Origin of the sequence: Synechococcus sp. BDU 130192, from assembly GCF_963876085.1 — a bacterium.
Lineage (GTDB): Bacteria > Cyanobacteriota > Cyanobacteriia > Cyanobacteriales > MRBY01 > MRBY01.
Map to the genome: position 1 here is coordinate 1 of NZ_CAWNNO010000062.1, position 115,343 is coordinate 115,343.

108 protein-coding genes, 3 tRNA genes and 1 other RNA gene (1 of these 112 running past the window's edge) are annotated in these 115,343 nt (G+C 49.7%); 67 read left to right on the forward strand and 45 right to left on the reverse strand.

The genetic code is table 11. From position 1 onward, the window contains the following. The 3 genes from AACT35_RS15095 to AACT35_RS15105 form a co-directional block, all read left to right on the forward strand. Positions 1-455 (forward strand): transposase (locus AACT35_RS15095; protein WP_143596751.1); only part of this gene is annotated, 455 nt, incomplete at its 5' end. A gap of 20 nt (positions 456-475) precedes the next feature. Next, complete coding sequence (locus tag AACT35_RS15100) at positions 476-1,180, forward strand: ParA family protein (protein WP_254047937.1); 705 nt, start codon at positions 476-478, stop codon at positions 1,178-1,180. A gap of 3 nt (positions 1,181-1,183) precedes the next feature. After that, a complete protein-coding gene (locus tag AACT35_RS15105; protein ID WP_030007058.1) occupies positions 1,184-1,945 on the forward strand; it encodes a DUF655 domain-containing protein in 762 nt (253 codons plus the stop codon). Positions 1,946-2,004: 59 nt separating this feature from the next. Here AACT35_RS15105 and AACT35_RS15110 read toward each other — a convergent pair whose 3' ends face one another. Beyond that, complete coding sequence (locus AACT35_RS15110; protein ID WP_099237660.1) at positions 2,005-4,074, reverse strand: M3 family metallopeptidase; 2,070 nt, start codon at positions 4,072-4,074, stop codon at positions 2,005-2,007. Between the two features lie 166 nt (positions 4,075-4,240). Here AACT35_RS15110 and AACT35_RS15115 point away from each other — a divergent pair, with 166 nt between their 5' ends. Then, the gene (locus AACT35_RS15115; RefSeq protein ID WP_445267913.1) at positions 4,241-6,832 is read left to right on the forward strand and encodes a M1 family aminopeptidase; all 2,592 of its coding nucleotides are present in this window, start codon (positions 4,241-4,243) and stop codon (positions 6,830-6,832) included. Here the strand turns inward: AACT35_RS15115 and AACT35_RS15120 are convergent. Continuing rightward, positions 6,829-6,972, reverse strand: a complete 144-nt coding sequence (locus tag AACT35_RS15120) for a hypothetical protein (RefSeq protein ID WP_156785463.1) — start codon at positions 6,970-6,972, stop codon at positions 6,829-6,831. The genes AACT35_RS15115 and AACT35_RS15120 overlap by 4 nt on opposite strands. Positions 6,973-7,102: 130 nt before the next feature. Between AACT35_RS15120 and AACT35_RS15125 the strand changes: the two genes are divergently transcribed. The 6 genes from AACT35_RS15125 to AACT35_RS15150 all read left to right on the forward strand — a co-directional run bounded on the left by AACT35_RS15125 (position 7,103) and on the right by AACT35_RS15150 (position 10,144). Beyond that, positions 7,103-8,176, forward strand: a complete 1,074-nt coding sequence (locus AACT35_RS15125) for a Gfo/Idh/MocA family protein (protein WP_012306070.1) — start codon at positions 7,103-7,105, stop codon at positions 8,174-8,176. Positions 8,177-8,278: 102 nt separating this feature from the next. Further along, positions 8,279-8,416 carry a hypothetical protein gene (locus AACT35_RS15130; protein ID WP_012306071.1) on the forward strand — a complete coding sequence of 46 codons (138 nt, stop codon included), beginning with the start codon at positions 8,279-8,281 and terminating at the stop codon, positions 8,414-8,416. 35 nt (positions 8,417-8,451) lie between these two features. Then, positions 8,452-9,570 carry a hemolysin family protein gene (locus tag AACT35_RS15135; protein WP_045441961.1) on the forward strand — a complete coding sequence of 373 codons (1,119 nt, stop codon included), beginning with the start codon at positions 8,452-8,454 and terminating at the stop codon, positions 9,568-9,570. Positions 9,571-9,666: 96 nt separating this feature from the next. Beyond that, positions 9,667-9,751: transfer RNA gene (locus tag AACT35_RS15140), tRNA-Tyr, on the forward strand. A 4-nt stretch (positions 9,752-9,755) separates the two neighbouring features. Beyond that, a tRNA-Thr gene (locus AACT35_RS15145) sits at positions 9,756-9,827 on the forward strand. Between the two features lie 170 nt (positions 9,828-9,997). Continuing rightward, on the forward strand, positions 9,998-10,144 hold the full coding sequence (locus AACT35_RS15150) for a hypothetical protein (protein ID WP_173867211.1): 147 nt from the start codon (positions 9,998-10,000) through the stop codon (positions 10,142-10,144). An 11-nt stretch (positions 10,145-10,155) separates the two neighbouring features. Here AACT35_RS15150 and AACT35_RS15155 read toward each other — a convergent pair whose 3' ends face one another. Then, a complete protein-coding gene (locus AACT35_RS15155) occupies positions 10,156-10,407 on the reverse strand; it encodes a hypothetical protein (protein WP_099237664.1) in 252 nt (83 codons plus the stop codon). 166 nt (positions 10,408-10,573) lie between these two features. On the opposite strand from AACT35_RS15155, the gene AACT35_RS15160 reads away from it, so the two are divergent. Beyond that, the gene (locus tag AACT35_RS15160; RefSeq protein WP_030007063.1) at positions 10,574-11,968 is read left to right on the forward strand and encodes a sensor histidine kinase; all 1,395 of its coding nucleotides are present in this window, start codon (positions 10,574-10,576) and stop codon (positions 11,966-11,968) included. 158 nt (positions 11,969-12,126) lie between these two features. On the opposite strand, the gene rpsF is transcribed toward AACT35_RS15160, so the two are convergent. Beyond that, positions 12,127-12,474 (reverse strand): 30S ribosomal protein S6, encoded by a 348-nt coding sequence (rpsF, locus tag AACT35_RS15165; protein ID WP_012306075.1) that lies wholly within the window; start codon positions 12,472-12,474, stop codon positions 12,127-12,129. 247 nt (positions 12,475-12,721) lie between these two features. On the opposite strand from rpsF, the gene AACT35_RS15170 reads away from it, so the two are divergent. Both AACT35_RS15170 and AACT35_RS15175 read left to right on the forward strand, forming a co-directional pair. Then, on the forward strand, positions 12,722-13,516 hold the full coding sequence (locus AACT35_RS15170) for a fumarylacetoacetate hydrolase family protein (RefSeq protein WP_099237666.1): 795 nt from the start codon (positions 12,722-12,724) through the stop codon (positions 13,514-13,516). 45 nt (positions 13,517-13,561) lie between these two features. Beyond that, positions 13,562-15,286 (forward strand): peptide ABC transporter substrate-binding protein, encoded by a 1,725-nt coding sequence (locus AACT35_RS15175; protein ID WP_099237668.1) that lies wholly within the window; start codon positions 13,562-13,564, stop codon positions 15,284-15,286. A gap of 11 nt (positions 15,287-15,297) precedes the next feature. Here AACT35_RS15175 and AACT35_RS15180 read toward each other — a convergent pair whose 3' ends face one another. Beyond that, complete coding sequence (locus tag AACT35_RS15180; RefSeq protein ID WP_065710055.1) at positions 15,298-16,974, reverse strand: serine/threonine-protein kinase; 1,677 nt, start codon at positions 16,972-16,974, stop codon at positions 15,298-15,300. A 363-nt stretch (positions 16,975-17,337) separates the two neighbouring features. On the opposite strand from AACT35_RS15180, the gene pheT reads away from it, so the two are divergent. Next, positions 17,338-19,767, forward strand: a complete 2,430-nt coding sequence (pheT, locus tag AACT35_RS15185; protein ID WP_065715896.1) for a phenylalanine--tRNA ligase subunit beta — start codon at positions 17,338-17,340, stop codon at positions 19,765-19,767. 47 nt (positions 19,768-19,814) lie between these two features. Here the strand turns inward: pheT and AACT35_RS15190 are convergent, their stop codons facing one another. Next, positions 19,815-21,206 (reverse strand): NAD-dependent malic enzyme, encoded by a 1,392-nt coding sequence (locus AACT35_RS15190; protein ID WP_099237810.1) that lies wholly within the window; start codon positions 21,204-21,206, stop codon positions 19,815-19,817. 248 nt (positions 21,207-21,454) lie between these two features. Here AACT35_RS15190 and AACT35_RS15195 point away from each other — a divergent pair, with 248 nt between their 5' ends. Both AACT35_RS15195 and glmM read left to right on the forward strand, forming a co-directional pair. Next, positions 21,455-22,057 (forward strand): Uma2 family endonuclease, encoded by a 603-nt coding sequence (locus AACT35_RS15195; RefSeq protein ID WP_099237670.1) that lies wholly within the window; start codon positions 21,455-21,457, stop codon positions 22,055-22,057. A 185-nt stretch (positions 22,058-22,242) separates the two neighbouring features. Further along, positions 22,243-23,649 (forward strand): phosphoglucosamine mutase, encoded by a 1,407-nt coding sequence (glmM, locus tag AACT35_RS15200; RefSeq protein WP_254047942.1) that lies wholly within the window; start codon positions 22,243-22,245, stop codon positions 23,647-23,649. Here glmM and recN read toward each other — a convergent pair. After that, a complete protein-coding gene (gene recN / locus AACT35_RS15205) occupies positions 23,646-25,412 on the reverse strand; it encodes a DNA repair protein RecN (protein WP_099237675.1) in 1,767 nt (588 codons plus the stop codon). The two genes, glmM and recN, sit on opposite strands and share 4 nt — an antisense overlap. Before the next feature lie 119 nt (positions 25,413-25,531). Between recN and AACT35_RS15210 the strand changes: the two genes are divergently transcribed. After that, on the forward strand, positions 25,532-26,428 hold the full coding sequence (locus AACT35_RS15210) for a D-hexose-6-phosphate mutarotase (protein WP_099237677.1): 897 nt from the start codon (positions 25,532-25,534) through the stop codon (positions 26,426-26,428). Positions 26,429-26,452: 24 nt separating this feature from the next. Here the strand turns inward: AACT35_RS15210 and AACT35_RS15215 are convergent, their stop codons facing one another. The 3 genes from AACT35_RS15215 to AACT35_RS15225 form a co-directional block, all read right to left on the reverse strand. Then, the gene (locus tag AACT35_RS15215) at positions 26,453-27,187 is read right to left on the reverse strand and encodes a Stp1/IreP family PP2C-type Ser/Thr phosphatase (RefSeq protein WP_012306085.1); all 735 of its coding nucleotides are present in this window, start codon (positions 27,185-27,187) and stop codon (positions 26,453-26,455) included. Between the two features lie 58 nt (positions 27,188-27,245). Next, positions 27,246-28,988 (reverse strand): ABC1 kinase family protein, encoded by a 1,743-nt coding sequence (locus AACT35_RS15220; RefSeq protein WP_099237679.1) that lies wholly within the window; start codon positions 28,986-28,988, stop codon positions 27,246-27,248. 79 nt (positions 28,989-29,067) lie between these two features. Beyond that, the gene (locus tag AACT35_RS15225) at positions 29,068-29,397 is read right to left on the reverse strand and encodes a DUF6825 family protein (RefSeq protein ID WP_099237681.1); all 330 of its coding nucleotides are present in this window, start codon (positions 29,395-29,397) and stop codon (positions 29,068-29,070) included. Positions 29,398-29,559: 162 nt separating this feature from the next. Between AACT35_RS15225 and leuD the strand changes: the two genes are divergently transcribed. The 3 genes from leuD to AACT35_RS15240 are packed head-to-tail and all read left to right on the forward strand — an operon-like array spanning position 29,560 to position 31,790. Beyond that, a complete protein-coding gene (gene leuD / locus AACT35_RS15230; RefSeq protein WP_099237683.1) occupies positions 29,560-30,153 on the forward strand; it encodes a 3-isopropylmalate dehydratase small subunit in 594 nt (197 codons plus the stop codon). 6 nt (positions 30,154-30,159) lie between these two features. Continuing rightward, the gene (gene queD, locus AACT35_RS15235; protein WP_012306089.1) at positions 30,160-30,537 is read left to right on the forward strand and encodes a 6-carboxytetrahydropterin synthase QueD; all 378 of its coding nucleotides are present in this window, start codon (positions 30,160-30,162) and stop codon (positions 30,535-30,537) included. After that, positions 30,537-31,790, forward strand: coding sequence for an FGGY-family carbohydrate kinase (locus AACT35_RS15240; RefSeq protein WP_099237685.1), 1,254 nt, complete (start codon positions 30,537-30,539; stop codon positions 31,788-31,790). The genes queD and AACT35_RS15240 overlap by 1 nt, the downstream gene beginning before the upstream one ends. Here AACT35_RS15240 and AACT35_RS15245 read toward each other — a convergent pair. Continuing rightward, positions 31,787-33,457, reverse strand: coding sequence for a serine/threonine-protein kinase (locus AACT35_RS15245; RefSeq protein WP_099237687.1), 1,671 nt, complete (start codon positions 33,455-33,457; stop codon positions 31,787-31,789). The genes AACT35_RS15240 and AACT35_RS15245 overlap by 4 nt on opposite strands. 131 nt (positions 33,458-33,588) lie before the next feature. Here AACT35_RS15245 and AACT35_RS15250 point away from each other — a divergent pair, with 131 nt between their 5' ends. Continuing rightward, the gene (locus AACT35_RS15250) at positions 33,589-35,205 is read left to right on the forward strand and encodes an MFS transporter (RefSeq protein ID WP_099237812.1); all 1,617 of its coding nucleotides are present in this window, start codon (positions 33,589-33,591) and stop codon (positions 35,203-35,205) included. Positions 35,206-35,384: 179 nt separating this feature from the next. On the opposite strand, the gene AACT35_RS15255 is transcribed toward AACT35_RS15250, so the two are convergent. Beyond that, positions 35,385-36,986, reverse strand: coding sequence for an iron uptake porin (locus AACT35_RS15255; RefSeq protein WP_099237689.1), 1,602 nt, complete (start codon positions 36,984-36,986; stop codon positions 35,385-35,387). A 283-nt stretch (positions 36,987-37,269) separates the two neighbouring features. Between AACT35_RS15255 and AACT35_RS15260 the strand changes: the two genes are divergently transcribed. From AACT35_RS15260 to AACT35_RS15270, 3 genes are all read left to right on the forward strand, one after another. Further along, complete coding sequence (locus tag AACT35_RS15260) at positions 37,270-37,398, forward strand: hypothetical protein (RefSeq protein ID WP_256376218.1); 129 nt, start codon at positions 37,270-37,272, stop codon at positions 37,396-37,398. A gap of 95 nt (positions 37,399-37,493) precedes the next feature. Continuing rightward, the gene (locus tag AACT35_RS15265; RefSeq protein ID WP_099237691.1) at positions 37,494-38,264 is read left to right on the forward strand and encodes a hypothetical protein; all 771 of its coding nucleotides are present in this window, start codon (positions 37,494-37,496) and stop codon (positions 38,262-38,264) included. A gap of 91 nt (positions 38,265-38,355) precedes the next feature. Next, on the forward strand, positions 38,356-39,489 hold the full coding sequence (locus AACT35_RS15270) for an amidoligase family protein (RefSeq protein ID WP_099237693.1): 1,134 nt from the start codon (positions 38,356-38,358) through the stop codon (positions 39,487-39,489). 35 nt (positions 39,490-39,524) lie between these two features. On the opposite strand, the gene AACT35_RS15275 is transcribed toward AACT35_RS15270, so the two are convergent. Then, positions 39,525-40,094: a zinc-ribbon domain-containing protein gene (locus AACT35_RS15275; protein WP_143596752.1), complete on the reverse strand. Its 570-nt coding sequence runs from the start codon at positions 40,092-40,094 to the stop codon at positions 39,525-39,527. A gap of 170 nt (positions 40,095-40,264) precedes the next feature. Between AACT35_RS15275 and AACT35_RS15280 the strand changes: the two genes are divergently transcribed. Beyond that, positions 40,265-41,050: a proteasome-type protease gene (locus AACT35_RS15280; protein WP_030007082.1), complete on the forward strand. Its 786-nt coding sequence runs from the start codon at positions 40,265-40,267 to the stop codon at positions 41,048-41,050. 31 nt (positions 41,051-41,081) lie between these two features. Here the strand turns inward: AACT35_RS15280 and AACT35_RS15285 are convergent, their stop codons facing one another. From AACT35_RS15285 to AACT35_RS15315, 7 genes are all read right to left on the reverse strand, one after another. After that, positions 41,082-42,011 (reverse strand): bestrophin family protein, encoded by a 930-nt coding sequence (locus tag AACT35_RS15285; protein ID WP_099237697.1) that lies wholly within the window; start codon positions 42,009-42,011, stop codon positions 41,082-41,084. 64 nt (positions 42,012-42,075) lie between these two features. Further along, the gene (locus AACT35_RS15290) at positions 42,076-42,966 is read right to left on the reverse strand and encodes a mechanosensitive ion channel family protein (protein WP_065715911.1); all 891 of its coding nucleotides are present in this window, start codon (positions 42,964-42,966) and stop codon (positions 42,076-42,078) included. 243 nt (positions 42,967-43,209) lie between these two features. Then, positions 43,210-44,106: a transglutaminase family protein gene (locus AACT35_RS15295; protein ID WP_339374628.1), complete on the reverse strand. Its 897-nt coding sequence runs from the start codon at positions 44,104-44,106 to the stop codon at positions 43,210-43,212. 32 nt (positions 44,107-44,138) lie between these two features. Further along, positions 44,139-45,089 carry an alpha-E domain-containing protein gene (locus tag AACT35_RS15300; RefSeq protein ID WP_099237701.1) on the reverse strand — a complete coding sequence of 317 codons (951 nt, stop codon included), beginning with the start codon at positions 45,087-45,089 and terminating at the stop codon, positions 44,139-44,141. A gap of 72 nt (positions 45,090-45,161) precedes the next feature. After that, positions 45,162-46,613 carry a circularly permuted type 2 ATP-grasp protein gene (locus AACT35_RS15305; RefSeq protein WP_099237703.1) on the reverse strand — a complete coding sequence of 484 codons (1,452 nt, stop codon included), beginning with the start codon at positions 46,611-46,613 and terminating at the stop codon, positions 45,162-45,164. A gap of 381 nt (positions 46,614-46,994) precedes the next feature. Then, the gene (locus tag AACT35_RS15310) at positions 46,995-48,107 is read right to left on the reverse strand and encodes a sodium-dependent bicarbonate transport family permease (RefSeq protein WP_062432192.1); all 1,113 of its coding nucleotides are present in this window, start codon (positions 48,105-48,107) and stop codon (positions 46,995-46,997) included. A 363-nt stretch (positions 48,108-48,470) separates the two neighbouring features. Continuing rightward, positions 48,471-48,713, reverse strand: coding sequence for a hypothetical protein (locus tag AACT35_RS15315; RefSeq protein WP_030007089.1), 243 nt, complete (start codon positions 48,711-48,713; stop codon positions 48,471-48,473). Between the two features lie 667 nt (positions 48,714-49,380). Between AACT35_RS15315 and AACT35_RS15320 the strand changes: the two genes are divergently transcribed. Next, positions 49,381-49,695, forward strand: coding sequence for a P-II family nitrogen regulator (locus AACT35_RS15320; RefSeq protein WP_012306104.1), 315 nt, complete (start codon positions 49,381-49,383; stop codon positions 49,693-49,695). 369 nt (positions 49,696-50,064) lie between these two features. Beyond that, positions 50,065-50,460: an FHA domain-containing protein gene (locus AACT35_RS15325; protein WP_012306106.1), complete on the forward strand. Its 396-nt coding sequence runs from the start codon at positions 50,065-50,067 to the stop codon at positions 50,458-50,460. A gap of 15 nt (positions 50,461-50,475) precedes the next feature. On the opposite strand, the gene AACT35_RS15330 is transcribed toward AACT35_RS15325, so the two are convergent. After that, entirely contained in the window at positions 50,476-51,333 is an 858-nt protein-coding gene (locus AACT35_RS15330; protein WP_099237705.1) for a TlyA family RNA methyltransferase, read from the reverse strand. A 152-nt stretch (positions 51,334-51,485) separates the two neighbouring features. Between AACT35_RS15330 and AACT35_RS15335 the strand changes: the two genes are divergently transcribed. From AACT35_RS15335 to AACT35_RS15360, 6 genes are all read left to right on the forward strand, one after another. Next, complete coding sequence (locus AACT35_RS15335) at positions 51,486-53,090, forward strand: Hsp70 family protein (RefSeq protein WP_099237707.1); 1,605 nt, start codon at positions 51,486-51,488, stop codon at positions 53,088-53,090. Between the two features lie 61 nt (positions 53,091-53,151). Then, positions 53,152-54,636, forward strand: a complete 1,485-nt coding sequence (locus tag AACT35_RS15340; RefSeq protein WP_254047938.1) for a M16 family metallopeptidase — start codon at positions 53,152-53,154, stop codon at positions 54,634-54,636. Between the two features lie 11 nt (positions 54,637-54,647). Beyond that, the gene (locus AACT35_RS15345; RefSeq protein WP_339374629.1) at positions 54,648-55,751 is read left to right on the forward strand and encodes a tRNA (guanine-N1)-methyltransferase; all 1,104 of its coding nucleotides are present in this window, start codon (positions 54,648-54,650) and stop codon (positions 55,749-55,751) included. A gap of 170 nt (positions 55,752-55,921) precedes the next feature. Further along, the gene (locus AACT35_RS15350; protein WP_012306111.1) at positions 55,922-56,554 is read left to right on the forward strand and encodes a vWA domain-containing protein; all 633 of its coding nucleotides are present in this window, start codon (positions 55,922-55,924) and stop codon (positions 56,552-56,554) included. A 109-nt stretch (positions 56,555-56,663) separates the two neighbouring features. After that, entirely contained in the window at positions 56,664-56,876 is a 213-nt protein-coding gene (locus AACT35_RS15355) for a DUF2839 domain-containing protein (RefSeq protein WP_012306112.1), read from the forward strand. Between the two features lie 376 nt (positions 56,877-57,252). Continuing rightward, positions 57,253-59,700: a glycogen/starch/alpha-glucan phosphorylase gene (locus tag AACT35_RS15360; protein ID WP_228657509.1), complete on the forward strand. Its 2,448-nt coding sequence runs from the start codon at positions 57,253-57,255 to the stop codon at positions 59,698-59,700. 95 nt (positions 59,701-59,795) lie between these two features. Here the strand turns inward: AACT35_RS15360 and AACT35_RS15365 are convergent, their stop codons facing one another. Continuing rightward, on the reverse strand, positions 59,796-60,284 hold the full coding sequence (locus AACT35_RS15365) for a DUF1499 domain-containing protein (protein WP_099237711.1): 489 nt from the start codon (positions 60,282-60,284) through the stop codon (positions 59,796-59,798). A gap of 84 nt (positions 60,285-60,368) precedes the next feature. Beyond that, positions 60,369-61,592: a site-2 protease family protein gene (locus AACT35_RS15370; protein WP_099237713.1), complete on the reverse strand. Its 1,224-nt coding sequence runs from the start codon at positions 61,590-61,592 to the stop codon at positions 60,369-60,371. Between the two features lie 135 nt (positions 61,593-61,727). Between AACT35_RS15370 and AACT35_RS15375 the strand changes: the two genes are divergently transcribed. Continuing rightward, positions 61,728-61,801 (forward strand) — tRNA-Pro (locus AACT35_RS15375). Between the two features lie 95 nt (positions 61,802-61,896). On the opposite strand, the gene truB is transcribed toward AACT35_RS15375, so the two are convergent. Then, complete coding sequence (gene truB, locus AACT35_RS15380; protein ID WP_371410748.1) at positions 61,897-62,811, reverse strand: tRNA pseudouridine(55) synthase TruB; 915 nt, start codon at positions 62,809-62,811, stop codon at positions 61,897-61,899. 185 nt (positions 62,812-62,996) lie between these two features. Between truB and rpaB the strand changes: the two genes are divergently transcribed. Beyond that, positions 62,997-63,749, forward strand: a complete 753-nt coding sequence (gene rpaB, locus AACT35_RS15385) for a response regulator transcription factor RpaB (protein ID WP_030007099.1) — start codon at positions 62,997-62,999, stop codon at positions 63,747-63,749. Between the two features lie 23 nt (positions 63,750-63,772). On the opposite strand, the gene rnpB is transcribed toward rpaB, so the two are convergent. The 4 genes from rnpB to rplU all read right to left on the reverse strand — a co-directional run bounded on the left by rnpB (position 63,773) and on the right by rplU (position 65,647). Further along, an RNA gene (gene rnpB, locus AACT35_RS15390) (RNase P RNA component class A) lies at positions 63,773-64,158 on the reverse strand. 24 nt (positions 64,159-64,182) lie between these two features. Next, on the reverse strand, positions 64,183-64,818 hold the full coding sequence (gene hisIE, locus AACT35_RS15395) for a bifunctional phosphoribosyl-AMP cyclohydrolase/phosphoribosyl-ATP diphosphatase HisIE (protein ID WP_012306119.1): 636 nt from the start codon (positions 64,816-64,818) through the stop codon (positions 64,183-64,185). A gap of 144 nt (positions 64,819-64,962) precedes the next feature. Continuing rightward, positions 64,963-65,229 (reverse strand): 50S ribosomal protein L27, encoded by a 267-nt coding sequence (rpmA, locus tag AACT35_RS15400; protein WP_012306120.1) that lies wholly within the window; start codon positions 65,227-65,229, stop codon positions 64,963-64,965. A gap of 70 nt (positions 65,230-65,299) precedes the next feature. Further along, the gene (rplU, locus tag AACT35_RS15405) at positions 65,300-65,647 is read right to left on the reverse strand and encodes a 50S ribosomal protein L21 (RefSeq protein ID WP_030007101.1); all 348 of its coding nucleotides are present in this window, start codon (positions 65,645-65,647) and stop codon (positions 65,300-65,302) included. A gap of 277 nt (positions 65,648-65,924) precedes the next feature. Here rplU and AACT35_RS15410 point away from each other — a divergent pair, with 277 nt between their 5' ends. Beyond that, positions 65,925-68,063 carry a DUF3769 domain-containing protein gene (locus AACT35_RS15410; protein WP_254047939.1) on the forward strand — a complete coding sequence of 713 codons (2,139 nt, stop codon included), beginning with the start codon at positions 65,925-65,927 and terminating at the stop codon, positions 68,061-68,063. Between the two features lie 15 nt (positions 68,064-68,078). Here AACT35_RS15410 and surE read toward each other — a convergent pair whose 3' ends face one another. Then, positions 68,079-68,912: a 5'/3'-nucleotidase SurE gene (gene surE, locus AACT35_RS15415; RefSeq protein WP_012306123.1), complete on the reverse strand. Its 834-nt coding sequence runs from the start codon at positions 68,910-68,912 to the stop codon at positions 68,079-68,081. A gap of 337 nt (positions 68,913-69,249) precedes the next feature. Between surE and pheS the strand changes: the two genes are divergently transcribed. From pheS to AACT35_RS15435, 4 genes are all read left to right on the forward strand, one after another. Beyond that, positions 69,250-70,257, forward strand: a complete 1,008-nt coding sequence (gene pheS, locus AACT35_RS15420; RefSeq protein WP_065710083.1) for a phenylalanine--tRNA ligase subunit alpha — start codon at positions 69,250-69,252, stop codon at positions 70,255-70,257. Positions 70,258-70,347: 90 nt separating this feature from the next. After that, a complete protein-coding gene (locus tag AACT35_RS15425; protein ID WP_012306125.1) occupies positions 70,348-70,899 on the forward strand; it encodes a TM2 domain-containing protein in 552 nt (183 codons plus the stop codon). A 96-nt stretch (positions 70,900-70,995) separates the two neighbouring features. After that, positions 70,996-71,346: a DUF4870 domain-containing protein gene (locus AACT35_RS15430; RefSeq protein WP_065710084.1), complete on the forward strand. Its 351-nt coding sequence runs from the start codon at positions 70,996-70,998 to the stop codon at positions 71,344-71,346. 219 nt (positions 71,347-71,565) lie between these two features. Beyond that, entirely contained in the window at positions 71,566-72,369 is an 804-nt protein-coding gene (locus AACT35_RS15435) for a response regulator transcription factor (RefSeq protein ID WP_099237717.1), read from the forward strand. Positions 72,370-72,376: 7 nt separating this feature from the next. Here the strand turns inward: AACT35_RS15435 and AACT35_RS15440 are convergent, their stop codons facing one another. The 4 genes from AACT35_RS15440 to AACT35_RS15455 all read right to left on the reverse strand — a co-directional run bounded on the left by AACT35_RS15440 (position 72,377) and on the right by AACT35_RS15455 (position 75,649). Beyond that, positions 72,377-73,108, reverse strand: a complete 732-nt coding sequence (locus tag AACT35_RS15440; protein WP_099237719.1) for an ABC transporter ATP-binding protein — start codon at positions 73,106-73,108, stop codon at positions 72,377-72,379. Between the two features lie 29 nt (positions 73,109-73,137). Continuing rightward, positions 73,138-73,812, reverse strand: coding sequence for a RibD family protein (locus tag AACT35_RS15445; protein ID WP_099237721.1), 675 nt, complete (start codon positions 73,810-73,812; stop codon positions 73,138-73,140). Next, positions 73,805-74,248 carry a DUF3531 family protein gene (locus AACT35_RS15450; RefSeq protein WP_030007109.1) on the reverse strand — a complete coding sequence of 148 codons (444 nt, stop codon included), beginning with the start codon at positions 74,246-74,248 and terminating at the stop codon, positions 73,805-73,807. The genes AACT35_RS15445 and AACT35_RS15450 overlap by 8 nt, the downstream gene beginning before the upstream one ends. A gap of 120 nt (positions 74,249-74,368) precedes the next feature. Beyond that, positions 74,369-75,649: an ABC transporter substrate-binding protein gene (locus tag AACT35_RS15455; RefSeq protein WP_099237723.1), complete on the reverse strand. Its 1,281-nt coding sequence runs from the start codon at positions 75,647-75,649 to the stop codon at positions 74,369-74,371. A 212-nt stretch (positions 75,650-75,861) separates the two neighbouring features. Between AACT35_RS15455 and pilM the strand changes: the two genes are divergently transcribed. The 5 genes from pilM (at position 75,862) to AACT35_RS15480 (ending at position 81,842) form a co-directional block, all read left to right on the forward strand. After that, complete coding sequence (pilM, locus tag AACT35_RS15460; RefSeq protein WP_062432248.1) at positions 75,862-76,965, forward strand: type IV pilus assembly protein PilM; 1,104 nt, start codon at positions 75,862-75,864, stop codon at positions 76,963-76,965. A gap of 4 nt (positions 76,966-76,969) precedes the next feature. Further along, positions 76,970-77,701 carry a PilN domain-containing protein gene (locus AACT35_RS15465; protein WP_062432249.1) on the forward strand — a complete coding sequence of 244 codons (732 nt, stop codon included), beginning with the start codon at positions 76,970-76,972 and terminating at the stop codon, positions 77,699-77,701. Between the two features lie 50 nt (positions 77,702-77,751). Next, a complete protein-coding gene (locus AACT35_RS15470) occupies positions 77,752-78,558 on the forward strand; it encodes a hypothetical protein (RefSeq protein ID WP_030007112.1) in 807 nt (268 codons plus the stop codon). Between the two features lie 232 nt (positions 78,559-78,790). After that, the gene (locus AACT35_RS15475) at positions 78,791-81,178 is read left to right on the forward strand and encodes an AMIN domain-containing protein (RefSeq protein WP_099237725.1); all 2,388 of its coding nucleotides are present in this window, start codon (positions 78,791-78,793) and stop codon (positions 81,176-81,178) included. Positions 81,179-81,257: 79 nt separating this feature from the next. After that, on the forward strand, positions 81,258-81,842 hold the full coding sequence (locus AACT35_RS15480) for a transposase (RefSeq protein ID WP_099237727.1): 585 nt from the start codon (positions 81,258-81,260) through the stop codon (positions 81,840-81,842). Positions 81,843-82,344: 502 nt separating this feature from the next. Here AACT35_RS15480 and AACT35_RS15485 read toward each other — a convergent pair. From AACT35_RS15485 to AACT35_RS15495, 3 genes are read right to left on the reverse strand one after another with little or no spacing between them, the layout of a single operon-like run. Continuing rightward, positions 82,345-83,037, reverse strand: coding sequence for an HAD family hydrolase (locus tag AACT35_RS15485; protein ID WP_099237731.1), 693 nt, complete (start codon positions 83,035-83,037; stop codon positions 82,345-82,347). Positions 83,038-83,093: 56 nt separating this feature from the next. After that, positions 83,094-83,495, reverse strand: a complete 402-nt coding sequence (locus AACT35_RS15490; protein ID WP_030007116.1) for a type II toxin-antitoxin system VapC family toxin — start codon at positions 83,493-83,495, stop codon at positions 83,094-83,096. Then, entirely contained in the window at positions 83,483-83,707 is a 225-nt protein-coding gene (locus tag AACT35_RS15495; RefSeq protein WP_030007117.1) for a hypothetical protein, read from the reverse strand. The genes AACT35_RS15490 and AACT35_RS15495 overlap by 13 nt, the downstream gene beginning before the upstream one ends. A 130-nt stretch (positions 83,708-83,837) precedes the next feature. On the opposite strand from AACT35_RS15495, the gene AACT35_RS15500 reads away from it, so the two are divergent. Beyond that, positions 83,838-85,181, forward strand: a complete 1,344-nt coding sequence (locus tag AACT35_RS15500) for a 16S rRNA (cytosine(967)-C(5))-methyltransferase (protein ID WP_099237733.1) — start codon at positions 83,838-83,840, stop codon at positions 85,179-85,181. Here the strand turns inward: AACT35_RS15500 and AACT35_RS15505 are convergent. Beyond that, the gene (locus AACT35_RS15505; RefSeq protein ID WP_099237735.1) at positions 85,178-86,518 is read right to left on the reverse strand and encodes a nicotinate phosphoribosyltransferase; all 1,341 of its coding nucleotides are present in this window, start codon (positions 86,516-86,518) and stop codon (positions 85,178-85,180) included. The genes AACT35_RS15500 and AACT35_RS15505 overlap by 4 nt on opposite strands. Positions 86,519-86,638: 120 nt before the next feature. Here AACT35_RS15505 and AACT35_RS15510 point away from each other — a divergent pair, with 120 nt between their 5' ends. Both AACT35_RS15510 and AACT35_RS15515 read left to right on the forward strand, forming a co-directional pair. Next, positions 86,639-87,514, forward strand: a complete 876-nt coding sequence (locus AACT35_RS15510) for an MBL fold metallo-hydrolase (RefSeq protein WP_099237737.1) — start codon at positions 86,639-86,641, stop codon at positions 87,512-87,514. Next, positions 87,511-87,816, forward strand: a complete 306-nt coding sequence (locus tag AACT35_RS15515; RefSeq protein WP_099237739.1) for a hypothetical protein — start codon at positions 87,511-87,513, stop codon at positions 87,814-87,816. Before AACT35_RS15510 ends, AACT35_RS15515 begins: the two co-directional genes overlap by 4 nt. Positions 87,817-87,826: 10 nt before the next feature. On the opposite strand, the gene AACT35_RS15520 is transcribed toward AACT35_RS15515, so the two are convergent. Together AACT35_RS15520 and AACT35_RS15525 are read right to left on the reverse strand one after the other, a co-directional pair. After that, entirely contained in the window at positions 87,827-88,948 is a 1,122-nt protein-coding gene (locus tag AACT35_RS15520) for a histidinol-phosphate transaminase (protein ID WP_099237741.1), read from the reverse strand. A gap of 119 nt (positions 88,949-89,067) precedes the next feature. After that, entirely contained in the window at positions 89,068-90,285 is a 1,218-nt protein-coding gene (locus AACT35_RS15525; protein WP_099237743.1) for an RNA-guided endonuclease InsQ/TnpB family protein, read from the reverse strand. Positions 90,286-90,856: 571 nt separating this feature from the next. On the opposite strand from AACT35_RS15525, the gene AACT35_RS15530 reads away from it, so the two are divergent. From AACT35_RS15530 to AACT35_RS15555, 6 genes are all read left to right on the forward strand, one after another. Next, positions 90,857-92,026, forward strand: a complete 1,170-nt coding sequence (locus tag AACT35_RS15530) for a pyridoxal phosphate-dependent aminotransferase (protein ID WP_099237745.1) — start codon at positions 90,857-90,859, stop codon at positions 92,024-92,026. A gap of 64 nt (positions 92,027-92,090) precedes the next feature. Further along, positions 92,091-93,011, forward strand: a complete 921-nt coding sequence (gene minC, locus AACT35_RS15535; RefSeq protein WP_099237747.1) for a septum site-determining protein MinC — start codon at positions 92,091-92,093, stop codon at positions 93,009-93,011. A 64-nt stretch (positions 93,012-93,075) separates the two neighbouring features. After that, positions 93,076-93,876, forward strand: coding sequence for a septum site-determining protein MinD (minD, locus tag AACT35_RS15540; RefSeq protein WP_012306145.1), 801 nt, complete (start codon positions 93,076-93,078; stop codon positions 93,874-93,876). A gap of 79 nt (positions 93,877-93,955) precedes the next feature. Continuing rightward, positions 93,956-94,234, forward strand: coding sequence for a cell division topological specificity factor MinE (gene minE / locus AACT35_RS15545; RefSeq protein WP_099237749.1), 279 nt, complete (start codon positions 93,956-93,958; stop codon positions 94,232-94,234). Between the two features lie 71 nt (positions 94,235-94,305). After that, positions 94,306-95,229 carry a Ycf66 family protein gene (locus AACT35_RS15550; RefSeq protein ID WP_065710099.1) on the forward strand — a complete coding sequence of 308 codons (924 nt, stop codon included), beginning with the start codon at positions 94,306-94,308 and terminating at the stop codon, positions 95,227-95,229. A gap of 62 nt (positions 95,230-95,291) precedes the next feature. After that, positions 95,292-96,503, forward strand: coding sequence for a 4-hydroxy-3-methylbut-2-enyl diphosphate reductase (locus AACT35_RS15555; RefSeq protein ID WP_099237751.1), 1,212 nt, complete (start codon positions 95,292-95,294; stop codon positions 96,501-96,503). Positions 96,504-96,590: 87 nt separating this feature from the next. Here the strand turns inward: AACT35_RS15555 and AACT35_RS15560 are convergent, their stop codons facing one another. Then, positions 96,591-97,187, reverse strand: a complete 597-nt coding sequence (locus tag AACT35_RS15560) for a chorismate lyase (RefSeq protein ID WP_254903397.1) — start codon at positions 97,185-97,187, stop codon at positions 96,591-96,593. A gap of 196 nt (positions 97,188-97,383) precedes the next feature. Here AACT35_RS15560 and rpsP point away from each other — a divergent pair, with 196 nt between their 5' ends. Both rpsP and AACT35_RS15570 read left to right on the forward strand, forming a co-directional pair. Then, positions 97,384-97,626, forward strand: a complete 243-nt coding sequence (gene rpsP / locus AACT35_RS15565) for a 30S ribosomal protein S16 (protein WP_030007128.1) — start codon at positions 97,384-97,386, stop codon at positions 97,624-97,626. Further along, complete coding sequence (locus tag AACT35_RS15570) at positions 97,626-98,054, forward strand: KH domain-containing protein (protein ID WP_099237756.1); 429 nt, start codon at positions 97,626-97,628, stop codon at positions 98,052-98,054. Before rpsP ends, AACT35_RS15570 begins: the two co-directional genes overlap by 1 nt. A 126-nt stretch (positions 98,055-98,180) precedes the next feature. On the opposite strand, the gene era is transcribed toward AACT35_RS15570, so the two are convergent. Both era and AACT35_RS15580 read right to left on the reverse strand, forming a co-directional pair. Beyond that, the gene (era, locus tag AACT35_RS15575) at positions 98,181-99,122 is read right to left on the reverse strand and encodes a GTPase Era (RefSeq protein WP_099237759.1); all 942 of its coding nucleotides are present in this window, start codon (positions 99,120-99,122) and stop codon (positions 98,181-98,183) included. 24 nt (positions 99,123-99,146) lie between these two features. Beyond that, positions 99,147-99,935: a phosphatase PAP2 family protein gene (locus AACT35_RS15580; protein ID WP_254047940.1), complete on the reverse strand. Its 789-nt coding sequence runs from the start codon at positions 99,933-99,935 to the stop codon at positions 99,147-99,149. 95 nt (positions 99,936-100,030) lie between these two features. Here AACT35_RS15580 and AACT35_RS15585 point away from each other — a divergent pair, with 95 nt between their 5' ends. The 3 genes from AACT35_RS15585 (at position 100,031) to AACT35_RS15595 (ending at position 102,600) form a co-directional block, all read left to right on the forward strand. After that, on the forward strand, positions 100,031-101,317 hold the full coding sequence (locus AACT35_RS15585) for a M16 family metallopeptidase (protein WP_099237763.1): 1,287 nt from the start codon (positions 100,031-100,033) through the stop codon (positions 101,315-101,317). A 108-nt stretch (positions 101,318-101,425) separates the two neighbouring features. Continuing rightward, positions 101,426-102,178 carry a class I SAM-dependent methyltransferase gene (locus AACT35_RS15590; RefSeq protein ID WP_099237765.1) on the forward strand — a complete coding sequence of 251 codons (753 nt, stop codon included), beginning with the start codon at positions 101,426-101,428 and terminating at the stop codon, positions 102,176-102,178. Between the two features lie 38 nt (positions 102,179-102,216). After that, positions 102,217-102,600 carry a hypothetical protein gene (locus AACT35_RS15595; protein ID WP_099237767.1) on the forward strand — a complete coding sequence of 128 codons (384 nt, stop codon included), beginning with the start codon at positions 102,217-102,219 and terminating at the stop codon, positions 102,598-102,600. 33 nt (positions 102,601-102,633) lie between these two features. Here the strand turns inward: AACT35_RS15595 and AACT35_RS15600 are convergent, their stop codons facing one another. Both AACT35_RS15600 and plsX read right to left on the reverse strand, forming a co-directional pair. After that, positions 102,634-103,638 (reverse strand): beta-ketoacyl-ACP synthase 3, encoded by a 1,005-nt coding sequence (locus AACT35_RS15600; protein ID WP_099237769.1) that lies wholly within the window; start codon positions 103,636-103,638, stop codon positions 102,634-102,636. A gap of 50 nt (positions 103,639-103,688) precedes the next feature. Continuing rightward, positions 103,689-104,786 (reverse strand): phosphate acyltransferase PlsX, encoded by a 1,098-nt coding sequence (plsX, locus tag AACT35_RS15605; protein ID WP_030005802.1) that lies wholly within the window; start codon positions 104,784-104,786, stop codon positions 103,689-103,691. 146 nt (positions 104,787-104,932) lie between these two features. Between plsX and AACT35_RS15610 the strand changes: the two genes are divergently transcribed. The 3 genes from AACT35_RS15610 (at position 104,933) to AACT35_RS15620 (ending at position 107,388) form a co-directional block, all read left to right on the forward strand. Further along, the gene (locus tag AACT35_RS15610) at positions 104,933-106,228 is read left to right on the forward strand and encodes a D-alanyl-D-alanine carboxypeptidase (protein ID WP_254047941.1); all 1,296 of its coding nucleotides are present in this window, start codon (positions 104,933-104,935) and stop codon (positions 106,226-106,228) included. 223 nt (positions 106,229-106,451) lie between these two features. Continuing rightward, positions 106,452-107,081 (forward strand): precorrin-8X methylmutase, encoded by a 630-nt coding sequence (locus AACT35_RS15615; protein WP_030005804.1) that lies wholly within the window; start codon positions 106,452-106,454, stop codon positions 107,079-107,081. 163 nt (positions 107,082-107,244) lie between these two features. Beyond that, positions 107,245-107,388, forward strand: a complete 144-nt coding sequence (locus tag AACT35_RS15620) for a high light inducible protein (protein ID WP_030005805.1) — start codon at positions 107,245-107,247, stop codon at positions 107,386-107,388. A 199-nt stretch (positions 107,389-107,587) separates the two neighbouring features. Here AACT35_RS15620 and zds read toward each other — a convergent pair whose 3' ends face one another. Beyond that, on the reverse strand, positions 107,588-109,051 hold the full coding sequence (gene zds / locus AACT35_RS15625) for a 9,9'-di-cis-zeta-carotene desaturase (protein WP_099237773.1): 1,464 nt from the start codon (positions 109,049-109,051) through the stop codon (positions 107,588-107,590). Positions 109,052-109,293: 242 nt separating this feature from the next. On the opposite strand from zds, the gene AACT35_RS15630 reads away from it, so the two are divergent. The 5 genes from AACT35_RS15630 to AACT35_RS15650 all read left to right on the forward strand — a co-directional run. After that, positions 109,294-109,716: a tellurite resistance TerB family protein gene (locus tag AACT35_RS15630; protein ID WP_099237775.1), complete on the forward strand. Its 423-nt coding sequence runs from the start codon at positions 109,294-109,296 to the stop codon at positions 109,714-109,716. Positions 109,717-109,784: 68 nt separating this feature from the next. After that, positions 109,785-112,151 carry a DNA helicase PcrA gene (gene pcrA / locus AACT35_RS15635; RefSeq protein ID WP_099237777.1) on the forward strand — a complete coding sequence of 789 codons (2,367 nt, stop codon included), beginning with the start codon at positions 109,785-109,787 and terminating at the stop codon, positions 112,149-112,151. A 41-nt stretch (positions 112,152-112,192) separates the two neighbouring features. Next, a complete protein-coding gene (locus AACT35_RS15640; RefSeq protein WP_099237778.1) occupies positions 112,193-113,350 on the forward strand; it encodes an ATP-binding protein in 1,158 nt (385 codons plus the stop codon). A gap of 67 nt (positions 113,351-113,417) precedes the next feature. Then, positions 113,418-113,972, forward strand: a complete 555-nt coding sequence (locus AACT35_RS15645; RefSeq protein ID WP_099237780.1) for a Uma2 family endonuclease — start codon at positions 113,418-113,420, stop codon at positions 113,970-113,972. A gap of 130 nt (positions 113,973-114,102) precedes the next feature. Next, positions 114,103-115,343, forward strand: partial view of a glycosyltransferase gene (locus AACT35_RS15650; protein ID WP_099237818.1) — the 5' portion only. Its footprint extends 184 nt past the window's final position; 1,241 of the gene's 1,425 nt are visible here — the first part of the coding sequence; the start codon lies at positions 114,103-114,105; its stop codon lies off the right edge, out of view.

Sequence of the window (115,343 nt, forward strand, 5' to 3'; positions counted from 1 at the left end):
CGGGAAAACGGTGGGTCTGGGGTCGTCTGGTCTATGTCATCGCTACTCGTCTTGACTCGAAACAAAAATCGAAGCAAACGGATGATGATTTTCTGATTATCATCACGGCCCATGAGCCTCAAAATGCTTTAACAGATTACCGTCGGCGTTGGGGGATTGAGACTCTGTTTGGAGCCCTCAAAACCCGTGGCTTTTGCTTGGAATCGACTCATTTTATCGATAAGAGACGTTTGTCGAAGCTGCTGGCTCTGTTGGCCATTGCGTTTGTCTGGGCGATGAAAGCGGGTTTATGGCGACATAGTCAGAGGCCGATTCGCATTATCAAGGCCCATGGCCGTCGAGCGCGGAGTTTGTTTCGCTATGGTTTTGACTTATTACGTCGCTTTTTTACCGTTTCTACCCAACCTCTACTTGGGTCAGGGTTTCACCCCATACAATTTTTGTCCTGTACTTAGATACGACTTATGCAACTGGTTTGGCAAAATTTCTTGATGAGAAAGACGATGACCTTAAAAATAACAATATTTTGCAACTCATTCAATCTAGAGAAAAATATCCAGTCAAAGCAGTTGCAAGACCCTCAACTTACGTATCCCAAGGTATTGATGTAATTCCATCTCATATTGAGATGATGAAATATGAATCGGAATTAACCCGGATTGAACCAGCCAAAACTCGACTATTATCTAAGCTAAAAGATGTCAAGAATGATTATGATATTGTTCTAATTGATACTCCTCCCTCACTTAATTTGTATGCTCGTATTGCTTTACTAAGTGCAGGTTATCTAATCATTCCTTCAGACCTTAAACCATTTGCTAATGAGGGTTTAAATAATGTCAAAGATTTTATCGCGGATATAAACGAAGCCAAAGATATGTTTGGTATGTCTCCTTTGAAAATTTTAGGTGTTTTACCGTCGAAGATTTCAACGAATGCTCGCTTTGTCCAGTATACATATCCCAAACGTCGCAGAATGGTCGAACAACGTTATGGTTTTCCCCTAATGTCTGCGGCAATTTATGAACGAGAAGATCTTGCCAAAGCGTTGGAAAATACCTTGGAGTATGGAGAAGAAGATATTCCGGATCCACTCTCTATTTTTGACTATAAATCAGATTCTGTATCAGCCCATGAATTTGCGATGCTAGCTAGTGAAGTATTAGAGAAAATCAATTAAATTATGCTAGAAAACCTTTTAAAAATTCAACTAATTGATATTCTATCTGTTGATAGCCCAGAACCCCGATCTGGTTTTTCTAAGGATAAAATTGAAACTTTGGCCAATAGTTTTTTAACAGTCGGTGGGAACTCTCAACCTATTCTTGTTCAACGCTTAGATTTTGATTCATTTACCGTTGTTTCTGGACATTTAGAATATTATGCAGCAGTCCGAGCCAGAGAAATCAATGATGATTTTGAGATGATTAACGCGATCATTATTACTCCTGAAAATGAAGCGCAGATCAAGCATCAATATGATTATTTAAATACTGTGCAAGAAAGTTCTGCGACTAACTCTTTGGAGCATAGTTTAAACAAAAATGAAATTGCTAATTTAGAAAAAAATCTTTTAGCTCACCTTCAAGATCAACTTAAATTTGAAGTTTCTCGCTTAGAAAATAATTTATCGAGAAATCTTGAGCAAAAATTTGATGGTGTCAAAATTCTTGTGCCTCGTGATGAGGATCACCTAGAAGCCTTTAATGCTTCTGATTTCAAAATTTTAGTCGATAAACTAGGTTCTGCTGGCTTTACTGGTAAGAAAGGTCAGAAAATGGCAACAGCAATTATTCAAGAGAGAAAAAAAAGTCGCTTTAGTTCTTTGGGAGAAATTATTAACAGAGTGCGGTTACAGAACAAAAATAGAGCTATTACTGAAACTTCAATGGTAAAAATTCTAGATGCTTGGAATCGATTTATTGATGTAGAAGAAACTAAATAAAAGAAAAAGCCTTTGGAATATTCCAAAAGCCTTTTTTTACGCTCATTTAAAGAATGGAGTTAAGCAGTTTGCAATAGACCACTATGGCGAAGCAAAGGTTCTGTTTGCGGTTCCCGACCCCGGAATTTCTTGAACACTTCCAATGGGTGGAGACTGCCGCCTAAACCGAGGATCGTTTCGCGGAATTTTTTGCCCACATCGGCGATCGCCACCGTATCTTCGAGGCCAGCTTCTTCAAAGGCCGCAAACGCATCCGCACTGAGCACTTCCGCCCACTTGTAGCTGTAATAGCCCGCTGCATAGCCCCCCGCAAAGATATGACCAAAGGCACAGAGGAACGAATCTTCCGGCAATGGTTTCATAACGGTGGTGGTTTCAGCAAGGCGATCGCGAACCTGTTCCGGGGTCTCACCACTGGCCGGGTCGTATTTCGCGTGCAGTTCAATGTCGAGCAAACTAAAGTGCAACTGCCGCAGCATCGCCGAGCCACTCATGTAAGTGCGGGCAGCCAGGAGCTTTTGGTAATAATGCTCTGGCAGCGTTTCTCCCGTTTCGTAATGCTTCGCCATCCCGAATAGCGTTTCCCGGTGGTAGCACCAATTTTCCATAAACTGACTGGGCAACTCCACCGCATCCCACTCGACATTATTAATGCCGGCTGCACCGGGGTAATCCACATGGGTCAACATATGCTGTAACCCGTGGCCAAACTCATGGAAGAGGGTTTCCACTTCCCCAAAGGTCATCAAACTGGGCTTACCGTCCACGGGGGGCGTCTGGTTACAGATTAAATAAGCCACAGGTAAACGGGTAATGCTATGACCATTGACCACCAACTTCGCGCGACCGACGCAATCATTCATCCAAGCCCCACCGCGTTTTTCCGCCGGACGACTGTAGGGATCAAGGTAAAAACTGGCAATGTGTTCTCCAGACTCGTCGTTAATTTTGAAATAACGCACATCTTCATGCCATACAGGCGCGTCCCCATCGGCAGCGGTAATTTCAACGGAAAACAAGCGTTGCGCTAGGCCAAACAAACCCTCTAAGACCCGCCCTAGGGAAAAATAAGGGCGCAATTCTTCGGCGGTAAAGCCAAACTTTTCTTCCCGTTGTTTCTCTGACCAGTAAGCCACATCCCAGTGGGCCAAGTCAGCCCGTCCCGAAAAAGTTTTCAGAGTCGCCAATTCTTGTTGAGCGGCCTCGAAACTCACTTGGCGCAACTCTTCCATAAGTTGTTCAACGGCGGCCACGCTCGGGGCCATTTTCCGGGCTAGACTCAGTTCGGCGTAATTTTCAAAGCCTAAAATTTGGGCCTTTTGTTTACGCAACTCAAGGATGCGATCAATGTGGGGGTGATTATCAAATTCCCCAGAAGAAGCCTTTGAGACCGCCGCTTTGTAGACTTTTTCCCGCAGTTCCCGGTTTTCGGCATATTTCAAAAAGGGGAGATAGCTGGGGTAATCAAGGGTAATGACCCAGGGGCCATTTTCTGGGGTCGCGTTTTCTTCCCCTTCACTGCGGGCGGTTTGGGCGGCGAGACTCAGGGCGCTATCGGGTAAACCGGCAATATCTTCTTTATCGGTCAGTTTGAGTTTAAAGGCCTTGGTCGCATCGAGGACATTATTTGAAAATTTCGTTGAAAGATCCGCTAATTCCAATTGGATTGCGTTGAATTTCTCCTTGATTTCCCCTTCGAGGCTCACCCCAGCGAGTTCGGCTTCCTTGAGGGCGGTTTCGATAATGCGTTGCTGGGCGGGTTCTAGTTTGTCCCATTGGTCGCTTTCGCGGATCGCTTTGTAACCTTCGTAGATGGGGCGACTTTGGCTCCAGCGATTAATAAACTGCACCACGGCGGGTTGCATTTTTTCGTAGGCGGTACGCAGTTCTGTACTGTTTTTGACACTCATGAGATGACCAATCACCCCCCAAGTCCACATCAGCTTTTCTTCGAGCTGGGTAAGGGGTTCGACAAAGTCTGTCCAGGTGGGTTTGAGGTTCGCCTCAAGATCGCTGACCTGTTGTTCTAGTTCCGCCAGAAGAGTAGTGACAGCGGGTTCAACGTGCTCGGCTTTGATCTCGGCGAAGGGGGGCAGACCATGGCCGATGAGAAGGGGATTCTGGGTCATATGCGGTTAATTTTTCTGATGTTTACGCTATTTCCCATTATGACAGCAAGTTTTTGGGGAAGGCAGTGGGGATATCTGGGCACGGTTGGCTGGCCCATCAACGGGATTGTTATGATTTGAAACGAATGAATTTTATGGGCGGCGATCGCCTTTTGAGCCTGAGGATATGTCGAGCAAAATGTCTGGAATTAATTTTGAAGCGTTTGTGGATACAGAAACGACCCGTTCTTTTGAGTTGCCCGGCGCAAAACCCCACTACAACCCCGACCGTCCGGGACAGGTGGAGCATATCTGTTTGGATTTGGATCTCGACATTACGGGGCGATCGCTCTTTGGGACTTGCACGATTACCCTGGTGCCAGTGCGTTCGGGGGTAACTTCCCTGACCCTCGATGCGGTGGACATGGCCATTGAATCGGTAAGCATTGGCAGCGTCAGTCAGCCCTTTGATTATGATGGCGAAACCCTGAATATCCGCTTACTGCAACCGACGACGACGAAAAAAATTGAGTTGGCGATCGCCTACCGGTTAACGGAACCGCAGCGGGGCATTTATTTCATTCAGCCGGACAACCATTACCCTGATAAACCTGTGCAGGTGTGGACTCAGGGGGAAGATGAAGATTCCCGTTTTTGGTTTCCCTGTTTCGACTATCCCGGCCAGCTTGCCACTTCTGAACTGAAAATTCGCGTGGCTAATCCCTACCGGGCCATCTCCAATGGTGAATTGATCAACAGTGAGAAACAAGGAGAAAAAACGGAATATCACTGGTATCAAAAAGAAATTCATCCTTCCTACCTAATTACTTTAGCGGTGGGTGATTTTGCTGAAACAAAAACCGAATGGCAAGGCATCCCTGTCCTCTACTACGTCGAAAAAGGGCGCGAAGCTGATGGCGATCGCAGCATGGGTAAAACCCCCCAAATGATGGATTTTCTCAGTCAAACCTACGGCTACAAATATCCTTTTCCGAAATATGCCCAGGTGTGCGTCGATGACTTTATTTTCGGCGGCATGGAAAACACTTCCACCACTTTGTTGACCGATCGCTGTCTACTTGATGAACGGGCGAGCCTTGACGATCAACGCACCGAAACCCTGGTTTTGCATGAGTTGGCCCACCAGTGGTTTGGGGATCTCGTGGTGATTAAGCATTGGAGCCACGCCTGGCTCAAAGAGGGAATGGCCACCTATGCCGAAGTCCTCTGGACAGAACATGAATATGGCCAAGAAGAGGCCGCCTATTACCTGCTGGAGCAAATGCGCAACTATCTCGATGAAGATAGCAGCCGTTACCGCCGCCCCATCGTCACCCATGTTTATCGCGCCCCCATCGAACTCTACGACCGCCACCTCTACGAAAAAGGCGCTTGCGTCTACCACATGATCCGCACGGTGCTTGGCGATGAGTTGTTCTCAAAAGCAATTCAAAAGTTTGTCCAAAAGCACGCCCACCAAACCGTCGAAACTGTTGATCTACTGCGGGCGATTGAAGAATCCACTGGGTTTAACCTGGCTCCACTTTTTGATCAATATGTTTTTCGGGGTGGGCATCCGGATTTTGAGGTGGCCTACAGTTGGGACGGAGAAACGGGTTTGGCGAAGCTCACAGTAAAACAGACCCAAGGGAAAAAAGACGAAAAAGCCCTTTTTGATCTAAAAATTCCCATTGCCTTTAACTATCTCGATGGGGAAACAGTCAGCCAAAAAACCTTTACCTTTAGGCTCAATGATGCGGAACATACCTTTTATATTCCCCTCGACCGGAAACCGGATTTTGTCAGCTTTGATGTGGGCAACCATTGGACAAAAACGGTGAAATTGTCCTACCCGATGGCAGAACTCAAAAATCAATTGACCCATGATCCCGATCCTATTTTTCGCGTTCAAGCAGCCGAGGCGATCGCCAAGGAAGGGAACCTCGAAGCGGTCAATACGTTGCAAACAGCTTTAACAACAGAAGCGTTTTGGGGTGTACGGGTCGAAATCGCCAAAGCCCTCGGTACGATTCAACTCAATCAAGCCGAGGATGCCCTGATGGCAGGTTTAAAAGATTCCCATCCCCGTGTGCGCCGGGCCACCCTATCTAGCCTCGGTAAGTTCAAAACCGAAAGTAGCTACGAGGCGATGAAAACTTTTCTCTTGGCAGGAGACGCCAGCTACTATACCGAAGCCGCCGCCGCCCGCACCCTAGGCGCAATGGTTTCTGTTGGTTTAACGGACAAAGCCGAGGCCACCCGTGATTTACTTAACCAGATCCTCAAAACCCGCGCAGGTTGGAATGAAGTTGTCCGGGCCGGAGCAATTGGCGGACTCGCCGCGATGAAAACCTCCCCCGAAGCCGTGGATGCGATCCTGCCCTACACCGAATTGGGCATCCCCCAACCGCTACGCCTTGCCGCGATCCGGGCTCTAGGTACCGTCGCCAGCGGCCAAACCAACGACAAATTAGCAGTCATTCTCAATCGTTTAGAGGCGATCGCCAGGGAAACCTTCTTCCTCACCCAAGTTGCCATTGTGAGCGCCCTCGGCCAGATCGAAAACCCCAAAGCTGTTACGCTCCTCCAAACCTTGGCCAACCAAGCCCCCGACAAGCGCGTCCGCCAGCGGGCCGAGGAAACCGTGAGCAGCCTCCAGAAAAAGCTCAGCACCGATAAAGCGATTCAAGGATTGCGCGAAGACCTCGATAAACTGCGGGAAGACAACAAACAACTGCAAAGTCGCCTCGCCAAACTCGAAGCCCAGGGCAACCCTTAACTGCACTTTTGGGGCGAACTTTCCGGGGCGATTTTGCGTCGAAAAAAATAAGTTGAATAGCCCAGCAATTTGTCAACCACTTGGCGATCGCCCCAAGAATTATCCCAAGGCCGGATCCATTGGCGATCGCCCTCTGCCATTCCACAAAATCTACTTATCAATTCTTTAGACTCCGGACATCCGTGCTACCATCGGTAGTCAAAAAGGTGGCGAGGCAACATCATCCCTCATCATCTGCGGTGGAGGAGTTCAAGGAGTTTCCTAAATCTTATGGCCCAACTACAGTCCAGTCTATCCCCCAATACGAATCTCAGAATCGGCGTGATTGGCGTAGGCAACATGGGGCAACACCACACCCGTGTCCTTAGCCTCCTCAAAGATGTTGAACTCATTGGCGTCGCGGATCTCAACGTTGAACGCGGCTTAGACCTCGCCAGTAAATATCGCATCCGTTACTTTGAGGACTACCACGCCCTGCTTCCCCTCGTCGATGCGGTTTGCATTGCTGTCCCCACCAAGCTCCATTACCAAGTGGGCCTAGAGTGCATGGCAGCGGGCAAGCACGTGATGATCGAAAAACCCATTGCGGCGAGTATCAGTGAAGCCGAAGCCCTCGTCAATGCAGCCGCCGAACATAACGTGATCCTCCAAGTTGGCCACATCGAACGGTTTAATCCCGCCTTCCAAGAACTGAGTAAAGTGCTCAAAACCGAAAAGCTCTTGGCGATCGAAGCCCATCGCATGAGTCCCTATTCCCAACGGGCAAACGATGTTTCCGTCGTCTTGGATTTAATGATCCATGACATTGACCTCCTCCTAGAAATGGCAGCTTCTCCGGTGGTTCAACTGACAGCCACGGGTTCAAAAAAAGATGATTCTAACCACTTAGATTACGTAACGGCCACCTTAAATTTCGCCAATGGCATCGTGGCCACCCTCACGGCAAGCAAAGTCACCCACCGCAAAATCCGCACGATCGCCGCCCACTGCCAGAATTCCCTCACCGAAGCCGATTTTCTCAATAACGAGATCGAAATTCACCGCCAAACCACCGCCAATTACACCACCGACTATGGCCAAGTTCTTTACCGTCAGGATGGTTTGATCGAGCAAGTTTACACCAGCAATATCGAACCGCTCCATGCCGAACTCGAACATTTTGTTCAATGTGTCCGGGGGGGCGAACAACCTTCCGTTGGGGGAGAACAGGCGTTAAAAGCCCTCCGCCTTGCGAGCTTGATCGAACAAAGCGCCCTGGATGGCAAAGTCTGGAAAGAGGCTGATCGCCATTACCAACACCTCAATAAACCGAAGACCATCGTCACGCCCCTCTCCGTTTCTTGATATTTTGCGTTTTCGATGCGTGAAGGGGCGCAGTTTTCGCTACCCTTAATAGATAAACAATCATCCTTTGACTTTAGCGGGTAAGGAGCCGCTGCACTGACTATGTCTGATCTCAATCGTGGCATCATGAAATTTGACGGCGCAGATAAACCCATCGTCGTCGCCGTTTCTGCTGTTTTAGTTTTAGGGGCGATCGCCGCCCTGGTGATCTGGGGTCTCACAACCGCCTATTCGTTCTAAACTAATCCAGTCACCTCTAGCTCCTACGACACACTTTGAATTTCCTGTTTGCGATCGCCGCCGCTGAATCTAGCAAACCAAGTCCCCTGCTGGGGGAAGTCTGGCTTGATCTCGCTGTTTTGGTGGTCATGATTGGCCTTTCTGCCTTTTTCTCTGGCTCCGAGACCGCCATTACTGCCTTTGATAACCTCAAACTCGAAGGACTGATTAAGCGCCAAGGCGATCCCCAGGGCATCTTCCGGATCGTCCTCAAAAATCGGACGCGATTTATCACGACCCTGCTGCTGGGGAACAATCTCGTTAATAATTTCTCAGCGATTCTCACCAGTAACCTCTTCGCGATTTGGTTAGGAAACGCCGGGATCGGGATTGCGACGGCTGTCGTCACCATTGTCGTCCTCATTTTTGCAGAGATCACCCCCAAGTCCCTCGCCATCCTCAACGTGCGCTCGGCCTTTACCTTCGTTGTGCCGCCCATCTATTGGCTGTCGCGTATTCTGTCGTCCTTGGGGATCATTTATATCTTTGAAACCATCACCGAAAAAACGATCAAGATCTTTGAAGGCCGCCAGAATAAAAATTCTCCCACCAGCGAAACCCTCACCGAACTGCAACTGATGATCGAAATCCTGGGGGGGAAAGGCAAGCTTGATCTGCAACGCCGCCGTATTTTAGGAAATGCTCTCCTCCTCGATGAAATGATGGTCAAAGATGTGGTTAAGCCACGCATCGATATGCAAACCATCGCCCACGATGCCACCCTCCAGGAGTTGGTCAACCTCTGCCTCGAAACGGGCTACACCCGCATTCCTGTCCAGGAACAATCCAAAGACCACATCATCGGCATTGTTAACCTCAAGCAAGCCCTCAAGGGTCTCCATTCTCCAGAATCTCCCCAGACCCAGACCCCAGCGATTGTCCGTTCTGTGATGGATACGCCTGTTTATATCCCTGAAACGAAGCGGGTAGCCGATTTGCTCAAAGAAATGCTCCAACAACGCCTCCACATCGCCATTGTCGTTGATGAGTATGGCGGAACGGTGGGTCTCGTCACCCTAGAGGACTTACTCGAAGAGCTGGTGGGAGAAATTTATGATGAGAGTGATTATGCTCCCCGTGAGCCGGGTTTGCCAGGGCGGTTTTCTGATCGATAAAAATTGAATTGGGAATCTGTCAGAAAAAAATTGGCGATCGCCTTGCAATATTTTATTTTTATGCTAGGATTGATAACTGTGAAAACAAAAAAACGTGGGTCGGTGCCCGAGTGGTTAATGGGGGCGGACTGTAAATCCGCTGACTATGTCTACGCTGGTTCGAATCCAGCTCGGCCCACCACATTGCCCATATGGCTCAGGGGTAGAGCACTCCCTTGGTAAGGGAGAGGTCACGAGTTCAAATCTCGTTATGGGCTTCTTAGAGCAGTTAATTGTTAACCAGTATAAAAAGCGTTTGAATATTCGCTTGAATTATTATTCCTGCGGATATCTGCCGTTGCCGCAATCTTTTGTTTTTTTTTAGGATTAATGGAGGCGCACTGGGTTTCCCCATTGCCTTTGTAGAACTGAATTATCCTAAGCATCTATGACTGAGAAAAAAAAGACCCAGCCAGCACCCGCCCAGGGAAGCACAATAACAACATCGGAAAAGGTGCTGTGTCCCCACTGCAAGCGCACTGCGACCAATGGCATCAAATGTAAGGGAATCTGTGTCGCCGATAGTGATTATTAATCGGTTGCAGCTCAAATCATAAAGGAAATGCCATTTAAACTAATTAGCAGCAATAATAAACCAAAATTTACCCACAATTCTTTTTTATAGGTATTCATCTTTTCCCCAAGAATGCGGGCTGTTTTTTGTTGTAAATAATGGCGCAATTTTAAGGGCAGTTTTTCGTAATATTGCCGATATTCCAGGGCCGTTAGCAGGACATTCCCAAGGTTGTAGAGGGTGATGCCGAGGAGAATCCAGCGGTAAAGGTTATAGAAATTCATGGCTTACAAAAATCTATGGCAGCCGGAGAACTAATCTGAAGTTGATGGCTGAGGGAAAAGAAATAACAGGTAAAACCCCACTCGGTGATGTTCGGTTGTACTGCTTCTATTTTGGAAAAAATCCTTTTAGTATCAATATAACCTAGGGTCAGAAGAGAGCAATACTGTGGTGGATTTAAAGAAACTAGAAGAACTCAATATTCAGCAAACGGTGGCCGGCATTCTCCAGGACTTTAACCCGATTTTTTCGTCTACTTCTTCTTCTGGACAAACTGGGCAGTGGCGCGCAGCGATCGCCGCCTTAACGGATTTACTCCTGCGCTCCGGGGGCGAAACCCGTGGTGTTATTTTATCGAGCCCTAGCCCGGTCTTTGACGCGCCCCAAATCACCCGCCACCACCATCATTACGTTTTAACGCCGAAAAATCTCCAGGACATTGCCCTGAGTCACCTGCAATTGCCGGGGGCCGGTTTGAATCAAAGCATTCGGCACCACAATAATCAAATCGTTGAGTTTCCAATTCTGCCCAATGATCCCCTGGCCCAGGAACAATTTTGTTTAATTTTGACGGCGAAGTTTAATTTTGCGATGGCCCTGTCTCCCCAGGGATTGCTCTTTTCATTTGACCCAGAGGCGATCGCCGCCATTTGGCAAATTTTGCAGTGGCGCATGGCCCTAACGCAACCATTCCAGTTCCAAACCCTCGCCCAACTTTGGCCCCGCTTTGCTGAGGTTGTTCCGGACTACCGGCTTGTCTCCCGGTTTAGCCAGTTAATGGTGCGATCGCTGACGGTTAATTTACCCCAGGCTGATTCCCTACCATCTCCAGAACCCCACCAAACCCCTGAACCAACCGCCCAAGCTCAACCGGAATTGGAGCTATTGCAGGCCCTCACCCATGAAATTCGCACTCCTTTGACAACAATCCGTACCATGACAAAGTTGTTGTTAAAAAAGAAAACCCAACTGACTCAGGATATTGTCAAACGCATCGAAACCATTGAGCAAGAGTGCAACGAACAAATCCGGCGCATGGAACTTATTTTTCGGGCGGCCGAATTGGAAACTCCATCCCATCACCCGAAGCAAACTCTGCAACTGGTGCCCATTTCCTTAGAACAAATTTTCCAGGAGGGAACACCCCGTTGGCAAAAACAGGCCCAACGGCGCAATGTCAACCTAGAGGTCGCCTTGCCCCCATACCTGCCCCAGGTGGTGAGTGATCCAGCGATGCTTGACCAAATGCTGTCCGGGTTAATCGAGACCCTCACGCGACGCCTACCGACGGGAGCAGAGGTACAAATCCAAGTCAGCACCGCCGGCAGCCAACTGAAGTTAGAAGTCCAGTCCCACGGCCTGGGTCAAAAATGCCTTGAAAAGGCGATTGGTCAGTTACTCATTTTCCAACCAGAAACGGGCAGCTTGAGCCTGAATTTAGATGTGACCAAAAATCTCTTTCAACAGTTAGGCGGCAAACTGGCAATTCGACGCCGGGCTTCCGGGGAAGAAGTCTTTGCTATTTTCTTACCCCTCGGCAATAGCTTCGCTGTGCCCCTCTAGGTCTTGTAAGGGCATGGTAAAGCACCCATAAATTCCCCTTGGGAATGTCTCTGCTAACCAAACGCTGAATTTCACCATTGATGCAAAAAAAGATGGGCCACACTAGAGGAGCCCATCTCTGTTAATTTTCGATTTAGTTTTTATCGGGTACTGGAGGTTTAGGCACCAGGAGCCGCTGGCTCAGAGGGAGGTGCGTCGGCTTCGAGGGCAATGGGTTCTGCATCCAGCTTCATGGTGAGGTAGCGAATAACCATTTCCCCTAAGCGCATATCCCGCTCGACGGCCTTGATTTGGCTGCCATCGGCTTTGTAGTTTACTTGGATGTAGATTCCATCGTTGAAGTTCTGGATCGGATAGGCGAGGTGGCGCTTGCCCCGTACTTGAACCTGAAGGTCGCTTGCCCCAGAGTCTTGGAGCATGGTCTTGTATTTGCTAGAGACTTCCTGCACCTGCTCTTCGCTGAGGTCGGGGCGCAGGATGTACATCATTTCGTAGTTGTTGCTCATTACTGTTTGATATAAATCCTTCTGGACAATAAGGCCGCTCGATGTGTGGAAATTTCGGATTTCTTTTACGATTCGAGAAGCAAGGATATAAAATTCTACTACACCTTGCCCCCTTTTAGGGAGTGTTGGCTGGATCTGAAACTGATGAAAAACGGATCATGACTTGGGTCTGAGGGTCTGTCATCGATTGGCGATCGCCACCTTGAGGTGGAGCTCTGTTCTGTGTTTAGTTGATCAAAATTCATTTATGGCGCAACGATATGTTCGGGTTCAAACTCCCCAAGGGCAAGTATTATACGGACTGCTAAAGCTCAACCGTGAAGTGCAGGTGATCGATGCGCCAGCTTGGTTGGGGGGACAACCGACGGGGGAAAGTCTCGCGCCGGATGAGTACCAATTATTGGCCCCCTGCGCCCCGTCAAAAATTGTTGCGGTGGGTCATAATTATGCCGCCCATGCGGCGGAACTCCAGCAGCCGATTCCGTCGGAACCAGTGTTATTTTTGAAACCTCCCAGTGCGATTGTGGCCCACCAACAGGGCATTGTGTATCCGGCCCAATGTCAACAGTTGGAGTTTGAGGGGGAATTGGCCCTTGTAATTGGCGATCGCACCCGCCATTGTTCCGAAGAAGAGGCCCACCAAAAAATTTGGGGCTACACCATTGCCAATGATGTGACGGCGCGGGATCTCCAACGGCAGGATGCCCAGTGGACGCGGGCAAAGGGATTTGATACGTTCTGTCCCCTCGGCCCTTGGATTGTGCGCGAGCTTAGCCCCGATGCCAAGTTGCACACCTATGTAACGCCCCTGGGGGAAGAACTCCCTGAACAACCAGACCCAGCCCAGGCCGCCTCGGTGCAGGATATGGTTTTTTCCGTGGCCAAATTGGTGAGTTACATCTCCGAAATTATGACCCTGTTGCCCGGTGATGTGATTTTGACGGGGACTCCCGCCGGAGTTCACCCTGTCCGCATTGGCGATCGCCTGTTGATCACCATCGAAGGGATCGGCGAGCTTGAAAATCCCATCATTGCCCCCTAAGACCCGTCCCCGTCCTCCATTGCTTGTTGTTGACTACCCGTTACCATGCCCATAGCGAAACATTTTTTGACCCGTACCTGTGCTGCTGCCGCCTGTCTCCTGCTTGTGGGTTGTGGTACTGCCAATAACATTACACCCCCAAATCCCAGCGAACCGACGTTGCTCCGACTGCTGTACTGGCAAGGGCCAACCATTTTAAATCCCCATCTTTCTACGGGTTTTAAGGACTGGGAAGCCAGCCGAATTACCCTCGAACCTCTAGCAACGTTTGATCCTGATAGCGAGTTGGTGCCTGTGTTAGCCGCAGAAATTCCCAGCCTCGAAAATGGCGGCCTCAGTGACGATGGACGCTCCGTAACCTGGAAACTCAAACCAGATTTGCGTTGGTCTGATGGGGAGCCGTTCACGGCGGCGGATGTGGTTTTTACCTATGAATTCATTACAAACCCGGCGGCGGGGGCGACTAATGCGGGGGTTTTTCAGGGGGTGGAAACCGTAGAAGCCATCGACGAAACAACGGTAAAGGTTACTTTTAAAGATGTGACCCCTGCCTGGTTTGGGGTTTTTGTCGGGGCTGAGGGGATGATTTTACCCCGTCACAAATTTGTCGATTACCAAGGAGAACAGGCCAGAACTGCGCCAGCAAATCTGTTACCGGTGGGCACAGGGCCATACCGGGTGGTAGAATTTAAGCCGGGGGATGTGGTGGTTTACGAAAAGAACCCCCATTACCGAGATGTCGAGCAGTTAGGTTTTGAGCGACTAGAGCTAAAAGGGGGTGGGGATGCCACCGCAGCGGCGCGGGCTGTCCTCCAAACAGGGGAGGCAGATTTTGCCTACAATCTCCAGGTAGAAACCAAGGTTTTGACGGAACTGAGTGCAGGGGGGCAGGGGCAAGTTTTAGCGAACTTTGGGTCTTTGAGTGAACGGCTAGTCCTCAACTTCACTGACCCCAACCAAGAAACTCCCAGTGGTGAACGGTCGAGTTTGGCTTTTCCCCATCCTTTCTTGACGGATCGGCGCGTGCGGGAGGCGATCGCCACGGCCATTGATCGCGAGACCATTGCCCAGGAACTGTATGGTGTCACGGGCAAACCCACCAGTAATTTTGTGGTAAATCCCCCTGAGTTCGTCTCTCCCAATACCAGCTATCGCTTCAACCCAGAACAGGCCAAGGCACTCCTCGACCAAGCGGGCTGGGTCGATACCAACGGCGATGGAACCCGTGATCAAGACGGCGTGGAGATGCGGTTGCTGTTCCAGACCTCCGTGAATCCACTCCGCCAGAAAACCCAAGCGATTATTAAGCAAAATTTGGCCGAAATTGGGATGGCCGTTGAGCTAAAAAGCATTGACGCCAGCATTTACTTTTCCGGCGATCCGGCCAATGTGGACACCACAGAACGCTTTACGGCAGATTTGCAGATGTTTACGACGGGTAATACCAATCCTGATCCCTTGCCCTATTTCAAACGTTACACCTGCACTGAAATTCCGACCCAGGCCAACAACTGGACGGGGGATAACTATGCCCGTTATTGCAACTCCGATTATGACGAACTCTGGGCCGCAACCACCCAAGCCCTCGATCCAGAAGAGCGGCAAGCCTCGTTGATTCGCCTCAATGATTTGCTGATTCAAGAGGTTGCGGTCATTCCCCTCATTCACCGGGCAGAAACCGCCGGGATTGGCGATCGCCTTACGGGAGTTAGCCTCACGCCCTGGGATATGAATACTTGGAATATTGCCGCCTGGCGCAAGGAAGCCTAGGAATGACGACCTTAAAATAGACCCCGCCGACCATTCGGCATGATAGTGGCCCAGTTCGTTTTAGCGGTTTTGAGTTGCTGGTCTGTAATTTTGGCGTTGCGCAAATTCGCGCCACAGAGATTTGCCCCGTCCAGCAGAGCGTAGTTTAAATAGGCCTGTTCTAGGTTAGCTCCCCGCAGATCGGCTTGGCTGAGGTTGGTATAGCTCAGGTAAGCCTGTTCTAGATTTGCGTCCCGGAGATTCGCTTGGTGTAAGTTAGCTTTGCCAAAATCAGCACGACTGAGATTTGCCCCCTGGAAATTGGCTTGAATCATTTGGGATTGGTGGAAAATACAGCCTGATAAATTCATGCGCGGCAGGCTGAGACCCAACAGTTGTAGTTGAGCAAAGTTTCGGCGACCTTGGCCATAGGCACTCAACATATCCTGGGCGGTCAACTTAGTTTCCATCGGATTTGCCCGATTAGCTTTGTTCGGCTCGATCCGCATGGTTTTGCCCATGGTAGAACGGGGTTTGTTGCGTCCTGCGGTCAATCGATTAATACGTTGGGCAGAGGCAGAGGGGTGATAGGTGTCTGTCTGGGAAGGGGCACCATAGGGTTTCTTTTGGCGATCGCGTCTTGCTCGGATGGCCATCGCTAACTGAGAATTAGCCAGGGTGGAAGGGCCGCCCGTCAGTTCCCCATCGTCATCGCTTGAGGCGGTGGAAGAGACTTGGCCCCCAGTGGTTCCCGTAAAGGATTCTGCGCCACTCAAGTCTGCCATGCCCTGGGCCAGGCTTTCCATATAGGGTTCCATTTCGAGGGCATCAAGCACATCCTGGGCGGATTGATAGCGGTGCTTGACTGAACTCTCCAGCATTTTGTGGAGGACACTCGCGAGGCTGTTGCTGATATTGACGTGGGACTCCCACAGCAGCTCCCCCGTTTTGGAGTCGTAGTCGAGTTCTTTGGGGGGTTTCCCGGTGAGCAAATAAAGACAGGTGATCCCCACCGCATAGATGTCACTGGCATAGACGGGACGCATGGCCATTTGCTCTGGGGGAGCATAGCCTGGGGTGCCAACGGCGAAGGAGGTGAGGGCTGTTTGTTCTGATGTCGAGGCGATCGCCTCGACGTTAATTTGATTTTTTACCGCACCAAAATCAATCAAAACTAATTTTTTATCTTGGTCACGGCGAATCAGGTTAGCGGGCTTGATATCCCGGTGGATGACCTGTTGGGAGTGAATGTATTGGATGACAGGTAAAACTTCGCTGAGAAATTGCCGCGCTCCGGCTTCGCTAAATGGCCCATTTTTTTTCACTTCTTGCTGCAGGTTATTGCCTTTGACATATTCCTGAACCAGGTAAAAATGATTGTCGTCTTCAAAGTAATCCAGGAGGCGAGGCACCTGGGGATGATTGCCGATGCGACCGAGGGTCTCCGCCTCCCGTTCAAAAAGTTCGCGGGCCATCTGGAACAGGTGCGGCACGTTGCTCGCAAGGCGCAGTTGCTTGATCACACAGGATGGTTTGCCGGGGAGGTTCAAATCTACCGCGAGAAAGGTGGCACCAAAACCACCATGGCCTAAGCTTTTGAGGGGTTTATAGCGTTGGCGCAGGATTAGGCTACTGCCACAGGTTCCGCAGACTCGCGCCTTGAGGGGATTTTTGGGGTTGGAACATTTGGGATTGATACAGTAGCTCATCCAGAGTCACCTTAATGGGAGAGGCGATCGCCTCTGCAAGGAAAGTTTTGGTCGCCTATTTTGTTACCGTGAGCAAGCATGGCGTTGTGATCTGACGCACCAACGGGGATGACCTGTGATGGTGTGTTCACCTCAAGCTCCATCATATCCCACCACCTTAACGTACTGGGATGGTGTCTGGGGGTTTGCTAGGCGTGTTCTTAGCGTTCCCTAAAAGGGCGCGTTTCGGCTCAGGGCTTGGGTCTTTCTATCAGGATCTGTGGGATATCATCTATGGCGATCGCCCCCAATATTTTCCCCGGTAAGGGGAGGGAAACGTTTAAAATAAACTCCTTGAAACTAGTGTAATGCCCCAAAAAGTCAATGCGGATTTCCCTGAATTGGTTAAAAGAGTTTGTTGAGATCACCCTATCGCCAGAAGAATTAGCCAAAACCCTAACCATTGCTGGGTTTGAAGTAGAAGAAATCGAAGATCGCCGCCGCCTGGCCGATGGTGTCGTTGTTGGTAAAGTTGTCAGCCGCGAACCCCATCCCGACGCCGACAAACTGAGCGTCTGTCAAGTCGATATTGGTGCAGACGAACTTTCAACCATTGTCTGTGGGGCGAAAAATGTCCGGGCCGATATCTTTGTCCCCGTCGCCACCCTAGGCACCTACTTACCCACCATTGACCTCAAACTAAAACCCACCAAACTCCGGGGTGTAAAATCCTCCGGGATGATTTGCTCCCTCTCCGAATTGGGCTTAGAAAAAGACTCCGAAGGCATTCACATTTTTGAACAACCAGACCTAAAGCCGGGGATGGATGTGCGCCCCCTCCTCGGTTTAGATGATGTGGTATTGGATTTAACCGCCACCGCTAACCGAGCCGATGCCCTCAGTATGGTCGGCGTCGCGCGGGAAGTGGCGGCCCTCACGGGGGTAGATGTCAAACTCCCAGAAATTCCGGCCATGGATACCGCCCCAGAAACGTTGACCATCACCGTGGCCGATCCTGTCGCCTGTCCCGCCTATCTCGGTACGGTGATCGAAGGTGTGACGACAGCGCCTTCTCCTGATTGGTTAAAATTCCGGCTCCAAGCGGCTGGCACTCGCCCGATTAATAATGTTGTTGATATCACCAACTATGTGCTCCTCGAATGGGGACAGCCCCTCCATGCCTTTGACCGGGAGCGCCTTGCCCAGGTGGCAGGCTCTGAAACCGTTGCCCTTGGGGTGCGGTTTGCCAAAGCCGGGGAAATGTTAACGACCCTCGATGGTCAAGAGCGCAAGCTAGCTGAGAAAAATTTGGTGATTACCGCCAATGATGTCCCTGTTGCTTTGGCGGGGGTAATGGGTGGTGAAAGTACGGAAGTTCACAATGGTACCCAAAATATTGTTTTAGAAGCAGCCCTATTTGAACCGGTCACTATCCGACGGTCTTCCCGGGCCGTGGGTCTGCGCAGCGAATCTTCGACTCGCTATGAACGGGGCGTCAACCAAGTGGAATTAGACCGGGCGGCCCAACGGGCGATCGCCCTCCTCCAAGAACTCACCGGAGGCACTGTAGTTCAGCGTGGTCTCACGGATACCCGACCCGATCCCAACGCCCGCCCCAAAATCCCGCTGCGCTTACAACGGCTCCACGAAGTCCTCGGCCATGTCCACAAGGACGGCAAAATTTTTGACGTGCCCCTCGCCGATGTGGAACGCATTTTAGCGGACCTCGGCTGCACCCTCGAATCCACAGGAGAAGGGGTCTGGGAAGTGGCTGTGCCTCCCTACCGTTATCGCGATTTAGAGCGTGAAATTGACCTCATCGAAGAAGTGGCCCGTCTCTATGGCTATGACAATTTCTGCGATACCCTGCCGAGTCAATCCGCCGCTGGTTTCTTGTCCCCAGCCGAAAAAGTAAATCGTCAATTGCGGGGCAGCTTCCGGGCGATTGGCCTGACCGAAGTAGTGCATTACTCCTTGGTTAAGCCAGAACTTGCTGACATCAAACTCAGTAACCCCCTGTTTGTGGAATATTCTGCCCTACGAAAGGAGCTGCTCACAGGGTTAATTGATGCCTTTGCCTACAACCAATCCCAAGGCAATGGTGCCCTCAATGCCTTTGAATTGGGTCGCGTTTTTTGGCTAGACGACAACGAAAACTATGCTGAAGCCGATTATCTGGCTGGAATTTTAGGGGGCAATCTCAATCCCGATGGCAGTTGGGCTGTTGGTGGCAAAGGTCAACCGATGTCTTGGTATGAAGCAAAGGGATTTCTTGATGCCGCCTTCCGGCAACTGGGCTTAGAGGTGAGCTATCGGGCAGATACTAGCAACGAAAAATTGCATCCCGGCCGGACAGCGTCTCTCTGGCTTCAGGGGCGTCAACTGGGGATTTTCGGGCAACTTCATCCCCAATTGCGGCAGGAAAAAGATTTGATCGATGCGGTGTATGTTTTTGAGCTGAAACTTGATCTGCTGCAAACGGTACTGAGTCGTCCATCCCAACAGGTGCCCATTTTTAAGGCCTTTTCTACTTACCCCGCAGTCACCCGCGACCTAGCGTTCTTTGCCCCCCTCGAAACGTCTGTAGCCGACCTGGAGCAGGCCATGCAGAAAACAGCAAAAAAACTGTTGGCTGGGGTGGAGTTATTTGATGAATATCGCGGTGAGCACGCCCCTGAAGGCCAGCGCAGTTTGGCTTTCAGTTTGCAGTATCGGGCCACGGATAAAACCCTAACGGACGAGGAGATTGATCCAGTCCACCAAAAGGTGCGGGATGCGCTGGTCAAACAGTTTGCCGTGACCTTGAGAAGCTAACCCCTCTGCCTCGCGGCATCTCCCCTCAAGGGGAGAATCAAGGTGTTCTAGCGGCGGGCAACACCATCTTGGCGGGCGGCTTGACCGACGGCAGCAGCGACGGCGGCGGCGACCCGCTGATCGAAAACCGAGGGAATAATATGCTCTCGATCCAACTGGGCCGGGCTAACCAAGGAGGCGATCGCCTGGGCCGCTTGGAGACACATATTGGTGGTAATGCTGGAGGCGCGACAATCGAGGGCACCCCGGAAGACCCCAGGAAAGGCGAGGACATTATTGATTTGGTTCGGGTAATCGCTGCGCCCGGTAGCCACCACCGCCACTTTGTCCATGATCAGTTCTGGCTGAATTTCTGGGATCGGGTTGGCCATCGCAAAGACGATTGGGTCTTTCGCCATGGATGTCACCATTGCGGGAGTCACCACACCGGGCGCACTCACCCCAAGGAAAATATCTGCATCCTGCATCGCCTCGGCGAGGGTACCAGAGGCGGCCACGGCAAAGGCTTGCTTTTCGGGGGTGAGATTATCCCGCTGGCTGGAAATAATGCCCTTGGAATCACACATCCAAATATCCGTTGCCCCTGCTTGCCGGAGTAATTTGGCGATCGCCACCCCCGCAGCCCCGGCCCCATTGATCACAATTTTGACGCTTTGTAGGTCTTTTTTGACTAATTTCAGAGCATTAAATAGGGCCGCAAGGGAAACAATCGCTGTGCCGTGCTGATCGTCGTGGAAGATGGGAATATCGGTTTCTGCCTTCAGTCGTTGTTCAATCTCAAAACAGCGGGGCGCTGCAATATCTTCGAGGTTGACCCCGCCAAATACTGGGGCGAGATACTTTACCGTACGGACAATTTCTTCGACATCCTGGGTCGCCAAACAAATGGGAAACGCATTCACCCCAGCAAATTCCTTAAAGAGCATCGCTTTCCCTTCCATCACAGGCATTGCGGCTTCCGGCCCCAAATTGCCTAACCCCAAAACAGCACTGCCGTCGGTGACGATCGCCACCATATTGCTTTTCACGGTCAAATCATAGACCTGTTCCGGTTTCTCGGCGATCGCCCGACAAACGCGACCCACCCCCGGCGTATAGGCCATCGCTAAATCGGACTGCACCGTTAGGGGAATGCGACTTTCGACGGTAATTTTCCCCCCCTGGTGAATCGCAAAAGTCCGGTCTAAAACCTTGAGGATTTCAATCTCTGGCACCGCTTTCACGGCATCGACAATGTCCCCAGCGTGCTTTTCACTGGATGCATCTACGGTGATGTTGCGGATTAAAAACTTTAGATCCCGTTCTACCAACTCGATATTACCGAGGCTGCCTCCCACGTTGGCGATCGCCTGGGTCACATTGGCCAAAGTGCCCGCCCGGTTAGGGATACGTAGCTGGATCGTGACACTGTAGCTGGGATTGGGGGTGAGGGCAACCATAGAATTTGCGTTAAATTTTACTTGCTGAAAAAACGAAGAGAGGAAAAATTCCCATCTCATTTAACCCTACTTTTCCCTTTTCCTAAAGTATTCCGGCTTACGAAATGGCTTGGGACGATCTCAGGAACAGACACTTTATCTTGTCCGGAGCTGACCTGAATCAAATCGCGAATCATTACCCTTAGGGATGCCGCCCCGCAAATTCTTGGCAAAATGGAGGGGAATGTCACCCAATTGTTGAAAACATCATGGTTGCCCTCACCTCAGATCAGTACCTCAGTCCCGAAGAATATTTAGAGTTTGAAAAACATAGCGACATTAAGCATGAGTATATCGATGGAGAAATCTATGCGATGGCCGGCGCTAGCAATGTCCATAACAAAATCAACACTAATCTGTTAGTTTCCCTCAGCCTTAAACTCCGGGGTTCTGGTTGCCAACCCTATAGCAGTGATATGAAAGTACGCGTTCAGGACGGACGACGCTTTTTTTATCCTGATTTGCTCGTAAGCTGCGATCCAGAAATCAACGACTTAACCGCCTACGCGATGGATCATCCACGGTTAATCATTGAAATCCTCTCCGAATCGACGGAAGGCTTTGACCGGGGTGATAAGTTTAAGTTTTACCGCACGATTCCCAGCTTGCAGGAATACATTTTGGTCAGCACAACCCATTACTCAGTAGACTGCTTTCGGCGTAGCGAAGGGAAGCTCTGGATTCTAGAAAGTTACCAAGGCCAAGAGGCAACGCTTAAACTGCAATCCCTAGACCTCGAAATTCCCCTAGTGGATATCTATGCCACTGTTGATTTGCCGGAAGTTGAGCCGGAATTCCCCGATGAGAAATAAATAAAGGCGATCGCCACCCAAGCCTCACCCCAGGTTTTTAAACCAGACACTATTGATACCAATCCCTGATAAAAGCGGCCTCATAGTGGTCAGGACAAATCAATCACTGATATCGTTGTGTCTGTATGTTGTGAGGAGCAAAACCCATGATGATCATGCCAGAGGAAGGACATCCCCTGAGTCGTATGTTGGCGAGCTATCCGCCCCAAGCCCTACGGTGTGATTTACCCGCAGGTTCATTATTTGGGACTGACGGGATTCGGGGTAAAGCGGGAGATCTGCTGACGGCTCCCTTTGCGCTCCAAGTTGGCTACTGGGCCGGGCAAGTGCTCCAGGAAACAGCGGCACGACGCGCCCCTGTGATCATTGGGCAAGATTCTCGCAACTCCAGTGATATGTTAGCGATGGCGATCGCCGCTGGTTTGACCGCCTCTGGATTAGAAGTGTGGCATGTGGGCCTTTGTCCAACGCCCTGTGTTTCCTATCTGGCCCGCACCACGGACGCCATCGGCGGCATCATGATTTCCGCCAGCCACAACCCCCCCGAAGATAATGGCATTAAGTTTTTTAGTGACGCGGGGACGAAACTGCTCAAGGATCTCAGTGCCAAGATTGAAGCGGGTCTGCGCGGCGATCGCCTAGAAAATATTCTGTCGCAAACCAATAACTGTGGTTCCTACCAACACCAAAAAGAACTGACCCAACAATACCGGAATGCAGTTTTTGCGACACTTCCCCAAGGTTTATCCCTCGACGGCCTCAAAATTGTGCTCGATTTGGCCTGGGGCGCTTCTGTGCATTTGGCTCCCGAACTTTTCCAAGCCCTCCGTGCAGAAGTGATTGCCCTGCACCACCAACCAGACGGTAACAAAATTAACGTCAACTGCGGTTCTACCCACATCGACCAACTCCAAGGGGCGGTGCAGTTCCACAACGCGGATCTCGGCTTTGCCTTTGATGGGGACGCCGACCGGGTGATTGCCGTGGATAACACAGGCCGGATCGTTGATGGGGATTACATCCTCTACCTTTGGGGGAAACAACTCCAGGCAGCGGGTCAATTGCCGAACAATTTAATTGTCGGTACCGTAATGGCAAATCTGGGCTTTGAGCGGGCCTGGGAAAAACTGGGAGGACAACTTCATCGGACTGCTGTTGGCGATCAGTATGTCCAAGCGGCCATGTGGCAGACGGGGGCGATGCTCGGTGGCGAACAATCGGGTCATATTCTTTGCCATCACCACAGCGTTTCTGGGGACGGGATCCAAACGGCATTGCATTTAGCCGCCCTCGTCCGGGAGGCAGGGGTTCCCCTCAATCAGTTAATTGATCAAAGTTTCCAAACCTATCCCCAGTTCCTGAAAAATGTGCGGGTCGAAGATCGCGATCGCCGTTTAAATTGGCAGAACTGCGACGTGCTCCAAACGGAAATTGATAAGGCCGAAGCGGCCATGGGTGATAAAGGACGGGTGCTGGTGCGAGCTTCGGGGACGGAACCTGTCATTCGGGTGATGGTCGAGGCCGAGGAACAATACCTCGCGGAATATTGGACACAACACCTGGTCAATGTGGTGCAAAGCCATTTGGGCTAGGCTTGGGTCATTTTGCTGCCCGCCTTGAGGGTTTGGGCCTGGACTAAGAGGGATTCGGCGAAGGAAATCGCTTCCTCGGCGGCATGACCCCCCGTCAACTGGGCTAATTCGTCCCGGCGTTTCTGATGGTGCTGTAGGGATTCTACGGCGACAAGGGTGCGATCGCCTTTTTGATTTTTTGCCTGGGATTGCACTTGTTTTGTCACGCGAAAATGTCCATCGGCCATGGCGGCAATGAGGGGTTGGTGGGTGACGCAAAGCACCTGATGATACTGGCTGAGATGGTGGAGCTTGGTGGCGATCGCCTGGGCCACTTTCCCCGAAACTCCGGCGTCAATTTCATCAAACACCAAAGTTTTCGGCGTCGTCTGCTGCTGGGTAAAACAGGCTTTGAGGGCGAGGAGAAAGCGACTCATTTCCCCACCAGAAGCAATTTCGGCGAGGGGTTGAGCCACCTCTCCAGGGTTCGGGCTGAAATAAAACGTCACCTGATCGGCTCCGGCGGCAGTAGGCGAGATGGGACTAAGGCGACATTCAAAACTCACCTTTGCCATCGCCAGGGGTTTCAGTTCTTTAATCAGTTGCTTCTCTAATTTTTGGGCTGCTTTTTGGCGTAATTGGCTTAATTTTTGGCAATGGACTTCTAAGTCTTGATATTTAATTCTACAGTCTTGCTCTAGGGCTTCAAGGGACTGATCCGCAGCGGTGAGGACATCTAGCTCCCCCTGGAGTTTGTCCCGGTAGGCGATCGCCTCGCTGAGGGTCGGGCCATACTTACGGCAAATTTGCTTTAGCACCCGCATTCGGGCCTCAATGTCAGCCAATTGTTTTGGGTCAGCTTCGAGATTGTTGTTGTAGGTGATGATTTGGTGGCCTGCTTCTACTACCTCTGTAAGGGCATTGCGCACCATGTCGAGAATGCCATTTAACTGGGTATCATAGTCCACCATTTCTTTGAGCAGGTTCTCAGCCTCCCCCAAAAGATCCGCCACCGCCAGGGTTTCGGGATCGTCATTTTGGTACAAAATTTGGTGTGCCTGGTAACTGAGCTGTTGCAATTCCACCACATGGGAAAGGCGATCGCCTTCCTGTTGCAATACTTCTAGCTCCTCAGGATCCTCTAAATGGGCGTCACATAGCTCCTGGAGTTGATATTGCAGTAAATCTAGCCGTTGGAGCCGTTCTTGCTCCGAAGTGCGCCGACTTTCGAGTAATTGCTTTGCTTTGAGATAAATTTGATAGGTGGCAGTCACAAGTTGCCGCTGCTGTTGCACCTGGGAGCCACCGTAGCTATCGAGGAGAATTCGTTGCCGTTCAGGAATCAGGAGTTCAACCGTTTGACCCTGGGCGGTAATTTCTAGCAGTTGCGCCCGGAGTTCCGCCATCAAACCCTGATTAAGAATAATTCCGTTGACACGACTGCGCGATCGCAAACCAGTGCGGGTCAGACTTAACTCCCGACTACAAACCACCGTTTCATCTTCTAGCAGATCAATGTCTTGGCTCTGTAACCATTGTTTGATGCTGGGGGTGAGGGTAAAGGTTGCTTCAATAAACGCCCGTTCTCCCGTGGCATCTCCTTGATCATTTTTCGCCCGAATTAACCGCGCCGTTGCTTTTCCGCCAAGGGCAAGATCGAGGGCATCCAGAATAATTGACTTTCCGGCCCCCGTTTCCCCGGTCAAAACCATCAACCCAGCCTGTAAATCGAGTTCTAGATGATCGATCAACGCAAAATTTTCAATGCGGAGGCAACACAGCATAAATGGTTGAGGAAAAGAAAAGTCGTTCGCTGTCTATTATGCCGGAGTTTTGGGGCGGCAGTGGCAGATTCTGGCCCTGGCAATTTTCACTAAAATGGCAGTAGCGCTCCACAGTTTTTATGCATCTTGACCAACTCAATCAACAATACGGCTTGCCTGAACTTTCCTTTGGCGATCGCCAACCGGGTTTTCCGGTGATCAAAATTAAGAATCGGTTTGCCACGGCAGAAATCTCTCTCTATGGCGGACAGGTGCTTTCTTTCCAACCAAGCAACACCCAGGCTGATCTTTTATTTTTGAGCGATCGCAGTCATTACCAACCAGGAAAAGCGATCCGGGGTGGGATTCCCATCTGTTGGCCCTGGTTTGGGGCAGACCCGGACGAATTAGGGCGAGCAAACCATGGTTTTGGGCGCGATCGCCTCTGGACTGTCCGGCACACTGAAACCCTCGCCAATGGCGCAACCCGCGTTATTTTAAGCTTGCAAGATGACGAAGAGACCCACAAAATTTGGGATTATGCTTTTGAACTGGCGATCGCCATCACCGTAGGCGAAAGCTTAGATCTCGAACTCACGAGTCATAACCACGATCAAAGGCCGATGACCATTACCCAAGCTCTCCACACCTACTTCACCATCGGCGACATTCAACGGGTGAAAGTGCTGGGTCTTGCGGGCCTGAATTACATCGACAAGGTAGACAGCGCACAGCAAAAATCGCAAATTGGCGAAGTCACTATTCAGGGGGAAGTAGACCGCATTTATCAAAATACCGCCCCGAAGCTGTTCATTGATGATCTTAGTCTTGAGCGAAAAATTGAGGTTTGTAACCGAAACAGTACCACGACCATCGTCTGGAATCCTGGCATGGAGAAAACTGCAACCATGGGTGATCTTTCTCCAGACGCCTATCAACGATTTCTCTGTGTTGAAACGGCCAATGCTGCCGCCGAGGCTATCACCCTCGCTCCCGGCGAACGCTATACCCTCGGTGTTACTTACCGATTGTTGTGAGTTATGGATTATGGAAAATTTGGGCTAGTCGGCTTCAACCTGCACCAAAACTACGGTGACGTTATCGGAACCACCGTTATCTTTAGCCGTTTCAATTAAAGCCGCCGCTGCCTGGTCGAGGTCATCATTAGCACTCAGAATAAATTGGATTTCTGAGTCATCTACCTCTTCGGTCAGTCCATCGCTGCATAACAACAGGCGATCGCCACTGTGAATCTCTAGGGTAGCCAGGTCAATCAAGCTTAAATCTTTACGACCCAGACATTGGGAAAGGACATGACGCCAGGGATGCACCTTCGCCTGTTCTGCCGTAATATCTCCCGACTGCACTGCCTGAGAGACCCAGGTATGATCGCCAGTTACTTGAATGAGGGTGTCTCCCCGGAAACTATAGAGGCGAGAATCCCCCACGTGAGCGCGCCAAACATGATCGCCCCGAAATAGCACCATCACCGCTGTCGTACCCATGTCTTGACGGGCTGGGTTGTCGAGTTGATCCGCGAGGATTGCCTCATTGGCTTTGATAAGAGCCGTTTCTAAAAGATCTTCTGAGCTTTCTGGGCTTTCCCAATTAGCCTCTAAATATTGCTGGATGGTTTCTACGGCAATCCGACTAGCTTCTTCTCCCCCTGCGTGTCCTCCCATGCCATCGGCAACGATGAAAAATCGCCCGTCGGGATCACAATAGTAGGAGTCTTGGTTAGCGGAGCGCACCAACCCGGGATCAGTTTGCCCCGTAAAGCGACATTTCATAAGCATGGTTTCGGGAAAATAGCTGGAAAAGTAGCGTACTAGATTAGAACTTATCTAAATTTAGCTAAAATTTGCGGTCGTAGCGATCTAGTTTTTTAAGGAGACGCCATAATGCCCAACCAGGCACCAAGGCGATCGCCCCCACCACCGCCGTCGGAATGAATGAGCCATTCACAAATAACAGGGTAGCAGACAAAATCAGCGCACAAAAAATCAACGTATAATTCGTCGCCAGTTGCATTCCCCCCAATTTGCGGAGCAGTCGGTCAGACTCCTGGGCCCGCACCCGGATGCGAATATCACCCCGGTCTAGCTTGTCGATGGTATCTTCAATGCGCCGTGGCAAACCAAAAGTGGAAGTGCTCAGTTGTGCCGCCTGGCGTCCTAACTGGTCAATAATGTTGCTGCCGCTGGGTAAATTTTCACTCATAACCTGGAGGGCGAAGGGTTGAGCCACCGCCATAAAATTGAACTCTGGATCAAGGCCTTTGCCGACCCCTTCTAAAGTAGAAAAAGCCCGCATCACAAAGGTAAAGGTTGCTGGAAACCGAAAGGGCTGGTCGTAGGCAATTTCGTAAAGGTCATCACTAATCGCCGTAATCGATTGGGCCTCAAAGGGCTTATCCATAAAATTATCCAACATAAATTGGATCGAGCGGCGTACCGGTGCCAAGTCTCCGGTTGCTTCCAAGGCCCCTAGGGTAACGAGGGAGTTTATCACCCGGTCGGCATCCTTTTCTGTAATTCCCAACATGGTTTCCATGAGGCCAGCTTTGACATTGGCCTTGATTTCTCCCATCATTCCAAAATCATAGAAAATGAGTGCCCCATCGGGACTCACCGCCAGATTACCGGGGTGGGGGTCAGCATGGAAAAAACCATCATTCAACAATTGTTGTAAATAGGCCCGGGCGCTGAGTTTCGCCAATTGTTTGCGTTCTAGGCCGGCCGCTTCCAGGGCTTCGTAATGGCTAATTTTGATCCCTGGTACATACTCCAAGGTCAGCACTCGCGGTGAAGCATAACGCCAGTAGACCTTTGGTACTTTTACCCAGTCAATCCCCCGGAAGTTACGCCGGAAGGTATCGGCACTGCGCCCTTCCTGGAGATAATCTACTTCCTGCCAGAGGATACGGCAGCATTCAGCGTAGATTCCAAGCCAGTCACGGTTTTTGCCCCAACGGGGATGATTTTGGAAATACCAGGCAATTTTTTTGAGGATCGCCAGATCAATGGTGAAAAGCTGTTTCAGGCCCGGTCGTTGGACTTTAACCACTACTTCTTCGCCGCTGTGGAGTTGGGCTTTGTGGACTTGACCGAGACTCGCCGCCGCGAGGGGAACGGGGTCGAAACTGCGAAACAGAACATTAATCGGTTTACCGAGGTCTGCTTCGATTATTTGCTTCGTTTGTTCGTAGGAAAAGGCTGGGACGCGGTCTTGGAGCTTAGACAGTTCCTGGACGTATGCTTCGGGAAATAGGTCGGCGCGGGTTGAAAAGAGTTGACCGACTTTAATAAAAGTAGGCCCCAATTCGAGGAAACTATCTTTGATCCACTGGGCTTGGATTTTTTGCCGGGCTGCGAGTTTCTCTTCGGTAAAACCACCCGCATAAGTCCATTTCTTGCCGTTGCGGATCAGTTTAAAAATCAAGGTGAGCACAAATACCCAAATGTCGAACCGTCGCCGATTTTTGGAGTAGTTTCCACGGTTCCAGCGATAGGTAGGTTTAGCCCGCTCTAGGCGCGGTGCTGGGGTGGCGTTGGGATTAGAGACCCTGGAATTGGCTTGGGAAGACAGAGCAGACACAAAGAATTTGCCTATCGAAATGGGTTTACGGAAAAGAAAAGTATGGTGTGGCTAGGGCGATCGCCTTGGGAGAAAAAGCTTAATTTTGGGTATCGCGATATTGCTTGAGTTCCGCTTTGAGGCTCGCAATTTCTGCCCGGAGATTGTCGATCATCTCCTGGAGGTCAGCGGGACGATCGTCGCCGTCAATGTCGATGGTGATCGGACGGCTAGGATTCGCTTGATTGGCCGCTTCCCGTTCAGCGCGGGCCTGGACTTCTTGGGCAAATTCCTGAAACCATTGATTGCGTTCTGCATCGAATTTACCAAGATCACTAAGCAGATCCGTCAAACTGTCTTCTACCCTCTCTTTGAGGACTTCTGCAAAGGCGCGGCCATAGGCCAGGGCTTGGAGGACGGGGTTGTTCATGGGACGCAACATTTCTTAATGGCTTTCGTAACAGATTATATCTATTAAACGAGGTTTCGTCTTTTGGCGATCGCCCCTGGGGTTTCCTTTTCACTGGGGCAATTGCCCCAGGAAAGTATGCTAAATTAGCAATCTCCCACTGGTCACCGATTCAAACGAGATATGAGCAGCGAAATCAAGCAAGTTTCTGGCACAGGGATCCCGCTCCGGGGCAACGACATCGACACAGACCGCATCATTCCCGCACGGTTTCTGAAGTGTGTCACCTTTGATGGCCTTGGGGAACAAGCTTTTGCAGATGATCGCCAGCAACTAGACGGCGAGCATTCCTTTGATTTACCCCAGTATCAGAATGCGAATATCCTCGTGGTTAACGGTAATTTCGGCTGCGGCTCTTCACGGGAACATGCCCCCCAGGCTCTTTTGAAATGGGGTATTGAAGCCATTGTGGGTGAAAGTTTTGCGGAAATTTTCTTTGGGAACTGCCTCGCCAACGGCGTCCCCTGTGTGACGGCGGATCGGGCTACGGTCGAAGCATTACAAAGCCAGTTAGAAGCTAACCCCCAGGCGGCCACCAGCGTCGATCTAGAAAATTTGACAGTTTCCTGCGGTGATTGGTCGGGTCAAATCCAGCTAGGAGAAGGGGCTAGACAAGCATTGCTCGCTGGCACTTGGGATAGCTGCGGTCAATTGGTGGCAAACCAGGCGGAGATTGCCACAACGGCGACAAAATTGCCTTACCTGGCCTGGGCCTAAACCATCATGGCCCAGTGGGAACTCTATAAAGAATTTCGCTTTGAGGCAGCTCACCAACTGCCCCATCACGATGGTAAATGCGCCCGTCTCCACGGCCATAGTTGGGTGATGCGAGTGTATCTACGGGGCGATCGCCTCCAGGAAACGGGGCCAAAACAGGGGATGCTTTTCGATTTTGGCGAGATTAAAAAATACGTCCAGCCGCTACTAGATCAGTACCTAGATCACTACCATTTGAATGATTCCTTGGGGATGGAAAGTCCCACCAGCGAGGCGATCGCCCAATGGATTTACCAAGAGCTGAAAAAAGTGGATTTACCGGGTTTAGCGGCGGTAGAAATTAAAGAAACTTGCACCGCTGGCTGTATCTATACCGAAGACTGATGACCGCGCCATTTTACCTTGGCCTTGATTTCGGGACTTCTGGGGCGCGGGCGATCGCCATTACAGGTGAGGGTGAAATTTCCCAGACAGTTAGTGTAAATCCCCTTGAACAAACGCCCCAGGGTTGGCGCGAGGCACTCTGGCATTTACTCGCCGCCCTCAATCTAGAGATTCGGCAAAATCTCCAGGCGATCGCCCTCAATGGCACCTCTGGAACGGTTCTACTCTGTGATGCCTCCGGAGAAGCGATTACAGAAGCCCTGCTTTACAACGATGACCGGGGCCAGACTGTTTTACCAATGCTCCGGGTCTTGGCACCGCCCCAACATCTCGTGCAATCGGCCACGGCCAGCCTCGCCAAATTACTCTGGTTTGAATCCCAGGGATTAACCCAGGGGGCCAACTATTTTTGCCATCAGGCGGATTGGTTAAGTGGCTTACTCCACGGCAACTTTAGCCTGAGCGATTACCACAACGCCCTAAAACTTGGCTATGACGTCGAAAATCTGGGTTATCCTTCCTGGTTACAACAGCATCCTCTGTTTCATTTACTGCCCCAAGTGCAAACCCCCGGTGCTGGGAAACAGAAGATTTTAGCGACGGTGGCTCGGCGGTTTGGGATCAATCCCCACTGTCAAATTTGCGCCGGAACCACCGATAGTATTGCGGCTTTTATCGCCAGTGGTGCCCAGGAAATTGGGGAAGCAGTGACCTCCCTCGGCTCCACGTTGGTGCTGAAATTGTTAGGCGATCGCCCGATTCAAGACCTAGCCGCCGGGGTCTACAGTCATCGGTTTGGTCATCTGTGGCTCGTGGGTGGCGCTTCAAATACAGGCGGTGCCGTGCTCAAACATTATTTTGATGACACACAACTACAACAACTCAGTGCCACTATTAATCCCCATCAAGACAGCGGCTTAAATTATTATCCGTTGCTGCGGCCTGGCGATCGCTTTCCGATCAATGACCCAACTTTGCCACCAAAATTAACCCCCCGGCCCCAAGATTCCCGCCAGTTTTTACAAGGACTCTTAGAAGGCATCGCCCGCATTGAAGCTCAGGGTTACCAAAAGTTACAGGCCCTAGGATCGCCCCCCGTTAGCACCGTCTTTACCGCTGGCGGTGGGGCAAAAAATCCAGTCTGGACACAAATTCGTGCCCGTTACCTCCGTTGCCCAGTGCTTATTTCACCCCAACCAGAAGCCGCCTATGGGAGCGCTCTCCTCGCCCAACGGGGACTGCCCAGAGCCTAATCGTGGAAGCCGGGATTCCAAATGCCGAGATAAAGGCGATCGCTATCGTTGCGTTTAATTTGGCCCCGGTGGTTGGCCGTGGTGAAGGATTGGGAACTGCTATTGCGATTGTAGACACTAGCCACCGCTTGGCTCACTTCCGGGGGCACGCCTTCGGGCAAGAGGCCACCCAGGGTTTGTTGGATCACGCTGAGGTCAGTCCCCACGGGAAAAGTGATTTCCGTCTGGGCCAGGGTGCCCGTTGTGTTGTCAACGATGTAGCCGAGGCTGACATTTGCCGGGCCATAGTTACGATACAAAATCGCCGTACTATCACCCCAAAAGCCAGGTCGTTGATCGGTGGGGGGCACAGAAATAATTTGGGGAATGGCGGCGCCGGGAGTCCCCACGGGAATTAACGGAATTTCTCCGGGACTAGGAGTAGGTTCTGGGGTCGGTTCTGGCTCCGGCTCCGGCTCTGGAATGGGTTCCGGTTCTGGCTCTGGTTCTGGAATGGGCTCGGGTTCCGGTTCCGGCTCTGGGGTCGGTTCGGGTGGGGGAGTTTCAAGAACAGGCGGATTGCTCTCTGTGTTCAAGGCTGGATCTTCAGGGAAAGTTTGAGGTTCAGGCGATCGCCCGACAAGGGCAAAGGTCAACCAAATTCCCGCACTGATGCCAATACCGCTAAACAAAACCGTGAGAATCGCCAAACGCCAACAGCCACCATTTTCTATTTCCTGGGGTTGGGCGGCGGTGGTGCTTGTCGGTAATGTGGTACGTCTTGCCACGGGGGGCGACCCCACAACCCGCGTGGCGGTGGTTTGATTGCCATTAACTACAGGAGCCGGAGCCGCCGCAGTGCCCACTGCATTCCGGAGAGCATTTAACATCGCCTGGGCCGTGGGAAAGCGATCGCGGGGATGGAATTTCACCGCTTTCGCAATGACTTGACCCAATGGCGTTTGCAGATAGGGAAAATCCTGCTGCCAAATCAATTCCCCCGTTTGGGGATCATTGGGGAACTGTTGGGGAGATTGGCCAGTGAGGAGAAAAATCGCCGTAAACCCAAGGCCATACAAATCACTGGAATAGACGGGACGCCCGGTGCCCTGTTCGGGGGCCATGTAGCCGGGGGTGCCGATCGCCACAGAGACGGGCTGGCTCAAGTCCAGGTGAATGGCGGTGGTCAGGGCTTCCTTGACGGCCCCAAAGTCAATTAAAACGGGTTTGCGATCGCTACTGCGCAGAATAATATTTTCTGGCTTAATATCCCGGTGAATGATGTATTGGTCATGAACCAGTTGGAGGACGGGCAACAAGTCCAGCAAAATTTGTTGTACCTGGAGCGGGCTTAGGCTGCCCTGCTGTTTAACGATGTCCTGGAGCGTCAGCCCATCGATCCATTCTTGCACCAAATAAAATCGTCCCTGCTCCTCAAAGTAGGCGTAGAGCTTGGGGATCTGGTTATGTTTTTCCCCCAGGCCTTCGAGGATGGCGGCTTCCCGTTGAAAGCGTCGCTGCATCTCCTGGACCGTTTGGGGGCTGGTGGCCTGTACCTTGAGGGATTTCAGCACACATTGCCGTTGGGAGGGCAGTTGTAGGTCTTTCACCAAAAAGGTATCCCCAAATCCACCCTGTCCGAGGGTCTTCACGATTTGGTAACGGCCATTGATCAAGGAAGATTGCATAGGGATTTGGTTACGAAAAGGCGTGAATTTTATTTTACATTCCCCGTTTCTGAGTTGGCGATCGCCGATTACCGTAGCAGCCACTACAATTGCAAGCAGTTTCTTTGCGCCCCCAAGCGGGCGTCCCTGCCATGACCCAGCCGCTCCATCCCCCATCAGAAAAACTCAACCTATCGACAAAAATTGCCTTTGGGGCAGGCGATATTGGGCCAGCTCTCACGGCAAATGTCTTGGTTTTCTTTCTGTTGTACTTTTTTACCCAAGTGGCGGGTTTACCACCGGGCCTGGCAGGGAGCATTTTGATGATCGGCAAAATTTCCGATGCCATCAATGATCCCATTGTGGGGGTTTTGAGCGATCGCACCCGTCATCCCTGGGGCCGACGCTTACCCTGGATGCTGGGAGGAATTGTTCCCTTTGTCTTTGTCTTTTTTGGGCAGTGGTTGGTTCCCCAATTGAGCGAAATTGATCAAGTGAATGATTGGTTTTTGTTTGGCTACTACATTGTGATGGGAATTTTATTTAATCTGGCCTACACAGCGGTCAATTTGCCCTATGCTGCCCTCACTCCAGAGTTAACCCAGGATTACCACGAACGCACAAGCTTGAACAGTTTTCGGTTTAGTTTTTCCATTGGCTCTAGTATTTTTTCGCTGATTGTGGCGCGGTTGATCTTTCAAGCTTATCCAGATGATCCCCTAAAGCAATACAGTCTCCTGGGTCTGGTTTGTTCAGTGTTTGCGGGCTTGGCGCTGTTGTGGTGTACGTTGCGGCTTCAAGAGAAGGGGCGATCGCCAATCCTAAACCCTCGGCAACGACAGCGATTGGGTCAAGGGTTATGGGGAATGGCTGGGGTGAGTGGCCTGGCTGGGTTGGGGTTGCTCCAGGGGCCAATTTTATGGCCATTTTTGTTTATTTCTGGGGCGCTATTGCTGGCGGTGGCGGGTTGGACATTCGTGCGCTCTGTGCCGGAACCCCATTTAACAGTACCTTTGGCTGAACAAACGGATCTTGCGGCCCCGATTCCCTTCCGGGAGCAACTGAAAATTGCCTTTAGTAACAAACCCTTTCTCTTCGTGATTGGAATCTATCTGGCCTCTTGGCTGGCGATTCAATTAACCGCTTCGATCTTGCCCTATTTTGTGATCAACTGGATGGGCTTGCCGGATGCGATGTTTCCCAATGTGGCTCTGGCGGTACAGGGAACAGCCCTGGTGCTTTTATTTGTGGCCAGCGCCCTCAGTCAACACTTAGGGAAAAAAACGGTGTATTTTGGGGGCGTTTTCCTGTGGATTATTGCCCAGGTAGGGTTATTTTTCCTACAACCGGGACAAATCGGTTTAATGTTTGCCTGTGCAATCTTGGCTGGCTGTGGGGTGTCCGTGAGCTATTTGATCCCCTGGTCGATGGTGCCCGATGTGATTGAACTAGATGAACTCACCACCGGACAACGGCGGGAAGGCGTTTTTTATGGCTTTATGGTGCTCCTCCAGAAAATAGGTCTGGCTATTAGCTTATTTCTGGTGGGTCAAGCCCTCGCCTGGGCCGGTTTCGTTGAATCTATTCCGGGTCAAGCGCCCCCCGTGCAACCTGATTCTGCCCTCCTAGCAATCCGCTTTGCGATCGCCCCCTTACCAACCATTACCCTCATTATTGGGCTGGTGCTGGCCTATTTTTATCCCATTACTCAGCAATACCACGAGGAAATTCGTCTCAAGCTTGCTGAACGACGAGTCGATCAAGCCTAGTCTAAATGCTAGTGTGAATAGATTTTCAAATCTCGCACTCTTTTCCATTAGACGAAGCCTCCGACAAAAGTCATTAACTCTGAAACTCAGATAGCAGATAATTAAAAACCTCGCCCGGAGGCGAGGCTCACAAAGAAAATGTGTGAAAAAACAAACGATTTTAGGTGAGATAAACCTGCTTAGAACGTGAAGGTGGTGCGGAGAGTACCAATGAGTGCATCTTCTTCACCATAGGCACCTTCGCCTGGATTACTTAGCCAAATTAAACCAGGAGTAATGGAAATCCCATCGTTAAGTTGATACTTGTAAAAACCTTCCACTTGAATCGGAGTCTCATCACCATCAAAGGCTACTTGTCCAGACCCATCAAGGTAAGGGGGGACACCCGCAAACAAACCAAGCACATTCCCTTCTTTACCAAGATCAGAGAAAGAGACACCTAAGCCATAGCTGTATACGTCAAGGTCACCACCACTAATAACATTGATATCGGAATACATGCCATAGGCGGCAATATCAATTTTGTCAGTGAGGGAGAACTTTCCTTGGACACCATAAGTATTTGCTTCGAGATCACCGACACTCAGTCCGTTAGCTGCAAATGTTCCATTTACGGCAGCACCACCACCAAAGTCGAAGATCGCGCCGCTGTCATGGTAACTGTTGACGTATGTTACGCCGAGCTCAGCACGCTCACCGAGGTTAAAAGCAATCTGTGCCAAAGCACCGTATTCACCGTTAAAAAGACCATCACCTTCGGCAGAAGAGCTGGCTTCATCAGCTAAGTAACCCAAGGAAATATCAACAGGGCCAAGAGGCATGTTGAAACCAAGACCAGAGCCGCCACCAATGGTATAGATGGGGCTAGACGCTGCAAGTTGAGTTAGAGAACCAGAAGCACCGGTAAAATCTTCTAAACCATTGGCGCCAAAAGTGGTACTTGTGTAATCACTGTGGAGACCACCAAAGGCTGCTAGATAAACGTTTGCTCTTCTGAGCGGGAAGTAGTATGCCAACCAGTCGATAACGACATCATTACCATCGGTGTCAAGATTGAAGGTTTGAAAACCCACACCACCACCGATTTCAGGCGTCAAGCTTGCCGAATTACCGGCTGTTAAACGGGTAATCAGAGTGTCTTTACCAGTGAAGCTGGTTTCGAGGGTTAACCGAACGCGATCACTGAAGGTTGTTGCTGTGTCATCTTCATCGACACCGCCATCAGACACCGTATCACCAAAGCTATCTTGGATGGCGAAAACAACTTCACCACTGAGCTTGGTCGTGGTAGAAAACTGGTGATCTTCGAGGAACTCAACACGGCCTTCGAGATCGTCAACACGAGCACCGAGGGTAGCGAGTTCCGCTTCAAATTCGTTGATCAAGCGACGGAGTGCAGCGAGATCTTCGGGGGTTACTTCAGAACCACCACTTTGAATCATCCGCTCGATTTGTTGTAAACAAGCGTTCAGACCAGCCGCAAATTCGTAACGACTGAGAGGACGACTGCCACGATAGGTGCCATCGGGGTAACCAACGATACAGTTGTAGTTTTCGACTAGGTTACGAAGCGCATCAAAAGCCCAGTCAGAGGGAGAAACATCGCTGAGTTGGAAAACGCTGTTTACCTGAGCAATGTCATCTTGACTGTAGGTGTTGATTTGATTAAGGAGTTCGCTGTTACTTGCTTGGGCTTGGGCGGTGCCAGCAGTGGCAACGGAGACGCCAACAGCAGCCGAAGCAATGGATAGAGACTTCCAGAGAGATAGAGATGTTTTCATTTTTTCCTCACACGATTAGGCTATTAAACTTGAGAAACTGTTTAATAACTGGTTGCGAGATCTTAGCTCATTTGTTTGAAATTTTCAGATCAGCGATTTCTCGGCAGAAAGCTAAATGTCTGGAACTTTTGACCGAAACTGAAGATAAGAGGAGTAGGGTCCTATCCACTCCAAAAAATTTACAGAGAGAAGATCGTCTTCCCTTTCCACTAAGCCTTCATCTCAAAAATACAAATCTGTAACGTACTTTCTTTGGAGAAAAGTCGTCTTAACCTGAATTAAAGTGAGCGCCCCCTTACCGACCCTTGCGCTTATCATTGGCTTAGGACTCGCCTACTTTTATCCCATCACCCAGCAGTACCACGAAGAAATTCGTCTCAAACTCGCTGAACGACGCGTTGATCAAGCCTAGTTGCAGTGGCGATCGCCCCACAAAGTGCATCGGTAAACAGGCGGCACAACTAAGACCGGGCAACACACAAGAATTCCCACTTAAAATCAAGAGCCATGACAACCACACTTTTTACCGCCCCCCGCACCCTCTTACAAATGATTGCCACTGGTGCAGTATTTGTGTCCGGATTCTCCGCCAATGCCCTTCCTACCACCGCATCCCCCTTAACCGTAAGCCCCGCCCAGGATGCAACTGATTTATTCTTTGCAGACTACACCTGGTGCGACGCAAAAATGCTGGGGGAATTCTGGGGAGAAGGCCCCGGTAATGCCAAGGTCAGTGCTGGCAAACTCCTCCAAGATGGTGACTATCAAACCGTTGAAAGCAAATTAACGGCGGCCCGGGACTATTACGGTGGCCAAGGTCTTTGCAACTATACCGACGAAGGCTTTAGCTATGAAGATATGGTTGTCGTTGCCGAATATTGGGATGTGTCCGTGACTGAAGCAAAAACAACCATCGCTGACAAATTGGAATGGGGCTTACCGGGTGTTGCCCATGACATCGTCGAGATGGCCTACGCCGAGCAATCCCATTATGATCCCACCGCGATTGTCGAAACCATTGCCTTTGAGAATTTGAATCGTGATGGCCACACTTTAGGTTATTTTGTCCAACGGGCCGATGGTCTATGGGTCGAGCTTACTGCTGCCGGGGAAGAAATTTTTTACTTCAATGAAATTGAGCGGGATCCGTTGGTGGTAACCCTCTTCGACGCTTCACGCAATATGGAAATTCATTTGGACTATCATTTCAATCAAATTCAATATCGCTATTCTTCCGATCCGGGTGCGCCCCAGCCCCTCTATGCGATGGGTTTCTAAACGGTAATCGTCTTGGGGGATGAGGCATCATCTCCCGCATTTTTTTTGATAAACATCGACGACAACAGACAAGGGCCGAGGCGCAAAAACTGTGATTACTCTAGATTGGAAAATTGGCTTTGAAATTGAGTTACTGGCACCGTCAGGAAGCAGTCGTCAGGATCTAGCAGCGGCGATCGCCACTGCCCAGGGGGGGCAAGTCCATCGTTTTTTTCACCCCCAATCGGAACCCAGCAAAGTACCGGGTAAACCAGTCTTCCACAATTTAACCCTCGGCTTTGAGATCCGAGATCCCCAGCAACGGATGATCGCCCAATGTGTCGATGATCTAACGTTACAAAAAGACTTGAATCGCCAGGCCAAACCCCAGGCAGGTTGGTATCGCATTGTCAGTGATGACGAGCGTCTGCTGCGTTTGATTGCCCGTCAGACCGAGGCTAAAGCCCCTTTAGAAACCGTGATGGAACCTATCGGCGATTTGTTTGGCACGGTACCAGAACCGGGGCCAGGGGGGATGCGGCGGGTGAATGATCAAAGCGGGGCATCCGTGGCGATCGCCGCCCCACTACCCGGAGAACGAGAACGCCCCTGTGAACTAATTACAGCGCCCCTGGAGACAGACCACGAGCATCAATTAGAAACCCTATTATCCTTAGCGCGGCACCTAAAATTTACGGCTCCCGTTGAAGGCGCAACTCACCTTCATTTTGAGGCGACGCCCCTCCAGTCAGCCCCGGCGATCGCCAATTTAGTGAATCTGTTGTGGCGCTATGGGGATATTCTCAAAACTCTGATGGGCACGAATCCCCATTGTCGTCGCCTCGGCCCCTGGCCCGAAACCCTTTTCACCATCGTGAACCAGCCGGAATTTCGACAACTTCCCTGGCCCGCCGTCCAGCAGCAACTTCATTGCCTCAAGCTGACAAAATATTGTGATTTTAATTTGGTGAACTGCATCAATGCCCTACCCCACAAAAACACGATTGAGGTGCGGATTCTCCCCGTTTGGCTAGAGACAACGCCAATTCTTCAGGCCGCTTCTTTATTTACCGCCGTTTTACATTTGGCTGCTCAGGGAGAGGCGATCGCCCCAGGCCCCCCAGAAAAATATACCCGTGCGAATGTCCAAGCTCTTTTGCAACAACTGCAATTGGATACAGAGCAAGTTGATCTTTGGTTGCAACGGGTGCCCCAAACCAAGGCCCGGAAAAAAGGTTTTCAGTAATTTCAACGATGGAACCCTTAGATTAAGCGCTATCGCTAGGACGACAAAGGCTGACCGCACTGGGTACAAAAGCGATCGCCTGCGGTAATGGCTTGACCACATTGGCCGCAAAACCGTTTTGGCTTATTATTTGCTGTCGAATTTGCTGCTGGCGTCGGTTGCTGCTGGGCCGGTTGATTGAGATCATCGATCCGCATCTCCATATTGCCCAGGCGCATTTCCATCGGCTTCATTTTCATTTCCATATTGCCCATTTTGAGTGGGGGCAGGGGTTCTAAAGGTGACATTGGCTCCGGAGATTTCGCCGCCGTTTGCTCTAAAGGCAGCGATTGGGCACCCTGTAAATTGAGGGGTTGTTCACAAAGGGCGATCGCCTGGCCTTGTACAGTAATTTGCGTTGTTTTTGTCGCGCTAAAAACCGTGATCACCGTGATCCCGCCCGCTTGCATCACCGTTGGTTGTGCCGTCCAGGTGCCCGTTAGGTAACGGTTTGTACTTTGTTGTTGTTGTCCGGGGCCACTTTGGCTGAGGGTAATAACGGTATGGGAGCCTTGGTTCGCCAAATCAAGCCGTTGCCCAGAACCGAGATAACAAACGTAATTCATGGGGAAACTCCAACAATAATTTGCAAAAATAATGCTCGCGCAGCTTGGAAGATATGCGATGATTAATGTGACAGCAACTGGCTTTTTGTCGTCCATATCCTGACAGGTTACGCTCAGCCAACCCAAAATTTTTTCTGTGAATCCCATCAGGTCAAACGAGGTCATCAAGATTGACGTATTGTTTAGGAATCTTAGTTCGCCAGGGTTTTATTCTCGCCGCCGATTCACGCACCAATGCGGGGGTTGATTACGTTTCATCCTATCAAAAGTTATTTGATTTTTCCTGCCCAGGGGAACGGGTGCTTATTCTCTGTACTTCGGGCAATCTATCCATTACCCAAGCCATCACCTATCAACTAGAACAGGAGATTCGCAGTGGTACGCCCCACAATCTCCATACGATTCCTAGTCTTTATGATGCTGCCCGCTACATTGGCAAAAAGACTCGCCAACTGCAACAGGAAGATCGACCTTGGCTCGAAAAGGATCACATTGATTTCCAGTGTAATTTTCTCCTCGCTGGGCAAATTGCCGGGGCACCACCGGAGCTTTTTCTCATCTACAGCCAGGGAAATTGTATTCGCGCGACCCCAGAGACCCCTTATCTACAGATTGGCGAAACGAAGTATGGCAAACCGATCTTGGATCGTACCCTTTCCTATGAGTCTTCTTTAGATGCGATCGCCAAATCAGCCCTCCTCTCCATCGACTCCACAATGCGTTCTAACCTGTCTGTGGGGCCTCCCATCGATATGATTTCCTATGCGGTCAATAGCCTCAAAATCCAGCACCGTTTGCGGTTAGAAGCCCGCGACCCCTACTTACTCAAAATTCGTCGCTATTGGGAAAACGCCCTCAAACAAGCCTCTGAAGCAATGCCAGGGGTGGAATGGAACCGGGACTTTAATCAGCAGGATCAAGATCCCGCAAGCAATGGCACAGATTTTCTTGAGTGACGCAATCGGGAGTATTGTTTGTCATCCCTAATCACGATACAGACGCTAATTCTTTCGTCTGGCCATGCAAACTAGAGACACGTTCAAGATTGCCTTCGATCACGTCACAAAGATCGTCTAGGGGCAGATCATTAACATCAAAACCAAAGGGATTTTCTAGCTCCCGGGCGACTTCTTCAACGCCTAGTAACAGGAAGCTAACCACGGCCACAATCGGAATTGCCCACCAGGTCATCTCAGGCACCAGACGGAACGGTAAACCAAAACAATAAATTAAAATCAAGCGCTTTAAATAGACACGATAGGTAATCGGAATTGGGGTGGTTAAAATTCTTTCGCAACCACTCACACTATCCGTGAGATTATTCAGCATACCGGTGGTCATATTTAGCTGCGCATCCCCAAAATTTTTCAGCTTGAGTTGCTGATGTAGATAGGTACGTAACCAAAATTGAATATCAAGGGGGCGATTTTTCGAGTCTTTCAGTTGCGTGACCTGCTCCGGCTCGACCAATGCTTCTAGTCTGTCGTTTACTTGGTCTCCCCGTAGGTGCAACTTGGTGGCGATCGCAAAAGCAAGCAGTAGATTTAAAGCCTGTTTTTTGCCCTGTATTTCTTTTTCTGTTGAGGTCGTAATCCCAATCAAAATTTCCTGGGCAAGATTACGGATATTCACAACGATCCCCCCCCATGCTTTTCGCCCTTCCCAAAAACGCTCGTAGGATGTGTTGGTGCGAAAAACGATGAGCAAACCCAGAATCAGATTGTAAATAACATTTGTGGTCAAATCTCCCAGTTTCTCAAGATAGATAGGCAAACCCTGGAGGTAGATAAATGTCAATACCGCAGTCAAAATACAGAAAAAAAGGATGCGCGGCAAAATCATAGACAAGACAGCCCCCTTGACCTGAAAGATAGTACTGAGCCAATCGGGTTTATCCAGTTTGTCAGAGGTAATCATCGGTATCTAAAGTAATTTTTTGTGTGAGTCAACAAATTAAATATTCAGTTTTCAAATCAGCTTTCTAAGTATCATCTCCTGCAGGTAATTGGCTGGGCAAATAATCATTGTATTTATCCTGATTGTAATAATATAAAGTGCGAATAGGATAGGGGATATTAATATCAGCTGCGTCGAATACTTCTTTGATCTTAATAATTGCCAGGGTTTGGACGCGACGAACTTCTTTCTGTTTAGGCGTTGTCCAATAGCGGACAATAAAGTCAATGGAACTATCGCCAAAACTGACGAGATCAATTTCGGGGGCAGGCTGTGCTAAAACGCCATCCAAATCACAAATCGTTTGCTGTAATAGATCCTTGGCCATTGGCAGGGGCGTATTGTAATCTACCCCCACACCGAGATCAGTGCGCCGATTAGGATAAGCTGTTTTCACCATTACCGCATCAGTAAACACGCTGGCATTTGGTAGCAAGACTTTTTCCCCCTGATAGGTGCGAATGCTCGTTGTGCGGATACTGATATCTTCAATAATACCTTGGTAGTCACTGACTGCAATTTCATCACCGATGCGAAAAGGCTCCTCAACCAGTAGGATAATCCCCGCAAAAAAGTTTTTGACGATATCCTGAAACGCAAAACCAATGGCGATTGAACCCACCCCTAAAGTGGCAACAATATCCCCTAAACTCAGGCCAGGAAAAGCGACTACACAGGCAAATAAAACACCTAAAACCCACGTCCCCACATAAACGCCTTTGTCAGCCAGAATTTGTAGTGAATGATTTTTGATGGTTTTGGCGGTAACTTCTTTGGTTATTTTCTGGAAAATTTCCGAGCAATACCTTGTTAAAAATAGAATAATGATTCCAGTTAGCAAGCCGGGAATTCGTTGAATACCGATACTTAAAATGGCTTGTAGACTGTTAATGATGGTTTCTGTAATTTGGCTCATAAAATGTGTGGCTTCAGTTTGTAGTGAAACTCAATATAATTAGGAGAATAATTCAACAAAAATTTTAGGATTGGCAACAATGCCATCAGTACTGAGAGAAAATAAAAAGTATTCTGCTCAAGTTAACTGAACCGATTTCATGGTGAAAGCTTTCCGTAAAGCTGTCAAGTTAACGGGGTTTGGCATATAGAAATGATTCGCTAATGCCATCCTCTGGCTTAACTGATGATAGACCCTAGAGAATTATTGCGATTGTGATTGTGTTTGGGAAAAAAGCGCATCATCAACCAGACGAATATCGCAAACCAAGCTCGTCTGGGGTCTCCCCAAGGGACTCTGGATATCTCCCGATACAGGGGCCGCCCGTCGGGGATCTCCCGTTGCCGCAACGGCGATATGACCGTCTGTGACCGCTAAACCCAAGGTGGGATCAAAGCCACGCCAGCCACCTCCCGGCATATACACTTCTCCCCAGGCATGGAGTTCATGTTGGGTTGTGGTTTCATCGCCCCGTTGGTAGCCACTGACAAACCGTGCCGCTAGACCAGCGACTCGACAGGCCTCAACCCATAACAAGGCAAAATCACGGCAGGTACCTGTCCGCTGGCTAAGGGTGATCCCAGGAAGTTGGGGTGCCCCTTCAAGGCGATGGATATAGCGGCAATCTTCATAGATGCGCTGGGTCAGTTGGCTCACAAAGAGGCCGGCATTTCCTTCTACTTGGTGCAAGAGATCCTGGGCTAACTCCACGACGCGGGGATGGGGAGTGGTGAGTTGTCGGTAGGGATAAAGTCTGAGGGCGAGGGAACTGGGGTAGTCCCAGGGACAGGCGATCGCCCAGGGAGCCGCAAGATAATCAAAGGGATTCTGACAGACGACTTCCACCTCTGCCGTTGTGACGAACTTTAGGGACTGTACAGGTTGCGGATCAAACCAGAAACGATCCGCCACGTTGCCATCTGGATCCAGGAGGCGGGTGTGCTGCTGGGGTAGCGGGTCAACCTCTAAGTGAAACTGCTGGAGCCGTTGCTGGCCATCGGTGCGTGGACATAATTTGACACAATGGCTGCCCAGTTCTACGGGATGACTATAGGTGTAGAGGGTCGAATGGGTAATCTGATAGCGCACAACACGAGCCAAAAAAGTAAACAGTCAATTCAAACTCATTCAAACTAAACCGCCAGGGGGACAGCGATGAAATCTTCATAAATATCCTGACCAACGCGATTCAATTTACTCTGAAGATCGTCAAGGAATTCATGGAGGCCCTGGTCGAAAATTTCATCCATCGTCATGTAGTCCAACGCAGAACAGAGGCGACCAAGGGAGCGCTCACTAGAGCAACTCCAGCTCCCAACGGGAGTCCCGGCAATGCAATGGAGAGATTTTTGGGCTTCGAGCAACGAAAAACAAATCGACCGGGGGAACTGCGTATCCAAGATCAAAAAGGCGGCCACATTCTCTGGGGTAATCCGATGTTGGCGTTTGCGGTACATCTCGTAGGCACTGGCAGATTTGAGTAGGGCAATCCACTGCAAATTATCCAAAGGACTCCCCACATCCTGCAAGGAAGGCAAGAGGATAAAGTATTTCACATCAAGGATTCGCGCTGTTTTATCTGCCCGCTCCAGGAGACGCCCCAACTGGCCAAAGTGCCAGCCTTCATTGTGGGACATTGTCGCTTCCATAATGCCCGCGAATAGATGACTCCCCATGCGAATGGCGGGATAAAATTGATAACGCTCTTCTAGGGTCATGGGCTGACTCGCGGCCCGTTGTACTGTGTGATAAAGCTCGTTGAGCTGTTCCCACATTTCAGAAGAAATATTGGCCCGGACAGCATGGGCATTTTCCCGCGCCCGTTTGAGACAGGACACAATTGAACTGGGGTAGTTCTGATCAAAGGTTAAAAATTGCAGGACATTTTCGCTGGTGGCTTCGCCATAGGACTCGCGGAATAGAGCAGAATCTCCTGTGGTGGTGATCAGGGCTTGCCAATAGTTGGTGGTGGTTGTCGTATCCAACAAGAGGGTTAAATTGACCTCCACAAAGCGAGCGACATTTTCGGCCCGTTCGACGTAACGATTGAGCCAATAAATAGAATCAGCAACACGACTCAACATGGTGGATCTTTACTCCTCGAATTTGCTTAGGGATAGGGTGTAGTAGGGAGTTTGCAGTTTGGCGTAATTTTTTTAGGCGGCCTTGGTATTAATCACCCAGGTATCTTTGCTGCCGCCCCCTTGGGATGAGTTGACGACTAGGGAGCCTTGTTTGAGGGCGACACGGGTCAGGCCACCGGGGTTAACATAGGTGCGATCGCCACCGTTGAGGATAAAGGGCCGCAGATCCACGTGACAGCCGACAAATGCGCCATCAATTAGGGTCGGGACTCGCGATAAACATAATGTGGGTTGGGCGATATATTTTCTGGGGTTAGCTTTGATATAGCCCTTAAATTGTTCCCGTTCGGTGGGGCTGGCATGGGGGCCGACCAACATCCCATAGCCCCCGGAGGCATCGGTGGCCTTCACCACAAGCTCGTCTAAATGGTTCAACACATGGGATTGCTGCTGGGGATCTTCACAAAAATAAGTCTCAACATTGGGCAAAATTTGGTCTTCGCCGAGGTAGTAGCGGATCATCTGGGGAACGTAGCCGTAAACCATTTTGTCATCGGCGATTCCTGTCCCTGGGGCGTTGGCGATCGCCACCCGTCCTTGACGGTAGACTTCCATCAGGCCCGGCACCCCAAGCACTGAATCCGAGCGGAAAACGAACGGATCTAAAAAGTCATCGTCAATGCGTCGATAAATCACATCAATCCGTTGTAATCCCTTAGTGGTACGCATCTGTAAATAGCCATCCACCACGACCAAATCTCGCCCTTCGACCAACTCACACCCCATTTGCTGGGCGAGGTAAGAATGTTCAAAATAGGCGGAGTTGTAAATGCCCGGTGTCAGCACCACAACGCAGGGATCGGCAATGTGATCGGGGGCCAAATTCATTAACAGATTCAGCAGTTGCCCCGGATAGTCATCGACGGGTTGAATCTTTAGGGTATTAAAAAAGCTCGGAAAAAGACTTTTCATTACCCGACGATTTTCGAGAACGTAGGAAACCCCGGACGGACAGCGGAGGTTATCTTCGAGGACGTACCATTGACCTTGGCGATCGCGCACCAAATCAGTACCCGTAATGTGACACCATTTGCCCTTGGGGGGTTTGAGGCCAATGCAGGGTTTCAAGTAGCCCGACGCTGATTCCACCACATGGCGCGGAATCACTTGATCCTTGATAATGCGCTGTTCATTGTAAATATCGTCGAGGAAATGATTTAACGCTTCAATGCGCTGTTGTAAGCCTTTTTCGAGCCAATCCCACTCCGTCTGAGCAATAATCCGGGGAATCACATCAAAGGGAAAAATCCGCTCCGTCCCCTGGTTATCGCTGTAAACATTGAAGGTCACACCCAACTTAAACAGCATATTTTGCGCCGATTTCTGTTGTTGCTCCAGGGTACTGAGGGGGAACTTGCCAATATGCTGAATCAACGCCGCTGCGGCTGGTCGTGGTATCCCCTGCTCCGCAAAAAGCTCATCATAAAAATCTCCGGGGTTGTAACCTTCTAGACTATTTACCATGCCATTACCCTCGAACCTGCTGTGAAGTGGGGCCAAAGATCAAGCTACAGTTCAGGCGATCGCCAAACAGACCACTGCCTTCTGTGCTTCAATCGTCCCAGCTAGCTAGATGTATCAAGCATTGAGCGACTGAAGCTGTAACAAGTCATACAGCTACCAAAGACTTCACAAAAATCAAGCTTCCCAAAAGACACCCTTCTCGCTCGCTTAAACCCTAGTGGAATCTCCTCTGAAGCCAAAACTTTGACCCCTGCAACAAAAAAAGCCGAGGCTAAACCTCGACTTGCTAGTGTTTATTTTTTGCGATCGCCCGACGATTGACCGGAGACAATGCAGACCTTGATCGAAATTCTGGATTATTTGACGATGACCGATTTTAGATCAGCCACCCATGGTTGCTTGGGCAAGGCCGATAAAAAGTGGTATGCCGATGGCGATCGCCACAGGAGTACCGATGGCCGTAGACGAACCGATGTAAGCAGAAGGATTAGCAGACGGAATCCCAGCCCGTAAAGTAGGTGGCCCGGAGATGTCCGAACTAGACGCCGCAATAATCGCTAAGAGGGCAACACCACCAGGACTGAACCCCGTAGCATAGTGGGCGATCATGCCGAGACCAAAGGCAATAAACCCATGGAGTAGCGGCGCAAAAAACGCATAGACAGCGTACCATTGAGCAACTTTGCGCAGCTCCCCAAGCCTAGACCAAGCTTCCATCCCCATCACCAGCATCAAAATCGAAAGGAAGCCACGGAAGAGGGGCTCATAGAAACTTTCAAAGACACTTTCTGGCCGAGTCAACAAACCGAGAGCAAGACCGAGCAACAATGCTGATAGGGCAGAACCCTGGAGACTTTCCTTAACAATGGGCCAAATTTCAACCCGATTAGTAGCCTTACCACGCTTTTGACCCAGATATTCCTGCCTCGTGGTGGGATAAACGGGTTCACCAGAATATTCACCAGCGGCAACGGGTTGTTTGCTGAAATCATCGGCTTCAACCTCGCGCTGCTTGCTCTTATAAAGACTGGCTACAACAATCGCTGTCACCAGGGCGGGAATATCCATAAAAGGATAAAGTGCCGCTGCCCAAGGTTCGTAGAAAACACCTTGCCCTTCCATAACCGTGATTCCAGCAGCAAGGGTCGAACCACTCACTGCCCCAAACAAGCCGGCAGTTGCCACTGCATCTACGGTCCTAATACCTGGCAGTTTCGCTAAGGTAAAACGCCCAATAAAAACGATCAGAATGCCCATGAGTACAGCAAATAACGCAGGCAAGAGCATCTCCGTGATATTGGCATTACGAATCGCAATACCGCCGCTCAAACCGACTTTGATGAGCAGCATAAAAACGATGAACTTATACACTGCATCGGGGATTGTAAGTCGGCTACCGAAGGCAGCAATGACAATACCGCCAATTAAAAAGCCGAGCGTTGGGGACTGCAACTGCGACCCAAATTTCGTCAAAAAATCGGACAAAAAATCCACGAATACCTCCTTCCGCTTCCTCCCATGAAGAGCGGTAATTGTGAGCTTTGAATAGGTAAGGCTGCAGGGCTTTACACCTACAGCGCGGGTACGATGCGAAAATCTGTTATTGGGCTTTTATAGATTTGGCTCTATCAATACCCAAATTTCTATGTGCTTAAGTCTATCCTGAAAATCTCAATTTTTAGCATCAATTTGATACGCAATGTCAAATTTGATTCATAAGTTTTTCTTTTCTATTGTCTTCATTGCTCCTAGTTAAGGTGAATGGTGTTTAAGTAAATGGCGATCGCCTATTGTTCGTGCAACCAAACAATCCCTTGATTTACTTCTCGCTGTATCGAGTGCCTCCAAGGGGAGAATTCAGTCCACTTGCAAAGCAGGAGACTGTTCAGGTGCAGGACTTTCTAAAGGGGGACTGTAAGGGGCAATGTTCACCCAGATAACAGAAAGCAGTAAACCAACCCCACAACCGATCAAAAACATCCAACCGTGGGAAGGCTCTAAAACGCAAAGTAAGCGGCGGTCACTACCATACACTTGCACTACCCATCCCTCATCTGCATTTAAGGTGGGTTGCGATGGTCTCGCGTCAAATTTTTTCATTGCTTTTTACTCCATGCTGTTTGTATGTATTTCCGAACAGTCACGTGCCCGTTTAAAACAGAGAACGTAGCCAACAACCGCCAATGCAATATCCATGGCGACTTCAAGTTAAATTTTTTAAATAGTTGAGTAAGCCCAATCCATAGAAATAAGCCTATGGATTGAGTGAATGCCATGTTTTTTAGTCTATACAATGCCGGGTCAACAAGTGCCCTTTTTTGTCAAAAATCGCCTTAAACTTGCTGAATCTTTTGATAACCTAAGCTTATGAATTGAGTCTAAATCCCTGGATCTGTGTTTGTGAATTGGGTCAAATTACAAAGCCAACATCCGTTAGAAAAATATCTGCTGTGATGCGGGTGATTCTCAAAGGCTGGCTTGTCGTTAGACGATGAATTAGGATTTGATGGGTTCCATTGCAAACAGCGTTAAAACCAATGATTAAAAGGCGATCGCGGCACTAAAGGGATAAGCGTTTTTTATAAAATGCTTCGATTAATCTAAATCAATCCCTTCCAATAGAGGGTCTCCTTTGGCATAGACTTAAAGGTATGGTTTAAGACAAAACCATAGAGTCTTGTCTTTGATTGTCGCAACCCATATTTTTAATAGAAAAGCGACAATTTTTTTCGACTCGCCATACATCACGCGTCAAGAGGAACCCCCCATGACTCAGCAAGCCATTAAGCTCGTCATCGTTACGGAAAAATTATTACTCAAAAAAATCGCCAAAATTATCGATGGTGTTGGAGCAACCGGTTACACGGTGGTGCCTGCCGGCGGTAAAGGGAGCCGCAACGTGCGCTCATCGGGACAACCCAACGTCTCTGACACTTCCTCGAATGTAAAAATTGAGGTATTGACCGCTAGTCGAGAGATGGCTCTAAAGATTTCGGATGAGGTTGCCGCCCAGTTTTTCGATGACTATTCAGGGATCACTTACATCTGCGACGCGGAGGTACTGTACGCGCACAAATTTTAGGCTAACTTCCCTAGTGCTGAATATTGCAGAAAACCCTGTCAGTCACAGCTAATCGTTCCCTCATCAAACGTCATCACCACAGTCAAGCCCTCTACAGCGACGGACAGCAGCAGTGCTCCACACAACCGTAGGGGGTTTTTTAATGTCCAGGATCAAGTGTGGTGTTTCTTCTTTGATTTTCTTGATCTCATCAGTGTTACGGACATCAAATTTTCTGAGATCATCTTGGGCGAGGAAAGATAATCTAATCGGTAAGTTCGACTACCCTTAAGGGTAAAATAGGGTCAAAAGTCTTTATTTCACGAGCCGCATCTCTAAAATTTTCGTTTTTTCTAGTGCCGTGCCCCATCCGCAAACCCTTGTTAATCCGTGATTATTCTGACCTTACTTCATCCCATCCAAGCTACTCCGATGCAAAATTGGTCTTTTGAGACCGAAACCACGATCAGTATTGGCCGTTCAACTGATAATGATGTGGTTCTCTACAGTGCAGTTGTTTCTCGCCACCATGTTGAACTGCGATTGGAGGGGGAAGAGTGGTCAATTGTTAATCTCGGCACCAACGGTACTTATATAGAGGATCAACGGGTCGAGCAATGTGTGGCTAAGGATGGTTTGATTTTCCGTTTGGCAACCTCTGGGCCAAAAATTCTTGTGCGCATCCAAGGGAAACAACTCAGTGAAGGGGAAGCGGCAAGCAAGGAACAACGCTTGAAAAAGTCCTCTAACCCAGATCCGTCCCGGGAAACCTTCGCGCAATTCTAATGCGTAATCTTAAATTTATTCGATAATATTTGCAGCCGTCGATCCGTCCGGATTCGCTGGCTTGCTGAGGGTGGCGATCGCCGTTTTGGTGAGCTGTTTTAGGGCTTCTAAATCAAGGTCAATTCGGGGAGTATCTGTACTTAACCACAGCAGATATTCCACATTTCCGGCGGGGCCAGTGATCGGCGAATAGGTCAGCCCTTGGGGGTGCCAACCGAGTTTTTGGGCGGCTTCTAGTACCGAAAAGATCGCTTGGGCCTGGGCCTGGGGATCGCGAACAACGCCATTTTTTCCTACCTGGGCGCGTCCCACTTCAAACTGAGGCTTGACCAACAGGATCACTTCCTTCGGCTCATCCAGAAGACTCCAGAGGGTAGGCAAAACCTTCGTCAAGGAAATAAAAGATAAGTCCATCACCCCTAGGGTCGGCTTTTTTGTGCCTTCTGGGTAGAGATCGCCTGGGATCAGATGGCGAAAATTGGTGCGCTCCCGGAGGATCAGCCGTGGATCTTGGCGGATCTTCCAGGCGACTTGGCCATAGCCCACATCAATGCCATAAACCTGTTGGGCACCGGCTTGTAAGAGGCAGTCGGTAAAGCCACCGGTGGAAATTCCTCCATCTAAACAAATGCGATCTTTAACTGTGATTTGAAAGTGGGCGATCGCCTTCGCTAGTTTTTCGCCTCCCCGGGACACAAAGGGCGGTTTCGCCTGGACTTCAATGTCCACATCCGCAGGAACCAAAGTGCCTGGTTTATCCACAATCTGCTGTTTTACTTTGACTTCTCCGGCCCGGATTACCCGTTGGGCCTGTTGCCGAGACTCGCACAGTTTACGCTCCACCAACAGGAGGTCTAATCGTTGTTTGGCCAAAGTTTTTCTTCCCCAATGCCACCGCTGCTGTTTTAGTCTACTGGGTGTCTGGTGCTTTCGGGAATGATTGGGCCAGGGCGACCGGAAACCGTCGAACTCGATACAATACAAAAATTGTCCAGTTTAGCTTTCAAGAAAATCACGAAATCATTATGGCGATCGCAGTGGATTTTGGGACGAGCAATACCCTAGTGACCCGGTGGAATGCCGCCAAAGGAGCCCCAGAAATTCTCCCACTCCAGGGTCTTTCCCAACGCATTTCCCCGAATCCACCGCTGATCCCCAGCCTTTTGTACATCGAAAATGCCGCCGACCAAAAAGTCGTTATCGGTCAAGCCATTGGCGATCGCGGTTTAGATCGCGCCCCCGATCCCCGCTATTTCTGCAACTTTAAACGGGGCATTGGCACCGCAATCCAAGGTTTTTTACCGGAACTAGATGGCGAAAAAATCACCTTCGAGAAGATGGGGGAATATTTCCTCAACGGCATTTTTGCCCAACTCAAGGCCCAGGGTGAACCCCTCGATAGCCTCGTTTTAACCGTGCCAGTCGATAGTTTTGAAGCCTACCGGAGTTGGCTGAGTCGGCTTTGTGAGCAGTTGCCAGAACTTGAAAAAATTCAGCTTTTGGACGAACCCACCGCCGCCGCCTTGGGTTATGGGGCCTTGGCCGAAGATTTAAAAAGAGTTCTCGTGGTGGATTTTGGGGGGGGCACCGTGGATTTTTCCCTTGTGGATCTCAACCTGGCCCAGGGCCAAAGTAAACCGACGGGCTTTATTTTGAAGTGGGGCCGCAAATCCTTTGCCGAAAGCAAAACCCAAAAGGTCAAAACCGCAAAAGTGCTGGCGAAAGCAGGTAAAAATCTCGGTGGTTCCGATTTAGATAATTGGCTTTTTGAACATTTCCAGACCCAACAAAATTTGCCCCAGGATGCCCTGAGTTTACGCTTAGTTGAACGCCTGAAAATTGCCTTGTCCCAAAAGACGAAGGCAACGGAGATTTATTACAACGACCAAACCTTTGAGAGCTATGAGTTAAGCCTGGGTCGGTCGGCCTTTGAGGAGATTTTAGAAAATCAAGGCTTCCTTGCCCAACTCGATGATTTGCTGGCCCAGGTCTTACAACAAGCCCGCCGTAACGGTGTCGGCAAAGAGGACATCGAAGCGGTGCTTTTAGTCGGAGGCACGAGCCAAATTCCCCTAGTGCAAAACTGGTTAGAGGGTTATTTCCCCCCGGAAAAAATCAAACGGGATAATCCCTTTGGGGCGATCGCCTGTGGGGCGTTGCAGTTGGCCCAGGGATTTGAACTCAAAGATTTTCTCTACCACAGCTACGGCATCCGCTACTGGAATCGCCGCCATAACCGCCACGATTGGCAACCGATTATTAACCAAGGCCAGCCCTACCCGATGACGGAACCGCTGGAAATCACCCTAGGGGCATCGATGGATCAACAGCCCAGCATTGAACTAATCGTTGGCGAACTGGGGGAGCAAAGTAGCGGCACGGAGGTTTATTTTGATGGCGATCGCCTCGTGACCCAACAACTAGGAGCCAACCAAACCAACGTTAAACCCCTCAATGACCGGGATGGGGCGCGCACCATTGCCAAACTGGATCCCGTGGGCTATCCCGGCACCGACCGCATTAAGTTGCAATTCCTCGTCGATGGCGATCGCACCTTGCGGGTCACCGTCGAGGATCTACTGCGCAATGTCACCCTCATTGAAAACCAAAAAGTTGCCGAGTTGAGTTAGCTGCCCATCCCCAGGACAGCCCTGCTAAAATCCATAGAAGCCCTTCAATCTCACAAAATCGATGAAAAATCCCCAACTCAAGAAGATGCGTCTCCTGGTCTCGAAATTATACCGACGCAGTTGGACTTTGTTTTTTGTCGGTTTAGTGACGGTACAACTGCTCCCCAGTCCGGCGATCGCCCTCACCCCCAAAGATTACAGTGAGCTAGAATTTCCTCCCCTACCCGAAATCACCCTCCCCGATTACGAACGCTACGAACTAGAAAACGGGATGGTGGTCTATCTCATGGAAGATCACACGCTGCCCTTGGTGGGGGGATCTATGGTCATTCGCACTGGCTCCCGCCTGGAACCCGCCGACAAAGTGGGCCTCGGCAGTATTACGGGCACTGTGATGCGCAGTGGGGGCACCCTCAAACATCCCGCTGACACCTTAAATAACATCCTTGAACAACGGGCCGCCAGCATTGAGACCAGCATCGGGGAAGCTTCTGGCAGTGCTTCTTTTAGTGCCCTCAAGGAAGATTTTGCACTCGTCTTTGATCTGTTTGCCGAAGTGCTCCAGCAACCTGCTTTCCCCCAGGACAAACTCGATCTCGCGAAACGACAAACCGCCGGAGGTATTGCCCGCCGTAACGATGAACCCGATGCGATCGCCGCCCGGGAATTTGACAAACTGATTTACGGTGCCGATAGTCCCTACGCCCGCACCGTCGAATATGCCACCCTCGATAACATTGACCGGGTCGATTTATTTAACTTCTACCGCAGCTATATCCGCCCTGACCAAATGATCCTCGGCATTGTCGGTGACATCGACGTAGAAGCCACCAAAGCAAAAATTGCCGCTAAATTCGGCCCCTGGCGTAACCCCAGTCCCAGTCCTGACCTTGCTCCACCCGCTGTCACCCAACCCGCCCAAAGTGGCGCTTTCCTCGTTGATCAATCCCAACTGACCCAAAGCAGCATTTTGATCGGCCACCAGGGGGGACAATTGAGTAACCCTGATTATCCAGAACTCTCTGTGATGAATGGTGTGATTAATGGCTTTGGGGGGCGGCTTTTTAACGAAATTCGCTCCCGCCAGGGCCTCGCCTATTCTGTATATGGCGTGTGGAGTCCCCGTTATGACTACGACGGTCAATTTATCGCCGGGGGATCGACCCGTACCGAGGCGACGGTGCCCTTTATCACGGCCATGAAAGGGGAAATCAAGCGACTACAAACGGAACTGATTACCCCCGCCGAACTCGCCTATGCCAAGGATTCGATTCTGAATTCCTTTGTCTTTAATTTTGAAGATCCAGGTCAAACCCTGTCTCGCCTCATGCGCTACGAGTACTATGGCTACCCGGAAGATTTTATTTTCCAGTACCAACGGGAAGTGGAAGCAACCACCATTGAAGATGTGCAACGGGTGGCCCAAACCTACCTCAAACCGGAACAACTAACGGTGTTGGTGGTGGGCAATGCCGCCGCCATGGGTCCTCCCCTAAGCAGTCTGTTTGAGACGATTAAACCTGTTGACATCACCATCCCTGAGTAGGTGGCGTTGTGGTGCAACTGGTTGAAGAGCGGTCGATACAATTTCAGGTAGATGGGGGCTTCTACCGGGCCCACAGCCGCATTGTGCGAGATTTAGGGGTATTAGCGGCGGCAGTCTATCGGCAAAATCAAGGGCAATTGCGGGTTCTAGATGGCCTATCAGCGACGGGGGTGCGATCGCTCCGATACTACCAAGAAGCCCAAGCCGATTGGGTCTGGGCCAATGAAGGAAACCCAGATCTCCTGGAGACATTGACCACGAATTTGCGGCGAATTCCCGCGGCCCAACGGTGCATTAGTGTGCTTTCCCTGCGGCAGCTTTGCTTGGAACGGTCTTTAATGGGCGATCGCTATGATCTGGTTGATTTTGATGCCTTTGGCTCTGGGTCAGCCTTCGTCCAGGATGCCCTCACCGTGACGACCCTGGGCGGATTGATGTATCTGACTAGCACCGATGGTCGAACCTACAGTGGTCGAGAACCGCAACGGGCCTTACGGCAATATGGGGCCTATGGGCGATCGCATCCTGCCGTCCAGGAACAGGGCCTACGGCTCTTGCTAGGGAGCCTCGCGCAACAGGCAGCCCAGCGAAATTTCGGGATTGAGCCAATTTTTTCGTTATTTTGGGGGGATACTTGCCGGATTATGGCCCGTTTGACCCGTAAACCCATCCTCACGGAGACAAACTACGGCTTCCTCGGCTATTGTCATCACTGCGGCACCTATGGCCTACCGACATGGCGTAAACTCTCCCAGGCGACCTGTGCCCATGACGATTTGCCCTTAACCCTCAGTGGCCCGATGTGGTTAGGCAAGCTGCACCACCCGGATTATTTACGGCAAATGTTAGCGATCGCCCAACGCTGGCACTGGCAGGATGTGGTAAAGGTTCTAGAAACGATGGCCTTAGAAAATGATTTACCCCCCTATTTTTTCCCGTTAAAAGAGATTGGTGCCCGGGCCAAAATCGATCTGCCAAAATTAGATTCGCTACTGAACAGTCTCCAGGCGCAAGGTTTCCAAGCCAGTCGCACCCACATTAATCCCCAAGCGCTAAAAACCGATGCGCCAATGGAAAAAATTAAGGCGATCGCCACCCAGTTAGGCGCATCTTAAATTGTCGTTTAACCTTGTAATCTTTAACTCAGTGTCGGGAGGATGTCACCCAAACTTTATTTGTTGTGAAATGTCCAAAAACTATTGTTACTGAGCCCGTTTTTTCTGGAGAAATTCGCTAGGCTAAAGCAGGGGGAACCCCAAAACCCCACCTGTGACGGAGAAGGCCCATGGTAGATCTTGCAGAAATTTCTTTAGTCGAAAATCGCGACTACACCCTCATCATTGATAAAAGTGGCAGCATGTACACTTGCGATCTGCCCACCTCTGACAAAACCCGCTGGGATGCAGCCCAAGACTCTACCCTTGCCCTTGCCCAAACCTGCGAAAAAATTGACCCCGATGGCATTACGGTCTACTTATTTTCAGGGCGATTCCGGCGTTATGACAATGTCACTGCCGATAAAGTGACCCAAGTTTACGCTGAAAATGAGCCCATGGGACGGACGGACTTGGCGGCAGTTTTGCAAGATGCCCTCGATAACTATTTCCAACGGAAAGAACGAGGGGAAGCCAAACCCAACGGTGAAACATTTTTGGTGATTACCGATGGGGAGCCGGACGATAGTAAAGCCGTGATGCGGGTGATTATTGATGCCGCCAATAAAATTGAGCGGGATGAAGAAATCGGGATCTCGCTGATTCAAGTGGGCCAAGACCGCAAGGCCAAAGCCTATCTCAAAGCCCTCGATGATCAACTAGGTCAGGCCGGGGCGAAGTTTGATATTGTCGATACCATCACCATCGATGAAATGACGGCCATGTCTCTCCCGGAAGTGCTGCTAAAGGCCTTAATTGATTAAGTTGCTTTAAATTGGTTGCCATAAGGGCGATCGCCGAGGGCCACTTTGATATGATGGCGATCGCAGTACCCACAATGCAAGCCATTCAAACAGTTAGGACAAAAAAACAATGGGAGAAGCAAAGCGCCGCAAGAAATCCATGGGGGAAAACTATGGTAAAGAACAGCGCATTTACCCCTGGTTACCCCTCACCAAAACCCAAGCAGAACAAGCTTATAATCTGACCACCAAAGGTGCCTGGATTGGCATTGGTCTCATGGTTGTACTGTGGCTTACCGTGCGAATTATTGGCCCTGGCTTCGGTTGGTGGGCCGTTGACTAAAAGCAAAGGACGCTTTACAACATCCGTTCTCCAGAACATTTCGACATCTTTCGCTAAAGAAATTCATAAGTCCTGATAATGTCATGTTCTATTAACGATTCTTTTGCATGATTATGAGGACAGACTGCAAAATAGCAGTACAACGGTGGGCCGTAGCAGTACAGAAATTTTCACCATTGACCATTAATTAAAATCATTGACTGAATCATGCGCGTTGTCAGACTACGGGAACGTCCCTACCACTGCAATGCTACAAACCCGCGACCCTCGTTTATTTTGTTAGGAGTGATAACTTACTGTGCAAACACAACCTTCTACCTCTGCGACTAATTCCCATGGCCTCCCTTCCCTTGGGGGGAGTGGCGATCGCACGGGGATGGACAAAGAAAGTCTCCGCCGTGCGTTTTTCGATCACCTTTTCTATTCCGCCGGAAGTGATAAAGATGCGGCCCAACAACGCGATTATTACGTTGCGCTCGCAAATGTTGTCCGCGATCGCCTTTTAGAACGGTGGAAACAAACCGAGCAAACTTACCTCAACACGGGTGCAAAAACGGTTTGCTACCTTTCCGCAGAATTTTTGATGGGACGGTACCTGGGCAACAACCTCATCAGCCTCGGAATCTACGAAACCGTCGCCGAAATGCTTGCCGAAAGCAATATTAAACTCGAAGATATTCTCGAAGAAGAAGTTGATCCTGGTTTAGGGAATGGCGGCCTGGGTCGTCTCGCCGCTTGCTTTTTAGATTCCCTGGCCTGTCTCGAAATTCCAGCCATTGGTTACGGGATTCGCTACGAATTTGGCATTTTCCACCAATACATCCGCAACGGTTGGCAAGTGGAAGTGCCCGATAAATGGCTCCGTAACGGTAATCCTTGGGAAATTTGTCGCCAAGCTGAGGCCCTGGAAATTCCCTTTGGGGGCCACACTGAGATTTACCACTGCGATAAGGGCTACCCCTGTGCTGTCTGGGTACCAGCCCGCCGCGTTAAAGCAGTGCCCTACGATACCCCAGTTCCGGGCTATAGCAATAACACCGTTAATGTTCTCCGTCTTTGGAGTGCGATGGCAGCAGAAGATGAAGGCTTTAACTTTGAAGCCTTTAATGCCGGGGATTATGACGGAGCGGTCGCCAACCAGATTTCTTCGGAAAATATTTCTAAGGTGCTCTATCCCAACGACAACACCCCCCAGGGACGTCAACTGCGCCTAGAACAGCAATTTTTCTTTGTGTCCGCTTCCTTGCAGGATATGATCCGGGCGCACCTGAAGAAACAGCCCAATCTGGATAATTTCTTCGATTTCTACACCGTTCAACTCAACGATACCCACCCGGCGATCGCCGTTGCCGAGTTGATGCGTCTCTTCATTGATGAACATAGTCTCCCCTGGGATCGGGCTTGGTACATCACCCAAAAAACCCTTGCCTACACCAACCACACCCTAATGCCCGAAGCCCTTGAGCGTTGGCCCGTGGAGATGTTCGAGCAGCTACTACCCCGTCACCTAGAGATCATTTACGAAATTAACTTCCGGTTTATTGAAAATCTCAAAACCTGGTACGCCGACCACGATGATCTCGATGCTCTCATTCAAGAGCTGTCCATCATCGAGGAATATCCCCAAAAATCGATCCGGATGGCGAACTTGGCCTGCGTCGGTAGCCATGCGATTAACGGGGTCGCCGCCCTCCATACGGAATTATTGAAATCCGATACCCTGAAGGGATTTGCCCGCATCTGGCCGGAGAAATTCTACAACAAGACCAATGGCGTCACCCCCCGGCGTTGGATTCGCCAGTGCAATCCCAAACTTGCAAATCTGATTTCTAGCAAAATTGGCACCGGCTGGATCAAAAACCTAGAACAGGTGCAACGCATCGAAGAATTTGTAGATGATCCAGAGTTCCGTCGTCAGTGGCGCGAAATCAAGCATCAAAATAAAGTCAAGCTGGCCAGCTACATTGAGCATCACAACGGTATCGAAATTAATCCGGATTCGATTTTCGATATCCAAGTGAAGCGCATCCACGAATACAAACGCCAATTGCTGGATGTGTTGTTTATCATCACCCTCTACAATCGCATTAAGCATAATCCGGCGATCAATATGGTGCCCCGGACGATGATCTTTGGTGGTAAGGCCGCACCGGGCTATTTCATGGCGAAATTGATCATTAAATTGGTGAATGCTGTGGCAGAGGTGGTCAATAATGACCCCGATACCCACAATCGCCTCAAGGTGGTCTTTATGGAGAACTTTAACGTTTCCCTCGGCCAGAAAATCTATCCAGCAGCAGACCTCTCGGAACAAATTTCTACCGCTGGAAAAGAAGCCTCTGGAACCGGCAACATGAAGTTTGCGATGAATGGCGCTCTGACCATTGGGACGTTGGACGGAGCAAATATCGAAATTCGTGAGGAAGTGGGAGCCGATAATTTCTTCCTCTTTGGTCTCACGGCGGAAGAAGTCTCCCATCTCAAGGCCAGTGGCTATGACCCGCTGCATTATTACAACAATAATGCGGAACTCAAAGGCGTCATTGACCGGATTGCCCGTGGTGATTTCTCCCATGGGGACACGGAGATGTTTAAACCGATTGTGGATTCTCTGTTGTACAACGATCAATATGTGTTGTTGGCGGATTATGAATCCTACGTTGAACGTCAACAGGATGTGGCTAATGCCTATACAGAGACGGAACGGTGGACACGGATGTCGATCTTAAATGCGGCGCGGGTGGGCAGATTCTCTTCTGACCGCACCATCGATGAATATGTCAAAGAAATCTGGTGTGCTAAACCTGTTTCAGTCAAGCTGTAGATTTTTAACGGCGATCGCCTGTTCGATGGCAACTGAAAAAATCGTCTAAGCAAGCAAGTGGGTCACGATGGCGGCCCACTTTTTTCGTGCTCACATTAAGAATTTTGGGCAATGCCTAAATCCTGGAGGGCAAGGCGAATTTGTTCGAGGCGGCGACGGTTAACGCCCAGGTCTGATTCCCCAAGGCGTGAGGCTGAGCGCATTTGAATCACTGGTTCTGTTTCGGGGAAGTAAAATTCCACATCATCCACAAAGCCGAATAAACGACTGCGAGATTCGGCCCGGAGATAGTTTTCTGTTTGGGTGATGATTTCTGTGCGGGGGACAACTCCGAGAACCTGAACAACGGCTTGGTAGGCTTGTTGGCGATCGCCGGCGTAGGTAATCGGCGCAATTTGATGTTCCCCGTCACCGCCCTGGCTCACCACACAATTAGGCGTACTAGGACAGGGCGCGAGGTGTCCGGCTTCGACGCCTAAATCCGTTGGTCGTTCGCCGGCAAAGGGGGAAGCGGCAAAACTCGGCAGTGGCGATACAGCCCAGAGGCAGAGAGCAAGGCAAAGGATCAAAAAACGGCTCAGCATCTTAGAAGAATTTTTAAAACAACATCCTCTATGCTAGACAAAATCCGTGCATACCGTTGGGTTCATGGTCATTGCGTTGATCTTTCAACTTTCAGAGGGTTGCGGTTGCAGTTGTTGGGCGATTTCCACTAGGGGAAAACCATTGGGATAGACCCGCTCACTGCGAATCCGTTGGAGTTCCTGGGCAGGCAGGTTGATGTTGTATTCCTTGGCGATCGCCTGGACGATTTGCGCGCGGTCGATGATCCCCGCCACAGCCCCCGCCGGAGAGAGGACGGTGATAAAGGGTTCTTCGAGGGTTTCGAGGGCACAGATCACCGTGGCGAGGTTGTCCTGTTCAGTGACGGAAGGAATTTTGTCTAGGGAGATGGCGATCGCCATGAGTTCCAACTGATCCCACTGGCTACGCTCAAGGCGGTGGAGGCTTTTGGGTCGAATTAGGCCCCGGTAGCGACCTTCGGAACTAGCATAGGTGGGGCGAGTGGGATGGGGCGACAGCACAAGGTACTGTTCAGCAAACTCCCGTAGAGACAAATGGGCATTAACTACCCGAAATTCGCGGCCCATGGTTGTTTCGGCGGTCAGGGTCAAAAGAAGATTTTGGAGATCGCTCAAGCGTTCGTAGGCATCGGCATTGCGCAATACAAACCAGCCAATCAGCGCCAACCATAATCCCCCCAATTCACCAACCAACAACACCGCCAACAGCCCAAAGGCGATCGCCACTGTGCCTAATAATTTTCCACTGGCAGCGGCATAACGAATTCCCTTGAGGCGATCGCCCGTCCATTGCCAAACGATGGCCTTAAACATTTGCCCTCCATCCAAAGGCAGCCCCGGAATTAGGTTAAACAACGCCAAGACCAAATTTAACCGAGCCAGATCCCGCACCAAAAAAGTACCCGCGCCGCCGAGGGGCGCATATTGCCACAGTACCCAAAACAAACCAAATAACGTAAAACTCACCAATGGCCCGGCGATCGCCACCGCAAAGGCCGCCAAGGGGGTTTGGGACTCGCGGTCGATGGAAGCCACCCCCCCAAAGAGAAAGAGGGTGATTGATTTGACGCTGATTCCCTGGGATTTAGCCACGAGGCTATGGCCCAATTCGTGGAGTAATACGGAGCCAAACAACAATAATGCCATGGCAAAACCCAGCCCCACAGCCACGAGGGGAGATTGCACAAACCCCTGTCCGAGGACGTCATTGGCATCCACCGCCGTGATGAGAACTAAAATTACAAACCAAGAGCGATCTAGATATAACGGAATCCCAAACAGCGATCCCACTTGCCAGTTTTTTTGCATAGCACGCACAAGACCAATTGGCGACGATGGTGAGGGTCACTGTGATCATAGCAACTTTAGGCGATCGCCTTTTTTCGGGACAAAAGTCTTGTCATTTCCCAAAACATCCCCTAGAATGTAATACTGTTGACAAAACGGGACGTAGCGCAGCTTGGTAGCGCACCACTTTGGGGTAGTGGGGGTCGTGGGTTCAAATCCCGCCGTTCCGATACTAAAAAAATCAATCTAATCATCACCCTCGAAAGACCTCTGGATAATCCGGAGGTTTTTTTCGTTTCTGGAAGAAGAAATCACAGGCGATCGCCTAGCGACCGATTAAGACCACTCGCCCCGCCAAAACCCGTTCATGCGGATTATCTTTACTGGGACGAAACTCACCCACACCGAGACAGTTATGGGCCTGGTCATAGACAGCCAGAGGTTCCCCCAGGGGATCAGCCAAGGCCACATCCCAACTAATTTTTTGCCCATAACTCCACTGGGTTACTTGGGCTTCATTCAGAACGACAGCTGGCAAATGGGCCAAAGCTTGATCCGGCTCGAGGCAAGCAAATACTCCCGTTTCCCGCTGGGCGGCAATGTCTTCTAGGCGAATACTCTCCTCTAGGTCAAAACCGCCACTGCGAGTCCGCGTTAAACCCGCTAAGGTGGCCCCGACCCCCAACCGTTCACCGAGATCCCTGGCGATCGCCCGGATATAAGTCCCTTCTCCACAGCAAATTTCCAGGGTCAGTTCTGGAAAATCCCCCGGCTGCCACGCCTTAATTTGCAAGTCGTAAATTTCCACCTGACGACTAGGTACATCTACGGCGATCCCTTGGCGAGCCAACTCATATAAGCGTTTACCATCCCGCTGGATCGCGCTAAAGGCTGGGGGAATTTGGGTGATAGTACCGAAAAAGTCTGGTAAAATCCGTTGAATCTCCGCCAAAGTTAGGGCGTTACAGGCTTTTTGGGTAATTACTTCCCCTTCTAGGTCATCCGTGGTTGTCTTGACCCCAAAGCGGACAATCCCTTGATAACTTTTTTGTTTCGGCAAATATTGCAAAAGACGCGTTGCCTTACCCACCGCAACAGGCAAAACCCCCGTGGCCATTGGATCAAGGGTGCCACCATGGCCAATTTTTTTGAGGCCCAGGAGCCGCCGCAGTTTCCCGACACAATCATGGGAAGTCCAGCCAGCCGGTTTTTGCAAGTTAATAAAGCCCCACCCACTCAATGCAGATCCTGTCCGTTGCTGATTCAAATGGCCCCCTTTTTTCCGTCACCAATGACAATGAGCCTTTGTATTTTGCCCTATCTTGGCTTGGCACGACAAAAAGGATCTTGCTATACTTCTTGTAACGAAATGTAAAGAATCATTTCTAAGAAATCCCACCGTTGCAACAAGGAGTCCCGTCCATCGTGGTAGACAACAAGGCAACCATCCTCGTAGTCGATGACGAAATCGCCGTACGTCGTATCTTACAAACTCGTTTATCCATGATTGGCTACGACATTATCACTGCTGCCGATGGTGATGAAGCCCTCGACATTTTTTGGCGTGAAGATCCCGATTTAGTCATTTTGGATGTGATGATGCCCAAGCGCGATGGGTATTACGTCTGCCAAGAAATTCGCCGCGAATCTAGTACACCGATCATCATGTTGACGGCCCTTGGGGATGTGGCCGACCGGATTACGGGATTGCGCTTTGGGGCCGATGATTATTTGATCAAACCATTTTCGCCCAAGGAATTGGAGGTGCGGATCCAGTGTATTTTGCGGCGCACCCAAAAAACGCTGCCCCCCACGGAAGAAGCGGGAATTTTACGGACGGCTAATTTGGTGATTGATACGAATCGCCGCAAGGTGACCCAAAATAATAAGCCCCTGCGGTTAACCCACATTGAATTTAATTTGCTGGAATTGCTCGTGAATCAAGCGGGACAACCCCTAAGCCGCACGGATATTTTGACGGCGATCTGGGGTTATGTGCCCCGCCGCCACAGTGATTTGCGGGTGGTGGATGTCCATGTATCACGCCTGCGCTCGAAGATTGAGCAGGATCCACGCCAGCCAGAATTTATCATTACAGAACGGGGCACAGGCTATCTGTTTCGGAAACTGCCAGTGGCGATCGCCGCGAATGTATCTTCTTCTATGGCGGCATCGTAGTGGAGTTAATTTTTAAAAAAGTCTAGGAGAGTTAGACATAAGCCGGGTTCTGTTCTCTTGCAGCGCAAAAGGGCAGTTATCTATCTAGGATGACTGTTACCAGCCACCTCCAGCGGCACTCCAAATTGTGGGATCGGAAAAAGACCAACCATCATCCCGCCGTCCTTGCTCCCAACCGGGGTTTACCGAGCCAGCACCTCACGATACTGCTGGTGCGCTCTTACCGCACCTTTGCACCCTTACCAGATAGCTTAGGCGAGCCTAATGCTAACTTCGGCGGTATGTTTCTGTGGCACTATCCTCACGCTCACGCGCACTGGGCGTTACCCAGCAAGTTTGGTCTTTGGGGAGCCCGGACTTTCCTCAGAGCTGATCTCAATGTCAACCCTGCAACTGCCGCGCTAACTCTCCTAATAGTTAGTGTAGCGGTATTTTATTTCCGGCGTCTATCTTGGAGCTTTTTATAAACATCCCGCAGTTCTACGCCATGGTGGGCGATCGCCACGAGGGAGTGATAAAACAGATCGGCCACTTCCCCGGCGATGTCGTCTTTGTCATCGTCTTTGCAGGCCATCACCACTTCGGCGGCTTCTTCACCAATTTTTTTGAGGATTTTATTATCCCCTGCTTCAAAGAGGCTATTAGTATAGGAACCCACTTGGGGATTGTCCCGGCGATCGCGGATAACGTTAAAAACTTCTGAGAGGGTATCCGCTGGGGGTGCAGATTTACTGTGATCCAGTTGGTGAAAACAGCTCCGTTCCCCCGTGTGGCAAGCAATATCACCAATCTGCTCAATGGACATTAAAATCGCATCACTATCGCAATCGTAGCGGAGGGATTGTACCTTTTGAATGTGTCCGGAGGTGGCCCCTTTGTGCCATAGCTCTTGGCGGGAACGACTCCAATACCAAGCTTCTCCCGTGTCCATGGTTTTTTCTAGGGATGCTTGGTTCATCCAGGCCAACATCAGCACGGTGCCATCAAGATAATCTTGGGCGATCGCCGGCACCAATCCCTGCTCATTGAAACGCACCTGATCCAGTGGGATAGCACCACGTAAACTCATTTTGACGATCTCCAATCTCTAAAAAAATAACGACTAATTGGGGCAATGAATGCCAATAAAAAAGAAAGCCCAATTATTGAGCTTTCCTAGTATAAACGGTGGGGTTTTGTTCCCCAATTCCTCAGAAACCTTTGCTAAAAAAACTTAGGCAGAAGCATCTGCGGGGTAAACACTGACCTTACGGCGGCCACGCTTGTAGTGTTCGAACTTAACGATGCCATCGACAAGGGCAAACAAGGTGTCATCGCCACCACGACCAACATTATTACCGGGGTGAACTTTGGTGCCCCGTTGACGGACGAGGATGCTGCCAGTGGTCACGGTTTGGCCACCATAGCGTTTTACACCGAGTCTTTGGGCGCGGGAGTCGCGGCCGTTTCTCGTACTACCAGTACCTTTCTTATGTGCCATTGGGATTCTCCAGTTGCTAGAAATCTAGGGATTTATTGTAACAGTGAACTATTGCCGACTGTTGAGGGGTTTAGGCGTCTGCTTTGGCCGCAACAACATTGCCACCAACTTTGATGCTATCGATCATGAAGCGGGTGAAATATTGACGGTGACCGCGCTTTTTACGAGTTTTCTTTTTGGGCAGCATTTTGTAAACCAGCACTTTCTTAGCCCGGCGCTGATCAACAACAGTCCCTTCAACGGTTGCGCCGTCGATGTAGGGTTGACCGACGGTGACGCCATTGTCATCGCTGATCAAAAGCACTTTATCAATGGTGTGGTTGCCATCGATGTCCACATCGAGTCTTTCGATATCGTAGAAACGACCGGGCTCAACACGAACCTGCTTACCGCCGGTTTCAATAATTGCGTAGCTCATAAAAATAGTAATTTTTCTATAGGGTTGCCGTACAGGTAGCAATCGCGCTTAAGTCTGTTTGCTTCACAAAGTTAAAGCTGGCGATCGCATTTTCACTGTGTCACCTGATCCGAGCAGGATATAAAGACACAATTATCTAATATAGATTTAATTTGTGGGTTTCGTCAAATCCTGGCACATTACAAAATAACTTCCCAAAAAAATAAAATTACGTGTGGTGCGGAATTTAGGGATTAGGATAGATTTTGTGTAATTTCCTTTGCAGGTGAGTACTGTTATGTCTGCGATCGCCGTCCTTTGTACATTGAATTGTGCTGTGATGCCTGTGGTGGCAGAGCCGTTGATGCAGACGGGCCAAGGCTCACCGGTGGCGCAATTACCGGGGGGAGTAGCGGCCCAGGAAATTGAGCTAGAAGGGGAAATGAACTATGGCGAAATTCAAATTCAAGACCGTACTGGCCAGCAGCAGCAATTTTCCTTAGAAGCAAATCCAACCGAGGAGGCGATAGATCCCGAAGCAATCCCGACTCCGCCAGCGGTGCTCGAAGTAATCAGCGATCGCCAGGAATATAACGAGCAAACCCAGGTGGTGACAGCCATGGGAAATGTGGTCGTCCGCTTTCAAGAGGCCGTTCTCAGCGCCGACCAACTCCAGATCAATCTCAACAGCAAATTGGCGATCGCCAGGGGAGATGTCGCCCTACGTCGGGGGCAACAGATTTTACGGGGTGAACAATTTACCTATTTCTTTGTACAAAATCGCGGCCAGATCCAACAGGCAGAAGGGGAAATTTCCCAAACGACCTTAAACCAAGACTTGGGAGTGCGACCCACGCGTTTTGGGGTCAGTAGCAATCCAGCCGTGCTTTTAAACGAACGGCTTTTGCTCAATCAACCAGCCACAGAGGTCGTGGGCGAAGAAGGGATTAGTTTTGTCCTGGGCAGTGGGCGCGATATTGGCACCCGTGACATTGATACCCAAACGAACGTCATTAATCGGGTGCGTTTCCAAGCTGAATCGGTGGAATTTGTCGGCGATCGCTGGGAAGCTAAAAATATCAGCATCACCAATGATCCCTTTTCGCCACCGGAATTGCAGTTGGTGGCAGACACGGCCACTTACCAAAAAGTAGACGAATTTAACGACGAGCTCGTTACCACCAAGACCCGCCTCGTCATTGACAACAACGTTTCTTTACCTGTATTTCCGCGGACCTTTCGCTTTGGCGAATCCGAGGGGATTTTTAGCCAGGTATCCTTTGGATTTGATGATGAGGAAAAAGGCGGGTTATTTCTGCAGCGGCGATTTTCCCTTTATCGCAGTGCCCAGGGTCGCTGGACAGTGACCCCCCAATACCTCCTCCAGAAGGCTTGGTTCCCGGATACGATCCTCGCAGAAACCAACGATGATGATGCAGGGGAAATCTTGGCCCCTGGGGTGTTTGCGGTGACCAGTGAGTTTGACTATCGGTTTAATCCACGGGTGTCATTTGCGGCACGGGGTTCCTTAGAGAATCTCAAGCTGGATAATTTTGAAGATAAACTCGAGTTGAATTTTCGCCTAGAACAACAGCTTGGTAATTTAGATAATCCCTTTCGCCTTAGTCAGGAATTTAACTACCGCGATCGCCTTTTTAATGGTTCCCTTGGCTTCCAGCGGGTGCAACGGAGCTTTGGCATTGTGCTGCGATCGCCGCGCTATATTTTGGGAAATTCCGGCTTTGAGGTGGATTTTCAGGCCAGCGTGCAGAATATCGAAGCCGATACCGACCGCCCAGACTTATTGGAACCTGGGGTCAGCGAAGACCAAGTGAACCTCACCCGTTACCAAGGCTCCTTTAACCTCGACCATCGTTTCCCTCTCTGGAGCGGTGAACCCTTGCCGCCGACTCGCTTTGAAGGCTTACGCTACAGTCCGAGGCCCATTGTTCCCTATGTTTCTCTGGTGACGGGGCTGCAGGGAGTGGCCGGGGTTTATAGCAATGGCGATCGCCAAAATTCCCTCCGGGGAAAAATCGGCATCGAAGGACAATTTGGCCGCTTTGCCGGGAACAGTTTCGACTATACGGGTTTTAATCTGAGCTACACCAATAGCGTCCTCAGTGATGAATTATCGCCGTTTCTCTTTGACCGGGCCGTTGACCAACGTACCCTCGAATTCGGCCTGACCCAACAACTCTATGGCCCCTTCCGGGTGGGTTTCCAGACGGCGATCAACCTCGACAGCGAAGAAGCGATTAGCACCGATTATTTCCTTGAATATAGTCGGCGAACCCACGGCGTGCTGTTGCGCTATAATCCCGTCCTTGAAATTGGTTCGGTGAATATTACGATCAATAGTTTTAATTGGAACGGCTCCACAGATCCGTTTACCAACGAAGAAATTCGGCCCGTCAGCGATGGGGTCACACCTTAACGAAATTCACAGAGCTTAGATCTGCCAATCCTCCTGGGCGAGGGTCTGGATGCGGTGCAGGTCATTCATGATGTACTGCAAAGGCGTGATGGTGATATAGCCAGCGGCGATCGCCTGGACATCGGTCGGAAAATCTAGGGGAATATTCGGCTCATCCGGTTGGGGTAATTCTTCGATCACTTCCCCAGAAAGCCAGTAATAGGTTTTGCCGCGCGGATCTTGACGCTTCTGAAATTGCTCAATGTAACGGCGCAACCCCTGACGTGTAATTTTTACCCCCGCAAGCTTTTCTTTTTCTAGGTTGGGCACATTAATATTCAACAAAACGGGCGCATCCTGGTTGGCGATCGCCCAGTGGGGACGTTTTTCCATCAGTTGACAGAGGAGCTTGACTGCGAAATCAGCGGCAGGTTGAAAATTGTGGCTGGTATAGTCCGCCAGGCTTAGGGCAATGCTGTGAATACCTTCTAATAACCCTTCCATCGCCGCCGAAACCGTCCCGGAATACAGGACATCAGTCCCCAGATTAGAGCCGTGGTTAATGCCAGAGAGGACAAAATCAGGGCGTTCCTTGAGGACAGCACTGAGGGCAAATTTGACACAGTCCGATGGTGTACCAGAGCAGCTCCAGGCGGTGACACGGGGATCAAAAATCCCTTCGACAATTTCCGTGCGGATCGGGCGGTGGAGCGTTAAACCGTGCCCCGTGGCAGAACGTTCCCGGTCAGGACAAACGACGGTGACCTGGTGACCTGCTTCGGCGAGGGTATTGGCGAGGGTACGGATCCCCAGGGCGGAGATGCCATCATCATTACTGATTAATAAATTCAGCGGCGTAGCAGGTGTCATGGGTTCCTGGTGAAAAATTGACGTTTTTTTATGATCAAGGATGGTTTAACGGCAAAGGGTTGAAATCCCCGCCCCTTGGGGCGTAATGTTCTATAATCATATCGTTGACACGGCAACGGATAGCGAAAACCAAGCTAGACACATACAAAGTATTTTTTGTAACCGTGATTTTTGTCCTCGGGAACCGGGGAGTCCGCCTATCGCCAGAATATAAGACTCGCTATTCCTCGGAATAAAAAGCTATTCTTTGGGTAGGAAGCCCCGCTGCTTGCGGCGGGATAGTTCACACTGTTAGGGTCTTCACCATCGAAACAAGTTTAGTCGCACTCTTTTTGGCATGACCACTTCTACTTTGACCCAAATCGAATCTGATTTGCAAACGCTCCAACAGGAAGCCACCGACGCGATCGCCACGGCGACAGATCTCGACACCCTCGAAAAATTGCGGGTCAACTACCTCGGCAAGAAGGGTCAACTGTCCCAAATCCTCCGGGGCATGGGCAAACTCTCCGCTGAAGAACGGCCAAAAATTGGGGCGATCGCCAACCAAGTTAAAGAAGCCCTCCAGGAGACTCTTGATACCAAGCTTGAAACTCTCCAGAAAGCGAAGATCGAAGCCCAACTCAAGGCCGAAACCCTTGATGTCACCATGCCCGGTGTGGGGCGTCCCCTGGGGAAAATGCACCCGCTCCAGAGCACCATTGATCGGGTTTTAGATATTTTTGTGGGCCTGGGCTACACCGTCGCTGAAGGCCCCCAAATTGAGACAGACTATTACAACTTTGAGGCACTCAATACCCCTGCTGACCACCCAGCCCGGGATATGCAGGATACATTTTATCTGCCGGGCGATCGCCTATTGCGCACCCATACTTCCTCGGTGCAGATTCGCCACATGGAGCAAAACGAACCCCCTTTAAGGATTGTTGCCCCGGGCCGGGTTTACCGTCGCGATACCGTCGATGCGACCCACTCCGCCGTGTTCCATCAGATTGAACTCCTGGCAATTGATAAAAATTTGAAATTCACCGACCTAAAAGGCACCCTCAAGGAATTTTTGCGGCAGATGTTCGGCGAAGATCTAGAGGTGACCTTCCGGGCCAGCTACTTCCCCTTCACTGAACCTTCCGCCGAAGTAGATGTGAAATGGCAGGGTAAATGGCTGGAGGTGATGGGCTGTGGCATGGTGGACCCCAATGTCCTCAAAGCTGTCGGCTACGACCCAGAAGTTTATACGGGCTTCGCCGCTGGGCTAGGGGTAGAGCGCTTTGCGATGGTTCTGCACAAGCTGGACGATATTCGCCGTTTGTATAACAGTGATCTGCGCTTTTTGCGTCAGTTCTAGGCCGTTTTCGACTAGGGTTTCTACAATAGTGGGGAAAGGCGATCGCCTGGTTGATTGCCAATGTCCGCTTAGTATGACCAAGAACCCTGCATGAGACAGAAAAGTACAGCCGCAGTGTTAGCCTTTTTCCTCGGTGGTGTGGGGGGGCATAAATTCTATCTGGGGGAAATCGGCTGGGGGATTATTTACGCTATTTTTTTCTGGACTTACATTCCCACCATTGTCGGCTTTGTCGAAGCAATCGTGTTGGTTAGTATGTCCCAGGATGATTTTGACAAAAAGTACAACACCAAAGCCCTCATGGGATACGAGTCTAAACGCTTAACCCGTGACGCGATCCCCCCCCAGGTGATTGTGAATATTGGGGATCAGGCGATCGCCGCCAATCAGCAAAATGTGACTCCCAGTTTGGCCCCAGACACACCTGTCGATCAAAACATTGCCAAAGAAGCCCTCGATCGTCGCATCCTTAAATTTTGTCAGACCAAAGGCGAAGTTACCCTTCTAGACTGCTTCCTTGAAATTGAAGAAGTTCCAAGAAATATCCTCGAATCCCACCTAGAAAATTTAGTGCGGGCAGAATTTTTGCAAGTGACGAATCGCGCCACCGATGGCAAAATTGTTTATCGTTTAGACAACTAATGGATGTCTTCGTGCTCGCAAAACGTAACATTCATAACAACCATTTAACCTTTATTTAAAAAATACAACTTTACTAAAGTTAGGAGAATTTAAGCGATGACCTTTGATCCCGATAAAAGAAAACTGCTTTCGAGTCTTTGCCACGGAGCCATTTTTATTAACTATACATTTGTCTCCATTGGAATTCCGGTGGCCCTGTTACTTGTGAGTGAAGATCCTGTCGTTAAAGCCAACGCACGGGAATCTCTCAATCTCCACCTAAACCTCTGGGTGGGTTGGATAATCTTTGGCATCCTCTGGTTTACAGTGATCGGCATTCCCATTGCAATCATCCTAGCCATTCCCCTACTGCTCCTGAGCTTTGTAATGCCAATTCTGGCGATTTTAAAAATCTTGGGCAGTCCAGCAACAGAATATCGCTACCCTTTTATCATCCATATTCTGTAACTAAAATGACGATGGTTGACTTCGTTCTTTTGCCTTTTGTTATCAAGTTCAGCTTAAATAATCATTAAGATACATGATCCATTTAGGTGAACTTTTAAGATTGTGATTTGCGGTAATTAATCGAGTCCAAAGAAACAGTTAAGACGTAACCATGGTTACAATCTGTTGACATTAACTTTGTTAACGTAGGAGCAACAATCGCAAGGAAGTCAAACCATCGTGACTTTAATCTCTGTTGCCATCATCGAAGGAAATCCCCACTTGAGATCATTGCTTGGGTGGCATCTTCAACAAGCCAACTATGCCATTTACCAAGCAGCAAATCTCAACCAGTCGCGGCGTGTCTTTGAACAGCATATGCCTGCCTTGGTGCTACTAGACTCGGAATTACCGGACGGTGATGGCCTCGAACTCTGCCGTTGGCTACGCCAAAATACCCAGGCCATCATTCTCATCCTGTCGGCAAAAAATACAGAAAAAGATGTTGTGGCAGGGTTAAAGGCCGGGGCTGATGATTATTTAACGAAGCCCTTCGGGATGCAAGAACTTTTAGCGCGGGTAGAAGCCTTAACGCGGCGGATTCGGGCAGTGAGTGTTCCCCTCCAACTTGATTATGGTGAATTGCGCATTGATCTCGTGCAGCGGCGGGTACAATTCCGGGGTTTGTATATTGATTTAACGCCCCAAGAATTTAGTTTGTTGTATGTGCTCGCCCAGGCCAACGGAGAACCCCTCAGTCGCTCAGAATTATTGCGGCGGGCATGGCCAGATGCCATTGATAATCCCCGTACCATCGACACCCATGTGTTATCCCTGCGGAAAAAAATTGAACAGGACCCCCGTCAGCCCAATTTGATTCAAACGGTACGCAATGTGGGTTATCGTTTCAATCTCGATGGGATTGGGTCTGGTCTCGGCAATGGCAATAATGCAACCTTAGAACCTTCACCGACGCCAACTCGCCCAAGCCACCCAAAACTCAAAACCCGGACCTCCATTCGTGAGCTGGTTAATCAAGGTTAGAGGGTCGTCACCAAGGTTCGCTATTGGTAGATTGACGACTTTGGAGGGTTTGCTGGATGACTGACCAAGGAATAGAGTGATTGTAGTGGTGGTGCTGGATTTGGCCTTGGTCGAGGTAAATCAATTTTGTTGCGAGTTGCTGGGCAAAGTCGAGGTTATGGGTAGAAATAACCAAAGGGATATTGGATTGAGCCTGATATTTCAACAACAGCGCAACTAAGGTTTGAATGCGACCTAAATCGAGGGCGGCGGTGGGTTCGTCTAGGAGGAGAACTTGGGGTTTGCAGAGGAGTGCCCTGACGATCGCCACCCATTGTTTTTGGCCGCCGGACAGGAGTGCTTCGGGGCGATCAAGCCATTCTGGGGGAATATCCAGTTGATCTTGCCACTGTTGCCAATGGTTGCGGAGGGTTGGGGCAGATTGTTTCCGTAACTGGAGTGGATACCATAGGGCATCCTTGACGGTCATGGCCAAAAGGCGGGCCTCCTGGGGCACGAGGGCAATGTGTTGCCGCAGGACAACGGGATTATAGGCACTGTAGGGCTGACCTTGGAAGGTGAGGCGGCCTGCGGTGGGACTCTGAAGTTGATTGAGACAGTGGAGGAGGGTTGTTTTTCCGGAGCCCGATGGCCCCACCAGCACTAGGCGATCGCCAGGCTCTAGGGCAAAGGAAATATCCCGGAGAATATCCCTCGGCCCAAGGGTAAGGGTGAGTTGTTCAACCGTTAAAATCGCCATGGATGGTGCCAGAGTACAGGATGCTGCTGTTATTGTTTTACGCGGTAATGGAGAAATAATTCCGAGGCGATCGCCTCATATTCCAGAAGTTCGAGGGTCAAGCCCGCCGTCTGTAAAAAACCATTGCCTGCCATGGGGGTGGGGGCCGCTGTTCCGCCGAGTAAAACAGGACAAACCGTTAGCCACAGTTCATCCAAGCAGCCTTGCTCCGCGAAGCTGGCGATGAGGTTTCCCCCTCCCAACAGGCCCAACTTTTCAATCCCCCGTTGCCTCAGTTCCGTGAGAGTTGGTTGCCATGTTCCGGCTGAATCTAAAGCAATAATTTGCTCAAAACCTGGAAATTTGGCCCACCGGGGGAGTTGTTCGGGAGCGGTTAAAAGACCCCGGCGGAAGGGCTGCCGAAAAAAAGGTAAATCCTGGGAAAGATTGCCGGAGCCAGAACAAACAAAGTGGATCGGTTGGGGCGGTTGGTGGCGCGCTTGGCGTTGCTGCAATAGGTGGCGATCGCCAATCGGAAGACTTGTGCCATAGGCGCGGAGGGTATTGGCCCCAAACATCACCGCATCCATCTGAGCAATTAACCGTTCCAAGTGGGCTTTATCCTGGGCCGAAGGAAACCGCGCTGGAGCGCCGCTGTAATCGGCAATTTTACCGTCGGCACTCATGGCGGCGATCGCCATTACCAGGGGTCGCTGCCTATGCATACCAACTGTCAGCTTCATCCCGTTCGATGGGCCAATCTTCATTTTCGCCCCCCACCACAATCCGGCGCAGATCCACAAAATCCTTGCTTAACTGCTTCAGGGCATTAACCAAAACATCTAAAGCAATGAGATCACTCGTCCCCAAATCAAACCAGCAACGCCCCCAAATGCCCTCATATTCAAAGTCCCCTTTATTGTGCATTGGGGCCATCAGCGCATTATCCGCTTGGTCTTCGTCGTAGGTGAGGTAGCTAATATCTACCCCAGTTTCTTGAATCTGGAGATTCTCCGCATTAAAGCCCCCTAATTTCCCGATGTAAAACCAAGAGTCAAATAGCTCTTCAACATATTGTTTTTCCGTCTCCGAAGGCACATGGTCAAACTCCAACCAAATCCAGAGGTCGAAGGGGGAAAATTCGCGAAATTGGACTTCCATATTGTTTGTGGATAATAGGGCTTGAGAAATGTCAGTATAAACGTTTTGCAAAAAACCAAGAAACATCCTCCCTGGAGGGAGGTGCCCGACGGGCGGAGGGTGAATTTCCTGGAGGGAGAGTTAAAGGGCATTCCAGGCTGCTGCCGCATCAGCCACCGCCTGGGGGACTGTCTTCTGGCCGAGCATCGCTGCTTGGAGATTCTCGTAGATAAGCTTTTGCAGTTCCGTGAGATTCTCCTGGGCAGGGATCAAAATTTCGGCATCAGCCAGTTGTTCGGCACTAATTTTCCGGGCCAAACTGAGGCTATCAGTGGTGGCGCTGGTGGCGAGTTTCGCAATGTATTGTTCCACTGCGGCCTGGGTAGAGGGCAAAACATTGGCGGCTTCAGCAAAGGCAAGTTGATTTTCAGTATTGGTGACAAAGAGGGCAAAATCGAGGGCAGCCTCTGGATCGTCGCTATCTTTGGGGATCACAAGGTTCATTACGGCGACGTTCTTCTTACCTGTTTCCCCGGTGATTTGGGGGGCCGGGACAGATACCACCGCAATTTGGGGGGCGTTCTGCTGGATGGTATTGATAAATTCGGGGGAAGTGTTGGCGATCGCCGTTTCCCCGGCTTGGTAGAGTTCAATGCCGTGGCTATGGCCTTGGGTCAGCACTTCCGGGGGTAATAATTCCGCCTGGTAAAGATCGACCCAGTATTGAAAAGCCGCAATGCCTTCGGGGGTATTAAAGCCCGCAGAACCATCGGCATTGACTAGGGTGACTCCCATTTGTACCAAGGACTCCAGGACTTCATTGGAGTCACCGGGGACGAAAGTAACGAAAAAGGCATATTTCCCGGTTGTTTCTTTGATCGTTTGGGCGGCGATCGCCAACTCAGTGTAGGTACTGGGAGGAGCGTCAATGCCCGCCTCGGCAAAGAGATCTTCGTTATAGAAACTAATCCGGGTTGTGAGATACCAGGGAATCCCAAAGGTTTGGCCGTTGATTTGATTCGCCTGCCAAATTTTCGGCAAATAGCGATCGCGCAATTCTGGCGTCAGACGATCATCCAGCACCAACCAAGCATCACGACTGGCCAACTGGGAAGCAAAATTAGGATTGAGGTTCACCACATCCGGAGCCGTGCGCGCCGAGACCGCCGTCAGGATTTTACTTTCCATCGCTGACCAAGGAACATCTACCCAGCGCACCGTTTCTGCCGCATTTTCGGTTTCAAAGGCCGTAATTAATTCATTGAAATAATCTGTAAACTTTGGTTGCAATTGCATTGTCCAAAATTCGACCGTTTCTGGGGTGTTGCCATTGCCCCCAGGTACCTGCTGACAGGCGGCGATCGCCACCAAACTCACCCCCACAAACAGTCCACGCCGTAGCCCTTTGAGACCATTAAACATAAAAACTTTCCTCCCAATTTCAGCCGCAGTGATCACTCACATTGAATTGACCTTCAGATCATGCCATTATCCAGACAGCTTCAGGGGCAAAATTGCTCCCTTTTTTGCGATTGTTATTTACTTTCGGCAAACTGAGCTAAATTTAATAGCAACCGGGGTATGGGTGGTTAGCACCGATGGCTCCATAGGTCATCCTTTCGGAACATTTTCCTATGCTAGATTTCTTCAAAAATATCTTCAAACCAAAGCGTAAAGGGATTGGCATCGAGATCTCAACGGAACGCTTAAACATTGTCCAACTCAAAAAACAGGGACAGGTCTATAAGCTGGCGACCTACATTACCGAACCCGTACCCGAAGGCATTTTTGAAGAAGGAAAAATTGTTGATGTTCCCGCCCTCGCCGAGCTGATCCAAAATACCCTCAGCGCCAACAACATCAGCGCCAAACAGGTTACGGCCGCCGTGCCCATGCGGGAGGCAATTATCCGCTTGATCCCGATCCCCGCAGAACTCGATGATGCCGAACTGCGGGATATGGTCCTCAACCACGAAGCAAGCCTTTACCTGCCCTACCCCCGCGAAGAAGTGGATCTCGATTACCAAAAACTTGGGTTTTTCCAGGATGAAGATGGCATTGAGAAGGTGCAAGTTCTTTTGGTGGCCACCCGGCGGGAAGTGACCGACGCCTATGTGGAGACCATTGTCCAGGCGGGGCTAGAGATAAATATCCTTGAAATCAATAGTTTTGCCCTCCTCCGGACGATTCGTGAGCAACTACGGCAGTTTAGTTCCCAGGAAGCGGTGGTCTTGGTTGATATTGAATTTGACTGTACTGAAATTGCCATTGTGGTCGATGGGGTACCACAGTTTTCCCGGACGGTGCCTATTGGTGCTTCGCAACTGCAAAACGCCCTATCCCGCGCCATGAATTTACCTGCCCCCCGCGATATTGAACTTCTCCAGGGGATGACCATTCCCAACACACCGATGGAAGGATCACGCACTGGCGCAACGGGCATTAACCCTGGGATGGCGGCCCTCCTGCGCGTTCTGGGGGAACTGACAGACGAATTGCGCCGTTCCATTGATTTTTATCTCAACCAGAGTGGTGAGCTGGAAGTGGCCCAATTAATGTTGGCTGGCCCTGGTGGTGGGATTAGTCAACTGGATGAATTTTTTACGCAGCGTCTCAGCATTCCGACGATTCAAATTGATCCGTTTGAGGCGCTGTCTATTGACGTTGATGAAGAAATTTCCAAGGTGCAACGACCGTCCTTGGGCACTGCACTGGGTTTAGGACTCCGGGAGGTATAGGGCTATGTATGGTTTAGATATTAATTTCCTGAAAGACCGTGGTTTAACCAAAGATTCTTCGATGGCGATCGCCGATCGTCTGGTGAGCAAACCTGGGGTGATTCCGGGCCAAGAACCAAAGCCACTAATTATCGGTGGGGCGGTCACTGCGGCGGCCTTGGCGGTGGTGGGTCTGTTGTGGTTCCAGCAAAGTCGTGAAAAAGCGAACATCCAAGAAGAGATTGCCGTTGTCGATCAACAGCTCCAGGGAGCCAATGCCCAGCAGGCAAGATTACAGCAAATTCAACAAGAAATTGATACCTATAAATCCCAAAGCCAAGCCTTTGTGGATGTGCTGCAAACGAGGATTAAACCCTGGTCGGCCATTTTGCGGGAAGTGGGGGATTTAACCCCACCCGGTCTCAAGATCACCTCCTTCGAGCAGTCCGATAATCAAGTGTTGGTACGGGGTAACGCACGCACTTTTAATGAAGTGAATGACTTTGTTCTCAACCTGCCGGAATCGCCTTTGCTGCAAGGGGAAGAAATCTATATTGTCAGTGCAAATTTAGTCGATAACCCGATTACCACTGCCCAGGTGGATTTTCCGCGGCCCGTTGCTTCTTTTAGCATGCCCCAGGTGGTGGACTACACGGTATCAATCTCCCTCAATGATCTCACCGATGCAGAGGTGATTCGCACCCTAGACAGCCAGGGGGCACGGGGGATGGCCGAACGCTTGCGGAGTAGCTTTTAGGATTTAACGATCTCGATATTCATCAACACTGTGAGGAGGAGCAACAACCGATGACATACGCAGAAGAGTTCCGGCAAACGATGACGGAAATGACCATGGTTGGTCAGGAACAGGGCTTTTTTGAAGCCTTTGGGATTCAGTTCACTTCAAAAGTTTTAGGGACGATGTTGGCGATCGCCGGCATTGGGGCCAGCGCCGGACTATGGTGGTTTCTCGTTCGGCCCATCCAAGGGGAAATCAGCACCCTCGAACAGGAACTCCAGACAAAACAAGCAGAATTACAAGAAAAAGGTGCCGGGAATATCCAAGAGCAAATTGCCCAGCGCGAGGTGGAATTAGCCAACGAGCAACGGATTGCCACCGAAATTCTCAATGCCTATGGTCAAGACAAGCAAATGCAGACTTTCCTGCTTGATTTCAACCGGATCCTCACAGCCAGCAATGTACAACTAACGAGCTACGAGCCCACACCGCCTAAACCCGAATTTATTACCGATGCCGCTACTTATGGTGAAGCTGCCCAAAATAAGCTGAAATACCAAACCTTTAACGTCAGCTTCGATAATATGACCTACACAGAAGCAGAGTCTATGCTCACGAGCATCGATGTGTTGCAGCCGTTGTTGGTATTGCGTAATTTTTCGACGACGGTGGCCGAACCAGCGACATTCCGCTACGAAAATGGCCGTTTGGTAACACAAACCCAGGCTCAGCTAGGGGTTTCCTTTGTGGTGGATGCCCTCATTGCCCCGACCCCGGAAGAGCTAGCCGCCCGACAAGCAGAATTAGCTGCTGAGGCCGCCCCAGCCGAGGGAGAAGAAGGTCAAGAGGAACAACCCGCAGAGAATGGTGGCTAGGTTTCGAGGTCAAAACAATTTGCTGAGGAGATAGGGAGGTAAACTAGCGGCATAGGAACCATTAATTTTGGTTTCAAAACAAATTTCTGAAGACATCATTAGCAAAACTTATTTTAAATTGCTAATTATTTTGGATTTTTAGGGTTGTTTTTTAAAATTATTGTTAATTTCAAGCGGGATTCATTTCGGTTTTTCGATTACATTTAATTAGTGTGTGTGGAGATTTTCTGTCGTGAATATCAAGTCCTATTCCGGAGTCGTCGCTGGTGTCGTTGCTTCTACAACAGTTTTAGTTACCCCAGCCCAGGCAGCAAATATACAAGTACGGGAACTGGCGGTACGGCCAGGAGATGGCAACCTAGAACTCGCTCTCAGTCTTGCACCAGAGAGTGCAAATCTGTCTGGTGAGAAGCCCCAGGTTTCGACGACCCAAAAAGACCGGGTACTCATTGCAGAAATTGCCAATGCACGGTTAGATCTCGGCAATGGACAGGATATTTTCAGCCAAGATAATCCTTTACCGGGGATTGAGCGCATCGAGGTGATGGAGTCGGCTCCAGGCAATGTCAAAATCGTCGCCCTAGGGGAAGTGGCAGCACCAAAAGGGGAAATCCTCAGCCAGGATGACAACAGCATTTTGCTCAATGTGACCACCTCGACAGCAGACACGACAGAAACGGCCCAGGTCACAGAGCCCTCCACAGTCATTGAACCGACCTTGTTGGCTCAGAGTGCCCCCAGCAATAACAATCAAAATAATTTCCTCCAACCGACGGCCCCAATTCCACCGTTTTTACCAAGGGCCAGTGCGCCACCAGTGGGGGATATTGCGGTTTCGACAATTGATACGACCCTGCCTAGCTATGTGAATCTACAAACAAATGCAGTGGTACCTCGTCTTGTACTGAAGGAAGCTCCCATTGAGGATGTGATGTCTCTGTTGGCCCGCGCTTCCGGCCTCAATATCGTTGTGGGCAATGATGTAAAAGCACCTGCCGGGGAAGGTGAAGCGCCACCTGTGACCGTCTCTTTAGATATGCAAAATGCGCCTGTGCAAGATGTCTTCAACTACGTCTTAATGCTCGGTGATTTGAATGCTGTGAGAAATGGCAACACAATTTTTGTCGGGAGAAATCTGCCCTTTGCGATCGCCCCCAGGATTACGCGCAGCTTCCGATTGAATCAGGCGGCAGCAGAGGAAGCTCGTTGTTTTTTGCTGACAGGGGACTCTAGTATCACTGAAACCGTTACCGAAGAGCGAGAAGTAGAATCAACGGGGGAAGCATTGAGCCTTGAAGGTGGTGGGATCGGCACTCGATCACAAAGCTCTTCAGTGACGCGGGAAACGACGAGGGAATGTGTCGGTGAAGAGAGAACTGAAGGCCTATTCGCTAAATTCAGTAACTTGGATATTCTTACAGATGGACGCTTGAATGCGATTACGCTAGCGGGTGATCCGAAAACCATTGAAATTGCAAGCAACTTTTTAAAACAGTTAGATGCTCGTCAGCGGCAAGTAGCAGTAAACGTCAAAATTATTGATGTAACACTCACGGGAAATCGCTCTATTTCTTCTGATATTAAACTCCTACTTGAAGATCGTATTGGAATTAGCGCTGGAGACGGAATAATTTTATCCCCTAATGATCTCTCCAGAGGTAGCAGCATTTTTTCTGAATTCAATCCCGCTGGCATTGTTGTTGAACAAGGTAACCAACAAGTGTCTTTTGGAGAAGAATTTGATGCTTTCGATAGCTTAGATCCTGCAAATACAGTTTTTGTTGGGCCAATTGCGGACGCCATTGAAATTATAAATGCTTCGGGCTCTGATACTCCTATTACAGTATCAAAAGAGAATGAAGATCAAGTCGTTGCAGTAATTAGAACACTAGATGATCTAGGAAATGTTACGTTGTCTCTTCAAGGTTTAGGAGTAGATGTTCGTGATAGAGCAGTTGGTCGAGGAACTAACTTTATCGGTAATTTGGTTGCTGGCTTACTACGCAATACAACCTCTAAAATTATTGCTGACCCTACTTTAATCATTCAAGAAACTGAAACGGGTGAATTGCGTGTTACGGATCAGATCGTCAACAATGTGAGAATTGTGGCGGCGACGGGAGATAATACGAACGGCAACAATGCATCTACTGCTCTACCCGAGCCTGTTCTAGCTGAGGTCGGTTTAGTCGTGCCGATTACCGTAGAAAATATTGATGACAACGGTTTCATTACTTTAAACGTAACGCCTGAGGTATCAATCCCTGGAAATCAGGTAAGATTTGAAGCTGGTGACAGTGAAAATATCTTAACTTTGAAGCGTCAAAGTATTCTTAGTTCCGGTTCAGTACGCCTTCGTGATAACCAAACGTTGATCTTGGCAGGGGCGATTGATGAGCGAGATTTAACAACGACTTCTAAGGTACCTATTTTGGGTGATATTCCTATTCTCGGCTCTTTATTCAGAAGTACCACGCGAGAAAACAGCCGTCGTGAATTGCTCTTTATTATTACCCCCCAGGTTGTTGATGATTCAGACAATGCGATGTGGGGTTACAGCTATCAACCCAGCGAAACGGCCCGTGAAATGCTAGACAATGCCCGTTTCCCCACCCGTTAACCATCCGTAGGGGCTTGGTTCCCATGCCCTTGGTTTCTATTATTTTGGATTTGGAAACCAAATCCCTACGGTTATTGCGATGGCAAATCAATATAATCCGCAAATTCATCATCGGCGCTCCATTCGTTTGAAATCCTATGATTACAACCGGGCAGGTGCGTATTTTGTGACAATTTGTGTGCAGGCCCGTGAATGTTTACTTGGCACGATCACGGATAAAATCTTGCACTTAAACGAGTATGGAAAAATTGTTGAACAAGTTTGGAATTATTTGCCTAGACATTTTGAAAATCTAGAAATTGATGCCGCCGTGATTATGCCCAATCATTTTCATGGCATCTTAATTTGTACCGAACCTGAAACGACAGATTTCCCTGTGCCACCGCCAAAAGATGCTTTTAACGCCATTCGCAACAAAGGCGATCGCCCTTTTTACGAACAAAAAACAAACCTCGGCAAAATCATCGCCTATTTTAAATATCAAACAATGAAAAAAATCAACCAAAAACGCGGTCTAGTTGGGACAAAAATTTGGCAAAAAAACTATTACGAGCACATTATTCGCCATGAAAAATCTCTCAATATCCTCAGAGAATACATAGAAAATAATCCCTACAATTGGCACACCGACCAATTACACCCCAATATCCCATCGAAATGGTAGGGATTTGGTTGCCAGGGGATTTCATAATAATGGGATTTGGAGACCAAATCCCTACGGGAAAAACGGGACTGGCCGGATTCGAACCGGCGACCTAGCGCTTCAGATTGGTGTGGGTTTCCCCAACTCTCTGGACTATCTCTTCACCCTAAAAATACAGGAGATTTGGTTACCAAATCCCTACAGTTTCCGTAGGTGGTGGCCGTTATGCTGGGTTGGCGATGACCTTTCGCTACAAACGTTAGCATTCAAGATCCTCAAAAAAATTTGCCCCAAAACCAACCTGCTAGTCTCTGCACCTTCCTCCGGCGAGGCACCGAAAGGCTTGGCTCAGGGTTACCCTATGATGGAAATTTTCATCACTTAGGCTTCCTTGAATTTGACCACATTCAGCCATGGCGTTTCCGATCCATGCTGCCCGAAAGATTCAGGAGGCGCTTGCTCTATCCTGCTGAGCCACAGCCCCAATAAAGCGCCAAAATTATAACATAGCTTTTTTTCTATGCTAACTAGCGACCTGTTCTCGGATCAGTTGCACCGCTTCCCATAAATTTTCCACAATGAAATCTGGGTTGTGGGCGGCCAATAATTGGCGATCGCGAATCCCCGAAAGAACTGCAATCACGGGAATATTATGGCTCTGGGCCGAGCGAATATCGGCTTCTGTATCTCCCACCATCCAAGTGGTCTCTTTGGGACGCAGTCGGGCAAGGCTTTCTCCCATGAGCAACGGCTTTTGATAAAAATCTTGGTTACGATCCGTTGAGTCGGGTAAACAAAAACGGCGATCGCCCGGAAAAATATCCTGCAAAACCGGATGAAGCTGCAGAATTTTGTCTAGTTCGCTGTAACGGCGCATGGTAACGGTCATCACTTCCCAGCCCAAGCTTTGGGCCGTCGTCAATGCTTCCAATGACCCCTCAATCAGGCGATCGTGCACCATATTTTCAAGTCGATGCACATGGTCATCCCGGAGCCGCTTAAACTCTGGCAACTGATCTTCCCGGAGACCTGACCGCAAACCAATGTCTGCCTGGGAAGTTTTCCGTCGCTTTAAAGCCCAAAATTCCTCCTTTGTTAAGGGGGATAACGTTTGCTCCGGTGCTGCGACTTGGGTTAACCGCCAGCGATAAACACGGTAGTAGCGTTCTGACAGATCTACGACCACCCCATCAAAATCCGAAATCAACCTGACCATAACCTTGCTCTCATGCTCACAATACTTTAAAGATTGCCAGTATTAAACCAAACAATCTATCTCATTAAATAATTTTCGAGTTCAGGATATTTTCCAAAAAGCCCGTCAATACTGGCAAGCTGAGCCTGATACACCAGAGCTGTCGCAATAATCATGCGATCAAATGGGTCTCGATGAATAGGAGATAAATTTACAGCCCTTGCTGCAATTGTTGCCGTTAAAGGCAAAATCTCGATACCTGCCGGATCTAAAGCCTGCCGTATCCATTCTTCGGGGCGACAAGTCAGTTGCAAACGCTGTCGCTGACAGGCTAGAGCGATTTCGTAGCAAGATAGCGGCGAAACACCAACAACATCGACTCGTTCCAGCTTCTCAACCCAGTGGGACGGAAATTGATCAAAATCGCCATTGATGAGCCATAACCAAATATGGGTATCTAGGAGAATTACTTCAGACATTCCCAATCTGCTTCATCTACTAGGGGTGCCACAATATCACCGAGAACTTTCGCTTTGTCAGCCAAGTGTGATGGGGGAAAGTGGCGTTTTTTCTGAATCGGAGAACCTTCCTCAATGATCGTCACAATTACCCGTGCTTGATCAATTTGGGGCACTTCCCCAAGCCAAATCATTTGTCCTGCCTCATAAATTGCCTCGTAACTTTTCAGCATATCGATTCATCCAGAGCATTACCCATACATTTTAGAAGTTTTGTCCGATTCAAACCCAAAGCTAAGTTCAGAAGTAGTGGGGAGGAACAGACTAGGGGATAATCAACCTACTACGTTTTTATCGGATTTAATGTCTTCAGCCCGCCAACTCGCCTTTCTCGCCCTCCGGCAAATCATGTACCACAACGCCTATACCGATGTGGCCCTTGATCGAGTCCTCCACAAAAGTAACCTCACCGGGAGCGATCGCGCTTTGGTTGCCGAATTGGTCTATGGCACCGTCCGTCGCCAAAAAACCCTCGATGCGATTATTGATCAATTAGGGAAAAAGCCCATCGATCAACAACCGCCTGATCTACGGGCACTCCTTCAACTGGGTTTGTACCAACTGCGTTACTTAGATCAAATTCCCCCCTCGGCGGCGGTCAATACCAGCGTTGAAATTGCGAAAACCAATAAGCTGGGCCAATTAGCAGGGGTGGTAAATGGCTGTCTGCGTGGTTATCTGCGGCAACGGGACAAAGGCCATGATCCGCTCCAGTTACCAGAGGCAGCGGCAGAGCGGCTGGCTTTGCAATATAGTTTTCCGGAATGGCTGATTGGACAATGGCTTGAACAATTTGGAGCGGAGGAAACGGAACAGCTTTGTCAATGGTTTAATCGGCCTGCCCAACTGGATCTCCGGGTGAATCCCCTCCGGGCGAATGTCGCCGCTGTCCAGGAGAAACTCACCCAGGCAGGGGTCAAAGCCGAGGCGATCGCCAATTTACCCAATGCCCTGCGCCTGGTGGAAAAACGGGGTTTAATTCAAGATTTACCGGGTTACAAAGAAGGCTGGTGGACGATCCAGGATGCCAGCGCCCAGTTGGTGACTCACTTGCTCGATCCCCAACCAGGGGAAGTGATTATCGATGCCTGTGCAGCGCCCGGCGGCAAAACGACCCACATCGCCGAAAAAATGCAGGATCGCGGCACCATCTGGGCCAGCGATAAATATCAAGCCCGCATTAATAAAATTGAGCAAAATGCCCGCCGTCTCAAGCTCTCGATGATCCGCACCCTCATCGGTGACAGTCGCACCTATTCGCAGTTTCGCAATATGGCTGACCGGGTGCTGCTGGATGTGCCCTGTTCGGGATTGGGGACACTCCACAAACGCCCCGATATCCGCTGGCAACAAAACCCCCAGAAAATTACGCAACTGACTCAACTCCAGAGAGAACTGCTCACCACGGGGGCCACTTGGGTCAAACCGGGAGGCTATTTGGTCTATGCCACCTGCACCCTCAATCCGGCAGAAAATGAGGCGATCGCCAACCAATTTCTCGCGGAACACCCAGACTGGCGGATTGTCCCCCCCAGCCCCGATTCACCCGCTTTTCCCTATGCCCAGGAACAGGGTTGGATTCAGGTCTTACCCCAGCGTCACGACATGGATGGTTTCTTTATGGTGAAGTTGCAACGGCCTGCCTAGAGGGATTGGGCGATCGCCTCGGTGAGGGTTTGCAGGGATTCAGAAATTTTGACGGGATAGGTCTCAGGCTTTCCTAAACGTTTCACTTCATCGGGCAGTTGGCGCACGTTAGCCGTCGTTCGTTGGCGAATGGTTGCTAAATTCTCTGGAGGCGTAAGGCGTTTTCCTTGGGCCATCACTTTTTTGAGCAGAGGCATTTCTCCTGATTGGGGAGCTTCATTCACTAAACCGAGGCGATCCCGGCCAGCTTCTCGGTTACGGAAAATCTGCTTACAACCCGGATAGGTGGCTTTTCCGCTGGACTTTTTCATCGTCGGGCGATCGCCAATTTTCACTAATTTATACACGCCATTAACTGGGTCGCCTGTCACCAATTTCGTCCCCAAACCATAGCCATCAATGGTTGCCCCAGCCGCCTGGAGCCGCGCCATTTCCCCTTCATCGAGATCACCGCTGGCAAAGATTTTTACCGTCGTTGGTAACGCTTGCCGCACCTGTTGGGAGAGGGTTAATAAATCCCCCGAATCGAGGCGTACTCCCGCTAAATGGGTTTCGCCAGTTTGAATCGCCTTACCTAAACGCTCCGCCGCCGCCACGGTGTCGTAGGTATCAATGAGCAAAGGGGCCGCCGGAAAATAACGGTGAAACGCCCGGAACGCATCGTCCTCGGAGCCTTCGAGGGTGCCCACTGCCATCACCAAGGCATGGGCCATGGTTCCCACGGGTTTAATCCCCAACTGTTGTGCGGCTAAAACATTGGACGTGGCATCTAACCCGCCAGCCAAAGCTGCCCGCGCTGCCCAGGTAGACCCCTGGGGACTAAAAGCCCGCCTTGTGCCGAATTCTAATAATTGGCGATCGCCCGCAATGTGACGCATCCGTGCCGCCCGTGTTGCAATTAGGGTTTGGTAATTAATGGCATTGAGCACAAATGTTTCAATAATCTGGGCTTGCCACAGGGGGGCTTCGATCCGCAAAAACGGCTCCTGGGGAAAAATCACGGTTCCCTCTGGGACGGCCCAAAGATCCCCTGTAAAACGGCCCGTGGCGAGTAAATCCCAAAAGGCGGCTGGGGCTTGTTCAAAAATTCCGGTGCTGCGGAGATAGTCAATTTGCGCCTCCGTAAACCGTAATCCTTCTAGGTAGCTTAAAACCTGCTCCAGGCCCATCGCCATCAGATAGCCAAAGTCATCGGGCAAGCGACGGGTAAACATTTCAAAGCAAGCCGGGGTCTCCGCCAGTCCTTCCCCCACATAACAGGCTGCCATGGTGAGTTGGTAAAGATCCGTTAACAGACTGTAGTCCTGGGCCGTGATGTCTAAATTTTTCCCAGCCATGGTGCGTCTTTCGCCTCCAGTGAATTAATTTAGTGTTTATTTTACAATAAAAAATCTGGATCGGCTGCTTTTGGGGGTGAATGTTAAGATCCCATCAGAAAGTTCAGGGGAAAAAGATCCATGGCAACCCAACACCAGCGGCGATCGCAAAATGTGCCCGGTGACTTTTATGTGGACAGTAGTTGCATTGACTGTGACACTTGCCGTTGGCTCAGTCCAGAGATTTTTAACCGCCAGGATGGGCAATCCGCCGTCTACCACCAACCCCAAACCTCTGACCAAAGGCGGGCCGCCTTGCAAGCTTTATTAGCCTGTCCAACGGCCTCGATCGCCACCGAAACGGCACCGAAAGATCTCCCCACAATCCAAGCCGAGTTTCCCCTGCCCATTGCTGAAAATATCTATTATTGCGGCTACCATTCGCGCAAATCCTTTGGGGCCGCCAGCTATTTTATCCAGCATCCGGAAGGTAATATTCTCGTGGATTCTCCCCGCTTCCAACCCTCTTTAGTGAAGCAACTCGAAGCCCTAGGCGGCGTGAGATATTTATTTTTAACCCACCGGGATGACGTGGCCGATCACCAAAAATTCCATGATCATTTCGGTTGCGATCGCCTGTTGCACCGGGCCGATCTCCGGGAGGGAACAAAAGCCGTAGAAACCGTTCTCGAAGGCACCGAAGCGATCCCCTTTCTCAAGGACTGCCTAATTATTCCTGTGCCGGGCCACACCGAAGGCCATGCAGTGTTACTCTACCGCAATCAATATCTTTTTACCGGGGATCACCTAGCTTTTTCGGCGCGCCTGGGTCATTTGACGGGCTTTCGGAATCACTGTTGGTATTCTTGGACAGCGCAAATTGAATCGATGAAAAAACTCCTCTCCTACCCGATCACCTGGATTTTGCCGGGCCATGGCCGCCGCTACCAGGCCGACAGCGCAACCCTACACCAAGATTTAAAAGCTTGTATTCAGTGGATGGAGTCCGTGGCATGAGCGTAACGTTTTTCTGGTTGGTGGCGATCGCCAGTAACCTTTGTCTCATCGGGGTGAATTATATTCTCTGGCGAAAAGTTCGCCGTTGGCACCAGGATCTGCGCCTCAGTCGCCACCGTTTCGCCCTCAACGAACGCAAAATCAAAATTGTCGTAGAAGATTTAATTCAACAAGCGGACGTGATCCCTGCCACCACCCAACAGATCCAGATGAAAAAACAGCAAGGGCAGCAAGTCATCGCCCAGATTAAGCTGCTCCAACAACTCCTCCGGGCGTTAGTCTTTGTGCGACGTCGCCTCTGAAATTACCTGTTTACAAAGCCTGCAAGTAACCTGTTAACCGAGTTAAAGTACGCTGATTTTCCGCTGGTGTTCCTACACTAATCCGTAGGCCGCCCCCCGTGTGTCGAATTAAAGTCCCCTGGTTTTTCAGAGTTTCGACGAGGTTTGCTAAGGTTTCCGTCTGGGGTTCCATCGCTGGCTGGAGGCGACCATAGAGGAAATTCGCATCGCTCGGCCACACCCGGAAATTCGGCAGTTGCCCTAACGCTTGGTAAAGTTTCCCCCGTTCCTGTTGAGCTTCGGGAATGGTTTCCAACAGGCGATCGCCATGGTCGAGGGCGAGTCGGGCCGCCGCCTGGGAAAAACTGGGCAAATTATAGGGGAGGCGTACCTTTTCGAGGGCTTGGATAATTTCTAAACTGCCCACGGCATAGCCCACCCGCAGGGCTGCCAATCGGAACGCCTTCGAGAATGTCCGCAGGATCACCCAGTTGGGCCGCTGTAGGACTTCTGCCACCAAAGTTTTTTGACTGAATTCAAAATAGGCTTCGTCCACCACCACGAGAATATCCGGCGGCAAAGACTGGAGCCAGCTAATTTCTGCTGCCGTGAGACATTGGCCCGTGGGAGAGTTGGGATGCACCACAAACACCACCCGCACCGGTGCCCCTTGGGGTTGGTCAATGGCGTTTTGGGCCGCCGCAAGATCCCAGCTAAAATCTTCTGGCTGTCGGGCGATCGCCACGGTGTGAATTCCCAAAGTTTGCGCCAAAATGCGATACATCGAAAAAGTCGGCTCTGCCACCAGGATCGATCCTTCCCCGCCCAGGCAAGTGGCAATTAACAACGAGCGGATCAACTCATCGGAACCATTTCCCACGGAGATGTGAGCCGCTTGAATATCCCCGGTCAACTGCCCAGAACGATTCACATAGTCGGCAATACCTTCCTTGAGCGCCCCATGGCCCCCGTCAGGATAGCGGTTTGTGGCAATTTGATTTTGATAATGTTGAGCCAGAATTTCCTTGAGATCCGCTGGGAGATCGTAGGGACTTTCATTGGTGTCGAGAATATCTACCGGCGTATTTACCGGGCCACCGGGGTGGGACACATAGGCTTTGAGTTGGGCCAAGTCAGAACGCAAAAAGGACATAGGTGCTGTGCAAAAAAGAAGAATGAAAATCAATTCCCCAAGGGCATTGAAACGAACGCAAATGAAATGTAATCAATCTGTGAAATCGATCATAAGTGTGAACTACCCGACGCTCATTGCTAGGCAATAGAGCGCGGGCTTCCTGTTTCAACGGGAACTGCATCCAACAAAACAGACGTTTTGCCAGGTTGTCTTACACTCCCTCCACAGGCAGTATCGCTGGTTCCCAACGACAATACTTGAACTGAGTCCAGTCGAAGTATCCGCAAGCCTTCATTTCTGATATTGATTGCTGCATTGATGTCCCTGTCGTGATGAGTGCCACACCCTTCACAATTCCAAGTTCGGACATCCAGCGGCAGACTTCCCGCCCGGTTTAGACACACATGGCAGGTCTTGGAACTAGGAAAGAAGCGGTCAATCTCTAGATATACCTTCCCTTCCCACTCCGCCTTGTACTTGAGCATCGTGCAAAACATTCCCCAGCCCGCATCACTAATTGCCTTGGCTAGATTATGATTTCTCACCATGCCCTTTACATTGAGATTTTCCACCACAATCACTTGGTTTTCGTTCACTACCTTGCGGGATAGCTTGTGGAGAAAATCCCCTCGACAGCGCGCAATCTTGCCATGGACTTTTGCCACCGCCAACCTTGCCTTCTGTCGATTCCGACTCCCTTTCCGTGTCCGAGAAAGCCTTTGCTGTTTTCGCCTTAGGTTCCGTTGATGATTGGCAAAATGCCGGGGGTTTGCAAACTTAGAACCTTCACTGGTGATGGCAAAGTGAGTTAATCCCACATCAATTCCTACAGCCTTGCCTTTCTGTTTTGACTCAACCTTTTCTTTCCCGTCACCTACTAGTACAGAAGCAAAATACTTCCCATCAGGGTTCCGTGAAACAGTGACAGTTTTTATCGTCCCCTCAAAAGGACGATGGATGCGACAGTAAATAGCTCCAATCTTGGGTAGATGTACGTAATCCCCCTCAAATTTGACATTCTGGGGGTAGCTAATGGATTGCTTTCCATGCTTTGACTTGAAGCGGGGCAACATTGCCCGCTTCTCAAAGAAGTTTTTGTAGGCAGTCGAGAGATTGAGGGCGACCGCCTGAAGACATTGAGAATAGGGTTCTTTTAGCCACTCATGCTCCTTTTTGAGAGCAGGTAAAAGCTCTTGAAGATAGCCACGGGATAAACCTTTTCCAGTTGCCTGGTAAGTCTGTTGACACAAATGCAGCGCATAATTCCAGAACCAGCGAGCACAACCAAAAGATTTCGCCAGAGAAACCCGTTGAGTGGCAGTAGGGTAAAGTCTGTACTTGTAAGCGCGATACATTTATCGGGAGAAAAGAAACGTGATAAATAAATTTGTAGTGTAGCATCAGATAAAAGCTTGTCTCATCCCCATCGAAGGGAATCGACAAGCGCAGGATGTCCGTGTTGTTGCTGAGTTTACCGAAGCATCCCGATGCTGAAGTGAACTGCCCCGCCGCAAGCAGCGGAGCTTCCTACCCAAAGAACAGCTTTCTATTCCGAGGAATAGCGAGTCTTAATATTCTGGCGATAGGCTGACTCCCCAGTTCCTGAGGGCAAAACTCATGGTCACAAAAAATACTTTGTATGTGTCTAGCTTGGTTTTCGCTATCTGTTGCCATGTCAACACCATGATTATAGAGGATTACGCCCTAAGGGGCGGGGATTTCAACCCATTGCCGTTAAAATTACAGCGTTCGACTGAGCTCACGCCGAAGTCGCGGGACTTACTGCCTCCCGAACCCACCAAAAGTTAAGGTTGCGTTATGTAAAAATAATGTTGGTGCAGTGGGGAGTCGCCTTAGCCTAAAAATTGGGAATTTTCCTGCACCGTTATTTCACGTTTTCCACTTCCTATCTAAACGCAAATCACCATGAAATTGGCAGCCAGAGTCGGTCAAATCAAGCCTTCGATTACCCTCACAATCTCCGCAAAAGCAAAGGCCATGAAGGCGGATGGGATTGACGTGTGCAGCTTTAGTGCTGGAGAACCAGATTTCGACACCCCCGATCACATTAAAACCGCTGTCAAAGCCGCCCTTGATGCGGGAAAAACCAAATATGGCCCTGCCCCCGGAGAACCGGCCCTGCGTCAGGCGATCGCCAAAAAATTACAGACAGAAAATAATCTCCCCTACAACCCCGAAAACGTGATCGTTACCAATGGCGGCAAGCACGCCCTCTATGGTTTGATGATGGCTCTCATTGAACCGGGGGATGAGGTGATTATCCCGACCCCCTACTGGTTGAGCTATCCAGAAATGGTAATTTTAGCGGGCGGCACCCCGATCTTCGTCGAAACCACGGCAGCAACGGGCTACAAGATCACTCCGGATCAGTTGCGCCAGGCGATCACTGACAAAACGAAATTATTTGTTTTCAATTCCCCTTCGAATCCCACCGGGGCCGTCTACAGTCCGGCAGAGGTAGCGGCGATCGCCCAGGTTTTAGTGAAGAAACAAGTGTTGGTGGTGGCCGATGAAATCTACGAAAAAATTCTTTACGGGGATGCCGTTCACCAGAGTATTGGCTCCGTGAGTGACGAAATTTTTCCCCTGACGATCACCTGTAACGGCTTCGCTAAGGCGTTTTCGATGACGGGTTGGCGCTTGGGTTACATTGCCGCGCCGGTGGAACTAATTAAGGGTATGACGACGATCCAGAGCCACAGCACCTCCAACGTTTGCACCTTTGCCCAATACGGGGCGATCGCCGCCCTAGAAGGAGGACTTGATTGCGTCCAGGAAATGTTAACCGCCTTTAGTAAGCGTCGGGAAGTAATGCTGGGGGCGATTCAAGATCTGCCGGGTTTGAGTTGTCCATCCCCCGACGGTGCCTTTTATCTTTTTGTGGATATCAGTGCCTATGGTCTCGATTCCCTCAGCTTCTGTAAACAGCTCCTCGCCGAGCAGCAGGTGGCGGCGATCCCTGGGGTGGCCTTTGGCAACGACCGCTGCATTCGTTTGTCCTACGCCACAGATCTCGACACCATTGAAAAGGGAATGTCCCGTCTTGGCAAATTTCTCCAGTCCCTCTCAAGGTAAGTAAAATTTTGCCGAAGCCCAGTGCTTACTGCTATAAATCAGGGGTGAATTTCTAATTGACTTTATGGCCGAGCTTGACGATCACACTCTCCCCAATCCCGACTCAACATCGACGGAGTTTTCTTCTAACTCCAGTGAAAGCGCGACTCCGGAGATTGTTACGGAACGTGATGATCTCAACCCAAAAGAGCCAGAAGCAGCCATGGCGACCCCGGAGTTGCAGTTCGGCCTTGAAGCTGACCACCTCACCCTAGTCTTACCCACCACCCAGACCTATGAAATTGAGGCTTGGGACACAATCTGGGCCAATTTTCAGGAGCAGTTGAAGGCTGCTGCTGATTTTCCGGTCGCCCACGTTCACTTAATCGCTCAAAATCAACTGGTAGGGGGCCGTCAACTCCAGGAACTGGCTGACCTACTCAAACCCCACGACCTAAAGCTCAAACGCATTTACACCAACCGACGGCAAACGGCGATCGCCGCCGCTACAGCAGGTTATAGCGTCGATCAAGATCCCCCGAATCAACTGTTGGCGGATGTTCCTCTAAAGTTAAAACCGCTCTTGGCTCCCGATAAAGAACCGGAGGTGTTGTACATTGACCAAACCGTCCGCTCCGGAGTTGAAATCGTCTATCCCGGTTCGGTGATTGTCACAGGGGATGTCAATCCAGGGGGAAGCATCGTCGCGGACAAAGATATTGTGGTTTGGGGCTGTTTGCGGGGGGTTGCCCATGCTGGTGCAAAAGGCGATCGCACCGGACGCATTATGGCCCTTCAAATGGAGCCGACCCAACTGCGCATTGCCGATGTTGTCGCCCGTGCTGCCCCCCAGGCCGTTGAGCAACGAAAGCCAGAGGTGGCCTATCTGACCCAAGAGGGAATTCGTCTAGCTCCGGCCCTCAAATTTTCGAAAAACTACCAATATCAAGCCGATCAACAGCATTGGCAGGAAACATCTGATCCCCTCTTACCTGTAATATCGTAGCTAAGCTGCCGCAACCAGTGGCTATGTCGTAAGCTTATTGAATTATTTATCCACCCAGAAGTCTATGAGTCGCGTTATCGTTGTGACCTCCGGAAAAGGAGGCGTCGGCAAAAGCACCTGTACCGCCAACCTCGGTTCGGCCTTGGTCAAGCTCGGCAAAAAAGTGGCCCTGGTCGATGCGGATTTTGGTCTGCGAAACCTGGATTTGCTTTTGGGTTTAGAAAATCGCGTTGTCTATACGGCCATTGAGGCGATCGCCGGAGAATGTCGCCTCGAACAAGCCCTTGTGAAGGACAAACGGCAGAATGGTCTCGTCCTCCTGCCAGCGGCCCAAAACCGGAATAAAGAATCCGTCACTCCCACCCAGATGAAACAGCTCATTATGCGGCTGAATAAAGCTTTTGATTATATTTTGGTGGACAGTCCGGCGGGCATCGAGATGGGTTTTCGGAATGCGATCGCCGCCGCGAGGGAAGCACTGATTGTCACAACCCCCGAAGTGGCTGCCGTACGTGATGCAGACCGGGTTGTGGGTCTTTTAGAAGCCTATGGCATTAAACGGACGCGCCTCATTGTGAATCGCCTCAAGCCAGAAATGGTCAAGCAAAATGAAATGATGAGCGTCGAGGATGTCCTCGAAATTCTCGCCATTCCGCTCCTGGGGATTATTCCCGACGACAAACAAGTAATTGTTTCCAGTAACCGGGGCGAACCGTTGGTGCTAGGAGACAAACAAAATGACCTCCCTGCCACCGCGTTTATGAATATTGCCCGCCGTCTAGAGGGGGAAAAAGTGCCCCTGTTAAACCTAATGGCCAACCAAGAGGGATTCCTTGCCAAAATTCGCCGGATCTTTGCCAGTTAACTGCTGTCTCTGATGCGGAATATCGCCCTCATTCCCCTCTATGCTGAAATCTAATTAATGTTTCCCTTTGTAATGAGTCATGATCCAGGAATTACTTGAAAAGCTGCTCCATTGGCAGTCTCCCAAGAGCAGTGACGAAGCAAAACGACGCCTCAAGCTGGTCATTGCCCACGACCGGGCGGGCCTCAGTCCCGAAAAAGTCGAGGAGATGCGCCAGGAAATTTTGGCCGTCGTCGCTAAATACGTCGAGGTGGATCCAGAGGAAATGGAGTTCGACCTTTCGAGTAGTGACCGGATGACGGCTTTAGTGGCAAATCTGCCCATTCGCCGGGTGCGGGATATTCGTTCCCTAGAATAGTTTTTTACGCGAAGATCCGATGATTCTGGCACAATAGGGCAAGCAGTTAGCATCAGTAGGAGTTGTTGGTCATGTTGGCACAAATTTTGGCGATCGCCGTTGCCCTGGGGAGCGGATTGCTATTTCTGACTGCCTTTATTTTCCCGAAACTCCACCGCCAAGATGACTTTTTTTGGAGCACTGTTGGTCTTTTCTACGCCCTCGTCCTTTGGGTTTGTGCTGGTCAAATGGCTGGGGCCATCCTGTTGGGGCAATTGGCCAGTGTAATCCTCCTCGGTTGGTTTGCTTGGGAAACCCTCCGACTCCGCCAGGCGATCGCCGACCCCAGTAAAATCCCCAACCTCGACAAAGTTTCCCTGGTTGGCTACGTCAAAGACCGCTTTAAAAAACCTAAAGTCGCGCCGACCTCAGCCACCAAAACATCGAAAAAATCTTCCTTCGATTCCTCTAAAGCCCCTGACCCCGCAAAGGAAGCTCCAGAAACCTCTACACCATCTGAGTCTCCTGAAACGGCCCCAGTTACATCTCCCGAAACTGAAAAGCCGACCCCAGAACCAGCAACCCCCTCTGCTTCAAAAGATTTAGACAAAGCTGACTCGACAAAGCCCGTTCCCTCGCCAGAAGAAGCTTCTGAGACACCCACGGAAGTATCCGACACCCCAGAAACAGAAAGCGACGCCATCACCGATCCACCGATTACGGCACAACCCTCTAAAAAAGGATTTTCCTTCGGTCGGCTATTTGGACGTAAAACCGCATCTACCGCAGCCCCAACGGAAACCAGTGCATCAGCAGGAGACGAAGATATTGAGCAAATTTTTGCCGAAGAAAAAGATGCGTCTGAGCCAGACACTGCTGTTAATGATGTCACCGACGAAACTTCCCCTCTAGAGGAACCCCAAGCTGAATCTGCCGAAGCAGCAACCCAGGCAGAAACAGAAGCCTCGGCTGAATTAGGCGAAACCTCCAAAACCGAAGATACTCCCAAAGATTAGGGATCGCCCCAAGAATTCGCTATGATCTTTGACTGAAGCGTATCATTGATCTCCCGTGCCCTATGGATACCAAAGCCTTTAAACGTTCCCTAAATCACTCTGAAAATTACTATCGCCAAGGATTTGGCCATAAAGATGAAGTGGCTGGCATGATGACCAGCGAATATCAAAGTAGCCTGATCCAAGAGATCCGTGACAACAACTATGAGTTAACCCGTGGTGATGTCACCATTTACCTGGCGGAGGCGTTTGGCTTTTGTTGGGGGGTAGAACGGGCAGTGGCGATGGCCTACGAAACCCGCAAGCATTTCCCTACGGAAAAAATCTGGGTAACAAACGAAATTATCCACAATCCCTCGGTGAATAATCGTCTGAAGGAGATGAATGTTCATTTTATTGAGGTGGTTGATGGCGCTAAGGATTTTAGTGGCGTGGCGAATGGCGATGTGGTGATTCTGCCGGCCTTTGGGGCGACGGTGCAAGAAATGCAACTGCTCAATGATCGCGGTTGCACGATTGTGGATACCACCTGCCCTTGGGTTTCTAAGGTGTGGAATTCCGTTGAAAAGCATAAAAAGAAAAATTACACTTCGATTATCCACGGCAAATATAAGCATGAGGAAACGGTAGCTACTAGCTCTTTTGCTGGCACTTACCTCGTTCTGCTGAATCTAGAAGAAGCGGAATATGTGCGGAATTACATTCTCCATGGAGGCGATCGCCAAACGTTCCTCGACAAATTTAAAAATGCCTATTCCGAAGGGTTTGACCCTGACAAAGATCTAGACCGTGTGGGCGTGGCGAATCAAACCACCATGCTCAAGAGCGAAACGGAACAAATGGGCAAACTGTTTGAACAGACGATGCTCGAAAAATTTGGCCCGACGGAAATTAATGACCACTTCATGAGCTTCAACACGATCTGTGATGCTACCCAAGAGCGGCAGGATGCGATGTTTGACCTCGTGGAAAAAGATTTAGATCTGATGGTCGTCATCGGTGGCTTCAATTCCTCCAATACCACCCACCTCCAGGAAATCGCCGTCGAGCGCAATATTCCTTCCTATCACATCGACAGCGGCGATCGCCTTTTAGGGAATAACACCATTGCCCACAAACCCCTCGATGGTGAAATCACGACCCAAACCCACTGGCTCCCGGCTGGCAAACTAAAAATTGGTGTGACCTCCGGCGCGTCTACCCCCGACAAAGTTGTTGAAGACGTCATTGCGAAAATCTTTGCTGAAAAAGCCCAACCAGCGGCCTTGGTCTAACTTTTTCAGGCACCGTTAAACATCCGCAAACGTAAAAAATATTCACCCCGTCCTAATGCTGGCGATCGCCTGGGGATGGGGATTTTTTTATTGGGGAAATTCCTGGCTCGGTTTTCCTAAGTATTTGCGCAAATAGGGCGAAAACACCTCATAAATCAAAGTTAAGGGTTTACCATCGTGCCAAAACAGATAATGGCGGCCCCAAAAAGGCCCTTCCTCCTGAAAAGCGGCTTCTAGGATTGGCGATCGCCCCAGATAAATCCCTTGAATATCCCGGTACAGTTCCGTGTGGAGCCGTGACAAACTCTCCCAAATGGGCAAACTGCGATTTTGCAAATAATCATCCACATGGTTCGCATCCCACCAGGACGTTGCATAGGCTAAACGTTGTCCCCCCGCCGTCCGTAACCACACCTGACGGCGTAAATGGGGTGTTGGAATCGCAGAAATCAAACTTGGTGCCCCATCATTATCCGTACCAATGGGGGACATATCGATCACATCGACCTCAATTTTTTCCCGTGTCAGTAGACCCAAATGGCGGGTCGGCGAACCATCCCCCAAGAGCAAAATTTGCCAGGGTGGGGCGAGTTGGCTGTGGGGGAGTCCCTTTTGTACTTCGGCCATCCCCCCTTGCCAGATGGGTTCTAAACAGTGCCACTGACGCTCTTTAGACGTTGCCAAAAACGGAGAATTGAGTGCTAGAGTCAAGATTCTTCACAAAACTTCAACTAAACTGATCATAAACAATTCTTGTCCACCCTGCCGCTGGGGTTCTCACTGTAACCAGGGCAAATTGACATCCCTCAGTGCTTATGTTTTGATAGTATATTGGCTCTGTTATAGTTATTTCTATAGAAGTTTTTCACAGTTAAAACAAATGGTAAAGCTCCGTCTAAAGCGTTTTGGTAAGAAAAGAGAAGTTAGCTATCGTCTTGTGGCTGCCCAAAGCACCAGCCGCCGCGATGGTCGTCCCCTAGAAGAACTCGGATTTTATAATCCCCGTACCGATGAAACTCGCCTGAATGTGCCGGCGATCGTGAAGCGCCTCAAAGAAGGTGCCCAACCGACAGACACAGTGCGTGACCTCCTCGAAAAAGCTAAAGTATTCGACCAAGTTTAATGTCTAATTTAGACGATCTGTCTAGTGCATCCCATTCAGCAACGGCAAACTACGAAAAATTAACCAAATTTCTTCTAGAGCCATTGCTTGATGACCCCCAATCCCTGGCGATAGATTGCGAACAGCTATCGAGTAGCAACCGGGTTTTGATCCGTGTTGCTTTTGAGCAAGAGGATAAGGGAAAGGTCTTTGGGCGTGGCGGTCGAAATCTACGGGCCATTGAAACCGTACTCAATGGGGCTGCCACCAATCCTCAGCAAAAAATTTCCTTGGATGTATACGGTAGCCATGATGGTAATGGTGGCCAGAGAGAGCGTTCCTCTGGTTCCTCTCGTGCTAGAAGGGAAGACGGTCGGCGTGGTCGCACTTCCCGACGGCCCCGCACGCCGAAGCCCAGCCCCCAGTTGCGGAACTCCGACGAGGGTTAGGCTATTTTTGCGTTGCGACAAAATTGAAACGGTATCCCTGGTGGATGCTTCCGGAGACTCCAGTCGCCCTTTGGTTTGGAGTCTTTGTTATTAGTACTGCTATGCCTAGGCTTCAGTTTGGACGGTTCAGTTATCTTCGAGGCGATACCCAAGTTCGGCGAGGCGGGTGCGGGATTGGCGCCATTTGGGTTGAACTTTAACGAAGAGTTCGAGATAAACTTTACCAGCGATCAGTTTTTGGATTTGCTGACGGGCGGCGGTGCCAATGGTTTTAAGCATGGCCCCTTTTTTGCCGATGATGATTCCTTTTTGGGAATTGCGTTCGACGTTGATAGCGGCACGGACTTCGGTAATTTCTTCCCCTTCATTGACTTGTTCAATGGCGATCGCCACGGAATGGGGAATTTCCTGGCGGGTGTGGAGCAAAATTTGTTCCCGGATTAGTTCGGCCATAATAAAGCGTTCGGGCTGGTCGGTAACGAGGTCGGGGGGGTAATAGTAGGGGCCAGGATCGAGAGCCTGAATAAGTTTGTCTTGGAGTTCGGGGAGGCGATCGCCAGCGAGGGCCGAAAATTCTTGGAGTTGCCAATGGTTTTGGGTGGCAAGGGCTTGGTAGGAGGCAAAAATCTCCGGGCGGTTGTCGGGGCGCTGGTCGATTTTGTTGACCCCAAGGATCACCTTGGCTTCGGTTTTGACCAAAAAATCCGCGATAAATTGATCGCCTTTACCCAGGGGAACCGCACCATCAACGATAAACACCACTAAATCTACGGCCCCAACGGTACTGCGGGCGTTTTTGACCAAAATTTTCCCCAGCTCGTGGTGGGGCTTATGAATCCCAGGGGTATCGACAAAAATAATTTGCGCTTGGTCAGTGGAGAGGATGCCCCGGAGGCGATTACGGGTGGTTTGGGCGACGGGGGAGGTGATCGCCACTTTTTGACCGATCAATTGATTCATCAGGGTGGATTTGCCCACATTGGGACGACCGATCAGGGCAACAAAACCAGAGCGAAAATCGGCGGGGGCAACGGGAATAGTCGGGTTGAGATCAAAGTCTTGGGTCATGAATTTGTGCGATGTGGCGTGTTTTTATCTTACTGGGTGGAGGGGTTGCCAGAGACGGGGGATACCTTCTGTAACGATGAGGGTGATCGCCAAATAGCGCCCATAATTCACCAGGCCAATTGGGGGCAGCACGAGACTCGCTCCTTTCAGCAGGAGATAACTGAGAATTAGGATCACCAACCCGCCGAATCCGAGCATTATTTTGTCGCGGTAGCCCTGGGGCGGCGTAAAGGTAAAACTTGGAAGCACCAAAAAACCGCAGAAAATTCCCAGTAAATCTGCTAATCCCGGCAAGGTGATCGCCACCAATCCCCCCAGGCCCCAAAAGCTAAGTTTTTGCCAAAGTTGATAATTCGGTAAGGGAATCATTCCGTTGAGCCACAGGCCAACGCTAATCCAAAAAATTCCTAAGAGTATCCCAGCGGCCACATCCACCGGAAAATGAACGCCCAAATATAAGCGCGAGAGACAGACCAAAACAATAATTGCGATCGCCACAAACCACAGCCAGATCTTTTGATGTAACCAGGCGATCGCCCCCCAGAATGTTGTAATTCCTTGGGCATGGCCGCTGGGAAAACTAAAACTACCCTCCGTATGAAACGCTTCTGGGGTAATTACCGCCGGATTAACCACATAGGGACGGGGCAAGGCAAAGGCATTTTTCAGAACAAGATTACTGATCACACTCAGGGTCAAAATGAGGGTTAGTAGCCGACCCTGACGGGGATCTAGTAGCCAATAATACAAACTCAACAACAAAATATAAATTGCCTCTCCCCCCAGGTGCGTTACCCCCAGAAAAAAGCCCAAAAACCTGTCCCCAAAAACCTTCTGTAAAAACTCGATGAACAACATTGCGTTAAAGTAAAAACACGGAAAAACTTTGAATTGCCAGCGCTTCGCCCATGACTTCCATCCTAGTGCCCAGTCCACGCCTCAACCAACCAACGATTAAGACCCTGGCCAATGGGTTGACAATCATTGCCGAACAGGTGCCGGTTGATGCCGTGAGCCTCAATGTGTGGCTCAATGTGGGGTCTGCGGTGGAAGCCAACAGCATTAATGGAATGGCCCATTTCCTGGAGCACATGGTCTTTAAGGGAACGCCCCAAATCGGCAATGGCGAATTTGAACAGCGCATCGAAGCTAAAGGAGCCGTCACCAACGCCGCCACTAGCCAAGAATACACCCACTATTACATTACCTGTGCGCCCCAGGATTTTGCGGAACTTGCGCCCCTGCAACTGGACGTGGCGATAAATCCTAGCATTCCCGATGCTGCCTTTGAGCGGGAACGCCAGGTGGTGCTCGAGGAAATTCGTCGTTCCGAGGATAATCCCCGCCGTCGCACCTATTTCCGCGCCATTGAAACGGGATTTGAGCGGTTGCCCTACCGTCGTCCGGTGCTCGGCCCTAGTGAGGTGATTGAAAATCTTCAAGCCCAACAAATGCGGGATTTCCACGGCTTTTGGTACCAACCCCAGCGGATGACTGCTGCCGTTGCCGGAAATCTAGAAGGCGATCGCCTGATTGAATTAGTCGCCGCAGCCTTCGATAAACTGTATCAATCCCAACCCACAGCAACCGTTCCCACCTTTGACGATCACTCTCCCGAAGCCCCTTTTCAAAATATTGTGCGTCGTCATTATGAAGATGAAGGCCTACAGCAAGCTCGTTTAGTGATGATGTGGCGTGTGCCGGGGCTAACGGATTTAGAAGAAACCTATGCCCTCGATATTTTGGCGACGGTGTTAGGGCAAGGTAAAGTCTCGCGCCTCGTGCAGGATCTCCGGGAAAAAAGAGGTCTAGTGACTCAAATCAGCGTTAGTAACTTCACCCAAAAACAACAGGGCGTGTTTTACATTTCTGCCCAATTGCCAGCGGAGCACATCCCTGCGGTAGAAGCGGCGATTCTTGAACAAATTCAAACCATTCGTACCGCTTCTATTTTGCCCAACGAATTAGAGCGGGTGAAAACTCAAGTGGCTAATCGCTTTATTTTTGGCAATGAACGGCCCAGCGATCGCACCAATTTATACGGTTACTATTACTCGCTATTACGGGATCTCGAACCCGCTTTAAATTATCCGGAATTACTCCAAGCCATTACCCTCGAAACCATTCAAAAATCTGTACAAAAATATCTCAATCCCGAAGCTTACGGCATTGTTACCCTGACGCCACCTGCCTAAACTTCGAAAGTATGTCAGTCTCTTCTTTAAGAATATTTTGCTTGTTGAAATAAGTTGGTAGTACGGACGATATCCTGAGGGAATAAACCCGTGGGTTAGGACAAGGCAGTGGCAGACTATCAACTTTTAATAGACCTCCATAAAAATGCTGAACGTCAAGGGCCTGGGGGAAATCCAGAAACTAAACTTGCCCTTGATCTGTTGGGAATAGATAAAACTGCTCCCTTAAAAATTGCTGATATCGGTTGCGGGACAGGGGCTTCGACATTGGTACTTGCGGAACAATTAAACGCGCAGATTACCGCAGTCGATTTCCTCCCGGATTTTCTCGAAGTCCTTGAAACGAGAGCAAAACAAAAAGAACTTTCTGAAAAAATATCGACCCTGTGCTGCTCCATGGAAAATTTACCCTTTAATGATGCAGAATTTGACGTAATCTGGTCTGAGGGAGCAATCTATAATATCGGCTTTGAAAAAGGGATCAAAGATTGGCACCGTTATCTAAAATCAGGTGGATTATTGGTCGTTTCAGAAATCACTTGGCTTACAAATTTTCGTCCGCTAGAAATTCAAAAATATTGGGAAGTTGAATATCCAGAAATTGATCTGGCCTCTGCAAAGTTTGCTTTACTCGAAGAGCACGGCTACTCACCAATCGGTTATTTTGTTTTGCCAGAACATTGTTGGTTAGAAAATTATTACCAACCGATGCAGGTGCGTTTTCAAGATTTTCTAAATCAAAATAATCATAGTGAAGATGCTCACAGTATTGTTGAAATGGAAACGCGCGAAATTGAATTATATGAACAATACAAAGCCTATTACAGTTATGGAGTATATATTGCCAGAAAATTGAATTGAAAAATAGCTAAATTGTTTTCACTTCAGGCCAATGACCTATGATTTTTAGAGCCTTGTTAGTTGGGATTCTAATTGCTTTTGGAGAAATTATTAATGGCAATTTTCGCGTTAGGTATCTCCAGAAAAAGTTTGGCCGCCGCACAGGAAAAAATATTAGCCTCTGCTCAGGAATCTTGCTTTTTACCTTGATTGCCTACTTTTGCTTGCCTTGGATCAAGCCTCAAAATCTACTTGAGTGTGCTGGCATTGGCTTGATTTGGGTTATGGTGATGTTGTCTTTGGATTTGTACTTTGGCAGAGTTGTATTTCGATTACCATGGCAAAAAATTGTGGATGATTTCAACCCACTCAAAGGTAATTTCTTAGGCATTGGTATGCTTGTTTTGTTGTTTTGCCCCAGCATAATATTTTTACTCAAGTGATCTTTTAAAAGCGGCGATCGCCTTTTTCTTTCACTAATGAGGCATTCCCCATTTAAAGATTGCCGATCCCCAAGAGAGACCCGCCCCAAAGCCAGAGGTGGCCACCGTTTGACCCGGTTTGATTTTGCCAGCCCGCACCGCTTCATCGAGGGCAATGGGGATCGAGGCCGCCGAGGTGTTGCCATATTCCTGGAGATTGGCAATTACCTTTTCTGAAGGCAGCTTTAAGCGTTTTGCCACGGCATCAATAATCCGCTGATTGGCTTGGTGGAGAATGAGCCAATCAATATCTTCTGTGGTGAGACCTGCCCGAAATAGGGTTTTTTCAATGACTTCCGGCACTTTCGCCACCGCAAACCGGTAGACCTCGCGCCCATTCATGGTGATTGCTCGGTAGCCACCTTTTTGAATTGACACATCATGGATTAAATATTTGGGATGCCCGTCGTAGGCAAGATTCAGGCATTCGTTTTGGCTACCGTCGCTGTACATCTCAAAGCCGAGCAACTGATCCTGGGGGCTGCTCTGACAGACCACGGCCCCAGCGCCATCACCGAATAACACACAGGTGGTGCGATCGCCCCAATCCACCCACCGGGACAACACATCGGCACCAATCACAACAATTTTTTGAAAGGTGCCCGTCCGAATATACTGGGCTGCTGTCACTAAACCGAAAACAAATCCAGAACAGGCCGCCGTCAGATCAAAGGCGGTGGCATTTTTTGCGCCGATCAACTGCTGCACTTTCCCGGCACTGCCAAACAAATCATCCGGTGTGGAGGTCGCCAGGATAATCAAATCAATTTCTTCTGGGTGTAAATGGGCGGCGGCGATCGCCTTTTTTGCCGCCTCTGCCGCCAGTTCACTCAAACTACTATCTTCTGGAAGTAAATGACGATTTGCGATCCCCGTTCTCGTGCGAATCCACTCGTCTGAAGTCTCTACCAACTGACTCAGATCATCATTATGGATGACTGCTTTTGGTGTGGCAGAGCCACTTCCTGTAATGGCAATACCTGCCCCATCAAATTTCAATGCTCGACTCCCTTCCTTCCTCGGAGATGATTCATCTGATAGTAATTCATTCACTCGCTTTTTTCTATCATGGCACTGGATGCCACTTCAGAGAGTGTGGTGGTGGAGTTCGTTTGCTGCTCAAGCAGAGCTTGGTGTTCCTCCGTGTAATTTTGAATCCGTTGGATTACCTGGTTGTCAATTGCTTCTTTGGCTAAACGAATTGCATTAAAAATAGACGGCGCCTTCGAGCTACCATGGCTAATGATACACACCCCAGCCACTCCAAATAGCAGTGCGCCACCGTGTTCTGCATGATCAATGCGTTGCTTAATTCGCTTCAGGTTTGGAGTTAATACCGCCGCCCCAAGTTTGCCCCGCAGACCACGGGGTAATTCTTCTTTTAAGATTTGTAGGAGCACTGCGCCGACTGATTCTGCAAACTTTAAGAGGATATTTCCCGTAAAACCATCGCAGACCACCACATCAAACTCACCGGACAGCACATCCCGTCCTTCGGCGTTCCCCTTGAAAGGAATTGCAGGGTTACTACTCAATAGTTCGTGGGTTTTTAGGGCCAGTTCGTTGCCCTTGGAAGGCTCCTCACCAATATTCAATAAGCCCACCTGTGGTTCCCGGTTCCCCAGGACATACTTACTATAAATAGTCCCCATCAGGGCAAATTGTTCGAGATATTTCGGACGACTATCGACATTCGCTCCCACGTCGAGCACAATTACTGACCGCTCAGGATCAAGGGTCGGAAATACAGCCCCGATTGCAGGCCGATCAATGCCCTTAATGCGACCTAATTTCAAAAGAGCCGCAGCCATCGCCGCCCCAGAATGCCCCGCTGAAACGACGGCATCGGCTTGTTTTTTACGGACAAGCTGCATCGATAAATTAATTGACGCTTTGGGCTTGCGCCGAATGGCCACGAGGGGTTCTTCGCACATTTCCACCACTCCTTCGGCTTCTACCACATGGAGAAACTGGTTGGCTGGAGATGAATGTTCGTCTAAATACTTTTGAATGCGGACAGGGTCACCGACTAGAAAAACTTCTACATTGAGTTCTTCTACGGCTCGGATCGCCCCAGCAACGATTTCGTCTGGAGCATAATCTCCCCCCATAGCGTCTACGGCTATTTTTGCGCGTGTCGATGACATTTTTATCAGGAATAGAAGCCTTCAACATATTACCAGAAGCCTGTTGGGTCACTGAAGTCACGGCTGAGAAGATTTTGATGTTGATATCATTGACCCAAATTTTGATTGTGATTTTGCATTGACGGGGATCAATGGGGGTTTACGGTATGTTAAATGGGTTAACTTTGGGGATTTTGGGTTTTTTGGGCTTTTTTCAGCAAGGGGATGGCACGGATTTGGCGATCGCCCCCTATGCAAGCTTGCAATGGCAAGAAGCGGGTCTCTTTGAGATTCGCTACCAACAGGACACCAATACCCAAACCATCGTGGATCGATACTTAACGCAATTGGATTCTGGCGGCAAAGATCCGGCGTTACAGGGCATTTGGCTAGAATCAGCCTGGTCAACCCTGGGGAGCCACCAGGGAAATCAACCGTTGTCGGCGGCCTCGCTAACGAAAATTGCGACGACCCTAGCGGCCTTGGAGCAGTGGCCGTTGACCCATCGTTTTAGCACCCGTGTTTACACAACGGGGACGGTGGCTAATGGTCTAGTTCAGGGAGATTTGGTTATTGAAGCGGGTGGCGATCCTTTATTTGTTTGGGAAGAGGCGATCGCCCTGGGCAATGCCCTAAATCAAGCTGGAATTCGTCAAATTGAAGGAGATTTGCTCATTATCGGTGACTTCATGATGAACTATGTTGCTGAGCCTGCCACCTCTGGGGACAGTTTGCGCCTCGCCCTTGATCAACGCGCCTGGAACGACGCCATCGAAACCCAATATCAACAGATGTCGCCGCGTCCTCCCCGTCCCCAGGTGGCGATCGCTGGAAAAATCCTTGCTCGCCAAGCCCTACCCGATGGTGCAACCCTCGTCCTTAGCCATCAATCCTTAACCCTGGCCGACATCCTCAAACAAATGAATCTCTATAGCAACAATGCCGTGGCCGAGGCGATCGCCCAAAACCTTGGTGGTGGCCCAGCCATGGGAACAGACATTGCCCAAAGCCTGAATATTCCCAGCTCAGAAATCCAGCTCATTAACGGATCTGGCCTCGGCGTCGAAAACAAAATCTCCCCTCGGGCTGCCGTAGCAATGCTCCAAGCCATCGACAGCAAACTCCAAGGACAACCCTTTACCGTATTCGATCTCCTACCCATTGCGGGCCAAGATCGCGGCGGCACCGTCAATAACCGCACCATTCCCCCAGGCATCGCCTTTAAAACGGGCACCCTCAACCAAGTCAGTGCCCTCGCTGGGGTTATGCCAACCCAAACCCAAGGCAATGTCTGGTTTGCCATTATCAATAACGGCACCTGGGACGTTAGCGGCTATCGACAACAACAGGATCAACTCCTACAAACCCTAAGTGAGCAGTGGCCGGTGATTCCCCCCGTTGACTCAACTCAAAAATCTCCCCCAGACTATTTCGGCAATCCCGAACGTATTCAAGCCAATTAAAAACCAAAGACCCAATCATCAATTCCAGAATTCCAAGCCGAGATAAAAAAATTGCCCGAATAATGCCGAAACACTTACCTATCAAGATATTTAGGCGCCTTGCAATGAAACTAATGTCAAGTTAATTTTTCCCGGAGAACTACTCCAGTGGCTTTTCGGGTATGTCAAAATTGTGGAGGACTACTGAACAGAGCCCAACAACGCCTAGGCAGTACAAAATATGATGGAATGGCATCTGACCGACGCCCAAAGTTTAGCCCTCATTGATCGCGAAATTGGCAAACACTCCTTTTCCCCTGCCGAATATGAAATTGTGCGTCAGGTCATTTACTGTACCGCTGACTTTGAGTATGCCCAACTGATTCACTTTTCAGAACACGCTCTCCAGGCTGGTGCAGCGGCCCTGGCCGCTCGCGGTACGATCATCGTCGATGCTCCGATGGTTCGTGTCGGTATCACAGAACAGCTTCAAAATTCTTTCGCCAATCCCGTTTACTGTAGCGCCGATACCCTCACCCGTCCCCAACGGGAAAAGACAAAAACCGCTTGGGGTATGGAAACCCTGGCGCGCCGTTATCCAGAAGCAATTTTTGTCATTGGCCAATCCCAAACCGCCCTGTCTAGTCTGGTCACTTTAGTCAAAAAAGGCATCATTCGCCCTGCGCTGGTCATTTTTACTCCTGCTAATTTTCTGACAGGCACAGCGCCCCAAAAGTATTTAGAAGAAGCGGCGATTCCACACATTTGCATGCAAAGTCGTAAAGGTGGCGCGACCGTTGCCGTGGCGATTATCAATGGTTTGATTAGTTTGTCATGGAAAGCCTACGGACAAGATGTAGGCGAAAACCCTTGAAGGAGAAGGGTTTTCACCCTGTTTTCGTTTCAATCCTCGAAGAAATTTCCCTTTAAGCAAGTAACAAAACGTTGCAAGATATCTGCACTTTTGTTAAATTAAGTATCAACTGGTTGACTAGAAAACAACTATATACGTCAAGATTCTTCTGAGGAAATAAATTATGGAAAATCAAGAAAGCAAATTTGGTTTTAGCGCCTTCGCTGAAAACTGGAACGGCCGCCTAGCAATGCTCGGTTTCGTAATCGGTCTTTTGACTGAGCTCCTAACCGGAAAAGGTATTCTGGCACAACTCGGCCTCATGTAATTTCTGAGAACTGACGACATTCCAGGATCAGTTATCACAAATTGATTGTTAAAAAAGCACTTAAAAGTTTGAGAGAGGATTGAATTCCTCTCTTTTTTTGTTTTTTGTCAAAAAATAATGAAGAAGCCCCCGTTCTATTGGTATCAGGAGGCTTGGTGGACAATTTTTTCAGTTGTAGTAATGCCGCAGTAGTTTCGTCCTACACAACCGCAGGGGTTTTCTCGCGTGGTTCTTCGACGGTACGGAGGATTGCTGCTGCCGCTTGGCGACCGGAAATTGTCGCGCCTTCCATGCTGTCGATGTAGTCTTGCTGGGTATAGCTTCCGGCTAAGAATAAATTGTTGATGGGCGTCGCTTGAGCTGGGCGATACACATCCATGCCGGGGGCTTCTCGGTAAAGGGACTGGGCGAGTTTGACGACATTTGACCAAGTCATATTAAGCTCTCGGGAAGAAGGGAAGAGTTTATGTACCTGGGCCAAGACGTGTTGGGCAATTTCTTCATTGCTTTTTTTGATAAATGGATCGCCGGGCGTCAAAACCAATTGCATAAGAGAACCTTCACCTTCTTTGTAGTAATCGGCGGGACTGGCGAGAGCTAAATCGGCAAAACAGGAAAAATCGGCTTGGTGGGTGTAGAGCAGATTATCAATACCAACCGCTTCTTGGAGTTGTTTACGTTTTTCGGGGTCGTTGAGTTCTGTTACCCAACCGTCAAAGCGTAATTGCACAGTGGCGACAGGCACAGCTTCGAGATTGTAAATGTTGTCAAATTCTGACCATTGACGCCAAGCTTCAGGAATAATGCGCTGGATACCAGGGATATCAAGGGCAAAAACATAGGTATCGGCGGTGATGGTCTCGGTAGTTTCACCGTTGTTAATGACGAGACCATCAATTTTGGGTTGTCCTTCTAGGGTGTAGTTGACATCGATAAGCCGATGGCGGGTATGAATTTTGGTGCCCCGGGCTTCGAGGTAGTTGACGATGGGTTTGTGGAGATATTCGTGGGGAGAGCCTTCGAGCATCCGCAGCACTGAGGCTTCAGTTTTTGCGGCGAAGAACATGAAAATGGTCAACATGCAGCGAGCGGAGATATTTTCGGTGTCGATAAAACCAAGGGCGTAGGCGATCGGATTCCACATTTTTTTCAGACTGCCGTCATTACCGCCATGGCTCCGGAACCAATCGGCAAAGCTGATTTTATCGAGGTCGCGGATCGTTTTCATGGCTCCGTCAAAATCAACGAGGCCCCGCACAATGGGGCTTGTTCCTAGGGCCAGGGAATTGGCGGCTTTGTCGATCGCCGAAAGTTGAGAAGAGGTAAAGAATGCTTTGAGACCATGGAAAGGAGCACCGACGGGAAAACGGAAATCGAGTTCGCCAATTTTGCCCCCTTCGTTAATGAATTGGTGGGTGTGTTCCTTGAGGCGGAGGTTATTGCCGGCACCGACTTTTTCCATCAGGGCAAATAGGTTGTAGTAGCAACCGAAGAAGACATGGAGGCCCATTTCGATGTGATTGCCGTCTTTGTCAACCCAACTGCCGACTTTTCCACCGACAAAGGGGCGAGCTTCAAAGATTTCGACTTCATGGCCTGCATCGACCAGTTCAATGGCGGTGCTGAGTCCGGCGAGGCCTGCTCCAACGATTGCTACACGCATTACTTTTGTCCTACGGTTTGATTCTCAAAAAAGTATTAATTATTGTAAACGATTGGTGGGGGTCTCTTCGGGGCGATCGCCTTTCTTTCTGGTTGAATCGGTGCGGGTTCAGGAAAAGTTCAAGTCAGAATGTTTAAGATATTCAACAGAAAATTCGGGGTCACAAGACGGGGAGTTTAGGGTAGAGACAATCAAGAAGGTTTTGGCCCATAACTTTCCCCACTGATTCGGGAGGACCCCTTATGCAGACGGCAGATAAAAACAAACAACTTTTTAAAATTCTTTTTAGTGCCGCTTGGATCGACGGCGAAATCCAGGTAGAAGAACGTCAATATCTCCACCAAATTGCGGATCAAAAAAACCTCTCCCAAGATCCGGATATTCGGGCTTTGTTATGTGAGGCGGTTCCTGTTAAACCGGAGGATTGTTACCGTCTCGTCGAAGAATACATTGATGACCATACCAACGAGGCGGAATACCAAGAACTGCTCGATGCGGTTAGCCACATGGTCTACAGCGATAGTCAAATTGAAACGGAAGAGGCGAAATTGCTTAATCGCTTGCAATCTCTAGCGCCGGAGTCCCAGCACGCAAACTCTCCTTTTCAGCGGGTGATCAAATCCATCCAAAAACTCTACAAAGGGGCGATCACCGAGATGAACTAACTGAACCCTGCCACGCCGGGGAGTATGTCAAAATAAGGTCTCTCCTTGTGCTGTGAACCTTACCTTCCATGTCTGACTTGTTAGCCCAACTCAACCCCTCCCAACGTCGTGCTGTTGAACATTTTTGTGGGCCACTCTTGGTGGTGGCTGGGGCTGGCTCAGGCAAAACCAGGGCCTTGACGTTTCGCATTGCCCATTTGATCCGCAATCACCGTGTTGATCCAGAAAATATTCTGGCCGTCACCTTTACGAACAAGGCTGCCCGCGAAATGAAAGAACGGGTGGAACTGCTCTATGCCCAACAGCTCGCAGAACTGCAACATGGTAAACCCTTGGGAGGGCTGCCGGAGTTTGAGCAAAAAAAATTGCGATCGCAGGTTTACAAACAAGTTACCAAGCAGCTCTGGATTGGCACGTTTCACAGCCTATGCGCGCGAATTCTCCGGTATGACATCAACAAATATCAAGACGAACGGGGCCGCACCTGGCAGCGCAATTTCACCATCATGGACGATAGCGACGTCCAGACATTGATCAAACGAATTGTCACCCAGCAACTAAACCTAGACGATAAAAAATTCAATCCCCGCACCATCCGCTATCAGATTAGTAATGCCAAAAACCTTGGCCTTGCTCCCAACGATTATGCTCGGCAGCAGGGGGGTTACAAAGGCAAAGTGGTGGCGGAGGTTTATGAAGCCTATCAAACGGCCTTGGCGGCGAATAATTCCCTCGATTTTGATGATTTAATCCTGATTCCGGTGCGGCTGTTCCAACAAAATGAATCGATCCTCGGCTATTGGCACAGTCAATTTCACCATATCTTGGTGGATGAATATCAGGATACAAACCGGATTCAGTATGAGTTGATTCGGCTACTCAGTACCAATGGCGAAACAAACCAGGCCGCTTTGGGTTGGCATAATCGCTCTTTGTTTGTGGTAGGGGATGCCGACCAGTCCATTTATTCGTTTCGGATGGCGGATTTCACAATCCTGCTGGAATTCCAAGAAAATTTTGGCGATCGCCTCCCCGATGACGAAACCCAGACGATGGTTAAGTTGGAGGAAAATTACCGCTCCCGGGAAAATATTCTGAAAGCCGCCAATGCCTTGATCGAGCAAAATAGCCAACGCATCGATAAAGTGCTCAAGGCCACCCGGGGCGCTGGAGAGGAAATTTATTGCCACAAGGCGGATAACGAAAACGAAGAAGCGCGGTTTGTTTTAAATCAGATCCTCGGTCTGCGGCGCAAAAATCCAGAACTCGACTGGGGCGACTTTGCGATCCTCTACCGCACCAATGCCCAATCCCGCCCTTTTGAAGATCTCCTGATTCGTAACAACATTCCCTACCAAGTAGTGGGCGGCTTTAAGTTCTATGACCGCAAAGAGATTAAAGATGCCCTCGCTTACCTCAAGGCGATCGCCAACCCCGCAGATACCCTGAGCCTGATGCGGGTGATCAATACTCCCAAGCGGGGCATCGGCAAAACCACCGTCGATAAACTTAACCACGCCGCCCAAGAATTAGGTTGTCCCCTCTGGGAAATCCTCAGCGATGAAACCTCTGTGGCCACCATCGCTGGACGGGCCGCTCGGAAAATTAACGAGTTTGCTGGGCTGATCCAGGAAATGCAAGGCAAAATGGCGACCATGCGCGGTGCCGATATCCTCGATTATGTGATGGAAAATTCCGGCTATATCGATGATTTAAAAATGCAAGGTACCGAAGAAGCCGACAGCCGCGTCGAAAATATTTCCGAGCTTTACAATGCAATGCTGCAATTCCAAGAAGAAAATGAAGACGGCAGCTTAAATGGCTTTCTGGAAAATGCGTCCCTTGCTTCGGATCTCGATAACCTCAATGATGAATCCCAGCAGGTTTCTTTGATGACGCTCCATTCAGCCAAGGGTTTGGAATTTCCGGTGGTTTTTTTGGTGGGGCTTGAGCAAGGGCTATTTCCCCATACCCGCTCCTTAAATGATCCCGTTGCTTTAGAAGAAGAACGACGGTTGTGTTATGTGGGCCTGACCCGCGCTCAAGAGCAATTATTCCTCAGCTATACCAGGGAGCGATATATGTGGGGTTATCGAGAGCCTGCCGTTGCCTCGCAATTTCTCGCGGAACTCCCCCAGGAGTTGGTGACTTCCAATGGGCGATCGCCAGCGCCAATGCCCCCAAAGCAGGAACCCAAAATGATGTCCATTAGCCAGAAGCAACGCTCCCAAAAAAGACGAGAACGACAGGCAGCTCGCACCGAAGTAGCTCAACAAAAATGGGACATTGGCGATCGCGTCCACCACAACGTCTTTGGGGAAGGGGAAGTGATCAAAATCTTTGGGGATGACAAAAAGACCAACCTAGCGATCCAGTTTCCCAATCTCGGCAAAAAAATCATTGATCCCCGGGTCGCTCCCATGAAAAAGCTTTAGTAAATTTTGAAAACAATTTTTTGTATGTAGATTAAATAAGAATGAACCTCAAAGAATTACGAACAAAAGCCCAGTCTGTTATGAATGAAATAAGAGACAAGGGTTCATTCCCAAAAGAAAACAATTTGCTCGACTATAAAGAGAAATTGAGTATAAAAACAAGTGCTCCTCCTGAAGAAGTTTTTATGAGCAATTTGGCTAAAGATATAATTTCATTTGCCAATTCGGATGGAGGCATCATTATTTTAGGAGTTAGAGAAGAAAAGAAAAAAGGCCAATATGAAGACGTTGGACTCGATAGTGAAAACGTTGAATTGATTAATAAAATTGATTTAAACAATATTATTCAAAAATTCACCAGTGTCACAAAATCTTCTGGAATCAATTTAGATTTGAAAGACTATAAAATTGGAGCCAGAAACTTTTTTTATTTGATTGTCGAGAAAAGCTATCAAATAGTATTGCCTATTCGAGACTTCTCTGAATATTCTCTTGTTAAAGGATGTATATATTACAGAGTATCGGCCAAGAATGAACAGGCGAATCTATCCACTTCACACTTTAACAGTTTTCTTCAACTTAAAGCAAACGAAAGAAGTCGAGAATTTATGGAGATTTGGTCTAATTTATTGCCGGAAATGGTTGATATTAATCCTAGAGAAGTACTCATTGTAAATCCGAGTCAAGATAAAGTATATGGATTTAATAGTCGAGAAAATAAGCTTTCCGGCAGTGATGTTGATATTGAAAAAGAAGAAGATGGAGTTTTTAATATTATTTTAAAAGCTATTTCTGCTGGTGAAATTGGTAGAATTACAACAGATGAAGGTAAGCCAATTTATAAAATTGTAGGACAAATTCGACAAGATAATAGAGACCGTGTTAGTTTAGCTAGCCTAGAAAGAGCCGTCAAAGATAAAGCTGACTATAAGTTCACAAATGCTCAATTAAAAATTTGTCTTCATCATCTGGGCTGGGTAAGTAGTCCGAATTTTCAAGTAGAAGATCCTCCTGCTGGGACGGTTATTCAAGATAAATTTGAGAAATATATTTATATTGGTGATGTTGATAGCTTGAAAGGCAAGAAAAAAATCTTTTTTTCAAATTTAGCTGTCGATCAAGTTGTCCCTATCATCAATAATGCATCGATTCATGAAGAACTATTTCAGAGGCAATTAGTACCTAAAAATCAACAATGATTTGTATCACAAAATTATCTTTATTTTATCAATAGTTAATCATATAGATTTTGATTTCTATTCTCCGATGAATCCAGAGGAATATCTCGCCTTTGAAGCGACCAGTGATATCCGCCATGAATATGTCGATGGTGAGCTTTATGCCATGGCTGGCGGCACAGGAAATCACAACCTGATTAGTTTGAACTGTGCCATGTTGTTAAGAAATCATCTAAAAGGCTCTGGCTGTCTGACGTATATGTCCGACATGAAAGTAAATGTTGCTCATCAACGACGCTTTTTTTATCCAGATGTCCTTGTAACCTGCGATCGCCGCGATGATCCGGCCCAGACTTATCTCAACTTTCCGAAACTGATCATCGAAGTGCTTTCTCCCTCGACAAAAAATTTCGATCAAACCGCTAAATTTTTGTACTATCGCACCCTGCCCAGCCTAGAAGAATATCTACTCGTTGGCACAGAAAGCCCCTTTGTGCAATGTTTTCGCCGACAGACCCAAGACATCTGGACAGTACAAATTTACGAAGGGCTTGAGGCGATCGCCCATTTAGAATCCTTTGATCTTGATGCCCCCCTCACGGACATTTACGAAGGAGTAACTTTCACTGCGCCAACTCCGTAGTGATGGTCGCACAGTCCCTTGAGAACCGTTCCCCAAGGGGGCAGGCCTATCGATTATCATGAATGTCGAGCGGCAAACGCAATTATCCCCAGCCCCCGAACCGCACTTTTTGGAAGAGGAGAATCTCCGCATGGCAAATCAACCCTGGCAAACCGATGACAATCACGATCCCCTTGGGGCTTTTTTAGATGAACTGACTGATCCAGAGGTGGCCGAAGCGGAATTTCGGAGTGATTTTTTCCAGGGATTAGGGGGGCGTCGTAAAAAGTCAGCCTTGATGCTTAGTTTCATCTGGGCGATCGCCTTTGTCCTGCACAGTGTGAGCTGGGGGTCAACGGCGGTTTTGGGAGCTACGGGTCTGCTTTTGATTCAGGCCATCCGTTTGGTTAGTGCCCAGCCTGATCCCCAACCCCAACCCCTAGCTGACGAGGATTTAACCACTGCCCCCATCGTTTCCCTCATTGTCTCGGCGAAGAACGAAGAGGCAGTGATTGGGCGTTTAGTAAAAAATCTCTGCCAATTGGATTACCCGACGGCGAAATGTGAGGTCTGGTTAATTGATGATGCCAGCACCGACAAAACACCCCAAATCCTCGATCAATTGGCCCTGGAGTATCCCCAGTTAAAGGTGGTGCATCGCTCTCCCAATGCCGGTGGTGGGAAGTCAGGTGCCCTCAACCAAGTTCTAGCCCAAACCCAGGGAGAAATTATTGCGGTCTTTGATGCTGATGCCACGGTACCGCCGGAATTTTTGCGCCATGTGGTGCCCCTCTTTGCTGATGAAAATGTGGGGGCGATCCAAGTCCGGAAGGCGATCGCCAACGAACCGCTAAATTTCTGGACGAAGGGTCAAGCTACAGAAATGATCCTCGATAGCTATTTCCAGCAACAACGGATTGCCCTGGGGGGCATCGGTGAACTGCGGGGTAATGGTCAGTTTGTGCGCCGTTCTGCCTTGGATCAATGTGGTGGTTGGAACGAAGAAACGATCACCGATGACTTGGATCTCACCATCCGTCTCCATTTGGACAATTGGAAAATTGGCTTTTTGCTTAATCCCGCCGTTAACGAAGAAGGAGTTACCAAGGCGATCGCCCTCTGGCACCAGCGCAGTCGTTGGGCCGAAGGGGGTTACCAGCGCTACCTTGACTATTGGCGATATTTCTCGAATAAGCGCCTCGGCTTTGGTAAAAAAGTCGATCTCTTTTCCTTTGTTTTGATGCAATATTTGCTCCCCACTGCGGCGATTCCCGACTTTATTTTTGCGGTACTGAAGGGCCATTTACCCGTCCTGATGCCGATGACGACCCTTGCCCTCGGCCTATCCCTCTGGGCAATGGTGCAGGGAAATATGCGCGTCTATCGCGAGTT

Coding starts and splice junctions, on each gene's coding strand:
- AACT35_RS15480 (WP_099237727.1), top strand. CDS start 81,258: ATGGCAAATCAATATAATCCGCAAATTCATCATCGGCGCTCCATTCGT.
- plsX (WP_030005802.1), bottom strand. CDS start 104,786: ATGTCATCGACACGCGCAAAAATAGCCGTAGACGCTATGGGGGGAGAT.
- AACT35_RS15255 (WP_099237689.1), bottom strand. CDS start 36,986: ATGAAAACATCTCTATCTCTCTGGAAGTCTCTATCCATTGCTTCGGCT.
- AACT35_RS15175 (WP_099237668.1), top strand. CDS start 13,562: ATGCCCATAGCGAAACATTTTTTGACCCGTACCTGTGCTGCTGCCGCC.
- AACT35_RS15250 (WP_099237812.1), top strand. CDS start 33,589: ATGACCCAGCCGCTCCATCCCCCATCAGAAAAACTCAACCTATCGACA.
- minE (WP_099237749.1), top strand. CDS start 93,956: ATGATCCAGGAATTACTTGAAAAGCTGCTCCATTGGCAGTCTCCCAAG.
- rpmA (WP_012306120.1), bottom strand. CDS start 65,229: ATGGCACATAAGAAAGGTACTGGTAGTACGAGAAACGGCCGCGACTCC.
- AACT35_RS15285 (WP_099237697.1), bottom strand. CDS start 42,011: ATGATTACCTCTGACAAACTGGATAAACCCGATTGGCTCAGTACTATC.
- AACT35_RS15225 (WP_099237681.1), bottom strand. CDS start 29,397: ATGAACAACCCCGTCCTCCAAGCCCTGGCCTATGGCCGCGCCTTTGCA.
- AACT35_RS15595 (WP_099237767.1), top strand. CDS start 102,217: ATGATTTTTAGAGCCTTGTTAGTTGGGATTCTAATTGCTTTTGGAGAA.
- AACT35_RS15505 (WP_099237735.1), bottom strand. CDS start 86,518: ATGGCTGGGAAAAATTTAGACATCACGGCCCAGGACTACAGTCTGTTA.
- AACT35_RS15510 (WP_099237737.1), top strand. CDS start 86,639: ATGGCAACCCAACACCAGCGGCGATCGCAAAATGTGCCCGGTGACTTT.
- glmM (WP_254047942.1), top strand. CDS start 22,243: ATGTTGGCGAGCTATCCGCCCCAAGCCCTACGGTGTGATTTACCCGCA.
- AACT35_RS15360 (WP_228657509.1), top strand. CDS start 57,253: ATGGACAAAGAAAGTCTCCGCCGTGCGTTTTTCGATCACCTTTTCTAT.
- AACT35_RS15450 (WP_030007109.1), bottom strand. CDS start 74,248: ATGGAAGTCCAATTTCGCGAATTTTCCCCCTTCGACCTCTGGATTTGG.
- AACT35_RS15515 (WP_099237739.1), top strand. CDS start 87,511: ATGAGCGTAACGTTTTTCTGGTTGGTGGCGATCGCCAGTAACCTTTGT.
- AACT35_RS15365 (WP_099237711.1), bottom strand. CDS start 60,284: ATGCTGAGCCGTTTTTTGATCCTTTGCCTTGCTCTCTGCCTCTGGGCT.
- hisIE (WP_012306119.1), bottom strand. CDS start 64,818: ATGAGTTTACGTGGTGCTATCCCACTGGATCAGGTGCGTTTCAATGAG.
- pheS (WP_065710083.1), top strand. CDS start 69,250: ATGACCACTTCTACTTTGACCCAAATCGAATCTGATTTGCAAACGCTC.
- surE (WP_012306123.1), bottom strand. CDS start 68,912: ATGACACCTGCTACGCCGCTGAATTTATTAATCAGTAATGATGATGGC.
- AACT35_RS15530 (WP_099237745.1), top strand. CDS start 90,857: ATGAAATTGGCAGCCAGAGTCGGTCAAATCAAGCCTTCGATTACCCTC.
- AACT35_RS15265 (WP_099237691.1), top strand. CDS start 37,494: ATGACAACCACACTTTTTACCGCCCCCCGCACCCTCTTACAAATGATT.
- AACT35_RS15445 (WP_099237721.1), bottom strand. CDS start 73,812: ATGCATAGGCAGCGACCCCTGGTAATGGCGATCGCCGCCATGAGTGCC.
- AACT35_RS15180 (WP_065710055.1), bottom strand. CDS start 16,974: ATGAGCTACTGTATCAATCCCAAATGTTCCAACCCCAAAAATCCCCTC.
- AACT35_RS15105 (WP_030007058.1), top strand. CDS start 1,184: ATGCTAGAAAACCTTTTAAAAATTCAACTAATTGATATTCTATCTGTT.
- AACT35_RS15555 (WP_099237751.1), top strand. CDS start 95,292: ATGGATACCAAAGCCTTTAAACGTTCCCTAAATCACTCTGAAAATTAC.
- AACT35_RS15115 (WP_445267913.1), top strand. CDS start 4,241: ATGTCGAGCAAAATGTCTGGAATTAATTTTGAAGCGTTTGTGGATACA.
- AACT35_RS15630 (WP_099237775.1), top strand. CDS start 109,294: ATGCAGACGGCAGATAAAAACAAACAACTTTTTAAAATTCTTTTTAGT.
- rpsF (WP_012306075.1), bottom strand. CDS start 12,474: ATGAGCAACAACTACGAAATGATGTACATCCTGCGCCCCGACCTCAGC.
- era (WP_099237759.1), bottom strand. CDS start 99,122: ATGACCCAAGACTTTGATCTCAACCCGACTATTCCCGTTGCCCCCGCC.
- AACT35_RS15290 (WP_065715911.1), bottom strand. CDS start 42,966: ATGAGCCAAATTACAGAAACCATCATTAACAGTCTACAAGCCATTTTA.
- AACT35_RS15340 (WP_254047938.1), top strand. CDS start 53,152: ATGAAAAATCCCCAACTCAAGAAGATGCGTCTCCTGGTCTCGAAATTA.
- AACT35_RS15125 (WP_012306070.1), top strand. CDS start 7,103: ATGGCCCAACTACAGTCCAGTCTATCCCCCAATACGAATCTCAGAATC.
- AACT35_RS15585 (WP_099237763.1), top strand. CDS start 100,031: ATGACTTCCATCCTAGTGCCCAGTCCACGCCTCAACCAACCAACGATT.
- AACT35_RS15640 (WP_099237778.1), top strand. CDS start 112,193: ATGAACCTCAAAGAATTACGAACAAAAGCCCAGTCTGTTATGAATGAA.
- rpsP (WP_030007128.1), top strand. CDS start 97,384: ATGGTAAAGCTCCGTCTAAAGCGTTTTGGTAAGAAAAGAGAAGTTAGC.
- AACT35_RS15525 (WP_099237743.1), bottom strand. CDS start 90,285: ATGTATCGCGCTTACAAGTACAGACTTTACCCTACTGCCACTCAACGG.
- AACT35_RS15300 (WP_099237701.1), bottom strand. CDS start 45,089: ATGTTGAGTCGTGTTGCTGATTCTATTTATTGGCTCAATCGTTACGTC.
- AACT35_RS15155 (WP_099237664.1), bottom strand. CDS start 10,407: ATGAATTTCTATAACCTTTACCGCTGGATTCTCCTCGGCATCACCCTC.
- AACT35_RS15495 (WP_030007117.1), bottom strand. CDS start 83,707: ATGCTGAAAAGTTACGAGGCAATTTATGAGGCAGGACAAATGATTTGG.
- AACT35_RS15195 (WP_099237670.1), top strand. CDS start 21,455: ATGGTTGCCCTCACCTCAGATCAGTACCTCAGTCCCGAAGAATATTTA.
- AACT35_RS15500 (WP_099237733.1), top strand. CDS start 83,838: ATGTCTTCAGCCCGCCAACTCGCCTTTCTCGCCCTCCGGCAAATCATG.
- AACT35_RS15335 (WP_099237707.1), top strand. CDS start 51,486: ATGGCGATCGCAGTGGATTTTGGGACGAGCAATACCCTAGTGACCCGG.
- rplU (WP_030007101.1), bottom strand. CDS start 65,647: ATGAGCTACGCAATTATTGAAACCGGCGGTAAGCAGGTTCGTGTTGAG.
- AACT35_RS15350 (WP_012306111.1), top strand. CDS start 55,922: ATGGTAGATCTTGCAGAAATTTCTTTAGTCGAAAATCGCGACTACACC.
- AACT35_RS15465 (WP_062432249.1), top strand. CDS start 76,970: ATGTATGGTTTAGATATTAATTTCCTGAAAGACCGTGGTTTAACCAAA.
- leuD (WP_099237683.1), top strand. CDS start 29,560: ATGAGCAGCGAAATCAAGCAAGTTTCTGGCACAGGGATCCCGCTCCGG.
- AACT35_RS15490 (WP_030007116.1), bottom strand. CDS start 83,495: ATGTCTGAAGTAATTCTCCTAGATACCCATATTTGGTTATGGCTCATC.
- AACT35_RS15440 (WP_099237719.1), bottom strand. CDS start 73,108: ATGGCGATTTTAACGGTTGAACAACTCACCCTTACCCTTGGGCCGAGG.
- AACT35_RS15275 (WP_143596752.1), bottom strand. CDS start 40,094: ATGAATTACGTTTGTTATCTCGGTTCTGGGCAACGGCTTGATTTGGCG.
- AACT35_RS15170 (WP_099237666.1), top strand. CDS start 12,722: ATGGCGCAACGATATGTTCGGGTTCAAACTCCCCAAGGGCAAGTATTA.
- pheT (WP_065715896.1), top strand. CDS start 17,338: ATGCGGATTTCCCTGAATTGGTTAAAAGAGTTTGTTGAGATCACCCTA.
- minC (WP_099237747.1), top strand. CDS start 92,091: ATGGCCGAGCTTGACGATCACACTCTCCCCAATCCCGACTCAACATCG.
- AACT35_RS15455 (WP_099237723.1), bottom strand. CDS start 75,649: ATGTTTAATGGTCTCAAAGGGCTACGGCGTGGACTGTTTGTGGGGGTG.
- AACT35_RS15520 (WP_099237741.1), bottom strand. CDS start 88,948: ATGTCCTTTTTGCGTTCTGACTTGGCCCAACTCAAAGCCTATGTGTCC.
- recN (WP_099237675.1), bottom strand. CDS start 25,412: ATGCTGTGTTGCCTCCGCATTGAAAATTTTGCGTTGATCGATCATCTA.
- AACT35_RS15615 (WP_030005804.1), top strand. CDS start 106,452: ATGGAATGGCATCTGACCGACGCCCAAAGTTTAGCCCTCATTGATCGC.
- AACT35_RS15610 (WP_254047941.1), top strand. CDS start 104,933: ATGTTAAATGGGTTAACTTTGGGGATTTTGGGTTTTTTGGGCTTTTTT.
- queD (WP_012306089.1), top strand. CDS start 30,160: ATGGCCCAGTGGGAACTCTATAAAGAATTTCGCTTTGAGGCAGCTCAC.
- AACT35_RS15370 (WP_099237713.1), bottom strand. CDS start 61,592: ATGCAAAAAAACTGGCAAGTGGGATCGCTGTTTGGGATTCCGTTATAT.
- AACT35_RS15320 (WP_012306104.1), top strand. CDS start 49,381: ATGACTCAGCAAGCCATTAAGCTCGTCATCGTTACGGAAAAATTATTA.
- AACT35_RS15150 (WP_173867211.1), top strand. CDS start 9,998: ATGACTGAGAAAAAAAAGACCCAGCCAGCACCCGCCCAGGGAAGCACA.
- zds (WP_099237773.1), bottom strand. CDS start 109,051: ATGCGTGTAGCAATCGTTGGAGCAGGCCTCGCCGGACTCAGCACCGCC.
- AACT35_RS15215 (WP_012306085.1), bottom strand. CDS start 27,187: ATGCTTATGAAATGTCGCTTTACGGGGCAAACTGATCCCGGGTTGGTG.
- AACT35_RS15130 (WP_012306071.1), top strand. CDS start 8,279: ATGTCTGATCTCAATCGTGGCATCATGAAATTTGACGGCGCAGATAAA.
- pcrA (WP_099237777.1), top strand. CDS start 109,785: ATGTCTGACTTGTTAGCCCAACTCAACCCCTCCCAACGTCGTGCTGTT.
- AACT35_RS15430 (WP_065710084.1), top strand. CDS start 70,996: ATGACCTTTGATCCCGATAAAAGAAAACTGCTTTCGAGTCTTTGCCAC.
- minD (WP_012306145.1), top strand. CDS start 93,076: ATGAGTCGCGTTATCGTTGTGACCTCCGGAAAAGGAGGCGTCGGCAAA.
- AACT35_RS15240 (WP_099237685.1), top strand. CDS start 30,537: ATGACCGCGCCATTTTACCTTGGCCTTGATTTCGGGACTTCTGGGGCG.
- AACT35_RS15485 (WP_099237731.1), bottom strand. CDS start 83,037: ATGGTCAGGTTGATTTCGGATTTTGATGGGGTGGTCGTAGATCTGTCA.
- AACT35_RS15120 (WP_156785463.1), bottom strand. CDS start 6,972: ATGGCAGAGGGCGATCGCCAATGGATCCGGCCTTGGGATAATTCTTGG.
- AACT35_RS15620 (WP_030005805.1), top strand. CDS start 107,245: ATGGAAAATCAAGAAAGCAAATTTGGTTTTAGCGCCTTCGCTGAAAAC.
- AACT35_RS15315 (WP_030007089.1), bottom strand. CDS start 48,713: ATGAAAAAATTTGACGCGAGACCATCGCAACCCACCTTAAATGCAGAT.
- AACT35_RS15245 (WP_099237687.1), bottom strand. CDS start 33,457: ATGCAATCTTCCTTGATCAATGGCCGTTACCAAATCGTGAAGACCCTC.
- AACT35_RS15570 (WP_099237756.1), top strand. CDS start 97,626: ATGTCTAATTTAGACGATCTGTCTAGTGCATCCCATTCAGCAACGGCA.
- AACT35_RS15425 (WP_012306125.1), top strand. CDS start 70,348: ATGAGACAGAAAAGTACAGCCGCAGTGTTAGCCTTTTTCCTCGGTGGT.
- AACT35_RS15305 (WP_099237703.1), bottom strand. CDS start 46,613: ATGGTAAATAGTCTAGAAGGTTACAACCCCGGAGATTTTTATGATGAG.
- pilM (WP_062432248.1), top strand. CDS start 75,862: ATGCTAGATTTCTTCAAAAATATCTTCAAACCAAAGCGTAAAGGGATT.
- AACT35_RS15410 (WP_254047939.1), top strand. CDS start 65,925: ATGTCTGCGATCGCCGTCCTTTGTACATTGAATTGTGCTGTGATGCCT.
- AACT35_RS15210 (WP_099237677.1), top strand. CDS start 25,532: ATGCATCTTGACCAACTCAATCAACAATACGGCTTGCCTGAACTTTCC.
- AACT35_RS15550 (WP_065710099.1), top strand. CDS start 94,306: ATGTTGGCACAAATTTTGGCGATCGCCGTTGCCCTGGGGAGCGGATTG.
- AACT35_RS15355 (WP_012306112.1), top strand. CDS start 56,664: ATGGGAGAAGCAAAGCGCCGCAAGAAATCCATGGGGGAAAACTATGGT.
- AACT35_RS15190 (WP_099237810.1), bottom strand. CDS start 21,206: ATGGTTGCCCTCACCCCCAATCCCAGCTACAGTGTCACGATCCAGCTA.
- AACT35_RS15645 (WP_099237780.1), top strand. CDS start 113,418: ATGAATCCAGAGGAATATCTCGCCTTTGAAGCGACCAGTGATATCCGC.
- AACT35_RS15470 (WP_030007112.1), top strand. CDS start 77,752: ATGACATACGCAGAAGAGTTCCGGCAAACGATGACGGAAATGACCATG.
- AACT35_RS15110 (WP_099237660.1), bottom strand. CDS start 4,074: ATGACCCAGAATCCCCTTCTCATCGGCCATGGTCTGCCCCCCTTCGCC.